This window comes from Archangium sp. (assembly GCF_036277355.1).
GTDB lineage: Bacteria > Myxococcota > Myxococcia > Myxococcales > Myxococcaceae > Archangium.
Map to the genome: position 1 here is coordinate 169039 of NZ_DASUNC010000046.1, position 105571 is coordinate 274609.

At 69.6% G+C, this 105571-nt stretch carries 94 protein-coding genes and 2 tRNA genes (1 of these 96 cut by a window edge); 46 read left to right on the forward strand and 50 right to left on the reverse strand.

Annotated features, from left to right (window positions below):
* A protein-coding gene (locus VFZ09_RS12085) for an AfsR/SARP family transcriptional regulator (RefSeq protein WP_329727679.1) crosses the window boundary here: on the forward strand, nucleotides 1-1042 show its 3' portion. It extends 2933 nt beyond the left edge of the window; only the last 1042 of its 3975 coding nucleotides appear in the window; the start codon falls outside the window, past its left edge; the stop codon is at nucleotides 1040-1042.
* A gap of 99 nt (nucleotides 1043-1141) precedes the next feature.
* Nucleotides 1142-1636, forward strand: a complete 495-nt coding sequence (locus VFZ09_RS12090; protein WP_329727680.1) for a response regulator — start codon at nucleotides 1142-1144, stop codon at nucleotides 1634-1636.
* A 187-nt stretch (nucleotides 1637-1823) separates the two neighbouring features.
* Here the strand turns inward: VFZ09_RS12090 and VFZ09_RS12095 are convergent, their stop codons facing one another.
* From VFZ09_RS12095 to VFZ09_RS12105, 3 genes are all read right to left on the reverse strand, one after another.
* The gene (locus VFZ09_RS12095; RefSeq protein WP_329727681.1) at nucleotides 1824-2768 is read right to left on the reverse strand and encodes an LCCL domain-containing protein; all 945 of its coding nucleotides are present in this window, start codon (nucleotides 2766-2768) and stop codon (nucleotides 1824-1826) included.
* Nucleotides 2769-3125: 357 nt separating this feature from the next.
* Nucleotides 3126-4484: an ABC transporter substrate-binding protein gene (locus VFZ09_RS12100; protein WP_329727682.1), complete on the reverse strand. Its 1359-nt coding sequence runs from the start codon at nucleotides 4482-4484 to the stop codon at nucleotides 3126-3128.
* Between the two features lie 108 nt (nucleotides 4485-4592).
* Nucleotides 4593-6566 carry a peptidoglycan-binding domain-containing protein gene (locus VFZ09_RS12105; RefSeq protein ID WP_329727683.1) on the reverse strand — a complete coding sequence of 658 codons (1974 nt, stop codon included), beginning with the start codon at nucleotides 6564-6566 and terminating at the stop codon, nucleotides 4593-4595.
* A gap of 475 nt (nucleotides 6567-7041) precedes the next feature.
* On the opposite strand from VFZ09_RS12105, the gene VFZ09_RS12110 reads away from it, so the two are divergent.
* Together VFZ09_RS12110 and VFZ09_RS12115 are read left to right on the forward strand one after the other, a co-directional pair.
* Nucleotides 7042-8088, forward strand: a complete 1047-nt coding sequence (locus tag VFZ09_RS12110; protein WP_329727684.1) for a class I SAM-dependent methyltransferase — start codon at nucleotides 7042-7044, stop codon at nucleotides 8086-8088.
* Nucleotides 8089-8248: 160 nt separating this feature from the next.
* Nucleotides 8249-9667, forward strand: a complete 1419-nt coding sequence (locus VFZ09_RS12115; RefSeq protein WP_329727685.1) for a protein-disulfide reductase DsbD family protein — start codon at nucleotides 8249-8251, stop codon at nucleotides 9665-9667.
* A gap of 103 nt (nucleotides 9668-9770) precedes the next feature.
* On the opposite strand, the gene VFZ09_RS12120 is transcribed toward VFZ09_RS12115, so the two are convergent.
* Both VFZ09_RS12120 and VFZ09_RS12125 read right to left on the reverse strand, forming a co-directional pair.
* A complete protein-coding gene (locus VFZ09_RS12120; RefSeq protein ID WP_329727686.1) occupies nucleotides 9771-10133 on the reverse strand; it encodes a cupin domain-containing protein in 363 nt (120 codons plus the stop codon).
* 39 nt (nucleotides 10134-10172) lie between these two features.
* The gene (locus VFZ09_RS12125; RefSeq protein ID WP_329727687.1) at nucleotides 10173-12422 is read right to left on the reverse strand and encodes a S41 family peptidase; all 2250 of its coding nucleotides are present in this window, start codon (nucleotides 12420-12422) and stop codon (nucleotides 10173-10175) included.
* Nucleotides 12423-12961: 539 nt separating this feature from the next.
* Here VFZ09_RS12125 and VFZ09_RS12130 point away from each other — a divergent pair.
* Complete coding sequence (locus tag VFZ09_RS12130; RefSeq protein WP_329727688.1) at nucleotides 12962-14578, forward strand: carbohydrate-binding module family 20 domain-containing protein; 1617 nt, start codon at nucleotides 12962-12964, stop codon at nucleotides 14576-14578.
* A 102-nt stretch (nucleotides 14579-14680) separates the two neighbouring features.
* Here the strand turns inward: VFZ09_RS12130 and VFZ09_RS12135 are convergent, their stop codons facing one another.
* The 3 genes from VFZ09_RS12135 to VFZ09_RS12145 form a co-directional block, all read right to left on the reverse strand.
* Nucleotides 14681-15220: a DUF2378 family protein gene (locus VFZ09_RS12135; RefSeq protein ID WP_329727689.1), complete on the reverse strand. Its 540-nt coding sequence runs from the start codon at nucleotides 15218-15220 to the stop codon at nucleotides 14681-14683.
* A 94-nt stretch (nucleotides 15221-15314) separates the two neighbouring features.
* A complete protein-coding gene (locus tag VFZ09_RS12140) occupies nucleotides 15315-15911 on the reverse strand; it encodes a tRNA-uridine aminocarboxypropyltransferase (protein ID WP_329727690.1) in 597 nt (198 codons plus the stop codon).
* Nucleotides 15908-16453 (reverse strand): hypothetical protein, encoded by a 546-nt coding sequence (locus VFZ09_RS12145; protein ID WP_329727691.1) that lies wholly within the window; start codon nucleotides 16451-16453, stop codon nucleotides 15908-15910. Before VFZ09_RS12145 ends, VFZ09_RS12140 begins: the two co-directional genes overlap by 4 nt.
* Before the next feature lie 211 nt (nucleotides 16454-16664).
* Here VFZ09_RS12145 and VFZ09_RS12150 point away from each other — a divergent pair, with 211 nt between their 5' ends.
* The gene (locus VFZ09_RS12150) at nucleotides 16665-16907 is read left to right on the forward strand and encodes a hypothetical protein (protein ID WP_329727692.1); all 243 of its coding nucleotides are present in this window, start codon (nucleotides 16665-16667) and stop codon (nucleotides 16905-16907) included.
* 123 nt (nucleotides 16908-17030) lie between these two features.
* On the opposite strand, the gene VFZ09_RS12155 is transcribed toward VFZ09_RS12150, so the two are convergent.
* The 4 genes from VFZ09_RS12155 to rtcR all read right to left on the reverse strand — a co-directional run bounded on the left by VFZ09_RS12155 (nucleotide 17031) and on the right by rtcR (nucleotide 22550).
* Nucleotides 17031-17900 carry a DMT family transporter gene (locus VFZ09_RS12155; RefSeq protein ID WP_329727693.1) on the reverse strand — a complete coding sequence of 290 codons (870 nt, stop codon included), beginning with the start codon at nucleotides 17898-17900 and terminating at the stop codon, nucleotides 17031-17033.
* Between the two features lie 129 nt (nucleotides 17901-18029).
* Nucleotides 18030-19379 carry a hypothetical protein gene (locus VFZ09_RS12160; RefSeq protein WP_329727694.1) on the reverse strand — a complete coding sequence of 450 codons (1350 nt, stop codon included), beginning with the start codon at nucleotides 19377-19379 and terminating at the stop codon, nucleotides 18030-18032.
* A gap of 56 nt (nucleotides 19380-19435) precedes the next feature.
* The gene (locus tag VFZ09_RS12165) at nucleotides 19436-20842 is read right to left on the reverse strand and encodes an MATE family efflux transporter (protein ID WP_329727695.1); all 1407 of its coding nucleotides are present in this window, start codon (nucleotides 20840-20842) and stop codon (nucleotides 19436-19438) included.
* Between the two features lie 67 nt (nucleotides 20843-20909).
* Nucleotides 20910-22550, reverse strand: a complete 1641-nt coding sequence (rtcR, locus tag VFZ09_RS12170) for an RNA repair transcriptional activator RtcR (protein ID WP_329727696.1) — start codon at nucleotides 22548-22550, stop codon at nucleotides 20910-20912.
* 139 nt (nucleotides 22551-22689) lie between these two features.
* On the opposite strand from rtcR, the gene VFZ09_RS12175 reads away from it, so the two are divergent.
* A complete protein-coding gene (locus VFZ09_RS12175) occupies nucleotides 22690-23925 on the forward strand; it encodes an RtcB family protein (protein WP_329727697.1) in 1236 nt (411 codons plus the stop codon).
* Between the two features lie 203 nt (nucleotides 23926-24128).
* Nucleotides 24129-25142 (forward strand): RNA 3'-terminal phosphate cyclase, encoded by a 1014-nt coding sequence (gene rtcA / locus VFZ09_RS12180; RefSeq protein ID WP_329727698.1) that lies wholly within the window; start codon nucleotides 24129-24131, stop codon nucleotides 25140-25142.
* Between the two features lie 18 nt (nucleotides 25143-25160).
* Here the strand turns inward: rtcA and VFZ09_RS12185 are convergent, their stop codons facing one another.
* The 3 genes from VFZ09_RS12185 to VFZ09_RS12195 all read right to left on the reverse strand — a co-directional run bounded on the left by VFZ09_RS12185 (nucleotide 25161) and on the right by VFZ09_RS12195 (nucleotide 27437).
* Nucleotides 25161-25799, reverse strand: a complete 639-nt coding sequence (locus VFZ09_RS12185; RefSeq protein WP_329727699.1) for a glutathione S-transferase N-terminal domain-containing protein — start codon at nucleotides 25797-25799, stop codon at nucleotides 25161-25163.
* 103 nt (nucleotides 25800-25902) lie between these two features.
* Entirely contained in the window at nucleotides 25903-26751 is an 849-nt protein-coding gene (locus tag VFZ09_RS12190; RefSeq protein WP_329727700.1) for a hypothetical protein, read from the reverse strand.
* Nucleotides 26748-27437, reverse strand: a complete 690-nt coding sequence (locus tag VFZ09_RS12195) for a hypothetical protein (RefSeq protein WP_329727701.1) — start codon at nucleotides 27435-27437, stop codon at nucleotides 26748-26750. Before VFZ09_RS12195 ends, VFZ09_RS12190 begins: the two co-directional genes overlap by 4 nt.
* 138 nt (nucleotides 27438-27575) lie before the next feature.
* On the opposite strand from VFZ09_RS12195, the gene VFZ09_RS12200 reads away from it, so the two are divergent.
* Nucleotides 27576-27896: a 3-hydroxyacyl-CoA dehydrogenase NAD-binding domain-containing protein gene (locus VFZ09_RS12200; RefSeq protein ID WP_329727702.1), complete on the forward strand. Its 321-nt coding sequence runs from the start codon at nucleotides 27576-27578 to the stop codon at nucleotides 27894-27896.
* A 28-nt stretch (nucleotides 27897-27924) separates the two neighbouring features.
* Entirely contained in the window at nucleotides 27925-28137 is a 213-nt protein-coding gene (locus VFZ09_RS12205) for a hypothetical protein (protein WP_329727775.1), read from the forward strand.
* Between the two features lie 152 nt (nucleotides 28138-28289).
* Here the strand turns inward: VFZ09_RS12205 and VFZ09_RS12210 are convergent, their stop codons facing one another.
* Complete coding sequence (locus VFZ09_RS12210; RefSeq protein WP_329727703.1) at nucleotides 28290-28964, reverse strand: hypothetical protein; 675 nt, start codon at nucleotides 28962-28964, stop codon at nucleotides 28290-28292.
* Between the two features lie 227 nt (nucleotides 28965-29191).
* Between VFZ09_RS12210 and VFZ09_RS12215 the strand changes: the two genes are divergently transcribed.
* The 4 genes from VFZ09_RS12215 to ruvA all read left to right on the forward strand — a co-directional run bounded on the left by VFZ09_RS12215 (nucleotide 29192) and on the right by ruvA (nucleotide 32401).
* On the forward strand, nucleotides 29192-30337 hold the full coding sequence (locus tag VFZ09_RS12215; RefSeq protein WP_329727704.1) for a response regulator: 1146 nt from the start codon (nucleotides 29192-29194) through the stop codon (nucleotides 30335-30337).
* Nucleotides 30338-30381: 44 nt separating this feature from the next.
* Nucleotides 30382-31131 carry a YebC/PmpR family DNA-binding transcriptional regulator gene (locus VFZ09_RS12220; protein WP_329727705.1) on the forward strand — a complete coding sequence of 250 codons (750 nt, stop codon included), beginning with the start codon at nucleotides 30382-30384 and terminating at the stop codon, nucleotides 31129-31131.
* An 86-nt stretch (nucleotides 31132-31217) separates the two neighbouring features.
* Nucleotides 31218-31793 carry a crossover junction endodeoxyribonuclease RuvC gene (ruvC, locus tag VFZ09_RS12225; protein WP_329727706.1) on the forward strand — a complete coding sequence of 192 codons (576 nt, stop codon included), beginning with the start codon at nucleotides 31218-31220 and terminating at the stop codon, nucleotides 31791-31793.
* Nucleotides 31790-32401, forward strand: coding sequence for a Holliday junction branch migration protein RuvA (gene ruvA, locus VFZ09_RS12230; RefSeq protein ID WP_329727707.1), 612 nt, complete (start codon nucleotides 31790-31792; stop codon nucleotides 32399-32401). Before ruvC ends, ruvA begins: the two co-directional genes overlap by 4 nt.
* 46 nt (nucleotides 32402-32447) lie before the next feature.
* Here ruvA and VFZ09_RS12235 read toward each other — a convergent pair whose 3' ends face one another.
* On the reverse strand, nucleotides 32448-33095 hold the full coding sequence (locus VFZ09_RS12235; RefSeq protein WP_329727708.1) for a TraR/DksA family transcriptional regulator: 648 nt from the start codon (nucleotides 33093-33095) through the stop codon (nucleotides 32448-32450).
* A 125-nt stretch (nucleotides 33096-33220) separates the two neighbouring features.
* On the opposite strand from VFZ09_RS12235, the gene VFZ09_RS12240 reads away from it, so the two are divergent.
* The gene (locus VFZ09_RS12240; RefSeq protein WP_329727709.1) at nucleotides 33221-33856 is read left to right on the forward strand and encodes a hypothetical protein; all 636 of its coding nucleotides are present in this window, start codon (nucleotides 33221-33223) and stop codon (nucleotides 33854-33856) included.
* A 101-nt stretch (nucleotides 33857-33957) separates the two neighbouring features.
* Here VFZ09_RS12240 and VFZ09_RS12245 read toward each other — a convergent pair whose 3' ends face one another.
* Nucleotides 33958-34236 carry a hypothetical protein gene (locus VFZ09_RS12245; RefSeq protein ID WP_329727710.1) on the reverse strand — a complete coding sequence of 93 codons (279 nt, stop codon included), beginning with the start codon at nucleotides 34234-34236 and terminating at the stop codon, nucleotides 33958-33960.
* Between the two features lie 62 nt (nucleotides 34237-34298).
* Complete coding sequence (locus VFZ09_RS12250) at nucleotides 34299-34772, reverse strand: hypothetical protein (protein WP_329727711.1); 474 nt, start codon at nucleotides 34770-34772, stop codon at nucleotides 34299-34301.
* Nucleotides 34773-34923: 151 nt separating this feature from the next.
* Here VFZ09_RS12250 and VFZ09_RS12255 point away from each other — a divergent pair, with 151 nt between their 5' ends.
* A complete protein-coding gene (locus tag VFZ09_RS12255) occupies nucleotides 34924-35568 on the forward strand; it encodes a hypothetical protein (RefSeq protein ID WP_329727712.1) in 645 nt (214 codons plus the stop codon).
* A gap of 33 nt (nucleotides 35569-35601) precedes the next feature.
* On the opposite strand, the gene VFZ09_RS12260 is transcribed toward VFZ09_RS12255, so the two are convergent.
* The 5 genes from VFZ09_RS12260 to VFZ09_RS12280 form a co-directional block, all read right to left on the reverse strand.
* Nucleotides 35602-36909 (reverse strand): carboxypeptidase-like regulatory domain-containing protein, encoded by a 1308-nt coding sequence (locus tag VFZ09_RS12260; protein ID WP_329727713.1) that lies wholly within the window; start codon nucleotides 36907-36909, stop codon nucleotides 35602-35604.
* A gap of 235 nt (nucleotides 36910-37144) precedes the next feature.
* Complete coding sequence (locus tag VFZ09_RS12265; RefSeq protein ID WP_329727714.1) at nucleotides 37145-38698, reverse strand: hypothetical protein; 1554 nt, start codon at nucleotides 38696-38698, stop codon at nucleotides 37145-37147.
* Nucleotides 38699-38709: 11 nt separating this feature from the next.
* Nucleotides 38710-39378 carry a hypothetical protein gene (locus tag VFZ09_RS12270; protein ID WP_329727715.1) on the reverse strand — a complete coding sequence of 223 codons (669 nt, stop codon included), beginning with the start codon at nucleotides 39376-39378 and terminating at the stop codon, nucleotides 38710-38712.
* On the reverse strand, nucleotides 39368-40789 hold the full coding sequence (locus VFZ09_RS12275; protein ID WP_329727716.1) for a hypothetical protein: 1422 nt from the start codon (nucleotides 40787-40789) through the stop codon (nucleotides 39368-39370). Before VFZ09_RS12275 ends, VFZ09_RS12270 begins: the two co-directional genes overlap by 11 nt.
* Nucleotides 40790-41092: 303 nt before the next feature.
* Complete coding sequence (locus VFZ09_RS12280; protein WP_329727717.1) at nucleotides 41093-41707, reverse strand: PH domain-containing protein; 615 nt, start codon at nucleotides 41705-41707, stop codon at nucleotides 41093-41095.
* Nucleotides 41708-42157: 450 nt separating this feature from the next.
* On the opposite strand from VFZ09_RS12280, the gene VFZ09_RS12285 reads away from it, so the two are divergent.
* Nucleotides 42158-42586 (forward strand): hypothetical protein, encoded by a 429-nt coding sequence (locus VFZ09_RS12285; protein ID WP_329727718.1) that lies wholly within the window; start codon nucleotides 42158-42160, stop codon nucleotides 42584-42586.
* Between the two features lie 296 nt (nucleotides 42587-42882).
* Here the strand turns inward: VFZ09_RS12285 and VFZ09_RS12290 are convergent, their stop codons facing one another.
* Nucleotides 42883-43956 carry a hypothetical protein gene (locus tag VFZ09_RS12290; RefSeq protein ID WP_329727719.1) on the reverse strand — a complete coding sequence of 358 codons (1074 nt, stop codon included), beginning with the start codon at nucleotides 43954-43956 and terminating at the stop codon, nucleotides 42883-42885.
* Nucleotides 43953-45194, reverse strand: coding sequence for a zinc-dependent alcohol dehydrogenase (locus tag VFZ09_RS12295; RefSeq protein ID WP_329727720.1), 1242 nt, complete (start codon nucleotides 45192-45194; stop codon nucleotides 43953-43955). The genes VFZ09_RS12290 and VFZ09_RS12295 overlap by 4 nt, the downstream gene beginning before the upstream one ends.
* A gap of 115 nt (nucleotides 45195-45309) precedes the next feature.
* Here VFZ09_RS12295 and ruvB point away from each other — a divergent pair, with 115 nt between their 5' ends.
* The 7 genes from ruvB to VFZ09_RS12330 all read left to right on the forward strand — a co-directional run bounded on the left by ruvB (nucleotide 45310) and on the right by VFZ09_RS12330 (nucleotide 53040).
* Nucleotides 45310-46350 (forward strand): Holliday junction branch migration DNA helicase RuvB, encoded by a 1041-nt coding sequence (gene ruvB / locus VFZ09_RS12300; RefSeq protein WP_047856636.1) that lies wholly within the window; start codon nucleotides 45310-45312, stop codon nucleotides 46348-46350.
* 32 nt (nucleotides 46351-46382) lie between these two features.
* A complete protein-coding gene (locus VFZ09_RS12305) occupies nucleotides 46383-47837 on the forward strand; it encodes a hypothetical protein (RefSeq protein WP_329727776.1) in 1455 nt (484 codons plus the stop codon).
* A 421-nt stretch (nucleotides 47838-48258) separates the two neighbouring features.
* On the forward strand, nucleotides 48259-49188 hold the full coding sequence (lpxC, locus tag VFZ09_RS12310; protein ID WP_329727721.1) for a UDP-3-O-acyl-N-acetylglucosamine deacetylase: 930 nt from the start codon (nucleotides 48259-48261) through the stop codon (nucleotides 49186-49188).
* Nucleotides 49189-49262: 74 nt separating this feature from the next.
* Nucleotides 49263-50345: a thioredoxin domain-containing protein gene (locus VFZ09_RS12315; protein WP_329727722.1), complete on the forward strand. Its 1083-nt coding sequence runs from the start codon at nucleotides 49263-49265 to the stop codon at nucleotides 50343-50345.
* Nucleotides 50346-50356: 11 nt separating this feature from the next.
* Entirely contained in the window at nucleotides 50357-51619 is a 1263-nt protein-coding gene (locus VFZ09_RS12320; protein ID WP_329727723.1) for a DUF4388 domain-containing protein, read from the forward strand.
* Nucleotides 51616-52341 carry an orotidine-5'-phosphate decarboxylase gene (gene pyrF / locus VFZ09_RS12325; RefSeq protein ID WP_329727724.1) on the forward strand — a complete coding sequence of 242 codons (726 nt, stop codon included), beginning with the start codon at nucleotides 51616-51618 and terminating at the stop codon, nucleotides 52339-52341. Before VFZ09_RS12320 ends, pyrF begins: the two co-directional genes overlap by 4 nt.
* Nucleotides 52342-52431: 90 nt before the next feature.
* On the forward strand, nucleotides 52432-53040 hold the full coding sequence (locus VFZ09_RS12330) for a hypothetical protein (protein WP_329727725.1): 609 nt from the start codon (nucleotides 52432-52434) through the stop codon (nucleotides 53038-53040).
* 7 nt (nucleotides 53041-53047) lie between these two features.
* Here VFZ09_RS12330 and VFZ09_RS12335 read toward each other — a convergent pair whose 3' ends face one another.
* The gene (locus VFZ09_RS12335) at nucleotides 53048-54631 is read right to left on the reverse strand and encodes a leucyl aminopeptidase (protein WP_329727726.1); all 1584 of its coding nucleotides are present in this window, start codon (nucleotides 54629-54631) and stop codon (nucleotides 53048-53050) included.
* A 119-nt stretch (nucleotides 54632-54750) separates the two neighbouring features.
* Here VFZ09_RS12335 and VFZ09_RS12340 point away from each other — a divergent pair, with 119 nt between their 5' ends.
* From VFZ09_RS12340 to VFZ09_RS12350, 3 genes are all read left to right on the forward strand, one after another.
* A complete protein-coding gene (locus VFZ09_RS12340; protein WP_329727727.1) occupies nucleotides 54751-55644 on the forward strand; it encodes a hypothetical protein in 894 nt (297 codons plus the stop codon).
* A 99-nt stretch (nucleotides 55645-55743) separates the two neighbouring features.
* The gene (locus VFZ09_RS12345) at nucleotides 55744-56520 is read left to right on the forward strand and encodes a sulfite exporter TauE/SafE family protein (RefSeq protein WP_329727728.1); all 777 of its coding nucleotides are present in this window, start codon (nucleotides 55744-55746) and stop codon (nucleotides 56518-56520) included.
* The gene (locus tag VFZ09_RS12350; RefSeq protein ID WP_329727729.1) at nucleotides 56517-56966 is read left to right on the forward strand and encodes a hypothetical protein; all 450 of its coding nucleotides are present in this window, start codon (nucleotides 56517-56519) and stop codon (nucleotides 56964-56966) included. Before VFZ09_RS12345 ends, VFZ09_RS12350 begins: the two co-directional genes overlap by 4 nt.
* 46 nt (nucleotides 56967-57012) lie before the next feature.
* Here the strand turns inward: VFZ09_RS12350 and VFZ09_RS12355 are convergent, their stop codons facing one another.
* Both VFZ09_RS12355 and VFZ09_RS12360 read right to left on the reverse strand, forming a co-directional pair.
* On the reverse strand, nucleotides 57013-57882 hold the full coding sequence (locus VFZ09_RS12355; protein ID WP_329727730.1) for a tetratricopeptide repeat protein: 870 nt from the start codon (nucleotides 57880-57882) through the stop codon (nucleotides 57013-57015).
* 8 nt (nucleotides 57883-57890) lie between these two features.
* The gene (locus VFZ09_RS12360) at nucleotides 57891-59477 is read right to left on the reverse strand and encodes a helix-turn-helix domain-containing protein (RefSeq protein WP_329727731.1); all 1587 of its coding nucleotides are present in this window, start codon (nucleotides 59475-59477) and stop codon (nucleotides 57891-57893) included.
* Between the two features lie 382 nt (nucleotides 59478-59859).
* Between VFZ09_RS12360 and VFZ09_RS12365 the strand changes: the two genes are divergently transcribed.
* The 4 genes from VFZ09_RS12365 to VFZ09_RS12380 all read left to right on the forward strand — a co-directional run bounded on the left by VFZ09_RS12365 (nucleotide 59860) and on the right by VFZ09_RS12380 (nucleotide 63247).
* Nucleotides 59860-61290, forward strand: a complete 1431-nt coding sequence (locus VFZ09_RS12365) for a hypothetical protein (protein ID WP_329727732.1) — start codon at nucleotides 59860-59862, stop codon at nucleotides 61288-61290.
* Between the two features lie 76 nt (nucleotides 61291-61366).
* Nucleotides 61367-61600 (forward strand): hypothetical protein, encoded by a 234-nt coding sequence (locus VFZ09_RS12370; protein WP_329727733.1) that lies wholly within the window; start codon nucleotides 61367-61369, stop codon nucleotides 61598-61600.
* A gap of 91 nt (nucleotides 61601-61691) precedes the next feature.
* Nucleotides 61692-62534 carry a DUF692 domain-containing protein gene (locus tag VFZ09_RS12375; RefSeq protein ID WP_329727734.1) on the forward strand — a complete coding sequence of 281 codons (843 nt, stop codon included), beginning with the start codon at nucleotides 61692-61694 and terminating at the stop codon, nucleotides 62532-62534.
* Nucleotides 62531-63247 (forward strand): DNA-binding domain-containing protein, encoded by a 717-nt coding sequence (locus VFZ09_RS12380; RefSeq protein WP_329727735.1) that lies wholly within the window; start codon nucleotides 62531-62533, stop codon nucleotides 63245-63247. Before VFZ09_RS12375 ends, VFZ09_RS12380 begins: the two co-directional genes overlap by 4 nt.
* Nucleotides 63248-63323: 76 nt before the next feature.
* Here the strand turns inward: VFZ09_RS12380 and VFZ09_RS12385 are convergent, their stop codons facing one another.
* From VFZ09_RS12385 to VFZ09_RS12405, 5 genes are all read right to left on the reverse strand, one after another.
* Nucleotides 63324-65696 (reverse strand): hypothetical protein, encoded by a 2373-nt coding sequence (locus VFZ09_RS12385; protein ID WP_329727736.1) that lies wholly within the window; start codon nucleotides 65694-65696, stop codon nucleotides 63324-63326.
* Nucleotides 65697-65871: 175 nt separating this feature from the next.
* On the reverse strand, nucleotides 65872-66612 hold the full coding sequence (locus VFZ09_RS12390; RefSeq protein ID WP_329727737.1) for a carboxypeptidase regulatory-like domain-containing protein: 741 nt from the start codon (nucleotides 66610-66612) through the stop codon (nucleotides 65872-65874).
* Complete coding sequence (locus VFZ09_RS12395) at nucleotides 66612-68261, reverse strand: caspase family protein (RefSeq protein ID WP_329727738.1); 1650 nt, start codon at nucleotides 68259-68261, stop codon at nucleotides 66612-66614. The genes VFZ09_RS12390 and VFZ09_RS12395 overlap by 1 nt, the downstream gene beginning before the upstream one ends.
* Complete coding sequence (locus VFZ09_RS12400) at nucleotides 68258-69067, reverse strand: hypothetical protein (RefSeq protein WP_329727739.1); 810 nt, start codon at nucleotides 69065-69067, stop codon at nucleotides 68258-68260. The genes VFZ09_RS12395 and VFZ09_RS12400 overlap by 4 nt, the downstream gene beginning before the upstream one ends.
* A 5-nt stretch (nucleotides 69068-69072) precedes the next feature.
* Nucleotides 69073-69657 carry an RNA polymerase sigma factor gene (locus VFZ09_RS12405; protein WP_414640695.1) on the reverse strand — a complete coding sequence of 195 codons (585 nt, stop codon included), beginning with the start codon at nucleotides 69655-69657 and terminating at the stop codon, nucleotides 69073-69075.
* Nucleotides 69658-69782: 125 nt separating this feature from the next.
* On the opposite strand from VFZ09_RS12405, the gene serC reads away from it, so the two are divergent.
* The 3 genes from serC (at nucleotide 69783) to VFZ09_RS12420 (ending at nucleotide 73652) form a co-directional block, all read left to right on the forward strand.
* On the forward strand, nucleotides 69783-70871 hold the full coding sequence (gene serC / locus VFZ09_RS12410; RefSeq protein ID WP_329727740.1) for a 3-phosphoserine/phosphohydroxythreonine transaminase: 1089 nt from the start codon (nucleotides 69783-69785) through the stop codon (nucleotides 70869-70871).
* A gap of 30 nt (nucleotides 70872-70901) precedes the next feature.
* Nucleotides 70902-71462 (forward strand): chalcone isomerase family protein, encoded by a 561-nt coding sequence (locus tag VFZ09_RS12415; RefSeq protein WP_329727741.1) that lies wholly within the window; start codon nucleotides 70902-70904, stop codon nucleotides 71460-71462.
* Nucleotides 71463-71558: 96 nt separating this feature from the next.
* The gene (locus VFZ09_RS12420) at nucleotides 71559-73652 is read left to right on the forward strand and encodes a M13 family metallopeptidase (RefSeq protein WP_329727742.1); all 2094 of its coding nucleotides are present in this window, start codon (nucleotides 71559-71561) and stop codon (nucleotides 73650-73652) included.
* Between the two features lie 3 nt (nucleotides 73653-73655).
* On the opposite strand, the gene VFZ09_RS12425 is transcribed toward VFZ09_RS12420, so the two are convergent.
* Together VFZ09_RS12425 and VFZ09_RS12430 are read right to left on the reverse strand one after the other, a co-directional pair.
* Nucleotides 73656-74690: a PA0069 family radical SAM protein gene (locus VFZ09_RS12425; RefSeq protein ID WP_329727743.1), complete on the reverse strand. Its 1035-nt coding sequence runs from the start codon at nucleotides 74688-74690 to the stop codon at nucleotides 73656-73658.
* Between the two features lie 97 nt (nucleotides 74691-74787).
* Nucleotides 74788-75843, reverse strand: coding sequence for a lysylphosphatidylglycerol synthase transmembrane domain-containing protein (locus VFZ09_RS12430; protein WP_329727744.1), 1056 nt, complete (start codon nucleotides 75841-75843; stop codon nucleotides 74788-74790).
* A 110-nt stretch (nucleotides 75844-75953) separates the two neighbouring features.
* Here VFZ09_RS12430 and VFZ09_RS12435 point away from each other — a divergent pair, with 110 nt between their 5' ends.
* The 4 genes from VFZ09_RS12435 (at nucleotide 75954) to VFZ09_RS12450 (ending at nucleotide 81634) form a co-directional block, all read left to right on the forward strand.
* Nucleotides 75954-76514 (forward strand): hypothetical protein, encoded by a 561-nt coding sequence (locus VFZ09_RS12435; protein WP_329727745.1) that lies wholly within the window; start codon nucleotides 75954-75956, stop codon nucleotides 76512-76514.
* Between the two features lie 15 nt (nucleotides 76515-76529).
* On the forward strand, nucleotides 76530-77852 hold the full coding sequence (locus VFZ09_RS12440; protein ID WP_329727746.1) for a hypothetical protein: 1323 nt from the start codon (nucleotides 76530-76532) through the stop codon (nucleotides 77850-77852).
* A 145-nt stretch (nucleotides 77853-77997) separates the two neighbouring features.
* Nucleotides 77998-79740: a phospholipase D-like domain-containing protein gene (locus VFZ09_RS12445; RefSeq protein ID WP_329727747.1), complete on the forward strand. Its 1743-nt coding sequence runs from the start codon at nucleotides 77998-78000 to the stop codon at nucleotides 79738-79740.
* A 145-nt stretch (nucleotides 79741-79885) separates the two neighbouring features.
* Nucleotides 79886-81634, forward strand: a complete 1749-nt coding sequence (locus tag VFZ09_RS12450; protein ID WP_329727748.1) for a L,D-transpeptidase family protein — start codon at nucleotides 79886-79888, stop codon at nucleotides 81632-81634.
* On the opposite strand, the gene VFZ09_RS12455 is transcribed toward VFZ09_RS12450, so the two are convergent.
* The 9 genes from VFZ09_RS12455 to hemA form a co-directional block, all read right to left on the reverse strand.
* Nucleotides 81631-82617, reverse strand: a complete 987-nt coding sequence (locus tag VFZ09_RS12455; RefSeq protein ID WP_329727749.1) for a D-Ala-D-Ala carboxypeptidase family metallohydrolase — start codon at nucleotides 82615-82617, stop codon at nucleotides 81631-81633. The two genes, VFZ09_RS12450 and VFZ09_RS12455, sit on opposite strands and share 4 nt — an antisense overlap.
* A 175-nt stretch (nucleotides 82618-82792) precedes the next feature.
* On the reverse strand, nucleotides 82793-84700 hold the full coding sequence (locus VFZ09_RS12460) for a hypothetical protein (protein ID WP_329727750.1): 1908 nt from the start codon (nucleotides 84698-84700) through the stop codon (nucleotides 82793-82795).
* A 75-nt stretch (nucleotides 84701-84775) separates the two neighbouring features.
* Nucleotides 84776-84848, reverse strand: a tRNA-Gly gene (locus VFZ09_RS12465).
* 62 nt (nucleotides 84849-84910) lie between these two features.
* Nucleotides 84911-86854 carry an ABC transporter substrate-binding protein gene (locus VFZ09_RS12470; protein WP_329727751.1) on the reverse strand — a complete coding sequence of 648 codons (1944 nt, stop codon included), beginning with the start codon at nucleotides 86852-86854 and terminating at the stop codon, nucleotides 84911-84913.
* A 198-nt stretch (nucleotides 86855-87052) separates the two neighbouring features.
* Nucleotides 87053-87442, reverse strand: a complete 390-nt coding sequence (locus VFZ09_RS12475) for a zf-TFIIB domain-containing protein (RefSeq protein WP_329727752.1) — start codon at nucleotides 87440-87442, stop codon at nucleotides 87053-87055.
* Between the two features lie 169 nt (nucleotides 87443-87611).
* Nucleotides 87612-88877, reverse strand: coding sequence for a UDP-N-acetylglucosamine 1-carboxyvinyltransferase (murA, locus tag VFZ09_RS12480; RefSeq protein ID WP_329727753.1), 1266 nt, complete (start codon nucleotides 88875-88877; stop codon nucleotides 87612-87614).
* A gap of 21 nt (nucleotides 88878-88898) precedes the next feature.
* A complete protein-coding gene (gene prmC / locus VFZ09_RS12485; RefSeq protein WP_329727754.1) occupies nucleotides 88899-89768 on the reverse strand; it encodes a peptide chain release factor N(5)-glutamine methyltransferase in 870 nt (289 codons plus the stop codon).
* On the reverse strand, nucleotides 89765-90871 hold the full coding sequence (gene prfA / locus VFZ09_RS12490) for a peptide chain release factor 1 (protein WP_329727755.1): 1107 nt from the start codon (nucleotides 90869-90871) through the stop codon (nucleotides 89765-89767). The genes prmC and prfA overlap by 4 nt, the downstream gene beginning before the upstream one ends.
* A 55-nt stretch (nucleotides 90872-90926) precedes the next feature.
* A complete protein-coding gene (gene hemA, locus VFZ09_RS12495) occupies nucleotides 90927-92288 on the reverse strand; it encodes a glutamyl-tRNA reductase (protein WP_329727756.1) in 1362 nt (453 codons plus the stop codon).
* 17 nt (nucleotides 92289-92305) lie between these two features.
* On the opposite strand from hemA, the gene VFZ09_RS12500 reads away from it, so the two are divergent.
* Nucleotides 92306-92629 (forward strand): hypothetical protein, encoded by a 324-nt coding sequence (locus VFZ09_RS12500; protein WP_329727757.1) that lies wholly within the window; start codon nucleotides 92306-92308, stop codon nucleotides 92627-92629.
* On the opposite strand, the gene miaB is transcribed toward VFZ09_RS12500, so the two are convergent.
* From miaB to VFZ09_RS12515, 3 genes are all read right to left on the reverse strand, one after another.
* A complete protein-coding gene (gene miaB / locus VFZ09_RS12505) occupies nucleotides 92626-93978 on the reverse strand; it encodes a tRNA (N6-isopentenyl adenosine(37)-C2)-methylthiotransferase MiaB (RefSeq protein ID WP_329727758.1) in 1353 nt (450 codons plus the stop codon). The genes VFZ09_RS12500 and miaB overlap by 4 nt on opposite strands.
* A complete protein-coding gene (locus VFZ09_RS12510) occupies nucleotides 93975-94355 on the reverse strand; it encodes a hypothetical protein (RefSeq protein WP_329727759.1) in 381 nt (126 codons plus the stop codon). Before VFZ09_RS12510 ends, miaB begins: the two co-directional genes overlap by 4 nt.
* Nucleotides 94356-94429: 74 nt before the next feature.
* Nucleotides 94430-94506: transfer RNA gene (locus VFZ09_RS12515), tRNA-Met, on the reverse strand.
* A gap of 39 nt (nucleotides 94507-94545) precedes the next feature.
* On the opposite strand from VFZ09_RS12515, the gene ftsY reads away from it, so the two are divergent.
* A complete protein-coding gene (gene ftsY / locus VFZ09_RS12520) occupies nucleotides 94546-95631 on the forward strand; it encodes a signal recognition particle-docking protein FtsY (protein ID WP_329727760.1) in 1086 nt (361 codons plus the stop codon).
* A 7-nt stretch (nucleotides 95632-95638) separates the two neighbouring features.
* Here the strand turns inward: ftsY and VFZ09_RS12525 are convergent, their stop codons facing one another.
* A complete protein-coding gene (locus tag VFZ09_RS12525; protein WP_329727761.1) occupies nucleotides 95639-96346 on the reverse strand; it encodes a DUF2726 domain-containing protein in 708 nt (235 codons plus the stop codon).
* A 160-nt stretch (nucleotides 96347-96506) separates the two neighbouring features.
* Complete coding sequence (gene ffh, locus VFZ09_RS12530) at nucleotides 96507-97889, reverse strand: signal recognition particle protein (protein WP_329727762.1); 1383 nt, start codon at nucleotides 97887-97889, stop codon at nucleotides 96507-96509.
* Between the two features lie 99 nt (nucleotides 97890-97988).
* Between ffh and VFZ09_RS12535 the strand changes: the two genes are divergently transcribed.
* From VFZ09_RS12535 to VFZ09_RS12560, 6 genes are all read left to right on the forward strand, one after another.
* Nucleotides 97989-98747 (forward strand): cytochrome C assembly family protein, encoded by a 759-nt coding sequence (locus tag VFZ09_RS12535; protein WP_329727763.1) that lies wholly within the window; start codon nucleotides 97989-97991, stop codon nucleotides 98745-98747.
* Between the two features lie 27 nt (nucleotides 98748-98774).
* Nucleotides 98775-99020, forward strand: a complete 246-nt coding sequence (locus tag VFZ09_RS12540; RefSeq protein ID WP_329727764.1) for a PP0621 family protein — start codon at nucleotides 98775-98777, stop codon at nucleotides 99018-99020.
* 16 nt (nucleotides 99021-99036) lie between these two features.
* The gene (locus tag VFZ09_RS12545) at nucleotides 99037-100989 is read left to right on the forward strand and encodes a sensor histidine kinase (protein ID WP_329727765.1); all 1953 of its coding nucleotides are present in this window, start codon (nucleotides 99037-99039) and stop codon (nucleotides 100987-100989) included.
* Nucleotides 100986-102506 carry a sigma-54 dependent transcriptional regulator gene (locus tag VFZ09_RS12550; RefSeq protein ID WP_329727766.1) on the forward strand — a complete coding sequence of 507 codons (1521 nt, stop codon included), beginning with the start codon at nucleotides 100986-100988 and terminating at the stop codon, nucleotides 102504-102506. Before VFZ09_RS12545 ends, VFZ09_RS12550 begins: the two co-directional genes overlap by 4 nt.
* An 18-nt stretch (nucleotides 102507-102524) precedes the next feature.
* On the forward strand, nucleotides 102525-103121 hold the full coding sequence (ampD, locus tag VFZ09_RS12555) for a 1,6-anhydro-N-acetylmuramyl-L-alanine amidase AmpD (protein ID WP_329727767.1): 597 nt from the start codon (nucleotides 102525-102527) through the stop codon (nucleotides 103119-103121).
* 459 nt (nucleotides 103122-103580) lie between these two features.
* Nucleotides 103581-105571, forward strand: a 1991-nt coding sequence (locus tag VFZ09_RS12560) for a ribonucleoside-diphosphate reductase subunit alpha (RefSeq protein ID WP_329727768.1), incomplete at its 3' end; no start/stop codon positions are given.

The following is a 105571-nucleotide window of genomic DNA, read 5'->3' on the forward strand; positions in this document are numbered from 1 at the left end:
GTGGCGGGGGCGCTTCGCCCTGGAGTCGGCGGGGCACGCGCGGGCGGCGGCCCTCCTGGAAGAGGGCCTGCGCCTGGTGCGCGAGCGGGGCGCGAGCCCGGCGCTGGGGGCGGCGCTCGTCACCGCGGGACGGCTGGCGCTGGCGCAGGGGCTGCTGGGCACCGCGCGCTGGAGCCTGCGCACCAGCCTGGCCCTGGCGCGGGCACGGGGGGAGGCACGCGGGGCGGCGGTGGCCCGGCGCCACCTGGCGGAGGTGCTCTTCCTCTCCGGGGAGCCTCGCCAGGCCCGCCACCTGCTCTCGCGCGGCCTGGTGGCCTTCCGCCGCCTGGGCGAGGAGCGGGAGCTGGCCGCCTGCCTGGGGCGGCTGGGCGGGGTGCTCGCCTTCGAGGGCCGGTGGGAGGACGCCGAGGGGGCCCTGCGCGAGGGGCTGGCGGTGTTGGAGCAGCCGGGGGGCGGCAGCGTGCCCCCGCGGGCCGAGCTGGGCCGGGTGCTCACCGCGCAGGGGCGGCTGGAGGAGGCGGCGGCGTGCTTCGAGTCCTGTCTGCGGGCGGGGCGGGAGACGGGGCACCCGGGCACGCTGGTGGCGGCGCTGTGCGGCCAGGGCACCGTGTCCCTGCTGCGCGGCGAGGCCGAGCGGGCCCGGGGCTGCTTCGCCGAGGCGTGGGCGGTGTGCGAGCGGCTCAATGAGCGGCGGGGGCTGGCCGAGGCCCGGCTGGGACTGGGGCGGGTGGCCCTGGCGCGCGGCGAGCCGGCGGCGGCCCGGGCGCACCTGGACGGGGCGCTGCGCACCGCCATGGAGGTGGGCGCGGTGCCGCTGGTGTTGGAGGTGCTGGTGGCCCTGGCGGAGCTGTCCCCGCGGCCCGAGCCGCTGCCCCCGCTCGAGCAGGCCCTGCGCTCCATCCACTCCCACCCCCTGGCCAGCGCGGTCACCCGAGAGCGAGTCCTGCGACGGCTCGGGGGGGAGCGCGCGTCTGGCCCGCCGGGCGGGTCCCCCGAGTTGCCCATGCTCGTCTCGCAGGTGCTCGAGGCGCTGGCGGGATGATGCGGTGCGCCGAGCCCCTGTGGCTTGCGTGTACCGGGAGAGGACGTTAAGTCACGAGTTGCTCACGGCCCTCGTGAGGGGCGCCCCTGGAGAGCAACCTTGGCTTTCGACGACTTCGATGCGCTGCTACGGCAGGATGTAGCACGCGAGACGCCGGCCGCCTCCGAGTTGCCCCGCGTCGTCATCATCGATGATGACCCGGGCATCCGCCGCTCGCTGGCGCTGCTGCTCTCCGGCAGCTACCAGGTGCGGCTGTTCGCCTCGGCCCTGGAGGGCGTGGCCGCGGTGGATGACGAGGTGTGCGCCGTCATCCTCGACATCAAGATGAAGGGGCATGACGGCTTCTGGGCCTGCAATGAGATACGCAAGAGCCAGCCGGACATGCCCGTCATCTTCTACTCCGCCTACCAGGACGTGAAGGATCCGTACGAGGTCATCAACGAGCACCGCCCGTTTGGCTACCTCTCCAAGGACAGCGGCGTGCGGCGGCTGTTGGACACGCTGGAGACGGCGGTGCGGCTGCGCACCCTGGCCATCGAGAACCGCAAGCAGCTCGAGGCCCTCAAGAGCCAGCTCCCCCCGCGGCGCGGCTGAGTCCGCAAGAAGGTGTCAGAGGACTCCGCCTGTCCATTGAGTTCAATGGCTTGCGTGTACTGTGCAATCCCCTGACACCTTCCAGACGACACCTTCCCGACGACACCTTCCAGACTCCTTCCCGGAGCGGACACCCCAGGGGAGGACACCCTACCGGGCCAGTCCTCCCCCAGGCCGTGACGGCGTGTCACTGCTCAGCGGCGACGGTGAAGCTGCCGTAATACCAGCCATGGCCGTTCGAGGTGATGCCGTTCTGCGTCGAGCTCTGGTACGACGACTGCGCGGGGGTGGGCGTGACGCGGATGGTGCCTTGCCTGTAGGTGCTGCTCAGCTGGCCCGCGTGCACCGCCGCCTGGCAGGGGTTGGAGTAGTCCAGGTAGGTGTTGGTCCCCCAGATGGTATGGGCGGCGACCTGGGAGGGGCTGCACGCGCAGGCCTGGGGCCCTGCACCCCGCCAGATATCCGCGGTCGTGGGGCACTGGTAACGCGGGTAGATATAGCACGTGACACCCTCGTAATTGTAGTAGCCGTTCCCGTATCCCAACTCGTTGAAGTTCATCGTGTAGAGGTGCTCCGCCGCCTGTGGGCTGAAGTAGCGGTAGAGGGGAATGGTGCCCGGCGCCTGAAACGGGAAGCAGTAACCAGCAACCGTTGGAGTGCTGTAGAAGCTGCCGCCCTCGCTCGAATTCGTTGTGAGCAGCTGGTCAGTTCTGCTGTACGCGTAGGAGCTGTACAGCGGCACGGCCCCGCAGGGCGCGAAGTTCGCATCGAAGAGCGCACCCATGACGAACTCGTAAGCCCAGTAAAAGGGATCCTGGAGGGCGGTGGTGGGGTGATTGTGTTTGTTGAGCCTCGACGAGTAGAAGCGATAGATCGACTTCAGGTTGCCGGCGCAGCCCCCCACGGACACGGCCAGCCCTGACTCCTGCTGGCCCAGCTCCTCGGGCTGCGGCTGCTGGACCTCGCTGGCCGTGGCGGGCTGCGCCTCGATGCCAGGCTCGGTCCCGCAGCCAACGAGCGCCTGGGACACACACATCAGCGCTGCCGCGTAAAGCAACCCCTTCTTCATGTGCATGATGAGCTCCCTCGTGGCCGCCAGGCCCATCGTCATGTGTCTCGTCATCTTCTTCATGTGCTCTCCGCTCCGTGGTTGGGGGGCCCCGCCGCATCAGCGGGACAGAGCCCAGAGCCGTACCAGGCGCTACAGCCAGGACAGGTCCGTCACTCTGGAAAACGTTGTCTCCCCCCCGCGTCAACGGGAGCGTCACGGGGATCGTCACGACGCCAGCGGTATTTCTTTTTTCTACGGCGGCAACCCCTTGGACGAGCGGTTCATCGACTCGATGCTCCCCCTGTCCGGTGCGCTCCAGCACGCTGACGCCGTCATAGAGCCCCCCCGAGCGGCGCAGCAGGGTGTGGAAGAGCTCGAGCACGTCCTGGGAGGGGGGGCCCTTCGGGTCGGGGCGAAGCAGCAGGGCCCTGGGTCATCTCAGTGCCCCGTGGCGCGGAGGGTGAACAGCGCCTCCGCCTGCTGTTGGGCCTGGGCGGCCGCCTGCTCGGGTGTGAGCCGGCCCAGGAGCATGTCGTGGTAGGTGGTCCCGAGGAGCTCCGCGAGCCGAGGCCACTGGGGCACGGCGGGACGCATCCAGTCCTGGAGCTGACCGGCCTGGGAGAGTTGGTCCACGACGGAGAACACCGGGTAGCGGCGGACGAGCTGGGGGTCGCGCAGCAGGCTCTTGCGCGGCATGCCGCCGTTGCCATACCGGGCCAGCACCTTCAGCACCTGTCGCGAGGTGAGCCAGGAGAGCATTCGCCAGGCCAGCTCCCCGCGGGGGCCGATGTTGGCGGGGATGCCCAGGCTCCAGGTGCCGATGGGCGTCACCGGGTCCACCCCGGGGGCATGGGGCGCCGCCACGTAGCCGATCTTCCCGGCCACGGTCGAGGCGGCTGACTCCTCGACGAGGAATGCACGGGCACCCCACTCGTAGGTCATGGCCACTGCGCCCTGCGCGATGCGCCGTGGGCGCTGGTCCCAGGCGGTGTTGACGACATCGGGCGGTGACACCTTCAGCAGCTCGAGTGCGAAACGGGCCGCGGCCACACCCTGGGGCGTGTCCAGCGTGGGCCGGCCCGACCCGTCCAGCAGCGGCTGGCCGAAGGCGGCATAGAAGTGGGCCATCTGCTGGCCGAAGGCCTGGCCCCTCTGTCCGTTCCAGACGATGCCGTACTGCCCGGCCTCCGGCTTGTGGTAGTGCCGCGCCACCTGGAGGAGCTCCTCGGTGGTACGCGGCGGCCGCAGCCCGTCCTCGGCGAGCAGATCCTCGCGGTACCACAGCAGCTCCGGGTGCGGCTGGATGGGCAGGCCGAGCTGGTGCTCGTGGTAGCGGCTCTGGGCATACGCGATGTCCAGGAAGTCCTCCGGCTCCACCAGCGTGCGCGAGCCGGCGATCAGCGCCTCCAGCGGCAGGAGCACGCCCAGCTCGCCGTACTCGCCCGCCCACACCACGTCGAAGCTGACCAGGTCGTACGCGCTCACCTTGTCCTGGGCGTTACGAAGGGTCAGCCGCCGCACGTCGTCGTAACCGACCACCTCGAGCTCGAGCTTGCCCCCGGCGAGCTGCTCCAGCTCGGTGGACGCCTCCTCCAACGCCGACGCGAAGGGATCTCCGACGATCAGCAGCCGGACGGTCTCGCCGCGCAGCACCGGATCACCGGGGCCAGCAGGGGCGCTCGAGGCCTTGGGTGTGGAGCGGGTGGAGAGAACGAGCCCCGTGAGCACCACGATGGCCACGACGGCCGTGGACAGGAACATGAGCAGACGGCGAGGAGCGCGCGTGTGGTCGTCCATGCCTCGACTGTGGGGCCGGTCCGTCATACGCGGTAGCTGCAAGGTTGCATTGCAGGTGCGGCCCTGGCGGGTGAGGTGTGTTGGAGCTCCGTGTGGGCGGCCCGCGTGCTACTGGAGGGCGTCCTTGGGAACCAGGAGCACGACCTCCTTCGCGTCGCCGTAGATGATGGGGCCCATCGACTCGAAGTTGTGCGTCACCCGGCCGTTGTCACGCACGATGCCCATGTCGTTGCCGGTGGAGCCACCGTCGTAGTCCCAGCCATGCCGCGTCTGGAAGATGAGGGCGCCGCTCGGAATCTGTCCCGCCTGCGCCATCCGCTCGTACGCGTCGGCCGGGATGACATGGGCGGTGACGTCGCCGAACGCCGGGCTGGAGATTCTGCGGGGCTCCGAGCCGGGCAGCGGGACCGACGTCCAGCCGCCCTCCCGCATCATCCGGACCATCGCGCCGCGCGGGTTGTTGGGGTCATCCGAGGTGCCGCCCGGGAAGTTCGGCACCCCGAGCTTGTCCATGTTCCCGATCGTCGTCGCCACGCACATGCCGTAGGGGCCGTTGTCCAGAGCGCCCGTCGCCAGCTTCTGGAGGAGCGGGTGGTTGGCGTTGACGGAGCCCTGTCCCGCTCCCACCTGGCCGGAGGCCGCCGCCTTCTCGAGCGTCTCCAGGGTCGTCCCGCCCACCTGCCCCTCCATGCCCGGCGGTACTTGGAGGCGGGACTTCTGGAAAGCCGCCACGGCGTCCGCCGTCCCCTTGCCGAACTTGCCGTCCGCCTCGATGCCGAGCAGCTTCTGGAGGTCCTTCACGCTGTCACCCTGCATGCCCTGCTTGAGCACGGCCTTGCCGTTGGCCACGTCGGCCAGCGACGGCGCCGGGGTCCACGGGGTGGTGCCACCCGCCGAGGGGGCGCCGGTGGACGGGGTGGACGGCGCCTGGGGGGCCATGCCGAGCGCCGCCTTCGTCCTCGGCCCCACCACGCCGTCCGCGTCGAGGCCCTTGGCCTTCTGGAAGGCCTTCACCGCCGCCTCGGTCCTCGGACCGAAGACGCCGTCGGTGCCGCCCGGCTCGAAGCCCGCCTGCTGGAGCTGCTTCTGCAACGACTCCACCGCGGGGCCCGTGGCACCGTTCTTCAACAGCGGGCCGGAGGCCGAGGGCGAGCCCGTCGGCGCCGGGGAGGTGGGGCCGGTGGTGCCGCCCTTGCCCTCGCCCTGGAGCACCGAAACGATGGCGTCCATGCGCCGCGTCTGGTCCCGGCGCAGATCCACCGGATCATTGCCGAAAGCGGGCGCGTCCAGCCGGCCGGTGGACGGGTCCACGTAGGACTGCACGCGGATGTCGATGATGTTCTCCGGCGTCACGCCCTTGCGTGCCAGCTCGGGCAGCTGATCCAGGAAGCCACCGGGGAGGTTGGCGGCGGCCTCGGACTGGGTGAAGGTGTCGAAGTAGGCGGCGGCCAGCAGCGGGTTGTGGGGATCCAGGCCCGCGTTGCGCGCGGCGGCCTCGTAGGTGGGCCGCTGGGCGCGGAACTTGGCCAGCTGGGCCTGATCCGCCTGCTCCGGAGTGGTGGCTGCGTGCTGGTAGGAGAAGGTTCCCTTGTTCAGCTTGCCGTTACCCGCGTCCGTGTGGCCGTCGTAGGCGCCGGTGGTGTTGCCCTTGACGTCGAGGTTGCCCTCGGCATGGCCGATGGCCCGGGAGATGAGGGAGCGGGGACTGGCGAGCTCCTGGTCCAGGTCGACGGCGGCCTTCTCCAGCGCCTGCAGGGTGGTGGCACCCACCTGACCTTCCAGGCCGGGCGGCACCTTGAGGCCAGCGGACTTCTGGAAGGAGTCCACGGCCGCGCGCATCCCCTCGCCGAACTTCCCGTCCTGCTGCGCCGCGGGCAGTCCGAGCATGCGCTGCAGCTCCATCACACTGTCGCCCGCCATGCCCTGTCTCAGGGTGACGAGCCCGCCGCCCTTGCGCACGCTGTCCAGGGTGGGGGCCAACGTCCACTGCCGCTGCGTGGCGGCTGGCGTCTGGACCGCCTCGGCGGGCGTGGTGATGAAGGCATCGGTGTTGCGCGCCTGCTGCACCGCGGAGGGCGCCACTCCGGTGGAAGGGGCGCCTCGGTGGTGGGGGGGAGAGGCGCCGTGGTGGGGCAGGCGCCTTCGGCGACAGGAGGGGGGGGGGATCGAGTCGTATGTCTTCATGGTGGGTGATGTCCTTTCTTGAATGACTTATCGGATGGCCGTGTGAGGAGTTGCGTTTCGCGGGACCGCGTTCTCGCAATTCCTCTCAATCTCAAGAACACCATCACACGAGCGTCACAGGAATCGTCAAAGACGGTTCTCCATCGGAAATTTCTGTCCATGGGTGTGGACCCGAGCCGGAACTCCTGGGGCTGTCGTGGAGCTCGATGCGCCATCCAGAACATCGCCTTCGAACCGTTCGGTGCTCCAAGCCCCTGGCACCGAGGCGCCTCTCGAGCGCCTCTCTGGCCCCATGCGCTCCTCCCTTCTTCTCATTCCATGCGACCGTGACGTTTGTCTTGGACGTGTCAGTCCGGAATGTTACTGGGGGCACATGACTACCGCGATTTCCACGCTTTCTCGTTCATTGGCGCAACTCGGGCAATTCGGAGCTCCGCTCGCGGAGGTGCTGCCCCGCCTGCGCACGGCGGGACGGGTGGGGCTTCACGCGAGCGGGCTGATGTCCGGCTGGGCCACCGCGCTGCCCATCGATGGCGTGGATCTCTCCTTCTTCAAGAACAGCTTCAACGGGGCCCTGGAGCTGCACGAGCGCGTGCTGTCGGATCCCGGCAAGCGGGAGGCGCTGGCCCGGGCCGAGCGCGAGGATCTCTTCACGCTGCCGCTGTTCGTCGGGTCCATCCTCTCGGACATCGGGCGCGTGCGGCACAAGCAGCGCTACGGGCTGCAGGAGCTGCGGGTGGAGCCGGAGGATGCGTTCCCCTATCCGGACTACTACCTCACGGACTTCCACAACCAGGCCAACGGGGGCCTGTCGCTGCGCGCGGCGCTGACGTACGAGTGGCAGATCCGCCTGCTCTTCATGGGCGCCAACCGGCTCATGCGCCAGGGCGTCATCGATCAGATTCCCGAGGGGAGCCACCTGGACATCCTCGACGTGGCGTGTGGCCCGGCGACGTGGATGAGCCAGGCGTGGTTGCAGAACCGGCGGCACCGCTACACGGGGATCGATCTCTCCCCGTCCTACCTGGAGGCGGCCCGGCTGTTGCGCCGCAAGGCCACGCTCCTGCAGATGAACGCCGAGCAGATGCTGCCGGAGTGGACGGACCGTTTCGACCTGGTCACCTGCATCTGGCTGTTCCACGAGCTGCCCCGGCCGGCCATCGAGCGGGTCACCGCGGAGATGGCGCGGGTGCTGGAGCCCGGAGGGACGCTTGTGTTCATGGATGCCATCCAGCAGGGGGAGGCCAACGCCGAGGAGAAGGGCTCGTTCGAGCACTTCGAGACGTACTTCAACGAGCCCTACTTCCAGGACTACACGCGGTTGAACCTGCCGGAGCTCTTCGCGCGCCACGGTTTGCGGACGGTGAAGACGGAGCGCTGGTACATGTCGAAGCTGCTGGTGCTGCGCAAGGAGGGGTAGGCCCCCGTGGGGGTGTAGGAGCCGTGCCCCCTCGGGATGCCCGCCCGCCTGGGCGGGGGTAGGACGAAGGAGCGGTGGCACGCACCTGGGGAGCAACCTCGGGTGTAACCACCGGCCGCTCGCGCGTATATAGGGGGCCGCGCGAGGCGACAGGAGCGACATGGACGCGAAGAAGAAGGTGGGACTCATTGCGGCGGTATTCGGGCTGGCCGTGGCCGTGGTGCCCTTGCTTCTGCCCACGGGCCCGAGCTCGGGGCTGGACGCGGCGCGCTTCCTCGAGGCCGGCAGCTTCGCGCTCGGCGCGGCCGCGGTGTTCGCCGGGGGTCTGCTCACCGCGATGACGCCCTGCGTCTACCCGCTCATCCCCATCACCGTGTCCGTCTTCGGGGCGCGCAAGGCCGAGGGCCGGGGCAAGGCGCTCGTGCTGACCAGCTCCTACATCATCGGCATGGGGGTGGTGTTCAGCGGGTTGGGCGTGCTGGCGGCGAAGACGGGACAGGCCTTTGGCTCGATGCTGGGCAGTCCGGTGGTGGTGACGGGCCTGGCGCTCTTCCTCCTGCTGCTGGCCACGTCCATGTTCGGCGCCTTCGAGCTGGCGCTGCCGGGTGGGCTGCAGCAGCGGCTCAACTCGGTGGGCGGCTCGGGCCTCACGGGCGCCTTCCTCATGGGCAGCGTGTCCGGCTTCCTCGCGGCTCCGTGCACCGGGCCGGTGCTGACGGGCCTGCTGGCCTTCGTGGCCAAATCGCAGAGCACGGGGCTCGGCGCGGCGCTGCTCTTCATCTACGCGCTCGGCATTGGCGTGCCCTTCTTCCTCATCGGCGTCTTCACCGTGCGCCTGCCCCGCGGCGGGGTGTGGATGGAGTGGGTGAAGAGCGTGCTGGGCATCGTGCTGGTGGCGCTCGCCATCTCGTATCTCCGGGACGGCTTCCCCACGGTGGGTGGGGCGGTGAAGGGCGTGGCCGAGCAGCTGGGCCGGACGCCGGGCGCGCTCATCGCGGCGGTGCTGGCGGTGGTGGGCGTGCTGGTGGGGGCCATCCACCTGTCCTTCAAGGAGGGCGCGCGGGACTTCACCCTCAAGGGCTTCGGCGTGGCGCTGGTGGTGGTGGCGCTGGTGCTGCGCGGTGGCGCCATGGACGCGAAGTCGGGAGGCGCGCTGTGGGTGTCGCTCGGGCTGATGGAGGCGCCCAAGGCGCCCACCTTCGAGTGGCACGCGGTGCTGCCGGCCAAGGGCGCGAGCTTCTCGCCCGAGGCGCTCGAGCAGGTGCTGGTCCGTGCGAAGAGCGAGGGCCGGCCGGTGATGATCGACTTCTTCGCGGAGTGGTGCGCGGCCTGCAAGGAGCTGGATCGCGAGACCTACCCGGCCGTCGAGGTCATCAGCGAGTCGGGGCGCTTCATCAACGTGAAGGTGGACGCGACGAACAGCGATGACGCGCTGGACGCGCTGATGGAGCGCTTCGGGGTGGAGGGCCTGCCCACGGTGGCGTTCATCTCGTCCAACGGGCAGATGCTGCGCGCCCCGAGGGTGACGGGCTTCCTCGAGCCGCGCTCCTTCGTCGTGGAGATGAAGAAGGTCGACTGATGGCGGGGAATGCGCGTGGGCCCATGCGCTGAGCCGCGCCCAATTTCCCCTCTCCCGAGGGGAGAGGGGATATGGGTCCCTTCGGGCACCTGGGTGAACGGGCTCAGCTGTCGCGGTGGACCGTGTCCGGCGAGAAGGCCGGCAGGCAGATGGCGATGTACTCGGCGCCATCGGCCTCGGGGGTGCTGTAGCGGACCCACTCGCCGGGCTCGGTGATGACGGCCTGGCCCGCGCGCACGTCCAGCTGGCCACCCTTGTGCTCCACGCGCAGCACGCCCCTGATGACGACGGTGATCTCCCGGAACTCGGGCGTCTGACCGGGCTCCAGCCACCCGCCGGGGCTGCGCATGTGGGCGACGCTGAGCTCGGCCTGCTTCGTGTTCACCCGCCCCACGTACTCGTCGATCAGCTTGGGCTTGTTGCCCGCGGCGGTGACGCGCGTGGGAGCGGGGATGAGGGTCGGCATGTCTCTCTCCGGGGTTGGGGGATTGGTGCGCCGGTGCCGCTACCGGAACGAGTCGCCAGCCACCGCGGCGCTGTTGCCCTTCAGGTACTCGAGCGCCTTGTCCAGCACCTCGTCCTTGCCGGACTGGATGCCCGCGAGCGTCGGCCGCACGTAGACCTGGGGCCTCAGGCCCACGCGCTGCAACTGGCGGCCGTCCACGTGCCGCACGTCGTGGCCGGTGAAGATCATCGAGATGCCGCCGGGCAGCACCATGTCCGTGATGTCGCCGTTGGCGCCCGCGCTGGGGCTGCCGATGAACGTGGTGCCGTTGGCCGCCTCGAAGAACAGGCCCGTGTGCTCGGACTGGCTGATGGCGCGCTCGTCGATGAGCATCACCGTCCGGCCGCGGTACAGGGGCACGTCCGCCTTGGGCAGCTCCTGGATGAACTTGTACCGGCCATTCGTCTCGGACGCCGAGACGACGTTGCGCTCGAACACCGCCGCGTGGCGCGCCTTGCGCGTGTTGAGGTACGGCGCGATGGACCAGGCCGTCCCGTTCGGGTAGCCGCGCATGTCGAAGATGATGGCCCGCGTGCCCTTGAGCTTCTCGAACATGGCCGCCACCTCGGACGTCTGCAGGCGCGTGAGGTCCACGTAGCCGGTGTTGTCCGCCAGCATCCGGTACGGCTCGCCCTGCTTGGGCTTCTGCAGCGACTGGATGCTCCGGGTGAAGCGCACCTGCTTCGCCTGCCCGCTGGCGTCATGTACGCCCAGCGTCGCCTGGGAGCCCTCGGGCCCCGCCAGCGCCTTGGCCAGCAGGCGGTGCCGCAGGTGCACCGGGTGCGAGGCCGTCACATAGGGCTCCAGCGCCTTCATCCGCTCCGCCACCGGCTTGCCGTCGATCGTGTCGATGACCTGGCCCCGCGCCAGCCCCGGCGCCGCCTCGGCGTTCCACACGTTCATCACCACCGCCACGCCGTCGATCTCCATCGCCTCGAAGGGAGCGTTCACACCGGTGATGCCCCGCTTCTCCAGCTCGGGGTGGCCGCGCAGGTGGGTGTGCCCGTCCTGCACCAGCGTGCTCAGCTCCGCCACCGCGAGCGCGTACTCCGCCGCGTCCTTGGCCTTCTCGAACTTCGGGATGAACGTGCTCAGCGCGCCGTCCCAGTCCCGCGAGAGCAGGTGCTTGTACGGGTAGAAGAAGTGGATGACGTTCCAGGCCCGGAAGAGCGCGAGCAGGCGGTACTCGCGGCTCGGGTAGAGCATCTCCTCGTACTTGCGGTCCGGCTGCCACCGGGCGGGGGGCAGCTCCGCCTCGCGCGCCGCCTTGCCCTTCTTCGCCGGCTTCTTCGCCAGGTCCAGCGCCTTCTGGAGCGTCTCGTCCTTGTCCGAGCGCGCGCGCTTGGGCAGCACCGCGTCCGCGCGCATGGGGATGCCCAGCTCGCTCAGGCGCACCGAGGCCGTCAGCCCCGCGCCCAGCTCCACCTGCGTCTGCTCCACCACCGCGCCGTCGTCCAGCCGGCCCTCGGTGACGAGCTGCGCCAGCCCCTGGGCCTTCATCGTCAGGGCGCGCGGGTCCAGGTACGACTTGTCATCCAGCAGGAAGATGACCGGGCGCGCCTTGCCATCGCCCTTGGGGGAGAGCTCCTCGCCCGCCGTGGTGAGGAACGAGGTGGTGTAGCCGCCGCTCGTCCCGCCGAGCGACTGGGGACGGAAGCCCGAGTGGAACACCGTGCGCTCCCCGGGCACCTGCAGCTCCTCGCTCAGCAGGTACGGCAGGAGCCTGCCGAGCGCCGCGGACATGGACCAGACAGTGTTGGGCTCCAGGCCGCGGGCGCGCAGGTCGACGATGACGGCCTTGGCCTTGGAGATGTCCGGGCGCAAATCGACGGCCGCGTCCTTCACGGCGCGCAGGTCCAGCACGAGCACATCCTTGGACTCCCAACTGCGCAGCTCCCGCACCGGGGCCGAGGGGGCCTTCTGCGTGCCCTCCTGCTGCTCGTCGGGGCGGAGGATGCGCGTGGCGGGATCCTTCAGCGCGTCCAGCATGTCCTGCACGGCCGCGGCGTAGGCGGCGCGATCCTTTGCTGCCTCCACCCTCGGAATGGCGGCCACGAGCGCGGCATCCCAGTCGATGTTCTTGTAGGCCAGGGCGGGATGGCGGTAGCGCACCTGACCCCACAAACGGGCCAGGCTCTCCAGGCGCTCCTCCCGGGAGGGCAGGGCTTGGGGGGTGGGCTCCGCCGCCGACGCGGTGAATGCGACGAGGCCGAGGGCCAGCGCGAGACTCGTGAGAAGGGGGCGCAGCATGTACCTTCCTGGGGGAAAAGACCGTCCGGGAGCCCAACGGTATCGCACCTGCCTCCTTCCACCGAAGTGGGGAGTGTGATTCCGGGGGGTTGTCTCCGCCGCCGGGCCCCTGCCTGCCCGTACCGGGGGTGTGGGCCGGGGAGGGGGGTGTGAAATGCTTCACACCGTTGGAGTGAGCCAACTCACAGCGCGGGAAGTAGGGCCGTGAGAAGGTGCTTTCAGAAACGGGGGGCGGTTTCGCCGAGCGAGGGGGCTTGCACTGCGGAGCCGGACATACCCCAGAGGCGCCTTTCAGTACAAAGGGGGGAGGCGCCTCCGGATTCCCGCGAGGTCCGGGGGGGCACGCGGGATTCTACGTGGCCCGCTTCTTGATGCCGGGGGGCATCGGGGAGCGGGCCGCGGTCTTTTTTGGGGGTCTCGAGATTCCGGGGCTCGCTTGACTTCACGCAGGGTGCGCCTATCAAGTGGCGCCCGGCGAAAGTGGTGAACGGGGACCGCTCGCCCTCGCTCCCCCCCCTCCCCGACATTCGAGACTCGCGATGAACCGCTCCACGTTGTCGTCGTGCGCCGCGCTGGCGCTTGCCCTGCTGGCTCCGGCGGAACAAGCCACCGCGGCCACCCAGCAGGCCCAGGCCAGTACGGCCATCATGGTCCAGGGGTTCCACTGGAACTCGGCCAACGCCACCAGCCCCAACTGGTACAACGTCCTGCAGGGCAAGGCGGGCGACCTGGGCGCCATGGGCTTCACCCACGTGTGGCTCCCGCCGCCCTCCGACGCGAGCTCCACGCAGGGCTACCTGCCGCGCCAGCTCAACGTCCTCAACTCGCGCTATGGCAGCGAGACCGATCTGAAGAACGCCATTACCGCCTTCACCAACGCGGGCATCAAGTCGGTGGCGGACGTGGTCATCAACCACCGCGTGGGGACGACCGGCTGGTACGACTTCACCAACCCCTCCTGGGGCACGTACGCCGTCGCCGCCGGTGACGAGTGCAACTGCTCCACGGGCGCCGCGGACACGGGCGACAGCTACGGCGCCGCGCGCGACATCGACCACACCAACTCCGTCGTCCAGACGGACATCAAGAACTGGCTGAGCACCCGGCTCAAGGGCGTGGGCTTCACCGGCATCCGCTACGACTATTCCAAGGGCTACGGCGCCAGCTACGCGAAGCTCTACCACGACGCCATGCAGCCGGACTTCTGCGTGGGGGAGATCTGGACGGACCTCAACTACGCCAACGTGGATGCGCACCGGCAGCTGCTGGTGAACTGGGTGGACGGCACGCAGGGCGCGTGCGGCGCGTTCGACTTCACCACCAAGGGCCTGCTCAACCAGGCGCTGACCTACAACGAGTACGGCCGGCTCAAGGACTCCGCGGGCAAGCCGGCGGGCGGCATCGGCTGGTGGGCGCAGAAGATGGTGACGTTCGTGGACAACCACGACACCGGCCCGAGCGAGTCCTGTGGCAACGGGCAGAACCACTGGCCGGTGCCCTGTGACAAGGTGATGCAGGGCTATGCCTACGTGCTCACGCACCCGGGCATCCCCTCGGTGTACTACGCGCACATCTACGACTGGAACCTCAAGGCCGCCATCAAGGCGCTGATGGACGTGCGCAAGGCGCAGGGCATCACCTCGACGTCCACGGTGGCCATCCAGCGCGCGGAGAACGGCCTGTACGCGGCCATCATCAATGGCAACACGGCGATGAAGATCGGCGGCACGGCCTGGGATCCGGGCACGGGTTGGACGCTGGCCGCCTCGGGCTCGGGCTACGCGGTGTGGACCAAGGGTACCACGGGCGGTGGCGGCACGTGCACCACGGTGCCGGTGACCTTCAGCATCGCCAACGCCAACACCACCTTCGGGCAGGATCTCTACGTGGTGGGCAACCAGACGCAGCTCGGCAACTGGACTGCGGCCAACAGCTTCAAGCTGACCATCCAGGGCACGGGCGCCAACGCCACCTGGACCGGCACGGTGAACCTCGGCCCCTCCACCGCCATCCAGTACAAGTACATCAAGTACAACGCCAGCACGGGAGCCGTGGTGTGGGAGAGCAACGCGCCCACCTCCAGCGGCAACCGCGAGGCCACCACGGCGGCCTGCGGCAGCACCACCACGCTCAACGACGGCAACTTCCGCTTCTGAGCCAGCCCGCCCTCCGGTCGCGCGCTTCACCAACTGGTCCGACAGTCGGACCAGTTGCTCGCGCTCGGGCCCGGAGGGTCTCCTGGCTGGAGGTCGCCGGGCCTACTCCGTCCAGGAGATCCGGAACGTGGCCTCGCCGCTGGGACCGCTGGCGGCGAGCGTCACCAAGATCCCCTTCGCACCCGCCCGCTCCAGGGCCTCGGTGAGCAGGCCCCGGAAGTAGGCGGTGCGCAGGGCGTAGTTGAACCACAGCTCGTAGGTGCTCGGCCCCACCTTGCGCAGGCGCGTCTCGGTGTAGTTGTTGGCGCTGCGGAAGTTGCGGCTCATGCGCTCGAGCGTGCGGTGCGGCCCGAGCAGCTTCGTCACCGAGAACACCGCCTTGCCCATCAGCGTCTCCTGGTAGGCGCGCATGAAGGCCCGGCCCAGCTCGAAGCCCGCCTCCTCCTGGGGCATGTCCGGCCAGAGCCGCCCGGTGATGAAGTCGATGAGCGCGGTGTACGTCTCCACCGGGTACGCGGGCAGCAGCGGCTTGCGCGGATCGACTCCCAGCGCCGTCAGCCCGGAGAGGTGCTCGGGCGGTACGGGTTGTCCCAGCACCCGGAGATTGCTCTGCACCGTGTAATCGAAGATGAGCTTCTGCATCGCGCCGCCCACACTACCACTGGGAGTGTGTCCGTGACGTCTACTCGACACTCGGTCAACTGGCCGCGCCGGCCATGGCGCACCGCGGCGAGGCTCACTCCTCGTCGTCGTCGAGCCGGCCCCGGGCGGTGAGCACCCGGTCGATCATCAGCTCGTGGAGGGCGTAGAGGGGGCGGGCCACCTCCTCGCCCTCGAGGACGGAGAGGGCCCCGGCGATGGCCTCCACGGTGGACATGCCATAGGGGTGGGGCGAGCGGCGCAGGCGCCGGGACTCCGGGCGGGGAGGAGGCAGGGAGAGCCCCGGCAGGCGGCGCAGCTCGGGGAGGCGCTGGTACATGCGCCGGGCCTGGGTCCAGTTGCCATCCAGCACCACCAGCCGCTCGGGCGGAGGCGTGCCGGGAGGGGGCGGCTGGGCATCCGGGAAGAGCAGCCAGGTGCCCGGCGCGGTGAGCACCGAGACGTCGAAGGGGGGCTGGCCCGGGGCCCCATAGGTGAGGATGTGGCACTGCGTGAGGGCGAGCCCCGCCAGCCGCGCCGTGTTGGTGGACTTGTTGGCTTCCTTGTTGTGACGGATGACGAGGAAGCGGGTGCGCGTCTCCAACCGGGGCACCTCGGCGCAGAGGCAGAGGGCGGTGGGCAGGTAGCAACCGGGACAGCGGCCGGCGAGATCCGCCGGGGTACGGGACCTCATTTGCCCTGACGATAACGCTGCATCAACTCGCGGGCCTCGCGCAGCTTGGACTCGACGAAGCGGTCCTCGGCGTCCATCTCCTCGTCGGCTTCCAGGCCGAGGTGGAAGAGGGCCGAGAGGCTGGCCGGGTTGACGTCGAGCCACTCGGCGGTGCGGTCGAGCACGTTGCGGCGGCGGCCGGCGAAGGTCTCGGGGCTCTCGTCGGGGAGGCAGCGGCAGATGCGGGCCGAGTCGCTGCCCACGTCCACGTAGAGGCCGAGCACCTCGGTGTCGAGCTCGGTGGCGATGGCGGAGGCGGCCTCGGTGACATGGGCGGCCAGGGCGTGCGCGGCGGAGCGCTCGGTCATGGAACGCACCAGGTAGACGCGCCAGCCGGCCTCTCCGAGCGTGCCGGCGGCCTCGAGGGGCGCGAGCTCGGCGGGTGGGGCGGAGATGCGCGTGAGGACGCGGCGCACGGGAGCCTCGATGTGCTCGAGCTGGGCGCTCGAGGTCGGGCAGAAGAAGACGACGCGGTACTCGCGGCTATCGACGGAGGGTTCCATGAGGGTACTGCTCCCGCGGGCACGGACGGGGCCAGCCAAAGAGGACCACTCCCCCGGCCTGGAGCGCAAGCGGGGAATTGAGGGAGTGCGAGGGGACTGCTACACGGGAGGCATGTCCATCACGCTCTATATCAAGAACGGTTGAACGGGTTGTAAGTCAGCGCGGGAGTTTCTCGCGCAGAAAGAAGTGCGGGCGGAAGTCCGGGAGTTGGTGAAGAAGCCGTTGAGCGAGGCCGAGGTCCGGGCGCTGGCGGCGAGGATGGGAGGGGTCCGGGAGCTGATCGCCCCCAAGAGGAAGGGGGAGCTGGCGGCGCTGGGGGAGGAGGAGCTGGTGAAGCACCTGGCGGCGAACCCGAACCACGTGCGCAGACCGTTGATCGACACGGGGAGCCAGCTGTTGGGGGGCTTCACCGCGGAGGTCCGGGCCGCGCTGGAGAAGCAACTGAAGAAGTAGGAATCCCCACCCAAGACCCCCACTCAACAACTCCTCCCTCTCCCCCCGGGAGAGGGTCGGGGTGAGGGTATGCGTCCCCGTTCTCCACTCCGTGCCTCACTCCGTTTCCCCGAACCTCACGGGTCACCCCGTACCCGTGGGAGCCGCAACAGGTTGCACAGGAGTCCGTGCCTCACTGGCGACCCAGGCGCCGGAGGCGAGGACAATCACCCCACCCAGCAGCCCGAGGGGTCCGAGGGCCTCGCCGAAGACGAGCACGCCGACGAGGGCGGCGGTGAGGGGCTCCAGGTAGGTGAGGGCGCCGGCGGTGGCGGTGGGGACGTGGCGGAGTCCGGCATAGAACAGGCTGTTGCCGGCGATGCCGCACAAAAGGGTACCGGCGGCGACCTGAAGCGCACGGGCGTCGAGTGCGGGAGGCAATGCGCCGCGTCCGAAGAAGAGCAACAGGAGGAGGCCGGAGGGGACGGAGTGGAGGGAGTTGATGGCCAGGGGAGAGAAGGAGCGGGCGGCCTCCTTGGAGGCGAGGACGTTGGCCATGAAGAAGAAGGCGCTGGCGCCGCCGAGGAGGGCGGTCCAGGGGTCGGCGAGGCCGCCCTGGGGAGTGCCGAGGATGAGGGCGAGCCCCACGAGGGTCAGCGGCGCCCCCAGCAGGGCGCGGGGGGAGCGGCGCTCGTGGAGGATCCAGGGGGAGGCGAGGGCGATGAGGAGGGGGGCGAGGTAGTGGGTGAGGACGGCGACGGTGACGGGCCCGCGCTGGACGGCGGCGAAGTAGAGGGCGGCGTTGGCGGCATCGCACACCGCGAGGACGCCGAGCGCGAGGGTGGCGCGGCGGTCGCGGAAGGCCTCGCGGCGGAAGACGAAGGGGGCGGGCAGGGCCATGACGGCCATGACGAGCAGGGCGCTCTGAGGGCCGGAGAGCCCCGCGGGCCGCAGGACGAGCGGCCAGCATCCCCAGAGGAGGGTCCCCAGGGCGACCATGACGAAGGACTTCACGACGGCTCCAGACGGGTGGGGGCGCACGGGCCCCGAGGCGGGCGCGGAGCGTAACCGAGCCGCCGGTGGGACGCGCGGACGGAACGGACACGGCCCCTGGCCGGAAGCCCGGGGAGCGGGCGGGGCGGCTCAGCCGATGCGGCCGATCTCCGCGCCGCGCTCGTAGACGGTGATGGGGCCGTCCTCGGAGACGTTGATGGCCACGCCGCGGAAGCTGGCGCGCCAGGCGGCGAGGGCACGGGCCCCGGGCATGCTGGGCTCGCGCACGCCGAGCCGGGCGATCTCCTTGGGACTGGAGACCATGCAGGCGATGTCGAGCACGCTGCCGTCCTGGTCGAGCACGACGGCGCCATCGGTGGCGGCGGCGGCGGTGATGACCTGGCGCTGGGCCCAGATGGAGATGTTCTGCCCGCGGAGACTGCGCCGCAGGTGGCTGTTGGCGGCCAGGGGGTGGCCGTGGTCGGGGATGAGATCGGTGAGCTCCTGGCGCGAGTCGAGCAGACAGAAGAGGGCGCCGGTGCGCTCGTAGGCCAGGTCCATGGCGGCGCGGAGCACGCCGATGACGACGTCCTCGCGGAAGCGCGCGGAGATGCGCTCGTGGAGGGCCTCGTAGTCGAGCACGCGCCAGTGGCCGTGGGACTTCTGGAAGACGGAGCCCTTGCCACTGAGGATGAAGAGGTCGTTCTGGGGCGAGGTCACCAGCGCCACGTCGTGGGCGGCATGGGCGAGCACGGCCTGGACGGGGACGAGCGTCTCGTGGGGGGCGTAGCGCAGGGCGGCGTCATTGCGGTCCACCTCGGCCAGCGAGATGAAGCCGATGATGGAGCCGGACTGCATGCTGGCGAGCAGGCCAACGCGGCGGCCGTCCACGACGGTGCGGATCCACTTCTCCTTCAGCAGGGCGTTCTCGATGGAGAGGCCGCCGGGCAGGGGGATGAACTTGTTCTGGAGCTTCTGGACGAGCCGGTTGGCCTTGCGGGCGATGATGAGGCAGTGGCGGACGTTGCGGCCCTCGTAGGTGAGGGCCATGGAGTCCTCCATGGCGCGCACCCAGTTGGACATCTTGTGGGGCCGGTAGTTGAGGTAGCGGGCCACGGCGCGGCGCAGACGCGTCTGCTCGAGCGCGGCCCAGTGCTCGTCGAGGGAGCGCGCGGAGCTGACGTGGGTCAGGTCGTCATTGAAGACGCGGCAGAAGGAGCGGGCGAAGTGGCTGTCGCTCACGCGCACGGGGCGGCGCAGGTCGATGAGGAGTCCGGCCTGGGGCGTGGGCTGATCGAAGTAGAGGAGCGCGGCGAGGCGGCGCTCGTCGAGCGGGAGCACCTTGGGCTTGAGCGCGGCGCGCGGGCCGAGCTCTTCCACGTGCGCGGCGAGCTCGTCCGACGAGAGCGAGGACGTGGTGCTGCCGGGGAAGATGTCCTTGAAGGCGGTGGCCAGCGAGGCGAGAGCATCGATGACGACCAGGGGCCTGCGCGTTCGCATCGGAAACCCATTCTAGACAGGCCGGAGGGAGTTCCCCCACAAAACGGAAGGGGTCCTCAACCGGCCGCGGCCACCGTGGCGGGCTGCTCGACCGCCGGTCCGACGAGCGACTTCCGCTCCCAGGCCCGGCTCCTCCAGCGGAACCAGAAGACGATGCCCCGCGTCCACTCGTCCGCCGCCACGGCGAGCCAGACGCCGGCCAGTCCCAGGTTCAGTTTGAAGACGAAGAAGTAGCCCAGGGACAGGCTCAGGCAGGCCATGGACAGGAAGCCCATGTACACGGTGAAGGTGGCGTCCCCGGCGGCCCGGAGGGCATTCACCAGGACGAGGTTGAAGGAGCGCCCCGTCTCCAGGAGGAGGCCCAGGACGATGACCTGGGACGTCAGCCGGAGGATGTCGTCATTGACCGTGAACAGCCCGACGAGGGGCTTGCGCAGCAAGATGGCGACCACGTCCACCAGGACGGTGATGGCCACGGCCCACTTCAGGCTGCGCAGGGCCTGCCGGTACGCCTCGTCCCGGCGGTTGGCCCCCACCAGCCGCCCGATGAGGATGGACGTCCCGATGCCGATGGCGAGGCTGAACAGGAAGACATACTGGGAGATGGCGTGGGCGTACTGCCGGGACGCCAGGGCCGCGGAGCCGAGCCAGGTGACGTAGTACAGGAACACCGTCTGGCACGCGTGGTAGGTCATCTGCTCGACGGCGGAGGGGACGCCCACCTTGAGGATCTTCCGGATGTAGTCGCCGGGGAAGGTCACGTAATCCCGAGGCGCCATCCGGACATCCATCACCCGGTAGAGCATCCAGATGAAGACGGCGAGCGCGACGGAGCGGCTCAGCACGGTGGAGATGGCGGCGCCGGCCACGCCCAGCTCCGGGAAGCCGGCCTTGCCGAAGATGAGCAGGGAGTTGCCGAGCACGTGCACCACGTTCATGCCCAGCGAGACGTACATGGACTGCCGGGTGAAGCCGTAGGTGCGGATCAGGCTGGAGAAGACGTTGATGAGCGCCTGGATGAAGAGGAATCCACCCGCGATGCCCATGTACGTGCGCGCATGGGCGAGCACCGGACCCTGCAGGTTCATGTGGGTCAGGATGGCGTCGCCGAACAGCAGCAGGCCCGCGCTGACGGCGAGCCCGAGCAGGAAGTTGAGCGTGATGGCGACGGCGGAGATCCGTGCGGCCTCCTGAGCCCTCCGGGCGCCGATGTACTGGGCCACGACGATGGAGGCACCGTTGCTGATGACCTCCATGATGAGGATGCACAGGAAGATGTACTGATTGACGACGCCGACGGCGGAGACGGCATCGTCGGAGACACCGCTGAGCATCAGCGTGTCCGCCGTGCCCATCATCATGAACAGCAGGAACTCGAGGAAGATGGGCCACGTCAGCTGCAACAGCCCCAGAGCGGGTTGTCCCGATGGCGTCCCAGGGTGTACGGCCGTCTCGTTCGTCACGCGCGGGCGTTTCTCATGACCGCGCCCCGGCGTCGAGTGCGCAATAGGCGCTTGTCCGCCGGGTTGCTCACTCCACCGCGGCGGCCCCGCGTCCCGCCACGTCGGCCCAGCTCAGTCCGAAGCGGGTGAGATATTTCCGCAGCCGGTCCGCGTCGTTGACGCTCTTCTTCTGCGCCCGTGACTGCGCGAACAGGGACCGCCCCGCGTCGGACAGGGTTCGCGCCTGCCGGCACACGGCGAGCACCTCCGCGAGCTGCGCCCTGTCGAACCGGTCCAGCGCCTCGGTGCGCTCCTCCCCGAGCACCTCCACCACGAGGTTCACCGCCGCCGCCTGCTGCTTCGGCCCGCTCTTCGCCCAGGCGGCGCGCAGCCGTTCGATTTCCTCGTCAACGCCCTCACGGGTGATGCGACCGCCGGGCGCGAGCGTCGCCATTCGCAGCACCGCCGCGTTGAGATCCCGGAAGTTGCCGCTCCAGCGCGCCTCGGGCGAGGTGGCGAAGCGCAGGAAGTGCTCCTGTGCCTCCTTGTTCATCGTCACCCGCGTCTCCAGCACCCGTGAGGCCTGGTCCAGCTCGTAGAGGAGGTTGGGCGGGATGTCCTCGGGCCGCTCGCGCAGGGGCGGCAGCCGGAAGGTCCACAGGTTGATGCGCGCCAACAGGTCCTCCCGGAAGCGCCCGCGCTCCACCTCGGCCTGCAAGTCCCGGTTGGTGCCGGCGATCAGCTGGAAGTCACTCTCCGCCTCCTTGTCCGAGCCCACCGGCAGGAAGCGCTTGTCCTCGAGCGCCCGCAGCAGCATGGCCTGCTCGTCCGCGCCCAGCTCGCCAATCTCATCCAGGAACAGCACGCCGCCGTTCGCCTGGCGCAGCAACCCGGGCCGGTCCCCCACCGCTCCGGTGAAGGCACCCTTCACGTGGCCGAAGAGCGCGGACATGGCCCCATCCCCGCGCAGCGTGGCGCAGTTGATGTCCACGAACGGGCCGCTCACGTGCCGCCGTGTCTTCTTCAACTGGTAGATGCGTCTGGCGAGCTGCGACTTGCCCGCCCCCGTGGGCCCCGTGAGCAGCAGCGGTGCGCGCGAGCTCGTGGCCACCTGTTCAATCCGCTCGATGAGCCGGTTGAAGGCCGGGTTGAGCGTGTCGATGCCCGCCTTGAGGAAGGACAGGCCCTCGCGCTGCTCCTGCTCGAAGCGCCGGGCCAGCGTGTCGTACTGGGAGAGGTCCAGGTCGATGATGGCATGCACGCCCGGTCTCCCCTGGTCCCGGACGCCCTGGGGCGGTGAGGTCTGAATCAGCCGCCCGGGGATGTGCCGGCTCTCCACCAGGAGGAACATGGAGATCTGCACGATGTGCGTCCCGGTGGTGATGTGGACGAGGTAGTCCTCGTGCTCGGGGTGGAAGGGGTAGGCCTTCGCGTAGTCGAGCAGCGCGCCGTACGTCTCCTCCAGGTCCCACGGGTTGCGGATGTTCAACTCGGTGGTGCGCACCCGCGTCTCCGGTGACACCTGGGCGATGTCCTCCACCACCGTCCGGACGAGCTCGGCATATCCCGGCAGCGAGAGCAGTTCGAACCGGTGCACCAGCAGGTCCTCCTGCTGGCACAGCCCCACGGTGGGGCGCCACTTCTCCCACCGCCTGGGCCCCCGCCCCGCGTCCAGCGTCGTGCCCAGCATCCCGAGTACCACCGTCTCGCGCGTCCGCGTCTTCGCCATACGGATAGGACTTTATCCCAATGGATAGGAAAAGGGGCGGGGAAGGGTGGCCCTCCCTCGGAAAGGGGCTGGCACGCGCCCTGCTCTACCTCCTCGCGTGCCCGGGACGGCCCGGGCGAACGGACTGAAGGAGACGGTCATGCAGACGCAGCGCAACTACGAGGTTCTGTCGAACGAGGCGGGTGGGGTTCCCATCAAGGCGTGGACGGTGGGCGTGCCGTTCGAGGACGAGGCGAAGAAGCAGCTGCGCGCGATGGCGTCCCTGCCGTTCATCCACAAGTGGGTCGCCGTGATGCCGGACGTGCACCGCGGCTTCGGCGCGACGGTGGGGAGCGTGGTGGCGACGGCGGGCGCGGTGATTCCGGCGGCGGTGGGCGTGGACATCGGCTGCGGGATGATCGCCGTGCGCACGACGCTGCGCGCGGAGCAGCTCCCGGACTCGCTGGGGAAGGTGCGCTCGGCCATCGAGAAGGCGGTGCCGCACGGCCGCACGGACAACGGCGGCCGCAATGACCGGGGTGCGTGGCAGGACGCGCCCGCGATGCACCGCGAGGCGTGGGCGCGCCTGAAGCCCGGCTATGACGCCATCCTGGAGAAGCACCCGCGCCTGGGCCGTGGCCCGGACCTGGGTCACCTCGGGACGCTGGGGACGGGGAACCACTTCATCGAGGTGTGCCTGGATGAGTCCGGCCAGGTGTGGCTGATGCTGCACAGCGGCTCGCGCGGGGTGGGGAACCGGATTGGAAGCCACTTCATCGAGCTGGCGAAGGAGGACATGCAGCGCTTCTTCATCCACCTGCCGGAGAAGGACCTGGCGTACCTGCCCGAGGGGACGGAGTACTTCGAGGACTACCTGCACGCGGTGAGCTGGGCGCAGGAGTACGCGGCGATGAACCGCGAGCTGATGTTGCGCTCGGTGGTGGAGGCGCTGAAGGCGAGCGGTGAGCTGCCGGAGTTCGAGCTCACCGAGGCGGCGGTGAACTGCCACCACAACTACGTGGCGCGTGAGCACCACTACGGGAAGAACGTGTTCGTGACGCGGAAGGGTGCGGTGCGTGCGCGCGAGGGGGACCTCGGGATCATCCCCGGCAGCATGGGGGCGCGTTCGTACATCGTGCGAGGGAAGGGGAACGCGGAGGCCTTCCACTCGTGCAGCCACGGGGCGGGGCGGGTGATGTCGCGTGAGGCGGCGAAGCGGCGGTTCACGCTGGAGGACCACGCGAAGGCGACGGCGGGTATCGAGTGCCGCAAGGACGCGGAGGTCATCGACGAGACGCCGGGTGCGTACAAGCCGATCGACGCGGTGATGACGGCGCAGGCGGACCTGGTGGAAGTGGTCCACACGCTGCGTCAGGTGGTGTGCGTGAAGGGTTGAGGGGAGTGCACGAAGGGGGTTCCCGACGAAGGAGGGCCACATGAGGGGATAGAGACATCGAGATGCCCGCTCTCTCCGAGACTTCGGTCGCCAGGATGAGGGAGCGGGCATCGCTACGTGCGGGAGCCCCCTCTCCCTCTGGGAGAGGGCTGGGGTGAGGGTCTACGCTGCGTGGGTCGCAGTGGGTTCTGGGAGATTTCGAGATGATTCGCATCGACGGTTCGAAGGGAGAGGGCGGAGGACAGGTGCTGCGCACGTCGCTGGCGCTGTCGCTGGTGACGGGGAAGCCCTTCCAGATGGTGAATATCCGGGCGGGGCGCTCGAAGCCGGGGCTGTTGCGGCAGCACCTGACGGCGGTGAAGGCGGCGGCGGCGGTGGGGGAGGCGGAGCTGGAGGGGGCGGCGCTGCACTCGAAGGAGCTGACGTTCCGGCCGAAGGCCCTTCAGTCCGGGGACTACCACTTCGCGGTGGGGACGGCGGGGAGCGCGACGCTGGTGCTGCAGACGGTGCTGCCGGCGCTGCTGGCGGCGAGCGGGCCGTCGACGCTGGTGCTCGAGGGAGGGACGCACAACCCGGCGGCGCCGCCGTTCGACTTCCTGACGAAGGCGTACCTGCCGTTGGTGCGGCGGATGGGGCCGGGCGTGGAGGCCACGCTGGAGCGGCATGGCTTCTTCCCGGCGGGGGGAGGGAGGTTCGAGGTGCTGGTGCAGCCGGCGCCGCTGAAGCCGTTGCATCTGATGGAGCGGGGGAACGTGGTGCGGCGGCAGGCGACGGCGATGATCGCGCAGGTGCCGTACGACGTGGCGAAGCGGGAGCTGGAGACGGTGGGGAGGAAGCTCGGGTGGCTGGTCGAGGAGCGGCGGGTGGAGGAGCTGAAGCGCTCGGCGGGGCCGGGGAACGTGGTGTGGCTGGAGGTGGAGAGCGAGCACGTCACGGAGGTGTTCACCGGGTTCGGTGAGCGGGGCGTGCGAGCGGAGGACATCGCGGAGGCCGTGTCGGAGGAGGCGCGGGTCTACCTGGAGGCCGGTGTGCCCGTGGGGGAACACCTGGCGGACCAGCTCATGCTGCTGCTGGCGCTGGCCCGAGGGGGCTCGTTCCGGACGCTGCCTCTCGATGGGCATGCGCAGACGCAGATCGAGACGTTCGCCCATTTCCTCGACGTGAAGGTCTCGGTCGAGGAGGTGTCACAGCAGGTGAGAGAGGTCTCGGTGCGGTGAGCGCTCTCGTGTCTGCCTTCACGTGTCGAAGCGGAAGGAGGTCTCGCCGGCGGAGGCGCGTGTTGCGAACTGCCGGCAGAACTCGTTCAGCGCGGAGTAGGGGGCGGTCGGCAGAACGTCTCGGAACTCCAGATGGGTCACGAGGCAGAAGAGCGTGACCTCCAGATAGCTCAGGTCCCGAGGCGGGAGTGCGGAGAGGATGGGCCTCGCGTTCTCCTCCAGCCACGACATCATGTTGACCAGCGACTGCCGCATTTTCGCGTGGTGGGTACTGCTGTCGGTGCCGGCGGCCTTGCCCATGATCAGGGACACTTCCGTCGACATGGCCTGAAGAACGAGCTCCTGTGCATTGGCAAGCAGCGGTTGATCGAGGTCCTCCGGCCAGACCACGCGAGGTCTGGGGTTCGACCGGCGCCATAGCTCGCGACAGACATTGAGAGAGCCGAACCAGACTCCCTGGGGCGTCTGCAAGCTCGGGATTTTGAGCGCGGGGTTGCCTCCGTAATCCTCCGAATTGGAGGACATGAGGTCTCGCACCACTCGCAGGGAGTAGTCGACGCGCATCTCCGCGGCGAAGATCCGCGTGACGCGCGTGAAGTGTGAACTCGAGCGGCCGATGATGACAGGCCTGGCGAGTTCTTCGAGCGCAGCTGGCATGCGTGTTCCTCCGATTGGGGAGTGGTACGAGGCCACCGTAGGCGTATCCCCGCGCGGTGCACAAGCCGGAAGGGGTCTGCTGCTGGGCCCAGGCGTCGGGTGGTTACGCGTCCTCGTCCTCGGTCTCCGCCGCTGCATCCTGCGCCTTCTCTTGAGCAGCAGTGCTCTTCATCTCTTCCCACTTCTTCAGGGCGGAGGCCACATGGTGGAGCGTGTGTCTCTTCAACCTCTTGTGATGCACCGCGAAGTAGTGCTCCCCGGCGATTGACACGAAGTCGAAAGGTGAGGCCGGGTGTTCCTTCAACCACGTTTCTGCGTCCGCACGGGTTTCAAATGATGGCGTCGTCGGAGGTATTCCTCTTGCCGCCAGTTCTCCGATGTATGGCTCGATGATGTAGTCACGGTAGATGAAGCGGGTGTTGTCCTCACGAGTATACACGGCCTGATAATACTCATCGCCAATGAGTATGTTCGCCGGGCTGGGTGGTTCCGCGGGCCCCTTCAGCCATGCCTCTGCTTCGTCGCGCGTCTTGAAGTAGGCAATGGCAAGCGGGGCATGATCGAGGCGGTTGTTGATGTAGTCCTCGCAAGCATCGAGCTGTCCCGTATCGGCGATGAAGTTGACCTGATGGATGATGAGGCGCGCCGCCTGCTTCTGTTCGGGCTCGAGGGTCTCGTCGAAAGCCTTCAGGAGAAGTTCCATGACCCTTTGCGAGATCGCCGCATCCTTTCGTTCTTCAAGCGCGGTGCTCACATGGGGGCGCGGCAGGGGGGCTGTTTGCTTGAGGTAGTCCTCAAACAGGTAGGCCTGGCCCGTTGCGCTGATGAAGTCCCTGTACGCCTTCACCTGGACCCAGAGCCGCTGTTCTTCTTTCTTGCCTTGGAGCCCCGCAGCGCGCCACCGAGATGAGGCGAAGCGTGCAGCGTCATTGAGAGAATCATGGATGCTCACGGGGCCACCTCCGCGACGCTGGTGGAGGGGAACCCCGAGGAGTTCTCCGCGAACAACACGAACGGCATCAGAATGAGGGCCGCTGCTCCCGCAGCGGTGCTTACGGCAACGAAGGCCACTCCGGCGATGATGATGACTGAGCCGGCGAGAATCTCCTCGCGGTGGGTCTTGAGCCAATCAAGCGCGGGCTCTATTGCATGGAACTCCGCAGCGTATTCTTCGGCCCAACTGCCTCTTCCCTTGTTACATAGAACCGCTTGTTGCAGGCAATGCCTCGGACACCACCAGCTTCTGGCGATGCGCCACGGCTGGGTTTTGACATCATCGTACTTCCATTGGCCGACCTGGATCGGTCTGCTGCTCGCAAGGCAGTCCTGCTCGCACTGGACTCGTCGGCCTTCGCAGTACGTCTCCAACCCCATTGAGGAGACGCGCACCATTGCTCGGTTTGAGTTCATCGCGCTCAGGGCGGATTGGAATTTCGCCAGATCGAAGTCCTTGAGCGGCTTCCAGTCGTGAGTGATTCGTCCATCCGGCGTCTCCTGGATGATGAGCGCGTACCTGGCCAGGTCATGCGGGCCGGTGGGTCCCTGGGCCGCGACAAGGGGTTGGGTCACGCTGCAGGCAACAAGGAGAAGACCGAGGCTCGACGCGATGAGCTTCTGTCCGAGCGTTTGGGTGGACATGCAGGATTCCCGGTGTGGTGTTCCAAGCATCCCTTTGATGCCCGGAGATGGAGAGCCTAGAGGGAGTGGAATGACGGCATACCTGAACTCTGCCGTGGGCGTTGCCTTTCATACCCTGGGGAGGGGATTCTTCCGTCCATGGAATCCAGGAGAATCAAGAGAATCGGCATGGTGGGCGGTGGTGCCATGGGCTGCGGCATCGCGCTCGAGTTCGCCACCGCGGGCCGGCAGGTGACGCTCTACAACACCCGCTCGGAGAGCAGCGCCCAGGCCCAGGTGCGCATCGAGCGCGATGCGGCGCTCATGGTGGAGACAGGCCCGAGCCCGGCGACAGCTGCCGCCCTCTGGCCCTTCGACTCACCGTCCCGGTGCGCTGAGATTCCGCGAACGGAGCGAGAAGGTCCGCTCCTCCGTGCGCGGGCCGCTGGTGAGCCCCGTGGCCTGGGTATGCTTGAATAGGCTCGTGGCCGACTTCACCGAAGAGCAGATGGATTCCGCGCTCCACCTCGCCAGCCAGGAGCTGTCCTTCCCCTCGTACTACGAGCCCTGTGTCCGGCCCCTCCTGCGCAACCCCGAGGGCCATTGGCCCCGGTGCTGTGCCGGGGGTTGTGAGCCTTGTGCCCAGACGTTGATCCGCGTGGCCCTGCGCACGCTGGAGATTCTGGGCACTCCCCGCGTCACCCCCATTCCGGAGTGGTGAGCACGGGGGCGCGGTGAAGCCTCAGTAGGCCCTCCGAGCCAACCCGGTTGGGCTCGATACCCTCACCCCGTCCCTCTCCCGAGGGGAGAGGGGAAATTGTTGGCGGCGAATTGTGGGTAGCCAGGGGATGGGGACTGCTCCTCGCTACGGTTTCAGAACAGGCGCACGCCCAGGCCCAGGCGCACTCCGTAGCCCAGCCTCGTCTGCGGCACCCCTCGCAGCTCCTTGAACACGTCCACCCCCAGCTCGCCCACCGCCGACAGCGACAGGTCCTCGCCCAGGTAGATCTCCGCTCCGCCCCCCGCCATCGGCTTCACCCTCCACGTCCCCGCAGGGCTCAGCCCCAGCTCGTACGGCACCTCCACCAGCCCCACCGCCGTCACCGTCTCCGCCACCTTCCAGCTCGCCACCACCGCCGGGTTCAACCGCAGGAACCACCCCTCCAGGTTCTGCTCGTCGAAGTACCGGCTCCCCGTGTTCCCCGTCACCCCCAACCCCAGCTCCGGCGCCACCGCCCACGCTCCGCTCGTCCACACCTGCCGCCTCGCCACCCCCTCCGCCGTCACCGCCAGCCGCAGATAGTCGAACCGCGCCCGTCCCCCCACCTCCCAGCCCCCCGTCCCCTGCCGGTACGCCGCTCCCACCTCCGGCACCCCCACCCACCCGGAGAGCGCCGTCGCCCCATCGGGCAACGCCGCCGGCGCCACCACCGCTCCGAAGTTCTCCCGCTTCTCCTCCAGCCTCACCGCCTCCGCCGTCGGGGCCGTCGTCTCTTGCGCCGCCGCCATCAGCGGCGTGAGCACACACACCAGCATCAGTCGCGTCATAGGCCGCCCACTCTGGCTCCTCGCCCCCCGGCCCGTCGAGCGTTTCCTGCCCCTCCTGCTGCCGCTTACCCAACAATTTCAAGCCCTTGGCTTCCCGTCACGGGCTCGTGTCAGATAGGACCGGGTGTACTCTCGTTTCGTGATAGTCTTATTTCTCAGAGTATCGTAGTTTTTTGTCCGTAGTGGATGCCCGGCTTCTCCCAGGATCGCCGCTCCAGGAGTTCCCCATGGCCGACAGCTCGCACCGCGCCACCATCCTCGAGCCCGCCCCTTCCTCCGTCTCCGCCGACGTCAGCCCCCGGCGGCGCTCCACCCGTTTCCGCCCCCGCGTCCTGCTCGTCGAGCCCGACAAGGACGCGCGCGCCTCCCTCGCCCTGGGCCTCGTCAGTGCCGGCTTCGAGGTGCTCGCCGCCCCCGCCCTCGAGGACATCCTCGGGGAGCTGGGCGAGGGCCGCCCGTTGCCCCACCTCGTCATCGCTCCCGTGGTGCCCCTCGGCGACGGGCTGGACGGCTTCACCTTCTGCGAGCGGCTGCGCGCCGACGCCCGCACCGAGCACCTCCCGGTGTACCTCCTCTCGCGCCACGAGGAGCCCCACCACCGCCCCCGCGCCGAGGCCGTGCGCGCGGATGACTACCTCCTGCAGCCCCTGCCTCCGCGGGTGGTGGTGTCCCTCGCGCGTCTGAAGGCCGGCCGCAGCGCCTTCGCCCCCGCCTACGAGGCCCATACCGTCCGCATGCCCCTGGCCCAGGTGCTCCACGCCCTGCTGTGTGGCTCGCGCTCCGGCCGCATCGAGCTGCGCGACAACGAGGGCTGGCTCTCCTTCCACCAGGGCCACGTGGTGGACGCCTCCTTCGAGGGCGAGCGCGGCCTCACCGCCATCCGCCGCCTGCTCCTCTTCGGCTCGGGCGCCTACGCCGTCTCCTTCGCCGAGGTGCTCGCCGAGGGGAAGCTCCTGCTCACCCTGAAGATCTACGCCTCGCTGCTCCTGCCCGCCGCCGAGCGCTTCGCCGCCCTCTGTGCCCTGGGCATCCCCCTGTCCGCGCGGCTCGTGGTGGACTTCAAGCGGCTGGCGGACGTCCTCAAGTCCCTGCCCGATGACGTGGGCCCGGTGCTCCGCCTCTTCGATGGCCAGCGCACCGTGCACACCGCCCTGCTGGAGTGCTCCCTGCCCGAGGTCACCACCCTGGAGGTGGTGACGTGCCTCTACGCCCAGGGCGTGCTGGTGCCCGCCAACCTCATCGCCGAGCGCGAGCCGGTGCCCCAGTCCATTCCGCCCTTCTTCGAGCCGGTGCTCTCTTCCGGGGCCCTCGAGGAAGAGGAGGCGCCCTTCTCCGAGGCGTTCGAGGTGCCGGGCTCCTCCCGGGCGGCCTGAAGCGGGCCTGGACCGGTCCCACGCCGGAGGTTAGAAGACGCGCCATGTCCGGTCACAATCGGTGGTCGAAGCTCAAGCGGTACAAGGCCGTGATGGGCGCGAGCAAGGGCAAGCTCTACAGCAAGCTCATCAAGGAGCTCACCGTCGCGGCGCGGTTGGGGGGCGGCAGCCCGGACAACAACGCCCGGTTGCGCGTGGCCATCCTCGCGGCCCGCGAGGCCAACATGCCCAACGACAACATCCAGCGCGCCATCAAGAAGGGCACCGGCGAGCTGGAGGGCGAGAGCTACGAGGAGATCGTCTACGAGGGCTACGGCCCCGGCGGCGTGGCCATGCTCGTGGAGTGCCTCACCGACAACCGCAACCGCACCGCCAGCGACATGCGCTCCATGTTCTCCAAGGAGGACGGCAACCTGGGGGCCGAAGGCTCGGTGAACTGGATGTTCCACAAGAAGGGCCTCATCACCGTGAAGCCCGGCCCCTCCGAGGACGAGGTCATGGAGAAGGCCATTGAAGCCGGCGCCGAGGACGTCCTCAATCACGGCGCCGAGGGCTTCGAGGTGCGCACCGCCCCGGCGGACCTGCACGCGGTGGCCTCCAGCCTGGAGCAGTCCGGCCTGAAGCTGGGCGAGCAGAAGTGGACGTACTTCCCGCAGACCACCGTGCGCGTCGAGGGCGACAACGCCAAGAAGCTGCTCAAGTTGATGGAGCTGCTCGAGGACAACGACGACGTGCAGAACGTGCACGCCAACTTCGAGATGGACGAGGCCCTCATGGAGTCGCTCTCCGCGTAGTGGGGGAGACGGGCACATCGACACGGAGGCGGCCCGCGCGTTATAGGGCAGGCTGAACCCCTGTTCCGTTGTCCCCGGAGAGGAATTTGCGCGTCCTAGGCATCGACCCCGGCAGCCGCTTCATGGGGTATGGCGTGGTGGAGGAGCGGCGAGGCCGGCTGGTCCACGTGGGCCATGGCGTCATCAAGGTGGACCCCGGCGCCCCCCTGGAGCTGCGGCTCAAGGAGCTGCACGGCGCGCTGCTGACGGCCGTGAAGCTCTACAAGCCCCAGTCCGTGGCGGTGGAAGGCGTGTTCACCTTCCGCAACGCGCGCAGTGCGCTCATCCTCGGGCACGCCCGCGGGGTGGCGCTGCTGGCCGCCGCCCAGGCCGGGCTCTCCGTGCACGAGTACCCGCCCGCCCGGGTGAAGCGCGCGGTGGGCGCCGGTGGCGCCGCCGGCAAGGACGCCGTGGCGCGCATGGTATGTACCTTCCTCGAGGTCGAGGTGTTGGATCGCGCGGATGCCAGTGACGCACTGGCGGTGGCGATCTGCCACCTCAACCAGGGCCGGTCCGGCGTGCCGGTATCGGGCGCCAGGCCCTCGAAGACGCGCCGCAAGTCGGCGCAGGCGCAGCTCGCGGACAAGCTGACGCCGTCCTACAGGAGGCCGGAAGCGCGATGATCGCCGCACTGCGTGGCAACGTTCTGGAGAAGAGCCTCGAGGAGGCCACCATCGACGTGGGAGGGGTGGGCTACCGCGTGTTCTTCTCCTCGCTCACGTTGGGGCGCCTGCCCGCGGAGGGCCAGCCCGTGCAGGTGCGGGTGCGCACCGTGGTGCGCGAGGACGCTTTCGAGCTGTTCGGCTTCCTCAGCCGCGCCGAGGAGGAGCTGTTCCTCCTGCTCAACTCGGTGTCGCACGTGGGGCCGAGGCTCGCGCTGGCGGTGCTCTCCGGCATGGAGGTGCCGGAGCTGGTGGCCGCGCTGGGCCGGGGCGAGGTGGCGCGCCTCACCAAGATTCACGGGGTGGGGAAGAAGACCGCCGAGCGGCTCGTGCTGGAGCTCAGGGACAAGGTGAAGACGCTGCACCTGGAGCAGGTGGCCGCCCAGGCGAAGCCCGCCGCCCCCGAGTCCGCGCAGAGGGCGGACCTCGTCTCCGCGCTCATCAACCTCGGTTACAAGCAGCCCCAGGCGGAGAAGGCCGCGGAGTCCGCCAGCGAGCGGCTCGGCGCCGAGGCCGCCTTCCAGGCCCTCTTCCGCGAGGCCCTCAAGTCCTTGCGCACCGGAGCCTGACGCATGCGCCCTCTCCCTCTGAAGAGGGCGGGGGTCGTCACCGCGGTCAGAAGTAGGTGACGGCCACCGGGGGCTCCGGCGCCACGTCCGGAACGCCCTCGCGCTTGCGCTGGCAGGCCGCGCAGCACTCGGCCCACGGCACGAGCTGCAGGCGCTCGAGCAGGATGGTGGTACCGCAGTCCTCGCACTGTCCGTACGTCGTGGGGTTCGCGGCCAGTTTCCGCAGCGCCCGCTGCACCCGCGGGAGGAGCACTGGATCCCTCTCCTCGCCCGACTCCGCCGCGTCCCGGAGCTGCGCCTGCTGCTCCTCGTCGATCGTCGACAGCACCCACTCGGGCGGCTCCTGGCCGGACAGGACGAAGTGCAGCACGTGGAGCTGGTGCTCGGCCTCGCGGCGCTGGGCCTCGCGGCGCATGTTCACCAGCGCCGGGGTCTCCATCAGCCGCGCCAGACGCTTCTGGACCTCCCGCCGCATCCCGGCGTCCCGGGTGATGACGTCGATGTAGGCCTCGGGGCTGAAGCCCTGGGGCTGGCAGATCTGCTGGAGCACGCGCTCGAAGACGGGCTCGATGCCGACCGTGGCGGCGGTGGGAATCCATCCAGTGGACGAAGCCAGCGCATCGAGCGTGGAGAGGACCGTCCGGTGGATGTCCGGCCACGGGGGCGGGGGGCCTTCTTTGGAACCAATCGTCATGCCTGGGGGACATCTAATCACACGGGGCCTGGGGGGCACACCGGCCTGGCCGTTCAGTGCGCTTGAATCCAGGGCATGTCCGGGGCCAGATACGGGACTCGGTGTAATGCCAGGAGGGCTCTGGGATGTCCGGTGCTTCGAGATGGTGGGAGAGCGCGCGGGAGTGGGTGGGCAAGTTGCCCTCGGGCCTGTCCGGCCAGGTGACGGTGGACGTGGCCCGGAAGCGGGTGCGGTTGTCGCACGCCCGGGTGGAGGCGCTGGCGCGCAAGGCGTTGAAGGACGTGAAGGCGCTCTCGGTGGGCGAGTGGGCGTACGGGCCCCGTGCCTATGACGTGCGCCTGGAGGTCTCCGGCTGGAAGCTGCGCGTGGAGGTGGCCCTGGAGCGGTTGGAGCTCGCCTCGGGCCGCTACCACCTGACGCTGCTGACGCCAGGCCGGGTGGACCTGGAGGAGTCGAGGGCGGCCTCGGCGCTGGTGCAGGGCGTGTTGCGCCTGGGCGGAGGCAAGGCCGCGCTGCGCGCCCTGTTGGATCAGGTCATGCCCAAGGGGCTGAGCTGGGACGGGCAGCGCTTCCAGGTGTCCGGGGCGCTGCCGAAGGAGGGCGCGGTGTCTGCGCGGCTCTTCGAGTCCTCCTCGCTGGTGGTGAACGCCGAGCACGACGCCGACGGCGTGTGGCTGTCGGCCGAGGCGTGGCCGGGCCTGATGGACCTGATGCAGGCCGCGCTCAGCGTGGACCTGCCGCGCAAGCCGCCGGGAACCTGAGCAGCCGGGCGCTCCCAGGTGGCGCCCGCCGCTTCACTCTGGAGCGGACGGGCGATCCACTTCGAGCCGGGGCGCAGGCCGCTCCCGTGGTGGACGGAGGCTCAGAAGCCCACGACGGTGATGCAGTCGTCCAGGCACTGCTTCATGGTCTCGGAGCAGGTCCGGCCCTTGACGCATTGCGAGCACTCCTGCGCCTGGGCCGAGAAGTCCTTGTCCTTCTTGACCTTCTGCTCGCACGTGTCCGTGCACTTCGCCACGTCGAGGCCAGAGGACACGCACTCCTGCTTCTTCTCGCACGCGACACGGCACTCGCTCTTGCAACCGGCCAGGGTCATCGCGAGGCCCAGGGCCGCCACTGCCATCACAATCTGGTTCTTCATCGACTCCTCCGATGCGGCGCATCATGCACGGAGACGGGCGCCATGCGAAGAAACTGCGGGTCTTACGTCTTGTCGATCTCGATACCGAGGCACGTGGACGGGCATTCAGGACCATTGGGTTGGTTGACCTCGTACGAGACCGTCTCGTGCACCTTGAGAGGCTTTCTGCCGCGCTTGTCCGTGAGGGTCACGTCGTACACGTCTCCATTCCGAAGCTCCCCCGACGCCCAGGGGCTGTACGAGACATGGAGCTGGTACCCGCCACTCGCGGCCCGCCGGACCTCGGCATGGATCAGCGGAGTATGGAGGGTGTCTCGCTGGGCCGGATCGGGGAAGGTGACGCGGTTGCCGGAGTCCGGACCCGAGGGCTCCGCGAGTGTCGCGAGGCTGCTCGAGTAGCAGAGCGCGTTGCGGCACACGGTCACGGTGCTCGCTCGCAGTTGCTCGAAGTGCAGGTTGACGGGAACCTTCAGCCAGAATCCGGATTCGCAGCCGATCAGAGTGCAAATGCGGCCGGTGCCAGGACTCACAGGCATCGGAGCATGCGGGACGTGGGGGGCGGTGACGGAGGACGGGGCGGCTGCGACGGATGGAGGGGGGGCGGCGGATGGGGCGGGTTCTTTACTGCCGCATGCACCGGTGAAGAGCAGGGTCAACACCACGGGGAGCACGACGATACGGTGGGTCATGGCTGGTTTCCTCCCGCTGCGGGTATCGCTTCCTCGTACCACCAAAAAGGAGGGCTCCGCGTTCACTTCGCGCGCCTTCGGCGACAACATGACGCGCTGGGGCACGCCCTCCGTCCTCATCGAGACGGGACCCTGGGCGTCGCGGGCTCCGGACGCGCCGCTGGTCCAGCTCAACTTCGTCGCGCTCGCCACCGCGCTGGATGCACTGGCGAGCGGCAAGGCCGAGAAGGCGGAGGTGGCGCGCTACGAGTCCATCCCGGAGAACGACTCCTCGGGCCTCGTCTACCTCATGCTCAAGGGCGTGGGCTTGTTCGGCGCGGATGGAAAGCCCTTCACCGCGGACGTGGGCCTCTCCATCACCCGCGCGGTGCGCGACAACGGCCAGGGGCCTGCCATCGCCCTCGTGGGCAAGGTGGACGAGCTGGGCGATCTGCGCGTCCTGGGCGCGCTGGAGACGGTGGAGGGAAGCGGGCTGTTCGCCGTGCCGCTGTCCGCCTCGGCGAAGGTGGGGGACCCCCTCCAGCTGGCTCAGCCAAAGCAACACACCGTGCTGCCCGGCCAGCCCGCGGAGCTGATGCTGCTCGAGCCCCTGGAGAAGCCCTCCACCTACCGCGTCGAGCGCATCATCCGCTTCGAGCGCTGAGGCAGGTGGGGGCCGGGTGCCACGAGCGCGTCCTTACGGGTGCGTCTCGATGTAGATGTGCGAGCTGCACGGATGGTCGCCGGTGGCCACGTCCGTGAAGTCGATCGGGTTGCCGCCCGAGTCCTTCGGGAAGCCCGCCGCTCCAGCGGGCGCGCCCGAGTTGTACTGGATGGCGTTACCCGTGACCGTGTACGGCCCCGGGGCCGCGGTCAGGGTCAGGTTGCCGGCGCAGTAGGCGGGGGCACCCGGCGGGAACGTCACGGCGATCTGCAGGGGGGCATTCGGGGGGAGGTTGTACTGCGCGATGAACGTCGCGGTGGAGCGCACGTTCCCGTTGCTCGTCCACACCGCGCCGCCCGAGGACGTCTGCGAGAGGCCCACGGTCAGCCCGGGCTCGGGGCTCGTGACCGGCGGCGGGTTGTAGCAATCCAGGGGGATGTTCACGAACTCGACGATGGAGCAGGCCGGGTTGACCTTCTCGATGTCGGTGTTCCAGGTGCCCAACCCATCCGCGGGGTCGATGACGCCGCCCTGCCGCGCGGCCTGGATGCGGAACGTCGTGGCCGTGGTGGAGAACTGGGGGCTCGCGCTCTGCTCGACCCACAGGCCCGTGGAGGGGCTGAACCGCCACATGACGGTGCGGCAGGTCGCGTTGAGCACGCAGGCCGGCATGGTGCCCCCGAGCGAGGCGGGCACGGGCAGGCGCACGGTCATCGAGGTGCCAGCGGCCAGTCCGAGCGTGTTGCCCAGGCCGTCCACGGCCGACAGCGTCACCGCGCCCACGGTCTCGAGCGCCACCGTCTGGCCGAGCGCGTTGCGGGCGGTGAAGTCACCGGGCATCGTGTCCGGGCCGTGCGGCACGATGGAGAACAGCACGCCGCCCGAGGGCAGGGCGCCCGCCGCGGTGCGCAGGGTGTTCGCGAGCAGCTCCACGCGGATGCCGGAGGCCGGATCCTGGATGACGGTGTTGACGGTGGGGCTGACCTGCTGCGTGTAGGCCTTGCCGAGCACGTGCACCTGGCTGAGCTGGCCCGACATCTGGAGCTTGTTCACAGGCCCGTAGCCATCCTTGCGGATGTCGAGCACGTAGCCCGTCTTCGACTCCGTTACCGAGAGGGAGTACGCCCCGGTGCTGCTGGTGAGGCGGGTGATGCCATTCACCGTGACGCGGGCATTGGCGACGGGCCGGTTGAAGGCATCCAGGACCGTGCCCGAGAAGACCGCCGACAGCGCGGCGGAGCGGGTTTCGAGCTCCTCGGCGGGAAGGGGAGGAGTGCTGTTCTCGCCACAGGCGAGGCCAAACAGGACCGGGATCATCAGCAGTGAAGAGCGTCTCATCATCGGGTTCTCCGGGGGTGGATGAGACGCGGCGATTGCACGGTGCGTACCAGCGCGGGCGGAGCTGTCGTCGCTGTCTTCTCGGAGAGTGTGACCGCACCGCGGCTCCCCGTGCCTGTCGACAGTGGAGCAACAAGGAGGGCACGCGGGTGTGGCCTGGGGAGTTATGGAGCACGCCGCCGGTGGGCGATAGTAGGAGGCGCTACGTATGGACGATGAAGCGGCTCGGGTGTGCGGCTCAGGTGCGCAGGAAGCCGCTCGCGTCGGGGAGCCCGCTGCCCGAGGTGTCCACGCCCATCGCGGTCAGGATTCCCGAGAAGATGTCCGGCTCGTTCGTCGTCATCTTGCCGGGCTCGGGCGCTCCGGTGCGCGGGTCGAAGCCGTAGGTCAGCCCGGTGAGCGGGTCCATGCCTCCCAGCACCGTGTTGCCCTTGATCATCGGGGACATCATCAGGAAGCCGTTGTTGAGGTCATGCCCGGAGCTGAACTCCACGGCGTCGTTGGGCCGATTGCGCGTGCGGCCGAACTCGGTCGCCACGTAGATCAACGTGCGGTCCCACATGCTCTCGCCGCTCGTCTCATCGAAGGGCTCGGCCTTGAGCAGATCGACGAGCTTGTCCACCACGCCCAGCACCCGTGACCACATGAAGGCCTGGCCGGAGCGGTGCTCGGTGTGGCTGAAGTCGAAGGCGAGGGGAGGGCTGGCGATGAACTGCTCGCGCGTGCTGCCCACCGCCACGTTGAAGGACGGGCCCAGCGTCACCGTCACCGACACCCGGTACTTGAGCAGCAGGAAGGCCAGGGCCGCCTGGCTCTGCACGGGGTCCGTCAGGTAGTCCGGGAAGAGCGCGCGCAGCCGGTCCCCATCGGGCGAGCTGGACAGGCCGTACTCGGAGAGCGGCAGCGAGGGCGGCTGGTTGGGCAGCACGTTGAGGCGGTTGATGAGATCCCTCGCCTCGAGCGCGGGCTGGCCCACGATGCGCTGCTCGTTCCAGCGCTGGAGCGCCGGAGCATTCTCGAAGGTCTTCCCGAAGACGGACCGGGAGTCGAGCGTGTTGCGCGTGCGCCGGGCCAGCTCCACCACGTCGCGCGGGGGCGCGTCCTTGAGGCCCTTGCTGCCATCGAGCCCCAGCGGCCAGAGCGAGGCGTTGCTCACCACCTCGCCGTAGCAATACGAGGGCAGTGAGTGATCGGTGCCGCGCTCGGAGTAGCCGCCCATGGCCATGTTGACGTTGGGAATGGGGAAGCCCGCGCCGTACTGGAGGGCCACGCACTCCTGCAGCGTGCGGCCGCGCCAGGCGGCGTTGCCGGTGAGGCTGCGCTTCTGGGCGATGACGTGGTTCACCGAGGTGCCCACCGAGGTGGCCACCAGCATGGAGTCCTTGTGCTTGCGCACGAAGGGGAGCTGATCCGTGTTCACCGCCTGGGGGATGTTGCCCAGCCGCGGGCTGCTCACCTTCACGGCGCGGAACGGGGAGCCGTCCACGCCCTGCACCTGCTCGTCGGCGAAGGTGTTGAGCTTCGAGGCGTTGGCGCCGGCCTCCGAGGCGCGCACGGCCAGGAAGCTGTCGACGATGGAGGCGCCACCGGCGGCGCCGATCACGATGAGGAAGCGGGGCTTGCCATCGAGGCGATCGCGGCGAAGGCCGCCGAGCCGCTCGAGGGACTCGGGGGTGTGGAGCGAATCGCGGCAGCCCGTCAGCAGGGTGCCCATTGAGGAGCCCGCGGCGCACAGAGACAGCGCCTTCAACATCTCCCGGCGCGAGAGCCGGCCATTGTTGCGGAGTGACATGGCGTTTCCCTTTAGAAGAAGACGGACTCGGCGGAAGAGAGGACGGCGAAGCAGGCGGCCTTCATCCAGTCGCGGCCGGGCGTGGTGCTGCCCGTGGACTCGATGCCGGTGGCCAGTTGCACCCACGTGCCCACCTCGGCCTCCGTGGGATCTCTCAGCAGGGCGCGCTGGTAGAGCGCGGTGATGGCGTTCTTCACCGGCTCGCCCTCGCGGTTCGCCAGGCGGCCCTGGGCGTCCAGCTCGATGCCTCCGAAGATGACGGCCGTGGAGGGGGTGGTGAGGTCGAGCGTGACGCGCTGGCCACAGGCCGCCAGCGCCACGCGGTCCACGGCGATGGGGGTGGTGACGCCGGTGAAGGGCAGGGGCTCGTAGAAGCCCAGGCCGTAGGGCTCGACGCCGCCCAGGGCCACGGTGTGCACGGAGGTGGTGCAGGGGTACTGGCCCAGCTCGTTGCACACCTGCTCGACGGGGAGCGACAGTGCCGTCGCGAAGTCGAGCGCCAGCCGCTCCGGGCCCTTGAAGCGCAGGTTGTTGCGCGAGGAGCGCGTCACCTCCGGGGGAGTCCCGGAGTCGGCGGGAGGCGGCGTGCCGGCGTCGGGCACCGAGGGGGTGGGCGACGGGCAGGCGGTGAGGGTGCAGGCAGCGGACAGGAGCAACACGCGAAGAGTGTCAGGGCGCACCGTAGGCCTCCGTGCGGATCAGATCGTGAAGCATGCGCTGCACGCGGTAGCCATGCGTGCCCTTGAAGCGCTGCCAGGTGGAGACGAACTCGGCCTGCTCCTCGGGCTTGGGGGCGTGGCCGATGAGCAGCTTCCAGTAGTCGGTGACGGTGGCGATGGCGAAGGCGTCGCTGTTGGCGCCCACCTGCGCCCACTCCACGAGGTCCGCCACCGGCTTGCCGAGGAGGTAGCCGGACTCGGGGACCTGGGTGATGTCCGGCGCGACGTCACGGAAGTACGTCTCGAGGCGGCTGGGGACGTAGCGGGCCGAGGTGTTGCGGGCCGTGAGAGACAGGCCCTGGTAGTTGCGGAAGGGGTAGCTCAGGGGATCCAGCGTCGCGTGGCAGGCCGCGCAGGTGGGCGCCTTCACGCCCTTGGCGTCGTAGTCACGGGGCTCGCCGGCGATGCTGTAGAGGCCCTCCTGTTTGGCGATGTCGAGGCCGAGGTACGCGCGGTAGGCCTGGGACGCGGCGTTGCGCGGGAGCGCGGTGAACATCACGAAGTAGATGAGGCTCCACGAGGAGGTGATGTTGCCCGCGCGGTGCGCCTCGTCGACGAACTGCGTGGGCAGCGTCGGGACGACGGAGTAGCGGGTGGGGTTGATGTCGCGGCGCACGTAGTACTTCGCCGTCATCACCTCGCGCGCGTCGTGGTCGTCGAGCTGCGACCAGGCGAAGAGGTTGTAGTCGTCGTAGTAGTCCGCGAGGGGGATGGCGCCCTTGTCCTCGCCGGCCTTGAGCGAGCCGACCGGGCGGATCTTCGGGTGCGCGAGCTTCCACAATTGCCCGTTCTTGCCACGCCAGAACTCGGTGGTGGTGCACCGGTCGAGCTCTGCGTCGATCCGAGAGCGCTGCTCATCGGCGTTCAACGCGGCGAACTCCTTGAGCTGCGCATAGGTGGGGGACCGTCCGCAGAAGTCGAGCAGCACGCGCCGGTAGGCGAAGCGTGTGTCATAGCGGCACACGTCATACTGGGGATTGTGGGGGTCGGAGCCCGCCACGCAGCCACCCGTCTCCACGGGGACGCTGTTGGGGTCGGCCGGCTGGGTGCCGCGCTGGTGCTCCACGAGGTTGGACACGCCATCGCCGTCGGAGTCCTGCGACTCGACGGCCCTCAGCGCGGTGGGAAGTGCGTACGTGAAATCCGCGTCGGACAGCGGGCGCGGCGCACCGGGAGCCAGCTGGGCCTCGAGCGCGGTGCCGAAGGCGTTACGCTGCGGCGGCGCGACGTGGCAGTAGGTACAGGCCGGCTGCTGCCCGGTACACGCGGGCGCCGTGGGATAGGTGGCGCAGAAAACGTTGCCCGCGGGTGGTTTGGCCAAAGCCTCCCCCGACAGACACAGGGCGGCCCCCAGAATGAGTCGTCGAAGCACCTGACCTCCTTGTGATGGGATTACTCAAGACAGACAGGAATACCCGAAGAGCCTTGAACTGAAAAGTAGCGTTTTCAGTGTGCCCAGGTGCACACATGCTCACCGTACAGGCACACAGGCTGCGCCTTGGTTTTTGAGAAACCGGTCGCGCGGGCCCGCCGAGACACGGCCCTTCCAGCGTCCCGATATCTTTCGGAAGGGGGTGGAGCCGGGCTCGACACGGCCCCAGTCGAGCGAAGGTTCAGAAAACCCAGACAGGAAGACGGGCAGCGAACGGTCGCCACCCGTCTGGGTTTCACCCCGTCATGCCTTGATGTAGCGCTCGAACACGAAACCGAAATCCTTCACCCAGTACTTCTGCTGAGCGCCGGTGAGCCAGGCGAAGGCGGCCTGATTGAGCTCCTTGAAGGACTCGACGATGGGGGTGGATCCCGCCTGGCCGCGGCCGAGGGTGGTGGAGGCGACCTCGATGCTGGCCTTGGCATGGCCGAGCGCCACTTCGTTCTCGTGCATCAGCTCGGAGATGCGGATGAGGGCCTTGTAGAGGTCCTTGACCTGCTCGAGGTGCTTCTTGTGCACGTCGATGGAGTAGTCTTTGGCGCCCAGGCGGAACTTGATCTCCACGTCCATGTCGATGTTGCCAGCGGTCTCGAGCAGCACGTTGGAGATGGGGTGGGTGCTGTAGTTGTAGCGGCGCAGCATGCGCTTCTTGCTGGCGGCGCTGGTGCCGTCGAGGTGGATGAGTGCCTTGTTGGTGAAGCAGTACTCGTCCGACTTGGACTTGATGAGGAAGTAGATCTTCTCCTGGTCCTCGTGCATCACGTAGTCATCGGCGTCCACCTTGTCATAGTCGGCCGGGGCGATGACCGAGCCGATGTCACTGAGTCCGAGGGCGTCGGCGGCGATTTTTCCGAACATCTTCATCCTCCTGGGGAAGGTGCTGCGGTGAGGGGCCGTGACCATAGTCGAGGTCGCGTGTCGGATCCACGACATGCCGGGCACCGGTTGGAAGGGAAATTCCTCGCAGGGATGCAATGCATTGGGTTGGCGGATGCATGCCCATGGCCAGTCAGAAGCGGGAGAACCCCATCCCACTGGAGCGCCGATGCCGGAAGTGAGAGGGAAAGGCTGCCTCTCCGGGATGACCCGTGAGATCGGGCCCCGCCCCGCCTGTCCGCTCGCACGCTTCACGTTCCGGCAGAACGTTTGGGATGGGGCGCCGAGGTCGAGCCGGGACGCCCGCTCGAGGACTCGCAGCTCGGAGCGGTGTCCCGGCACACTCATGCAACCCGGTTGCCAGAGCGACGGGTCCGTGCTCTCGTCACCGTGCTCGCGGACGCCAGGAGGCGCCGGAGCGGAGACCTTCTCATGGAGAGCCAGCGCGAGTGGACTCTCGGCACGCATCGACTTCGCTTCGAGCCTCCTGACGTTCTGTGGGTGGAGTACCGGGAGAAGATCTCCCTGGAGGATGCGACGCGGGTGGTGGACGTCTACCGGGAGCTGAGCAGATCGGTGCGCTTCTTCCTGCTGGTGGACTTGAGTGGAATCCCCCTGGTGGACGCGGAGGTCCAGCGCTACTTCAGCGAGCACGCGGATCCCGCGTGGCTCCATGCCAACATCATCATCGGAGCCCGGCTCGGGAACAAGGCGGTGGCCCGGGGCATCTTCCTCGCGTCTCACCTGACCGGACGCTCGGAGGAGGCGCACTTGTCCAAGGTCCAGTTCGTCTCCACCCAGGCCGAGGCCTACGAACTCGTGGCCTGGCTGCGCGCACGGCCCGGCCATCAGGCGTCCTGACGGGCCGCGGGGGGATTGGGGCCCGGACCAGAATCCGTGCGTCCGCTACCATATCGGTGCGCGGTGTTCGCGCTGGAGCGTGCGGTGGATGGCCACGCATGGGCAGGATTTCATCTGCCCCACCATGATGCTGGCACTGGTGGAGGTCTGCGAGGACCGGGCCATGAGGACACGGGTGCAACCTGAAGCCCGTGGCACCCTCACCCTGTCCCTCTCCCGGAGGGCGAGGGGTTGTGACGCGGTGGGAAGGAGAGTGCCTCGGGTCAGGGGACTCGGGCGAAATGTGACCTGGGGACTCAGGCCGCGCGGCGGGCGGCAGCAGTCGGGCGGATGTCCCCGTGGTTCGGCGCGGGCAGGGTGATGGTCGGTGACAAGCCTGGCGCCACCAGAGAGCCCGTCAGCAGCGACGACGGGTGGAAGTTCACGAATGCCCCCTCCACTCGCGACGGGCCCGCGAACACCTTCTCCACCACCATCGACGTGTACTGCTCCAGCGAGCTCTCCCGGGTGTTGCCGTTGAGCACCACCTCCCAGCCCATCTGCTCGGCGAAGGCGCGCACTCCCGGAATCCTCGACTGCAGCGGCGTGTAGCTCTCCGACGCCACACCGTTCTCGCTCACCACGAACACTTCCTTGTCCGTGGCCACGGCCAGCGACATGTTCCCCATCGTGTGCCCCGGCGTCGACAGGATCGCCGCTCCCCGGCCCAGCCACGTGTCCCCGTCCAGCAGCACCACGCGCTCCTCCGGCACCCCGTCCGTCCCTCCCGGCACGTACCAGACCTTCTCCATCGGGTGCAGGTTCTTCACCGACTCCCACTCGGCCCGCTGCACCAGCAGCTTCGCCCTCGGGAAGTACGCCGGCTCCCCATCCCCGCCCAGCCACCGCCGCACGTCCTGCACGTGCAGGTGATCGAACGCGATGTAGTCCACGTCCTCCGGCTTCAACCCCAGCGCCGTCAGGTGGCTCTGCACCGTCCCGTACCGCCGCGTCATCACCTTGTCCGAGACGAAGTCGCCGTACTTCTCGCGCAGCGACTTGAAGAAGGGCGCCTCCTGGCCGCGCTCGTAGTCGCTCGGGTTGAAGAGCAGGGTGCGCGTCGCCCCGTCCTCCAGGTACTGCACCACCTGCATCCGGTTCGTCATCATCACGTAGGGCGCCGGAGACAGCGCCCCTCCGCTGAAGGCGAACAGCGACGGGTAGGGGAACGTCACCAGGTCGCACGTGGCCACCGCCGCCACCGGGCCTCCGGCCGTGAAGGCGTCTCGCGCCTCCTGCGCTGCCCGGCGGAGCTTCTGCAGGCGCACGCCGGACACCGGCTCGGCACGGGCCTCGTTGAGGAAGGGGAGGGGACGGAAGGGCGTGTTCATGGGTTCACCGTGAGCTCGAAGACGGTCTTCACTGACTGATGGCGCGCGCGGGCCAGGTTGGCCTCGATGGCCTCCTGGTAACGCGCGAGCGGAAAGGTATGTGTCACCAGCATGCTCGGGTCCGGGCCTTCCCGGCGGGCGAGCAACTCCAGCACCGCGTCGAAGGTGTGCTGGCGAACGCCCCGGAAGCTCTCCAGCCCGTACACGTAGGAGCCGAGCAGCGTCAGCTCGTTGCGCCACACCGTCGTCCAGTCCACCCGCTCGAGAATCCCCGCCGCCCCCACCAGCACCACCTTCCCCAGCGAGCGCGTGTAGCGCAGCGCGTCCTGCACCGAGCCCGCGCTGCCGATGCAGTCGAATGTCACCTCGTAGCCGCCCGTGAGCGCCGGCGGGCCCAGGATGGGGCGGTACACCTTCGCCCCCGTGCGCCGCGCCACCTCCTCGGCCTCGGCGGTGTCGTCCCGCATCACCCGGAAGGCCTCGTCCGCTCCGAGCTGCTTCGCCAGCCGCAGCTGGTACTCCTCGGCCGCCAGCAGCGTCACGTGGCAGCGCGAGCCCAGCGCTCGAATCGCCCACAGGCACGCGAAGGCCACCGGCCCGCCGCCAATCACCAGCACCTTGTCCTCGTCCCGCAGCGGCACCTTCAGCACCGCGTGCAGGCTCACCGCCAGCGGCTCCACCAGCACGCCCGCCTTGTCGCCCACCCCCTCCGGCAGCGGGTGCAGCTGCGAGGGGTGCGCCACCATCTCCGTCCCCATGCCCCCGGGCAGGTCCTTCTGGTAGCCCAGCATCTGCCCCGCCGCCAGGCAGCCCTCGGCCGTGTGCTCGCAGCCGTTCTCCTGCCCGGCCGCGCACGCCTTGCACGGCGGCTGGATGCCCCGCAGGCGGCAGGGCAGCAGCGGATTCACCGCCACCTTCTGCCCCACCTCCACGCCGCGCGCCTCGGGCCCCAGCTCCGTCACCTCGGCGAGCACCTCGTGCCCCAGCACCGCGGGGAAGCTATTGAAGGGCTCCATCTGGGGGCTCATCTTGAAGAAGATCGTCCCCATGTCCGAGCCGCACAGCCCCGTCAGCAGGGGCCGCAGCCGCACCCAATCCGGTCCGGGCAGGGTGGGGGAGGCCAGCTCCCGCAGGGAGAGGCAGCTCCCGCGTCCGTAGTGCAGCTTCGGGTACATGCCTCCCACCCCCTTGGCGAGGACGTACCGGGGGATGGAGAGGTCGAAAACGAGTCCCTTCACGGGGCAAGCTCCCTGGGCAGGCGGGCTGACGGCGGGGGGCATCGAGTCTAGCCCCACGAGAGGAGCCGCGACACCGGGGCCGTTCTGGTAGGGTGACGGCAGAGGAACGAGGGGTATGGCGAAGGCGAAGCGGAAATCCGACGACACACTCTCCGAGGAGGCGCTCAACGACGAGGTCCGCGTCGAGGCCTCCCTGCGTCCGCGCTCGTTCGACGAGTACGTGGGCCAGAGCGCTGTCGTCGAGAAGCTCAAGGTGTACGTCCAGGCGGCCAAGTCCCGCGGCGAGGCGCTCGATCACTGCCTCTTCTCCGGGCCTCCGGGTCTGGGCAAGACGTCGCTGGCCTACATCATGGCCAACGAGCTGGGCGTGGGCATCCATGTCACCAGTGGCCCCGCGCTCGAGCGCAAGGGCGACCTGGCCGGCCTGCTCACCAACCTCAACGAGCGCGACATCCTCTTCATCGACGAGGTCCACCGCCTCAACGCCGCCATCGAGGAGTACCTCTACCCGGCCATGGAGGACTTCCGGCTGGACATCACCATCGACACCGGGCCCGCCGCCCGGGCGATGAAGATCGATCTGCCGCCCTTCACCCTCATCGGCGCCACCACCCGCACGGGCCTGCTCACCTCGCCGCTGCGCGACCGTTTCCAGATCCAGGAGCGGCTCGAGTACTACGAGCCCAAGCACCTGGAACTCATCCTCAACCGCTCGGCGCGCATCCTCGGGGTGAAGTTGGACCGCGATGGTTCCCGGGAGATCGCCACCCGCGCCCGCGGCACGCCCCGCATCGCCAACCGGCTGCTGCGCCGCCTGCGCGACTTCGCCCAGGTCGAGGGCGATGGCAGCATCACCCAGGAGCTGGCCTCCACGGCGCTCACCCGCCTGGGCGTGGACGCCTCCGGCCTGGACGCGATGGACCGCAAAATCCTCCTCACCATCCTCGAGAAGTTCGGCGGGGGCCCGGTGGGCGTGGAGACCATCGCCGCCGCCGTGGGCGAGCAGCGCGATACCATCGAGGACGTGTACGAGCCCTTCCTCCTCCAGGAAGGCTTCCTCCAGCGCACGCCGCGGGGCCGCACGGCCACGCACCATGCGTACAGCTATTTCAACAAGAAGGCGCCCACTTCTGGTGGGCAGGGGTCCCTCTGGTGAGCACCACCGCCACCGCCGTCCCGGCTCCTTCCATGTCCCGCGTTCCCCGTGACTTCTACGAGGAGCTCGTCCGCGCCTCGCAGGGCAACCGCGCCGGTTTCCTCTCCGAGCGCGAGCGCTGGCTGCGCGCCCTGCCCGTGGAGGCCCGCGAGGAGCTCCTCTTCGAGTTCGAGATGCTCCTGCGCGCCGTGGAGCGCTACGTCCACCTCTACGACAACGGCGTCATCGATCCCCAGGACAAGCCGCTCGTCACCCGCGACTTCCGCGAGGAGCTCAAGGACGTCCGCGCCACCCTCAGCCAGGCCATCCGCCTCGCCCGGCACCTGTTGGATCCGGACTCGGACCAGAAGCTCCAGTTCCGCCGCTACGTCGAGACGCAGCTCGCCGACGACAACATGCGCCGCACGCGCATCGAAGGCGAGCTGGACCAGGAGACGCCCCAGGAGAGCCTCTTCGTCCTGCGCCAGTCCTTCGAGTCGCTGCGCAACCTCATCGATCACCTGCTGCAGCTGCCGGTGTGCGGACTGAGCCTCTTCAACGACGTGGGCAACCTCGTCCTGCGGGAGATCGTCCTCAACCGCTACTTCCGGCCCTTCCGGCTCACCGAGTTCCGCCTGGAGTATGACCGGCTGCGCTCGGTGCGCCTGCTGTCGCTGCTCTCCACGGTGCCCCCGGAGACGCGGCCCCTCTTCACCACCGCCTACCTGGGCCTGTTCCGCCTGCTGCACTACCTGGCCTACGTGAGCCAGGACTCTCAGGGCCCCATCCCCCGCCGTGTGCGCGTGCTGCTCGCCCTGGTGCGCAGCGAGGCGATCGGGCTCGTGGGCTACCTGAAGAACGAGCTGGCCCCCAAGGCCGGCCCCAAGCCCCTCCAGGCCGCGTGCCTGCGCGCCGCCCGTGACATCGCCCGCGAGACGGAGCGCATCGCCCGGGACGTGCTCGTGGAGCTGGACCGGGATCGCGCCGCCGCCGCCCGCGCCTCCTACGCCTTCACCCAGCTCTTCCAGACCCAGGTGGTGGCCCTCACCGAGGCGCTCTCTCCCGGCGCCGCCTCCGGCGAGGCCCCCTTCGAGCAGCTCTCCTCGTCCATGGAGGCCGCCGAGCGTCTGCGCAAGGATCTGTGGGTCTTCGCCCAGCTGTGCCGCGCCGCCGAGGGGCACCTGCGCAACGACGACGTCCCCTCCGCCGAGGCCGTCATCTCCAGCATCGTGGCCTTCCTCGGCTACTTCCAGGACGGCAGCTACCAGCTGCTGCGCTACGTGGACTACGAGGCCTTCGACCGGTTCAGCGCGCTCCTCACCGAGCTGCCCTGGCCGCCCGAGGGCCCCGCCGTGCGCACCCGCCTCATCGAGGACCTGCGCGGCTTCTCCATGGTGCTGGAGAACACCTTCGCCGCCGTCAGCCGCCGCGCCCAGCTCCGGGGTTTCAACTTCGACCGGGCCGAGGCCGAACTGCTCCGGGACCGCTTCCTCGCCGCCACCCGGTGAAACCGTTGTCGTGAATCCGTCACCGTAAGTACGCCTTGTGTCACGGATTCGTTCGTCAACCGTTTGATTCCAGGCATCTGCTTGCGTTATGGGGTCGCGTCAATGATGCGCCATGACGGGGTGCGGCGTGTGGAAGTTCTGACACATTTGTCACGGTGACGGGGTAGGTGCACAGCGAGTCGAGGGGGGAAGGGTGACGGGCAGCTCGGGTCACCCCGGCGAACCAGCCAGAAACTCCAGTGGATTCCAACACTTGGAGAGCCCCGGGCACCCCAGCGGTGACCCTCCGGAGCATGGCTTCAGTGGCGTGTGGTTTGCATCGATACGCGGCGCGTCAGATGGGCAGTGAACATTGACGGGCCTCTCCCTGGGTAGGGGAGGGCGGAGCAGCACCCGCATCGATTCAGAGGCGACACCGAACATGGCTTACACCTCGTACAACCAGCGCACCCTTTCGCACCCCGTCCGTTGCCAGGGCGTGGGGCTCCACTCCGGCGCGCCGGTGAACCTCTCGTTGCTGCCGGCGCCGGTGAATCACGGCATCGTCTTCGTGCGTACGGATACGCCTCGCCCGGTCTCCATCCCCGCCCTCACCGAGTACGTGGTGGACACGTCGCTGGCCACCACCCTGGGCAAGGACGGCGTGAAGGTGAGCACGGTGGAGCACCTGATGTCGGCGCTGGCCGGCATGGGGCTGGACAACGTGCGCGTGGAGCTGGACGGGCCCGAGGTGCCCATCATGGACGGCAGCGCCGCGCCCTTCGCCGCGCTGATCGCCGAGGCCGGCCTGCGCGAGCAGGAGGAGCCCCGCCGCCTGCTCGTCATCAAGAAGACGGTCTCCGTGACGGACGGTGACAAGGAGGCGAGCTTCTCGCCCGCCAACCGCTTCCGCATCTCCTGCACCGTCGACTTCAAGCACCCGCTCATCACCGGGCAGTCCTTCGATCTGGAGTTCTCCGATCGCTGCTTCCACCGGGAGATCTCCCGCGCGCGCACCTTCGGCTTCCTCCGGGACGTGGAGATGCTCAAGAAGATGGGCCTGGCGCGCGGCGGCTCGCTGGAGAACGCCATCGTCGTGGACGAGTTCTCCATCCTCAACCCGGACGGCCTGCGCTTCCCGGACGAGTTCGTGCGCCACAAGATCCTGGACGCCGTGGGAGACATCTCCCTGTTCGGCCGTCCGGTGGTGGGCCACCTGAAGGCCTTCAAGACGGGCCATGCGCTCAACCAGAAGCTGGTGAAGGCCGTGCTGGCGGACCCCTCCAGCTACGAGATCGTCCCGGCCCGCAAGCACCTGGAGCTGCCCGAGCTGCGCCTGCCGGAGATCGGCCTCGAGCCGCTGGTCGCCTGACAAGAAGCGCGCCCGCGAGGGCATGAGAAATTTCTTTGCGGATACGGGGTTTTCTCGACTAAGGACCCGTACCCATGCTCATGCGCTCCACTTCCACGCTTCTGGCCGCCTTGTTGGCGGTCTCCCTCTTCTCCGGATGCAACAAGGAGAAGGCCCCGGCCGCCGCTGCCACGGCGACCACTCCCACCCCCGCCGCCGCTGGCGAGCCCAGCCCGGACACGGTCGTGGCCACCTACGGTGACGGTCAGAAGATCACCTACGGTGATCTCAACGATCGCATCAAGGACCAGCTGGCCAACCTGGACAAGCAGAAGTACCAGCTGCGCAAGCAGGGCATCGACGGGCTCGTGGTGGAGCGCCTGGTGCAGGCCGAGGCCAAGAAGCGCAACATGACCGAGGAGCAGCTGATCAAGGCCGAGGTCGACGACAAGGTTCCGCAGCCGCCCGAGGCGGAGCTGAAGAAGATGTACGACGAGGCCAAGGAGCGGCTGCCCCCGGGCACCACCTTCGAGCAGGTGAAGCCGCAGATCGTCGACTTCCTCAGCGGCTCCAAGAAGCAGGAGCGCGCGCGGGAGTTCTTCGCCGAGCTGAAGAAGGGCGCCAACGTGCAGATCACCCTGCCCGAGCCGCCGCGCGAGCGGAAGACGGTGGCCGCCACGGGCGCCGCCAAGGGCCCGGAGAACGCGCCCATCACCATCGTGGAGTTCAGCGACTTCCAGTGCCCGTACTGCAGCCGCGCCATCGAGACGGTGGACCAGGTGCTGAAGGCCTACCCCAACCAGGTGCGCCTGGTGTTCCGCCACTTCCCGCTGGACTTCCACGCGCAGGCGCCCAAGGCCTCCGAGGCCGCGCTGTGCGCGCAGGACCAGGGCAAGTTCTGGGAGATGCACGACAAGCTCTTCGCCAACCAGAAGGCGCTCGAGGTGCCGGCGCTCAAGGGCTACGCCAAGGAGCTGGGCCTGGACACCGGCAAGTTCGACAAGTGCCTGGACTCGGGTGAGAAGGCCGCCATCGTGCAGGCCGACATGGCCGACGGCAAGAAGGTGGGCGTCAACGGCACCCCGGCCTTCTTCATCAACGGCGTGCTGCTGTCCGGCGCGCAGCCCTTCGACGAGTTCAAGAGCGTCATCGACTCCGAGCTCCAGGCGAAGAAGTAGGACCCCTCCGCGTGGCGCAACGACCCAAGGCCACGCCTCGTGTCGGGTTGAGCGGTGAGCCGGGCGTGCTCGAGTTGGAGCGCCCCCTCGCCGCCAGCCTGTCCCCCGGCCGTCCCCTCGTGGCGCACTTCCATGCACCCGAGGGGATGGTGCTGTTGCGGGAGCCCGCCGCGCTCACCGGCTTCTTCGCCGGCAGCCTCAGCTCCCTGTCCGTGGAAGAGGTGCTCAGCCACATCCTCTCCGGCATCCGCAGCGGCCAGCTCATCCTTCAACACGGCCTGGTGCAGCGCACCGTCAGCTTCCGCGACGGGCAGCCCATCTTCGCCGTCTCCAGCGTGCACCATGAGCGGCTCGGCGCCGTGGTGGTGCAGCTGGGGCTCGTCACGCCCGAGCAGCTGCACCAGGCGCTCGGCAAGGTGACGCCCACCCTGCGCATCGGCGCGGTGCTCACCCGCGAGGGTTTCCTCTCCGAGGCCAACCTCTACAGCGCCATGACGTACCTGGTGCGCGAGGTGGTGCTCAACCTCTTCGAGATGTCCGAGGGCAGCTTCCTCTTCCTCGAGGGCCGTCCGCCCGAGGGCGACTCGGTGAAGCTCCAGGAGCGCACCCGAGACCTGGTCCTCCAGGGCATGAAGCGCGGCGAGGTGGTGGCGCGCCTGCGCAAGCACTTCCCGGACGACACGTCCGTGGTGGCCGGCCCCGAGGCTCCGCCTCCCGGCGAGGAGGCCCTCTTCGCCACGGCCGCCCACGGCACCACGCTGGGCTCGCTGCGCTCCGTCTGGGAGGGCAGCCTCTACTCCTTCCTCACCTGGGTGGAGGAGCGCACGCGGGATGGGGCGCTGCTCGTGCAGAAGAAGAGCGCCACGGCGCCGCCCATGCGGCGGGCCTCGGGCACCTTCCTGGCGGTGCCCCCGCCGCCCGTGGCGCCCCTGGGCCCCGAGGATCGCTTCAACGCGCTGCTCGCTCAAATCCACACCGCGCTGCGCCTCGCGGGCGCCAACCCGGACCTGATGAAGGGCTTCCTCGAGTCGCCCCAGCAGGGCCTGGAGTCGGCCTACGAGGGCGTGACGCTCGGCCCGGACGGCCGGGTGGACGTGGCGCGCATCCGCCAGAACGTCTCCAGTGGCGGGGAGGCGCTCGCGCGCGCCATGACGCTCGAGGCGCTCGACGCCTTCGTCTCCTATGCGCTGTTCTCCGCGCGCAACGTGCTGCCGGGCGAGATGTCCGAGCGGCTCTACCGCAGCTACCGCGAGCTCCAGGAGGGACTCTCGTGACGGACGCTTCCCAGGCGCGCGACAAGCTCGCGCTCGCCGCAGATCTCCCGCTGGAAGAAGGCCTGCGCCTCTACCAGCAGGTGGCGCCCCACGTGGGCTACGCGAAGGTGGGCCTCTCGCTCTTCGTCGAGCACGGCCCCGCCGCCGTGGCCGCCTTCCAGAAGCTGGGCGCCCGGGTGTTCCTCGATCTGAAGCTGCACGACATCCCCAACACCGTGGAGCTGGCGGCCGCGCGCGCCGGAGCCCTGGGGGTGTCCCTGCTCACCGTGCACGCCGCCGGGGGCGAGGCCATGCTGAAGGCCGCCGTGAAGGGTGCGCGCGAGGGAGCCCGGGCGAAGGGCCACGAGGCGCCCCGGGTGCTCGCGGTGACGGTGCTCACCTCCATGTCCGCCGAGGACGTGACGGCGGTGGGCCTCTCCGGCGCTCCGGACGTGGCGGCGCTGCGGCTGGCGAGGCTGGCCGTGGGCGCGGGCGTGGACGGGCTGGTGTGCTCGCCCCGCGAGGCCGAGGCCTTCCGCCGCGAGCTGGGCCCCACGCCCTTCCTGTGCACGCCCGGCATCCGCCCCGCGGGTGCGGCCAAGGGAGACCAGAGCCGCGCGGAGACGCCCGCCTTCGCGGTGCGTGCGGGCGCGGATCTGCTCGTGGTGGGACGTCCCATCCACACCGCGGTGGATCCGTTGAGCGCCGCGCGTTCCATCGCCGAGGAAGTTTCCACCGCCTGACAGCGGCGCTTTCGGGATTTGACACTCCCCTGGCCATGGGGGGGCCCCGTCCCCAGGTTGCTCCCAAGGCCATCCGGTCGGGGAGAACACATGGACGCAAGGCGGTTGTTGGGGTGGGGCTTGCTCGCGCTGTGCACGGCATGCAGCGGGGCGAAGCAGGCGGTGCGTGAGCCCTCGGAGCCGGGGACGGGTGGTTCGGGTGTGTCGGCCCGTCGGCAGTCCATGCACTCCGAGGAGCTGGCTTCCCGCCGCTACGTGGACGAGTCGATGGGCTTCGAGCTCATCCAGCCCGGTGGGACGTGGCAGTTGGATCAGACGGACGAGCAGACCCCCGAGGGGCTCGCCATTCCCGTCGTCCTGCGAGATCCCACCACCCAGGCGCAGGTGGTGCTGCAGGTGGCGCCCGCGGTGGCCTCGCCCGTCCAGTTCGCCGAGCGTCTGACGATGGGCCTGCGCAGCCAGCCGGGCTTCGTCACCAGCGACATCGAGCCGCTGCCCATGTCCGACAGCGCCGTGGGCTTCTACTTCGCCGTGGGGGACAACGTGCGGGGCCGGGTGGTGGTGCGCGACGGCGGTGCCGATCGCGTCTTCCTGATGCTCGCCACCTGGCCGGCCTCCGCACCGGAGGACGTGGCGCAGACGGTGAACGCCCTCTTCGAGAGCGTCCGCCCGCTGCCCGTCTCGCCCGAGCAGACCTGAAGAAGGCTCAGGCCTTCGGCTTGCCGCCGCGCGCCGGCTTGGAAGCGGGAGCCTCGGTGGCCTCGCTTCCCTCCTGCTGGCTGGCGCGGCGGCGGACGTACTCCACCAGCGTGCGCACGCCCACGCCCGTGCCGCCCTTGCCCAGGTAACCCCGCTCCTTGGGGCTCACCGACGGGCCGGCGATGTCCAGGTGCACCCACGGCGTGTCACCGACGAACTCCTTGAGGAACAGGGCCGCGTTGATGGCGCCGCCCCAGCGCTCGCCGGAGTTCTTCATGTCCGCCACCTCCGAGCGCAGCACGTCCTTCTGCAGCTCGCTCACCGGCAGGCGCCACATGTCCTCGCCCGCCGCGCGCGCCGCGTCCAGCACGTCGTTCACCGCGCCGTCGTGCTCGCCGAAGGCGCCCACGATGTAGTTGCCCAGGGCGATGACGCACGCGCCCGTGAGCGTGGCCAGGTCGATCATCACCGCCGGCTTGTGCTCGTTGGCCCACGTCATCACGTCCCCGAGCACCAGGCGGCCCTCGGCGTCCGTGTTGGTGATCTCCACCGTCTTGCCCAGGCGCGACGTGAGGATGTCGCTGGGCCGGTAGGAGGTGCCCGAGGGCATGTTCTCGCACGCGCCGATGAAGGCGTGCACGGGGAAGGGCGGCTTGAGCGTGGCGATGACGCGCATGGCGCCCAGCACCGCGGCCGAGCCGGCCATGTCCGTCTTCATCTCCACCATGGAGTCGGTGGGCTTGAGCGACAGGCCGCCCGAGTCGAAGGTGATCGCCTTGCCCACCAGCGCCACCGGGGCGTTCTTGGCGTGCTTCGCGTTCTTCGGCGTGTACTCCACGTGGATGAGCTTGGGCTCGTTGATGCTGCCCTGCGCCACCCCGAGGAACATCCCCATCTTCAGCCGCTCGATCTCCTTGCGGCCGACCACGGTGGCCTTGATGCCGGCCTCCTTCGCCATGTCCTGCGCGGCGCGGGCGAGCGCCTCGGGGTTGACGACGTTGGGCGGCTCGTTGACCAGGTCTCTCGCCCAGTTGGTGGCCTCGGCCACGCGCTGCGCGAGCGCCACCGCCTGATCATGCTCCTTCGTCTTGTCCACGCCGCCGGGCAGCGCCAGCCGCACCGTGGTCAGCTTGGGCGCGTTCTTCTCCTCCTTCGCCGAGGACTTGTAGCGCTCGAAGCGGTAGGCGCCCAGCTCCAGGCCCTCCACCACGGCGCGCAGGGCGGCGATGGCGTCCTGGGTCTCGGGCACGGTGAACACGAGCGTGCGCACCTTGAGGCGCTGGGCCGTCTTCGCGGCACGGCCGGCCGCCAGACGCAGCACCTCGGGGTTGTACTTGTTGCGCGAGCCCAGGCCCAGCAGCAGCACGCGCTCGGCCTCGAGCTTGCCGTGGGCGTGCATCACGAAGGTCTGCTCGCCCTTGCCCTTGAAGCCCTCCTGGGTGGCGGCGGTGAGCAGCCGGCCCTCGAAGGCCGTGTCGACACCGGCCAGCGGCGCGGGCGGCTTGTCCCCGGTCTCGCCTTCGAAGAGGGGAATCACGAGCAGCTCGCCGCTCGCGCGGGCGGCCTCGCCGGAGATGAAGCTGTAGTTCATGAGGGACACGGGCTCCTGGAAATAGGGGGTGGCGACTGTAGCGCCACGAATGTTTCAGGCAAGAACGGTCGAGCGTTCCGTCATTGCATGGACGCCGCCCGGCGGCTACGTGGTGGCCCATGCCTTCGTTGCTGCTGCACCTGACGGCGATCGAAAGACTGGCGGCCAACCCGGGAGACCTGCCCGAGGACTTCGTGCGCGCCCTGGCCGAGGACCTGGCCTACGCGCGCTTCGGCGCGGCGCTGCCCGACCTGCCCCTGTGCGAGGGCGTCCGAGGCGGGCTGCGCGCCTGCTACTCGGGGCAGGACTGGCCCCACTTCGCGCGGCTGTACCACGAGAAGGCGCCCGTGGGCATGGGGCTGAAGATGGCCGAGCTGGTCGCCGCCGGAGCCCTGGTGGGCACCGAGGCCGGACTGGCGCTGCTGGCCGGCTACTTCACCCACCTGTCCCTGGATCGCGCGCTCCATCCACGGGTGGACCGCCTGGTGGTGCGCCACCGGCGCCGGGGCGAGCACGCGCTCGCGGCGCACCGGCAGATAGAATGGACGCAGACGCTCTTCTACCTGCGCGAGCTGCACGGGGTGGATCTGGTGGGCAGCCCGCGCCTGCGCTCGAAGTTCGAGGTGGTGAAGAGCTCCGGCTTCCCGGTGAAGGGCATCGGCCGCGGCATCTACGAGCTGGTGCGGCTGGCCTCGCAGGAGACGCTGCAGCAAGCGCCCACCAAACAACAGGTGGACGGGTGGGCGCGGGGCCTCTACCTCGCGGGCCTCTATCTCTCCAGCCCCCTGGGGCGGATGCGTGCCCTGCCTGCCTGGTCACAGCTCAGCTTCCAGGAGCTGTACCGCAACGACTCGTTCGACTTCGCCGCCGAGGTGGAGCTCGCGGTGGATCAGTCCCGCGCCGTCTTGCGGCGTCTGCTGGCGTACATGGCGCGCGGCATCTTCACTCCGCGTGCCCGCGCGCGTTTCCTCGAGGAGTTCCCCGAAGGCACCATCGGTGCATGCGCCGCATGAGCATTCCCCGCACGAAGAGCAACCGGCCGATCGAGCACCGGACGTCAAGGGGAATGCCGCTATCCGATCCGCGAGGCGGCCCCTATCCTCTTCGTGGGTATGACGCTTCTCCTCTTGATATCCGCCGGTGTCCTCGCGGGACTCACGGGCGCACTGCTGGGTGTAGGTGGAGGGGTCATCCTCGTCCCCGCCCTGGTATTGGGCTTCAAGGTTCCGCTGGAGGACGCCGTCCCCGCGAGCCTCATGTGTGTGGTGGCCAGCTCCTGTGGGGCGGCCGCCAGCTACGTGGAGCGCCGGCTCAGTGACATCCGCCTCGGGTTGACGCTGGAGCTGGCCACGGTGATGGGGGCCATCGCTGGAGGGATGGTGGCGGGCCTGCTGGCGCCGGCGTGGGTGGCCCTGGTGTTCGGTCTCTTCACCCTCTACGTGTCGGCGCAGATGCTGCTGTCCAGCCCGCGGCCGGAGCAGTGCACCGAGACGTACGTGCCCACCAACTACCCGCTGGGCATCTCCGGCTCCTTCGTGGCCGGGAGCCTGTCGGCGCTGCTGGGGGTGGGCGGGGGTCCGCTCAAGGTGCCCCTGATGAGCTACGGCATGGGGGTGCCCTTCAAGGTGGCCAGCGCCACCAGCAACCTGATGATCGGCGTGACGGGGGCGGCGAGCGTGGCCGCCTACGCCTGGCGCGGGCACGTGAAGCTCGACCTGGTGGCGCCGCTGGTGGTGGGGGTGCTGGCGGGCGCGTCCGTGGGCAGCCGGCTGATGCCGCGCGTGCCCACCTCGGTGTTGCGGCGGTTGTTCGCTCTGGTGCTGCTGGTGGTGGCGGCACAGATGCTGTGGAAGGGAGGGGAGGGACTGTGGCCGAGCCTGCCGAAATGACGACGAGTGCAGCATCCCCCGTGGTGACGGGGGCCATTCCCATCAACCTGGAGGGTGCTGTCCGAGCGAAGACGGCACCTCCCTTGCCCCGGACGGCCTCCGAGGTGCCCGTCATCCCGGACGTGGCGGGCAGTCCGGAGACCGCCGGGCGCGCGGATGCGGGCGAGCAGTGGATCTCCCGGCTCCTCCGGGGAGGCGCCCTCTGCAGTGGAGCGCTCTTCCTCGCCTCGCTGGGACTGGAGTTCCTGCCCCGCTCCGAGACCGTCCACGTGGGCATCGACGTGCTGCGCAAGGGCGCGGCCTCGGCGCTGCTGGTGACCCCCGTGGTGCGGCTGGTGGTGGCCGGCACCAGCCTGGGTCTCCGGGGCGAGTGGAAGTACGCGCTCTACGCCGCCGGAGTCCTGGGACTGCTCGCGGTGGCCGTGGGCGCGGGACTCCACGCCTGACGGTCGAGCACCGCTTTCACTTCTACGTACGTAGAAGTGGATTCCCTCACACCCCGCGCGCGTCGAAGTGGGCCAGCACCTTCCGGGCCTTGGCCACGTCGTCGGCGCGTCCCTGCTCCTCGAAGAGCGGAATCACCGTCTCGAGCTCGGCGCGCGCGGTCTTCCAGTCCTGCACGAAGGTGCACGCGATGCTCAGGTCCCACCGCGCCCGCGCCTCGTAGGCATGATCGTGCAGCTGCTCGTACAGCTCCGCCGCCGCGTGCAGGTGCGGACGCGCCGCCTCGTGGTTGCCCAGCAGGCCCTCGGCCTCGCCCAGCAGCAGCCGGCACAGCGCCAGCGGCTCCGGATCCTCTTCCTTCTCCAGCAGGGGCAGTGCCTCGGAGAAGCGCTTGCGCGCCGCCTCGTACTCGCCCGCCTCCATGCGGATGTCGCCGATGTCCAGCAGCAGCTGGGCAACCCGCGGCCCGTTCTTCGCCTGCCGGTACAGCAGCAGCGCCTCCTGGTACTTCTCCTCGGCCGCCTTGGCATGGCCCAGCGAGCGCAGCGACTCGCCGATGGCCGCCCGGCACAGCGCCTCGTTCTCCTGATCCTTCAGCTCGTTGAAGAGCGCCGTGGCTCCGGAGATGTGCTCGATGGCGCGCCGATGGTCCTCGAAGTGGGCGCTCACCACCCCGAGCCCGAAGAGCGCCTGCGCCTGGCCGTACTTGTCCCCGGCCGTCTGGAAGCTGCTCAGCGCCTCCTCGTAGTGGCGGCGGCTCTCGGCGTGGTCCTCGAGCATGCCGTGCAGCTCGGCCAGGTGCACCAGCCCCTTGCCGATCTCCGCGGGGTCTCCGGTGATGCGCGTCACGGCGAGCGCGTTGCGCTGGTTCTGCAGGGCTTCTTGGATGTGGGCGCGTTCGGAATCGGAGAGGCTCATGTGGGGGCTCAGTGTTCCTCGCCCTTGTTGCGTCGGCGGGACTGCTTGTCCAGCGAATCCGCACGGCCCGGGTCCCCGTTTCCGTTGCGGTGCTCGCCATTGCCGCGCCCGGCCTCGTGCACCAGCAGGGGCGAGAAGAAGCAATCCTTCTTGGTGTATTCGTCGAAGGAGAAGGCGAAGCGGTAGCTGGCCGCCGCGCGCTGGTTGCAGTCGGTGCGCTCGCAGAAGCGGCAGGAGATGCCGCTGGGCACCGCGTCCTTGCGCAGATCCGTGGTGGGCAGCCCGTACGCCAGGTACTTGGCGTTCTCCGCGTGCGTCCCCAGGCCGATGGAGTAGGCCGTGCCGCGCACGATGGAGCCTTCAATGGGCTGCAGCTGCACCTTGGCGAAGCAGAAGTACGAGGTGCCGTCCGGCATCATCGAGTACTGCCGGGTGATTTGGGACGGGTTGAGGAAGGCCAGGTGCACGGCCCACTTGCCGCACGAGCCGCCGCCCGTGGCGAACTTGATGCCGGTGCCGCTGTAGCGCTTGGAGATGTTGCCGGCGATGTCCGAGCGCAGGAAGTGGAAGGGCAGGCCCTTGCGCTTGGGGTCCGACAGGTTGCACAGGCGGTGGGCCACCGTCTCGTACGTGGTGCCGAAGAGGTTGGAGAGCAGCTCCACGTCGTAGCGCGTGCGCTCCACCTCCTTGAAGAAGTCCCCGTACGGCAGCATCAGCGCCCCGGCGAAGTAGTTGGCCAGGTTCACCTTGATCAGCCGATGCGTCTCCGCGTGCCGCGTGCGCGAGGCCCCGACGATCCGCTCCACCAGCTTCTCCCGGTCCAGCACCATGAGGCCGAGGGAAGCGGCGAGCTGGAACTTGAGCGGCTGCTCCGTCAGGTCCGGCGAGAGGATGAGCTCCTGGGTCTCGGGATCGAACCGGCGCACCACCGAGGAGCCGCTGACCGCGGACTCGAAGCGCACCCGGTAGCCGAAGCGCTCCTCCAGCAGCGGCACCATCTGCTGGCTGGTGAGCAGGCGTCCCAGCTTGAAGTCGCGGCGCAGCGCCTCGGCCTGCTCCTCCAGCTCGGGGAAGTAGTTGTGGTGCGTCTGGAGGAAGTCGCTCACCTCGTCGAAGGGCGAGTAGTCGAAGCGCAGGCCCGCTCCGGACGAGCTGCCTGGCACCGCCTGTGTGCGCGCCTGCTCCTCGGCGTTGAGCTGCGCCAGCACGTTCTCCAGCTGCGTGCGCGTGTTCTTGTAGAGGTTGAAGAGCGCCGCCACCGTGCCCGCCAGCTTCGGCTCGGCCGACAGGCTCTGCAGCGACTCCGGATCGATGTCGAGGCTCTTGAGCAGCGGCTCGTCCAGCAGCTTCGCGAGCGCCTCGTCCACCCGGCCCTCGCCGAGCGTGGACATGAACTGCTCGGGGTCCTGATCGAAGTAGCGCAGGGCCTTCCACAGCAGCGGGAAGGGCATCACCCGCTTGCCCTTCTCGATGAGGTTCAGGTACGCCGGGGAGACCCCCAGGTCCTTGGCCGCGTCCGTCTGCTTGATGTTCCGCGCGAGCCTCAGACTGCGCAGCTTCAGGCCCACGTTCGCGTTGAGTGCGTTCTCGTTCATCTCTGCGCGTCCTGGAGGGGAGGTGTCACTCCCAGTACCCAATCCCTCCGACACGGCCACTGTGCGGAGGCTTTTACCAATTTGCAATCAACGTTTTCGAGGACGGGTCCCCGTGTTCTGGAGGGAACCCCGGAGAGGGCCCGTCCGCGTCCCCACGTGTTCAGTAGCGGGTAAGTTGTTGATTTTACAGCGCTTGATGTGTGAAGCCGCGCCTTGTACCACAGGACAACCCGCGGGCTGTCAAAATTTTACCCGTGACGTTTACCAACGCTGGGACGGTGCGCCGGCGGGGCGGAAGGTCGGGTGCGGGACAGGAAACCCGAGGCCTGCTCTCCCGCCGTGGTTGCATGGGAGCGTTCACCCGGAGTCAAAAGGGATCGAAATGCCTCCATCCAGGCCGGGTCTCTCCCTCATGGCGGTGGCCGCCCTGCTGGGGACGCTGAGCTCCTGTCTCCCCGTGCGCCCGCCGCCTTCCCACGAGGAGCCGGGACTCCTGCGCTACCACGTCACCTATGTCCGCGAGCCCCGGCACGCGCTGGAGGTGGATATCCTCCGGGTGGGGGAGGGGGCTCCGCGTGAGTTCCTCTTCTCCCAACCGGGCGGTGTCGAGCGGGTGAGCGTCTTCGGACGCGAGGGCTCGGAGCGTGAGCTGCCGGTGTCCGCCGAGGGCCACGTGCTCGTGCCTCCGGACACCCGCTCGTTGCGCTACCGCTACCCGCTGGACGCGCGCCCACGTGGACGGCACGCGGGCTTCTTCACCGGCCTGGGCGAGGGCGAGGCGTGGCAGGTCGCGGGCCGTGCCTGGCTGTTGCGCCCGCGCTCGGTGGGCCCGGAGCTGCGCGCGGAGCTCGTGGTGGAGGGCGTGGACGCGCTGCTGCCCTGGGAGCCGGATGCGCGCGGGGTCTATCAGCTGGGAGGCGATGAGCTGGTGAACTCGGGCTTCCACGCCTTCGGTGGGCGGCGGTGCACGGTGCGCCTGCCGGGCGGCATGCTGGAGGTGGCGCTGCTCGGACGCCCGGCCCACATGGACGACGCGGCGCTCTGTGCATGGCTGGAGCGGTCCGCCCGCGAGGTGCTGACGGTGCGGCGCTCCTTCCCGTACCCCCGCGTCACCGTGGGCCTCGTCACGGTGCCGGCTCGCGAGGACCCCGTTCCCTTCGGCATGGTGCTGTGGAGCACGCCGCCGAGCATCTCGCTGCGGGTGGGCCAGGACGCGGAGCCCGCCGCCTTCACGCGGGACTGGGTGGCCGTGCACGAGCTCCTCCACCTGGCGCACCCGCCCATCCTCCCGCGCGTCGCGTGGCTGTCCGAGGGGCTGGCCACCTACTACACGGAGCTGGCGCGGGCGCGCTCGGGCAGGCAGACGCCGGAGCGCGCGTGGACGGAGCTGCTGGCCGGCTTCGAACGGGCGCGCGCCGCCGTGGGCTCGCGGACCATGGAGGACGTCGTCACCCGGGGCGACTCCTATATGGGCACCTATTGGACGGGCGCGCTCGTCGCCCTGCACCTGGACGTGGAGCTGCGCCGCGTCACCGGCAACACGCGCTGTCTCGATGATGTGCTCGAGCGGCTCGCCGAGTCCGGCCCGGCTGCAACTTTCGACGCATTCGGCGCGGCGGTGGATGCCGTCGCCGGCCGGCCGCTCTTCCACGAGGTGCTGTCCCGCCACCTGCCCCGGTCCGCTTTGGCCGAGCTGGCGCCTCTGTTAGAAGCACTCGGTGTGGAGCCCGCGCCGGACGGAGTGAGGTTGGGAACCGCTCGTGACAGCACGCTTCGGGACGCCCTGATGGCCCGGCGTGGAGGAGAGCTGTAACCGCCCAATCCGTCGTGCGTATCACCCCGCGCGAGCTTCTCGCAGCCGTTCCATCCCCGCAGTGAAAGGACACACCATGAACATCAAGACCATGGCCGCCATCGTTGGAACCCTCTCCCTCGGCACGCTCGCCACGGGCTGTGCGACGTCCAAGGCGGCGGCCCCCGAGCAGACGGGCACCGCGGCCGCCAGCCAGGAGAAGGGCGGCGAGTCCCAGTGCAGCGGCCAGAAGGCCGCCACCACCGAGGAGAAGGGTGGCGAGCACAAGTGCGGCGCCAACGGCTGCGGCGCCGCCACCAAGCCGCAGTAACGAATAGCCCCGGAAGTCTCGGGGTTGTCTTCCGGGCGGCTGGGGCCTCTTCCCGCCGCCCGTGTCTTTTTCATGAGGAGCCGAGGTACCGGTGAGCTACGCGCGCAGACATGGACTGAAGCCGCTCGGGGCGGGCATCGGGTTGCGGCGCGAGTTCTACGCGCGCCTCCCGGAGACCTCCCGCGCCCTGGACTGGGTGGAGATCATCCCGGAGAACTTCCTCACCCTGGGAGGCCGTCCGCGGCGCGCGCTGGATGCGTGCGTGGAGCGCTGGCCGGTGCTGCCGCACGGGGTGGCGTTGAACATCGGCGGGCCGGAGCCGCTCGACGAGGACTACCTCTCGCGGCTGAAGGCGCTGGTGGAGCGGGTGGACGCGCCCTTCTTCTCGGACCACCTCTGCTACTCGCGGCTGCGCGGCGCGTACCTGCATGACCTGTTGCCGCTGCCCTTCTCGGAGGAGGCGGTGGAGCACGTGGTGCCGCGGGTGCGTGAGGTGCAGGCGCGGGTGGGGCGGCCCTTCCTGCTGGAGAACCCGAGCTACTACGCGCGCATGCCGGGGGGCACGTTGGACGAGGCGGCCTTCCTGCGGCACGTGGCCGAGGAGGCGGACTGCGGCCTGCTGCTGGACGTGAACAACGTGTACGTGAACGCGCGCAACCACGGGTATGACCCGAGGGCCTTCATGGACGCGCTGCCGCTGGAGCGGGTGGTGCAGATCCACCTGGCGGGCCACGAGCAGCAGCCGGACGTCCTCATCGACACGCACGGGGCGCTGGTCTGCGACGAGGTGTGGTCGCTGTACCGCTACGTGCTCGAGCGCACGGGCCCGGTGTCGACGCTGCTGGAGTGGGACCAGGACATCCCCTCGCTGGAGGCGGTGCTGGACGAGGCGGACCGGGCGCGCGCGGTGCTGGCTGAAGTGGAGGCGCGATGAAACCGGGGCTGCGTGGCTTCTTCGAGTCGATGGAGCACTACCTCGCCCGGCCGGACCCGGACGCGCTGGAGCGGCTGTACATGGCGCACCCGGGCTGGGACGCGCCGCGCTCGCGGGTGGCGCTCTACGGGCAGATGGTGCGCCACCACGTGACGTCCACGCTGGAGAAGCTCTACCCGCTGACGCGCGCGGGCATGGACGCGCCGCCGTGGGCGGAGCTGGTGCGCGCGTACGAGGCCTCGAGTCCCTCGCGCTCCTTCGAGATGAACCACCTGGGCGAGGGCTTCCCGGGCTTCCTCGCGGACGAGGCGGCACGGCGCGGGCTGCCGGACTTCCTGCCGGCGCTGGCGCGCTTCGAGTGGACGGACTTCGCGGTGTACACGGCCCTGGAGCCGGTGCCGGAGCGGGTGGAGCGGCTCACGGTGAACCCGACGCTCACGGTGTTGGAGCACCCCTTCCAGCTCTGCGCGTACGTGCGGCGGCAGGGGAGGGGACAGCCGGAGGCGGGGCAGGAGATGGCGCTGCTGTGGCGTCACCCGGAGCGGCTGGTGACGATGTTCCTGGCCGCGAACGACCGCTCGCTGCTGGCGGTGAAGATGGCGGTGGAGGGACTCACACCGTCCCAGGTGGCCGAGGCCACCGGCGTGGCCGAGGCCGACATCCGCGCCGCGGTGGAGTCGTGCGTGGCGGACGGCCTCGTCCTGTCGCCTTGAAGCCCCACCGGGCGGAGGGTTGCCGCCCGGCGGGTGGGGGCTCCGGCGGGCACGAGGGCCGCCGGAGCCGGTACCACTACCGGATGTCGGGCTGGCAGGTGCTGCGGCCGTTCGAGCCGGCCACGCACAGCAGACCGTCGCAGCACGCGGAGGCGCCGCCGCACGTCTGCCCGAAGCCGGAGCACGGCGGGGTGCAGGTGCAGCTGCCGCCCGCGCAGTCGGCGCCGGTGGTGTTGTCCAGGCAGCGCAGACCCTCGCAGCAGGGCGCCACGGTCGAGCACGCCTCGAAGGACAGCTTGCACACGGGGATCGCCTGGCACACGCAGGCCCCGTCCACGTCACAGGGGATGGGCGGATCCTGGTTCTGCTGCACGCACTGCAGGCCGTTGCAGCACGGGTTGGCGCTGCTGCACGACTCCAGGTCCGTCTTGCACCCGTTGCTCACCAGGTAGCTGGCCCACTGGGCGATGTGGTTGGACGTGTTGATGTCCTGGAAGGGCAGCGCGAAGGCCGCGTAGGACGGATCGCCGCCCGCGCCCACCTTGTCCGGATCCACCGCCGCCATCCACAGCAGGGTGCCCCAGGGGTTCTCGCCCGAGGCCGTGACGGGCTGGCGCAGGCCGTACTTGCGCGAGGAGGAGAACGTCACCCACATGAGCCGGCTGGTGTCGCCGTTGTTGCCGCGCGTCACGAAGGGGCTCCACTTCGGGTAGCTGTTGGTCAGGTTGGTCTGCGTCTTGTCCATCACGCCGCCCCTGTTGGCGTTGGCCAGCTCCACCGGCGTCGCGTTGGCCTCCAGCTTCGCGGCCCACAGCTTCGCGGACGGATCCGTGTCGCCGTTGCAGTCCGTGTGCTGCTCACCGGAGGGGCAGGTGGACTCGTTGAAGACGAGGAAGGACGAGTCGGGCGCGATGGCCGGGTAGTAGCGGTTGCGGCCGCCCAGGGACGACACCACCGTCACCGGATCGTTCCAGCCGCCGCCCGTCTTCGCCGTCACCATCTTGATGGCGCCCTTGAAGCTGCGCTGGTTCGTGCCGGCCAGGCCCATGGACATGTAGGCGATCTTCTGGCCGTCCGCGCTCCAGTCCGGGTGGTTGGCGGGGTTGGTCGAGGTGCCGGTCCCGGCGATCTCTCCCTCGGAGGCGGCGGTGTCGCCGTTGAAGAGCTTCAGCGTGTAGCGGGTGGAGCCACTGTCGGCGTAGGTGCCGACGAACTGGGTGCCATCCGGGTTCCACGACTCGAAGTTGCTCAGCTTCGCGCCACCCTGCGCCAGGTCCACCTTGTCCTTGGTGGCATCGAAGACGGACAGGTCGATCAGCGCGAGCCGGCCGTCGTTCTGGCCGTTGACCTCGGCCACCAGCTTCTTGCCGTTGCGGCTCAGCGCGTGGCAGCCCACGCAGCTGACGCTGGTGTTGATGTTGCTGGCCCGCAGCACGGCCGTGGCGGTGGAGGTGCCCGTGCCGGCGAAGTCATAGCGCATCACGCCGGTGCCGCCCGACGTCGTCCAGTAGTAGAGGGCGCCCTTGATCTCCGCGCGGGCGAACTGGATGGAGATGGGGTCGGAGACGCCCACCGTGCCCGTGCCCGTGTCGTCCGTGGCACGCACGATGAGCCGCACCGGCTGGCCACCGCGGTTGCTCTCGGCGAGGAACTTCCACACCTTGGCCTCCGGCGTGTAGATACAGCCGCGCTGGCCCGACGGCACCGCGCCCGTGGGCGGCGTGAAGCCGCTGGGCAGGTAGCAGCGCAGGTAGACGCGCACGTCGGTGATGGTGTTGGAGAACTGGAGCTCGAAGAGCGTGTTGGTGCTGGGACCCGACAGGAAGTGGATCTCCAGCTGCCCCAGGTTGGGCGGCACCATGACGCCATTGTTGGGGTAGACGAGCTGCGGCTTGCGCGCGGCATCCACCGTGCCGCCGAAGCGGCCGTCCGGGTTGGCGGGCAGCGGCGAGGTGCCGGTGGGGGCCGTGGTGTCCGGCACCTTCTGGTCCAGCTTCACCGTGATGTCGGTGGAGACGGACTTGGTGCCGATGCGGGCGCGCACGAAGCTGCTGCCGCCCACCTCGGTGCCCGAGTTGAAGGTGGACCCGAGGAAGCGTCCCAGCCGCGTGTCATCGATGCTGAAGGTGGCCTGGTTCGTCACGTCCTCCGTGTGCCCGTCGGAGAAGGTGGCCGAGACCGTGAACTTCTGCGAGACGCTGGTGCTGCCCGAGACGGTGATCAGCGGCTTGGCGGGGCTGATGGTCAGCGAGCCGATCGTGGGGCCGTCATCGCCTCCGCCGTCGGATCCGCCTCCGCCTCCGCCCCCATCCGGCCCGCCGCCATTGGGGCCGCCGTCCGTCGAGCTACCGCCGTCGGGACCACCACCCGGAGGGGGTTCACCACAGGAACAGCCAGACAGCGTCGTCGCTGCCACCAGGATGCCGATGAGCCAGGTTTTCTTCCACATGGCCGGCTAGCGTAACGCTGTTTCCGACGCATGGCGCGGGCTACGTGGACGGTGCCCTGGAGGGCATCCATCCTCAGCACAAGCTTGAAACGCGGCCGCAATGGGAAGGCGGCTGTCACCCGGTTTCCCATATTTTGAGAGCGATTGTGCCGCCCGCCACGCGATCAGCCGGACGTCACGGGGACGAAGGACGGCGCTCCGTGGTGTCGGGAGGCATCGGGGCCAGGCACCGCTCGTCCCGGCACGCGAGGCCTGGAGCGCATGGGTCGCTGGAGAGGCAGCCACGTGCGCAGCCGGGGGGGGCGCAGCCGCGGTGGACCAGGTCCACGTCGTCCTCCGTGCCGTCGTCCGCGCCGGGGAGCTGGATCCGCACTTCCTTGGACTCGCTCTCCTTCACGCATGCCTCGGTCTTCTTCACCGGGAAGCCGGTGGCGGAGGCCTCCACCGTGTAGCAGCCCTCGGGGAGGGGACCCACCTTCAGGCTGCCGTCCTTGGCGAGGGGCTGCCGCTGGAAGGGCGTGCCCGTCACGGACACCTGTCCCCCCTCCATCTCCTGGCGGGCGGGTCCGCGCACGAACAGCTCGAGGAAGCCGGCCGCGCGGGGCTCCACGTCCTCCAGGCGCGCCGAGCCGCCTCCGGGCACCACCACGGGCAGGCGCACCGCCTTGTCCGAGGAGGCCACGATGAAGAGCTCCACCGGGCCCGCCGGCACGTGCTCCAGCACGAAGGAGCCGTCCGGGGCCACGGTGCTCCGCACCTCCGGGTTGCCCACCAGCGACACCAGGGCCACCGACGGGTCGGCCTCGGTGAGCTGGCCGCGCACGGTGCCGGTCCGGAAGGGGGTGTTGTCGAACCCCCCGCATGCACTCGCGACGAGGGCGAGGGCCATCATGACGCTGTAGGTGCTCTGTCGCATCAGAAGCGGTATCCCACTCCGGCCCATCCGCCGGAGAAACCCACGGCCTGTCCCTGCCCATCCACCACCACGTACGTCACCATCAGCTGCGTCTGTGCGCTCAGCTCCAGCCGCTCGCCCAGCCGCCACACCACGCCACCCACCACCCCGGGGCTGACGGTGAAGTACTGCTGCCCACCGGTGAAGGCCTCCGTCTGGAAGGACCGCTGGAGGAACAAAGCGGCCACACGCGGGCCCGCATAAAGTGACAGCCGCTCCCACCGCCAAGTGTAGGGCACCGCGGCCCCCATCGACAGCGCGGTGTAGGTGAAGGGCACGGCGTTGCCGGGCGCCAGGTTCAGCTGCTGCCGGCCCCGGCCACCGCTCAGGTCGAAGACGAGGCTCAGGTCCGGCAGCGGGCGCTCCTCCAACCGCAACACCAGCGCCAGCTCCGGCGAGGCGGGCAGCAGCTCGTCGCGGCTGCGCGCGTCCACGAAGGAGAACATGCCGCCCATCAACGTCAGCGAGCGCCTCGGGAAGCGCTCCGACAACAGGCGCTCCAGCGGCAGCCGCTCGCCCGCGGAGACGTCCACCACCTCGCGCAGCAGGACGTCCTCCCCCTTGGTGAGCTCCACGGTGCGCCGGCCCGGCGGCACCGCGGCGCCCCCGGGCAGCTCCGTGCGCGTCTCGCCGTCCACCTTCAGCGTGAAGCCGTCCAGCCGGGGGTTGTACGAGAAGAGCTCCGGGCGGCCCGTCCGGTCGATGTGGCCGGAGAGCACCACCGGATCCGCTCCCACCTCGAGGATCTCCGCCGAGGGCCGCTGCCGCCCCTGGGTGAAGGCGTAGGTGGCGCGGCGCGCATGGTCATGCGCCTCGGTGGCGGTGACGGCGCCGTCCGAGTTGCGGTCCGCCGCGCCGTTGAGCCCGTCGATGAGGAAGTGGGTGTAGATGTCGTTCTGCAGCCCCTCGTCCTCGCGGGCCGTCTCGCCCCAGTCGCAGGCGGCGAACACCATGGAGGCCCGGCTCGACTCCTCGAGGGGGCGTGCGTAGAAGCCGTCCTTGATGCCGGCCAGCTCCGCCTCCAGCTCCTTGGGCAGCAGCGACTTGCCGCTGCCACTGTGGCAGGTGGCCAGCACCATGAGCCGGCGGCGCGAGGGCAGCTGATCGAACTCGGACTTCAGCTCGTCCATGGGCAGCGCCGTCTGCGGGATGGCCCGGAACGAGGCGTCCGTGGTGACCAGGTAGCGCTTGAGCTCGCCCCGGCCGTCGCGCGCCAGCGTGCCGTGCGCGGAGAAGTACACCACCACCACGTCATCCGGCCGGTGGGCCTCCTGCCGCAACTGGCGGAGCGCCGCGAGGATGGAGGCCCGCGTCGTCTCCTCGGGGCGCGACAGGACGCGCACCGAGTCGAAGTGGCCGCGCGTGGGGTCCCTCAGCGCCGCGGCCAGATCCTCCGCGTCCTTGGAGGCGTAGCGCAGATCCCTCCACTGCGCGTCCTGGAACTGCGACACGCCCACCAGCAGCGCCAGGCGCCGGGGGGCATAGGCCGTGGACAGCGCGCGCTCGTCCACCTTCACGGACACGAGCCCGCCCTTGCCGCCCTTCTCGAGCGAGCCCGGGCCCGCGCAGGCCGCCAGCACCGCCAACAACGTGAAGACGAGTCGCCTCACCGTGGGGTGGGATTCTGCCCTGTCTCGCCGCGAACGTGGAGGTCGAAGCGGGTGATGGCCAGCACCGAACGCTCCTCCATGTCGCCGCGGGTGAGTGCCTCGCGCACCTCCTCGGGAGGCGGCACCTGATTCGAGGGGAAGCCCACCAGCCACAAGGTGAGGGGGCCGGACTCGCCCTCCAGGCTGATGCCCACCAGGCCCTGGGGGCCTTCCAGCTCATGGGTGCCGGCGGAGAGGGGGAAGCGGCCGAGCAGCTCGGGCTCGGCGTCCGCGCGCTGCTGGAAGAGGAGGGCCTCGCCGGCCTCGGTGGCGTGGTAGCGCAGCACCAGCACGTCCTGGTCCGAGGCGCTGGTGCCTGGATCCATCCGGCGCAGGTGGCCATCCGGCTCGCGGGCCACCACGGAGGTCTCCAGCGAGAGGGTGCCCACGCCCTTCACCCCGTCCCAGGTGCGCTTCGCCCCGCCGGGCGGCTCCACCTGGGCGCGGGTGAGGACGACGAGCCCCGCGAGCCCCGCCGCCACCGCCAGGGCCGCCGCCACCCTGCTCCAGGGGCGGGCGGGGGCGCGCAGGCCGCGGCGGACGCGGGCGTACCCCACCTCGTCCAGCCGGGGCTCCTCCTGCCGGGCGGGCGCGAGGTGGAGCAACAGGGCGTCCACCTGCCCATCGAGCAGCCCGGGGCCGGGCGTCCTGGCCAGGAAGTCGATGCACGCCTCGCACGGGTGCGCCAGGTGCTCGCGGAAGTACGCCACCGCCTCCGGCTCACCGGTGCTCAGGGCCCGCAGGGCTTCGGTATCCAGGTGTCTCATGCGGCCTACTCCCACCGTCCGGCGAGCACGCGCCGGAGCAGCTCCTGCTTGATTCGGGCCCGGAAACGCTCCAGGCGCATCGTCACCGCGCTCTTGCCCACCCCGAGCTTCTCGGCGATCTCCCGGGCCGACAGCTCCCCCTCCACGTAGAAGAGGTGGACGGTCTTCTTCTCCTCGCCCTCGGGCAGCTCGGCGATGAGCTGGCGCACCACGGCCATGTCCCGCTCGAGCTGCAGGGCCTCGGGCACCACCGGGACGGTCTCCGGCTGGGGCTCGGAGAGCTCCTCGTCCATGCGGCGCGTCTGCCCCTTGCGCTCCAGGCGGGTGCGGGCCCGGTTGCGGGCGATGGACAGGAGCCACGCCTCGAAGGCCGCCGGCTCCTTGAGCCGGGGGAGCGCCTTGAAGGCACGCACGTAGGTCTCCTGAATCACGTCTTCCACCTCATCCGCGTCCAATGGAGCGAAACTGGCCGTCAGCCGGGCCACCAGGGGCCGGGTCCGCCGGTACAGCTCGCTGAAGGCAGGCGCCTCCCCTCGTGCGGCCCGCACCACCCACTCCGTCAGCTCCCGAGAGGAACCCACCCGGCTCATGGACCCTCCTGGTACCGCGGCGGCCACACGCCACCCGGTGGACGGACGCCTCGCTTCCCGCTTCCCCTGGGGGGCGCGTGGGGCAGAATGCCGGGGCGGTTGTTCACTTTCGTGAGGACACGACCATGCGCGTCATCAACTTCAACGCCGGCCCCGCCGGGCTGCCCCTGCCCGCCCTCGAGCGCGCGCGGGACGAGCTGCTCGATTTCCAGGGCTCCGGCATGTCGATCATGGAGCACAGCCACCGGGGCAAGGAGTACGAGTCCGTCCACGACGAGGCCATCTCCCTGCTCACCGGGCTGCTGGGCATCCCGGACACCCACCAGGTGCTCTTCCTCACGGGTGGGGCGTCGCAGCAGTTCGCCCAGGTGCCCATGAACTTCCTGCCTCCGGGCGCCAGCGCGGACTACCTCATGACGGGGGTGTGGAGCGAGAAGGCCTACGAGGAGGCGAAGCTGGTGGGCCAGGCGCGCATCGCCGCCACCACGGTGCTGCCGGACAAGCGCTACGTGCGGGTGCCCCGGCAGGACGAGCTGCAGCTGGACCCCCAGGCGGCCTACGTCCACCTGACGAGCAACAACACCATCTACGGCACCCAGTGGCACCACTGGCCCGAGGTGGGCCACGTCCCGCTGGTGGCGGACATGAGCTCGGACTTCATGTGGAAGCCCATGGACGTGAGGCGCTTCGCCTTCATCTACGCGGGAGCGCAGAAGAACCTGGGCCCCTCGGGCGTGCTGATCGCCGTGGCCCGCAAGGACTTCATCGCCCGCGGCCGCAAGGACATCCCGAAGATCTTCCGCTACTCGACGCACGCGGAAAACAACTCGCTCTACAACACGCCGCCGACCTTGGCCATCTACCTGTGCCGCAACGTCCTGGCCTGGGTGAAGCAGGTGGGAGGCCTGGCTCAGTTGGAGAAGTGGAACCGGGAGAAGGGCGAGCTGCTCTATGGGGCGCTCGACAAGCACGCGGGCTTCTACCATGCGCCGGTGGAGCGTGAATCGCGCTCGTACATGAACGTCGTCTTCAAGCTGCCCACGCAGGAGCTGGACGACACATTCGTGGCCGAGGCCAGGAAGGCGGGGATGGTGGGCCTCAAGGGGCACCGCCAGGCGGGAGGCATCCGGGTGTCCACCTACAACGCGGTGACGGTGGACAACGTCCGGGCGCTGGTCTCATTCATGGAGGAGTTCGTCCGGAAGAACGGGTAGCGTGTGCCCCTCCACCCTTCAGGAGGGGTCATGAAGAACGCCACGCTGTTCGCCGCTGTGATGGCCGTTGTGCTCGCGCTGCCCGCCGCCGCCAAGGAGGTCGCGGGCGTGCGGTTTCCCGACACGCTCCAGGCCGAGGGCAAGGAGCTGAAGCTCAATGGCGCGGGCCTGCGCAAGAAGCTCGTCTTCAAGGTGTACGCGGCGGGCCTGTACGTGGAGAGCCCGTCGCAAAGCGCCCAGCAGCTCATCGAGACGGACCAGGTGAAGCGGGTGCGCATGTCGATGCTGCGCGACCTGGACAAGAAGGCGATCACCGAGGCGATCGTCGACGGCTTCAAGAAGAACGCGAAGGACCAGCTGCCGGCGCTGCAGCAGCGGCTGGACACGTTCACCTCGGCCATCCCGGACCTGAAGAAGGGGGATGAGCTGCTGCTGACGTACGTGCCGGGCAAGGGCACGACGATCGAGAGCAAGGCGGGGCAGAAGATCTCCGTGGAGGGCAAGGACTTCTCGGACGCGCTCTTCTCGGTGTGGCTGGGGAAGAGCCCGGTGGACGAGAGCCTCCGGGACGGAATGCTGGGCAAGGAGTAGTCACCAGCGGAATGTCCGCCTCATCCAGACGTTGCAGCGGGCCGCGCGCCGGGTAGGGTGCGGCCCGCTTCGACTCCCCACATGGAGAAACACTGGATGAGAAAGGCATTGCTCGCCGCTTGTTGCCTCGTGGTGTCCGCCTGCAAGACGGCGGAGCCCGCGCCCACGCCTCCGGCCCCGCCGCCCCCCCAGGAGCAGCCGGCGCCCGAGCCGAAGCCGCTGCCGCCCGGACTGGACGCTGCGGCGATCAACGCGCAGGCGAACCCGTGCGAGGACTTCTACGAGTACGCGTGCGGCAACTGGGTGAAGAACACGGAGATCCCCGCGGATCGCCCGCGCTGGTCGCGCGGCTTCGACTCGATCGCCGCGCGCAACGAGGAGGTGCTCCGGGAGATCCTCGAGGCCGCGTCCACGGGCAAGGCCCCCGAGGGGACGCCGTACCCGCAGAAGCTGGGTGACTACTACGGCGCCTGCATGGACGAGGCGCAGCTGGAGGCCTCGCTGCCCGCGCTGAAGGCGGAGCTGGCGAAGCTGACGGCGGTGAAGAGCGCGAAGGACCTGGCCCAGGTGGTGGGCACGATGCATGCGCGCGGCGTGTTCCCGCTCTTCAACCTGAGCTCCAACAACGACCTGAAGGACGCCAGCCAGGTGATCGGCGAGGTGGACCAGGGCGGACTGGGGCTGCCGGACCGGGACTACTACCTGAAGGATGACGAGAAATCGAAGGCGCTGCGCACGGCGTACGCGGAGCACCTGAAGAACCTCTTCGTGCTGCTGGGCGAGACGCCGGAGCAGGCGGCGAAGAGCGCGGCGTCGGTGCTGGAGACGGAGACGGCGCTGGCGAAGGTGTCGCTGACGCGCGTGGAGCGCCGCGAGCCGAAGAGCCTCTACCACCGGTTGGAGCGCAAGGGCCTGAAGGCGGAGGCGCCGGCCTTCCCGTGGGACGTGTACTTCACGGCCGCGGGCGCGAAGGACGTGCAGGCGCTCAACGTCACGCACCCGCCCTTCTTCAAGGAGGTGGAGCGGCTGGTGAAGACGGCGAAGCCGGAGACGTGGAAGGCGTACCTGACGTCGCAATACGTGATGAGCGTCATTCCGGCGCTGCCCAAGGCCTTCCAGGAGGAGCGCTTCCGCTTCACCTCGCAGAACCTGACGGGCGCGAAGGCGGACGTGCCGCGCTGGAAGAAGTGCGTGCGCTACACCAACGGTGCGCTGGGCGAGGCGCTGGCGCAGCCCTTCATCGCGAAGACGTTCGGCGCGGATGGCAAGACGACCACGCAGCAGATGGTGATGGAGGTCGAGAAGTCCTTCGAGCGCAACCTGGACACGCTGGCGTGGATGGACGCGCCCACGCGCGAGCAGGCGCTGGTGAAGGTGCGGAAGATCGCCAACAAGATTGGCTACCCGGACAAGTGGCGCAACTACGACGCGCTGAAGGTGGAGCGCGGCTCGTTCCTGGGCGCGTGGGTGAACGCGGAGGCGTTCGAGCAGGCGCGGCAGCTGGCGAAGATCGGCAAGCCGGTGGACAAGGACGAGTGGCTGACGCCGCCGTCCATCGTGAACGCCTTCTACAACCCGGCCCTCAACGAGATCATCTTCCCGGCGGGCATCCTGCAGCCTCCGTTCTTCAACCGCGAGGCGACGGCGCCAGTGAACTTCGGGGCCATGGGCATGGTGGTGGGGCATGAAATCACCCACGGCTTCGACGACGAGGGCCGCCAGTACGACGCCGTGGGCAACCTGCGCGACTGGTGGACGCCGGAGTCGGACAAGGCGTTCCGCGAGCGCGTGGCGTGCGTGAAGGAGCAGTACGACGGGTACACGGCCATCGACGAGCTGAAGGTGAACGGAGCGCTGACGCTCGGGGAGAACGTGGCGGACCTGGGCGGCCTGAAGCTGGCGCACGCGGCCATGGAGGCGTGGCTGGCGAGGGACCCCGAGGCGGCGAAGCAGGTGAATGGCTACCGCTTCACGCCGAGCCAGCAGTTCTTCCTGGGCTACGCGCAGTCGTGGTGCTCGAAGTACCGGGATCCCTTCGCGCGGCAGATGGCGATGGTGGATTCGCACTCGCCGCCGCACTGGCGGGTGAACGGGCCGCTGGGGAACCTGAAGGAGTTCCAGAAGGCCTTCCAGTGCCAGGAGGGCGCGAAGCTGGTGCGCCCGGCCGCGCGGCGCTGCGAGGTCTGGTAGCGCTCAGAAGAAGCTGAGCTGCGTGCCCGGCTTCATGGGGCGGCGGAAGGTGCTCTCCTTCTCCGCCCCCTCCCAGGGCCACTCGCTGTTGAGCCCCAGGCGGCGCGCGGTGGTGTTGAAGAGCTTGTGGATCGTGTCCGCGTAGAGGCCCTCGCCCCGCATGCGGACACTGAAGCGCGCGTCGTTGAGCGCTCCCCCGCGCGTCTCGCGGATGCGGTGCAGCACCCGCTCGGCCCGCAGGGGGAGCTTCTCGCGCAGGCGCTCCTCGAAGACGGCCTGCACGGGGCCCGGCAGCCGCAGCAGCGTGTAGAAGGCACGGGTGGCGCCGGCCTCGCGCGCCGCGGTGAGCACGCGCACCATGTCCTCGTCGTTGAGCCCGGGGATGACGGGCGCCACCGCCACGCCCACGGGGATGCCCGCCGCGGCCAGCCGCTCCATCGTCTGCAGCCGCCGCCGGGGCGTGGCCACGTACGGCTCCATGGCGCGCGCCACCTGCTCGTCGTGGAAGGGCAGGGTGATGCACACCGACACCCGGGCCTCCTGCGCCAGCGTCTTCAGCACGTCCAGGTCCCGCTCGATGAGCGGCCCCTTGGTGATGATGCCCACCGGGTTGCGGTACTCGGCGCAGACCTCCAGGCAGGCGCGGGTGAGCCGCAGCGAGGCCTCGAGGGGCTGGTAGCAGTCGGTGACGCCGCTGAAGGCGATGGCCTCTCCCTTCCAGCTCTTGCGCTCGAAGGCGGCGCGCAGCAACTCCGCGGCCTGGGGCTTCACCACCAGCTTCGTCTCGAAGTCCGTGCCGGCGCCGAAGCCGAGGTACTCGTGGTAGGGCCGCGCGTAGCAGTACGCGCAGGCGTGGAGGCAGCCCCGGTAGGGATTGACGCTCCAGGTGAAGCCGACGTCCGGGCTGTCGTTGCGCCCGAGCACCTCGCGGCTGTGGTCCTCGAGCACCTCCAGCTTCGCGGGAGGAATCTCGTCCAGGTACTCCACCGCGGTGGTGTCCCAGGGGTTGATCGGATTGGAGATGGGACGGGGCTTCACACTCCCAGGGTGAATCTGAAAGGACGTTCAGTCAAGAGGTTGATTGGGGAGGGGCTTCCCAACGTGGCCGGTCAGGCCGGCGAGCGGACGAGCCTGCTCACCGGGGAGGAGCGGCAGGTCGATGGTCATCCTGGCGCTCGTTGCCGGGAAGGCTCCAGCGCAGCAGATAGAAGCCGGGCAACAACGGCAGCCACAAGGTGAACCCCCGGAACAGCAGGGTGGCCGTCAGCGCGGCCTCCACCGGCAACCCGAGGAAGGAGAGCATGGCCACCGAGGCCGCCTCGAAGGTGCCCACGCCTCCGGGGAGGAAGGACACCGTCTGCGCCACGGAGGCCATCATGAAGCTCGCGAACACGGTGCCGAGCGACGTGGACTCACCCAGCGCCCGCACCAGGACGCCCAGCGTGGCGGCATCGAGGACGAAGACGGCCACCTGGAGCAAGGTGCCCTGCGCGAGCAGCGGAGGGTCACGGAGCAGCCTGGGGGGCACGCCGGCCACCGCGCGCAACAGGGCCGGGAGCCCGGGCACCCTCCGCAACCAGGGTCCCGGCCGCCAGTCCTCGCGCCCGGCGAGCAGCAGGATGATGGCGGGTACGGCGACAGCCACCCCGGAGAAGGCCGTGGCCATCCATCGCACCAGCGCATCCAACTCCTCGTGGGACCAGAGGTAGACGAGGCTCCAGCCCACCGAGAGGGCCTGGGCCGCGTAGAAGCACAGGAGGGTCATGAGGATGGCCGCCGCCGCCGCTCCCGGCGCGGCTCCCACCTTGCGAAGGCCTCGTGCCACCATCATCGAACCGCCAATGCCCGCCGTGGGGATGAGCTGGTCGAAGGTGAGCTTCATCAGCGACAGCCGGGCCAGCCCCCACACCGGGGCTCGCACGCCCGTGTGCCTCAGCACGCGCTGCCATTGGACGCCGTCGCACAGGTAGGTGGCCAACTGGAGCAGCACCGCCACCAGCAGCCATCCCGGCCGCGCCTGGCGCAACAGGTGGAGGAACCGCTCCTCCTCGGCATGGCGAGCGAGCACGAAGGCGACCAGGGCCATCAACAGGACGATCCCGGGCACCCACCACCAGCGCCCCCGCCGCATGGGAAGCGGGCCGTCCAGCAAGCCCCCTCCGCCCGGTGTCTCGGCTGTCGGGCTCGGCATCTGTTCCCCCTGGACCACGCGGGGTGTGGCCCGCGTGCGCACTTCCCACTCATGGAGGATGGGCTCGCACGGCGCGAGGTGCAGGCCCACGGGAAAGGCAGGGGTGGCACATGCTCTTCTTCCTCATCGTGATGTGCGTGGGGCTCGTGGGCCTGAGTGCCATGGCGATTCCCGGGGTCTTCCACCACGGGCATCTGGGACACGGGAGCGGGCATGTAACGCACGCACCCGGGCACGTGGCGCACGCGGGCCACGGCTTCATGCACTTCCTGCCCGAGCCCCGCCTCCTCTTCAGCCTGCTCGCGCTCTACGGCGCCTTCGGGAACGTGCTGGCGCTCACCCTCTCGTCCCTCTGGCTCGTGGCCCTGCTGGCGCTCCTCCCGGCGCTCCTGGTGGAGCGGTTCGTGCTCGCGCCTCTCTGGAAGCTGGCGTTCCAGTTCCAGGGGCGGCCCAGCTCGCCGCTCCCGGCGCTCCTCATGGAGGACGCGCGCGCGGTCACTCCCTTCCGCAACGGCAAGGGGCTGGTGCGGGTCATCCGCGATGGACGGAGCGTCCAGCTCAGCGCCCGGCTCGTCGAGGGCCAGTCGATGCTGCCAGTCCAGGTGGGGGACAAGCTCCGCATCGAGGAGATCGATCCCGAGAACGAGCGCGTCACCGTCTCATTATTTTGAGGGAAGGAGACTTCCGTGAACCCACTGCTCATCGCGGCCGCCGTCACCCTGCTGGTCATCCTCCTCACGCCCATGGTCGTCAGCGCATTCCTCCGGGACGTGGAGGCCGGGGAGATCCGCCTGGTGAGCTGGCTCAATGGCAACCTCCGCATCTACCGGGGGCCTTGCAAGGCGGTGGTGATTCCCATTCTCACCGTGAGCCGGACCGTTCCCGCCTCCGCCATCAACGTGGACATCGAGATCACCGACCAGACCGCGGACATGGATGCGAGCGGAGCGCCCGCGCCCGTGAAGGTCACCGTCAAGGCCTCCGCCATCGTGAGCGTCGGAGAGGAGGACGCGATGGTGAACACCTCCGCGAACAAGTTCTTCTCCAAATCCCCGGACGAGCAGCTCTCGACACTGACCGACGTGCTGTCCTCGGCGGGACGGCGGGCCATCAACCTGCTCAAGCATGATCAGCTCTTCAACTCCCGCACCGCCGCGCCGGCGGCCTCGGCTCCGCTCAAGGACAAGGAGGCGCTGGTGGCGCACGGCGAGGATGACGAGCTGGCGGTCATCATCAAGGAGGCCTGCTCCCGCGAGCTGTTGGACCTCGGGTTGTCCTTCAACAGCCTCAACATCAAGGCCGTGCTGAGCGAGGTGGCCGAGGCCCGGCGGCGCGAATCCGCGGCACGCGCCAAGGCCAGCGCGGACGTGGTGCAGGCGAGGGAGGAGCAGCGCGCGAAGATCGCCCAGCTCGAGGCCGCGCAGAAGGTCAACGACCAGGAGCGCGCCTTGAAGATGCAGATCGCCGCCAACGGGGCGGCCATCGCACGTGCCGAGGCCGAGCGCCAGGCCGTCATCCGCGAGCTGCGTCAGGCCGAGCTCGGTGCCTCGCAGATCACCCAGGCCCAGGCGGACGCGGATCAGAACGTCATCGCCCTGGAGGCGGAGGGGCGGGCCCAGGCGGCGCGCATCCGGCTGGTCGCCGAGGCCGAGGCGGATGCCATCCGCAAGAAGGCGCAGGCGCTGCTGGAGACGGGGCAGGTGTACCTCGAGCTGCGCCGCCTGGAGCTGGCTCCGGAGCTGACCCGCGCGGTGGCCGGGGCGCTCGCCAACAGCCAGTTCGTCAACTTCGGCGCCGCGGGCTCGAATGGTGGCCAGAGCGCCGTGACGGCCGGCTCGGACGACATCCTCCGGGTGGTGCAGACGCTGATGGCCGCCCAGGTCATCACCCATGCACCGTCCACGGGAACCGCACCGCCCACGGGGGATGGGGCCTCGCCCCCACGGAGCGCCCAGGGCGCCGGGAGCGCGGAGGGGCTGACGCCGTGGAACGCGTCCGGCCCCCACTAGTCGGCGCGGGCGCCCCCGCCCACGGAGAGCCGCCCACGGAGAGCCCTCCGGGCCGCGTCCTCCTCGTCCTCAGGGGCCGGGCCCGGCCTCCCCGCCCGGTCACATCCGCGCCCCGGACGCACCCTCTCCTCGAGGGAGGTGCAACATGAGGGTGAGCAAGAGCAGTGGAGGCCTGACGGTTCGCGCCATCGCCGGCACGCACAACATCCTCCTGGGAATCGATCTGGAGGAGGCTAAGCGCGAGGGCTGCCTCGGGTTCTCCATCCAAAGGGCCCGGCTGGATCCGGAGCAGAAGACTCCGGTGGCCTGGAGGTGGCTGCCCAACCGGCTCCGGTTCCCGAAGGATGTCAGCACCGGTCCCATCACCACCGAGCATTCCCCCGTGCAGAAATTCCGCTGGGGGGACTACACCGTCGAGCCGGGGACGGAATACCGCTACCGGGTGATCGCGCGCTATGGGCGCTGGGACACGCTGACCCCTGGCGCCACGGTGGAGCTCGACCTGAAGACGGAGTCGCCCACCGCGAGGAGCACGGCCGTCTTCTTCAATCGGGGCGCGGCGGCCAGCCAGGCCTATAACGACATGTTCGGAGCCCAGGACCCCGACGAGCTGGAGCCCCAGGCGAGGCAGAAGGCGCTGAAGTGGTTGTCACGGGGCCTCGAGGAAGCGCTGCTGGCGTTCCTGGCGCAGGCCGAGGGTGAGGGCTACGCCCTCCATGCCGCCATCTACGAGTTCCAGAAGCCGGAGTTGTTGGAGGGGCTGGTGGACGCGGCGAAGCGCGGCGCCGAGGTGAAGGCCGTGTACCACCACCGCCAGGCCGGCGAGAAGGACACCACCTGGCAGAAGAACGACAAGGCGATCGCCGCGAGCAGGCTCGTCCAGAGCGGGGTTCAGCTCCACCAGCGCAAGGCGGCTCCGCAGAGCGCCATCAGCCACAACAAGTTCGTGGTCCTGCTCCAGGACGGCGAGCCGCGAGCCGTGTGGACCGGCTCCACCAACTGGACGGAGGGCGCCATCTACGGGCAGCTCAACGTGGGGCACGCCGTGTACGACGAGGCGGTCGCGGGCGCCTACGAGCGGTACTTCCAGTTGCTCTTCTCGGATAGCGGGAGCGGCCCGCTCAAGACCGCCACCCGCGAGCTTTCTTCCGTCCTGGACGAGGAGGAGCTCCCCCCGGGCCCCGGCATCTGGCCCATCCTCTCGCCCCAGTCCAACGACGACATGCTCAAGCTGTACGCTTCCCTGTGCGAGCGGGCCCACCACCTGATGGTGTGCGCTCCCTTCGCGCTCGCCCCGGCGCTGTTGGATGTCCTGTCCAGCGAACCCGTGCGGCCAGGGACCCTGAGGTACCTCCTGGTGGACAAGGAGGGCAGCCTGGGGAAGCCCGAGCAGGTGCAACTCATCGAAGGGGACCCCTCCAACGAGCTGGGCGTGGCCACCACCCTCCACACCCCGCTTCACGACTTCCAGCGGCGGCTCCTCATGACGCCGGAGAGCTTCCACCATGACGGCATCCACATCCACTCGAAGATCATCGCCGTGGATCCGCTCGGGGACGATCCGATCCTCATCACCGGCTCGGCCAACTACTCGAACAACTCCACCCGGAACAACGACGAGAACAGCCTGGTGATTCGCGGGGACCTGGCGGTCGCGGACATCTACGCCACGGAGTTCATGCGGATGTTCGAGCACTACCACTTCCGCGGCGCCGTCTCGAAGGAGAACGAGAAGCGCACCCGGAGCGGAAGGGCCGCCGTGGACGCGCCCCTCTCGTTGAGGGAGGACGACTCCTGGTCCGAGCGCCACTACGTCGAGGGGAGCAGCGATGCGCTCGCCCGCCAGCTCTTCGCTGGCACGGGGGCGCAACCCCCCGAGCACGGGTGACGGCGGCGCCCTGGCTGGCCGCATCGAGGGGCGCGCTACCAGGAGGGCTCGATGGAGTGGGGGGTTGCCACCGTGGACGGCCAGGTGAGCGAGCGGGCAAGCCTGCTCGCCTGCCCCGTACCGCGGGGGTGCCTACCGTGGTCCCATGCGTTTCTGGCCCGCCCTCCTGTGCTGCCTGCTCCTCGGGATGCCCGTCCTGGCCGCCGAGGGTCCGCCCACGCCGGCGCCCCTCGAGGCCGCGGTGCGGGCCCACACGTCCTCCAAGGCCCTGCACCAGTTCTACGAGACACGGGGCTTCCAGCCGGCGTGGTTCTCCTATGACGGCACGGTGCGCCCGCAGGCGCGTGAGTACCTCGCGGCGCTCTGTGAGGCGGAGACGGAGGGCCTGTGGCCGGAGCGCTACCGGCGCGCGGAGCTCGAGGCGGCCCTGCATCGGCTGACGCTGGACGCGGAGCCGGGGGACGCGTGGGTGGAGGTGGAGCTGGGGCTGACGTCGAGCTTCCTCACCTATGCCTCGCATCTGCTGTCCGGCCAGGTGTCCTCGCGGGGTCTGCGGTGGCGCACGAAGCCTCCGGGGCCGGTGGTGCTGGCGGCGGTGCTGGAGGGCACGCTCGCGAGTGGAGACCTGTCCGGCACGCTGCGGAGCCTCTCCCCGAGCAATGAGGGCTTCGTGCGGCTGAGGGAGGCGCTCGCGCGCTACCGGGCCCTCGCCGCCGCCGGGGGATGGCCGCTGGTGCCGGAAGGCAAGCCGCTCGAGCGGGGCATGAGGGATTCACGAGTGGTGGTGCTGCGCGAGCGGCTGCGCGCCACGGGAGATCTTCCTTCGTCCGCGGAGGAGCGGTTGCTCTATCCGGGAGCGCCGGGGGTGGGCGTGGCGGCGCTGGTGGGGGACCTCGTCCGCGCGGCGATGGAGGAGCCGGCTCCGGAGTCTCCGAAGAAGCCCGTTCCCGAGGACCTCTACGACGCGGAGGTGGAGGAGGGGGTGAAGGCCTTCCAACGGCGGCACGGCCTGGCGGTGGACGGGAAGGTGGGCGGGGAGACGCTGAAGGCGCTGCGGGTGCCGGTGGAGGAGCGCATCGCGCAGCTGCTGGTGAACCTGGAGCGCTGGCGCTGGGCGCCGAGGGAGCTCGGGACGCGGTACGTGATGGTGAACCTGCCGGCCTTCGAGCTGGAGGCGGTGGACCAGGGCCGGACGGTGCTGCGGATGCCGGTGATCATCGGGCAGCGGGAGTGGAGCACACCGGTGCTGCGGGAGGAGGTGGAGTACCTGGTGCTGCATCCGACGTGGTACGTGCCGAGCCAGATCACCGCGGAGGAGGTGCTGCCGAAGCTGCGGGAGGATCCGGGGGCGGCGGCGAGGATGGGGCTGACGACGTACGACCGGGCCACGGGGGAGCCGGTGGATCCCTCGACGGTGGACTGGAGCGGGCTGGAGGCGGGCTCACTGCCCTACCGCTTCGCGCAGGATCCGGGGAGTGACAATCCGTTGGGCCGGGTGAAGTTCATGCTGCCCAACCGGTTCTCCATCTACCTGCACGACACGCCGAACCCGAAGCTCTTCGCGGAGGCGCAGCGGGCCTTCAGCCACGGCTGCATCCGGGTGGCCGAGCCGGCGAAGCTCGCGGACTTCCTGCTGCGAGGCCACGAGGGCTGGACGGAGGAGACGCTGGCGGCGGCGATGGCGGAGGAGGGAGGCAAGCAGCGGCGGGTGGAGCTGCCGGCGCCGGTGCCGGTGTACCTGCTGTACTGGACGAGCTTCGTGGACGCGGAGGGCCGGGTGCAGTTCCGGCCGGACGTGTACCGCCAGGACGGGGCGGTGAAGCGGGCGCTGGCGGTGAAGCCGGTGCCCGCGGCGGGCGAGTCTCCGGCGGCCTGCGGAGGGGCGCGCGGTTAGCGCTTGCTCCAGCGGGCCGGGGTGCCACGCACGTCGATGTGCACGAAGGGCCCGTGGACGCGGTTGGCGCGGTAGACGCCGTAGCCGCCGATGAGCTCGGGCACGCGCTGCTCCACGCGGTCCACGGCGCGGGCGAGCACCTCGGCGTCCTTCACGTCGACGCGCCCGTTGCCATCGAGGTCATCCATCTGCCCGTCGCCATTGTCGTCGAGCCAGACATCGGCCGCGTCGCCGTAGGTATGGCGGCTGAACTTCGCGCGGCCGTTCTCACCGGGCCCGTTGTACTGGGGCGTGCGGAAGCCGCTCATGACGTGGAGTCCCTTGGCGGGGTAGCCCTGGGTGCGCAGCTCCTGGAGCACGAGCTCCAGCTTGTCCACCAGGCGCAGGTCGAGCACGAGGTACTTGGGCCAGACATCGGCCTGGTCCTTGGTGAGGAAGTTGCGGAGGCGGAAGTGCTCGGAGACGGCGAAGTCCTGGTTCTGGGGCGTCACCTCGATGAGGAGCTCGGGAGGGGCGTAGCGGCCGGTGCGGCCAGCGGAGCGGGCCGGCCAGCGGCCGATGCGGTAGCCGTTGAGCTGCGTCTTCGAGCCGTCGAAATGGACGGGGGTGATGACGGCGGGTGCACTGGCCTCGGCGCCCTGGGTGGCGGGAGCGAGCGTCCAGACGCCGGGCTGGGCCGGGGCCTTCCAGCCCTCGTCGGTGATGGCGGCCGGGGCCTGGGTGTTCGAGCCCAACGCCAGCCAGCGGGCCTCCTTCACGTCCTCACGGACGGCGAAGTGCGGCTGGAGCGTCTCACCCGGAGGCACGACGACGGCGCGCAGGGCACCGCTGTGGCCACGGGAGACCAGCTCCACGGGCGTGGACGGAGCGGCGGCCGGCGCGGGGGCGGCGGCCATGGCGTACTGGGCCACCAGGAGCAGCGCGGCGACGAGGAAGAGGATGGCTGAACGGCTGAGGGGCAGGCGGCTACGGGATGAATTCACGCGGACCTGGAGCAACCGGCCGCGCGAAAAAATTCCCCCGGATTCCCCGGCTGGGCTCCAGGGCAGGGCAGGTGCTCGAAAGGACTCGGGAAATGACATGGCCGGTGACCCCTCCTCGGGAGAAGGAGGAGACACCGGCCAGGTGTGACGGGTTCCCGGAGGGGAGCCGCCGGCCTCAGCGGATGACGGGGACGATCTCCTTCGTCCACTGGGCGATGTGGTTGGACGTGGTGATGTCCTGGAAGGGCAGCACGAGGGCGGGGTAGCTCGGGTCCTGGCCGAGCGCCACCTTGTCCGGGTCCACGGCGGCGATCCACAGCAGCGTGCCGTTGGGGTTCTCATCCCCGCCGGGGAGCGGGTTGCGCAGTCCATACCTGCGGCTGGAGGAGAAGGTGAACCACTGCAGCCGCGAGCCCGGCTCCCGGGTGCGCTGGTAGAGGAACGGCGCCCACTTGGGGAAGGAGCTGGTGAGGTTCGCTCCGGTGTCGCGCTTGCCGGGCGCATTCGCGCGGGCGAGCTCGATGAGCGGAGCGCCCGCCTCGGCCCTCACGGCGAAGAGGCGCGCGGTGGGATCGCTGTCCGCGTTGCAGTCCTTCCCGGAGGTGGTGCCGCTCGGGCAGGTGGACTCGTTGAAGAGGAGGAACGTGTTGTCGGGCGAGATGGCCGGGTAGTAGCGGTTCTTGCCGTCCACGGCGGGCGCGAGCGTCACCGGTGCGCTCCAGCCCGAGCCGGTGCGGCTGACCATCTGGATGGCGCCCTTGCCGAAGCGCTGGTTGGTGCCCTTCACGCCCATCTGGACGAAGGCGAGCTTCTGCCCGTCCGCGGACCAGTCCGGGTGGCTGACGGGGTTGGTGCTGGTGCCCGTGCCCGCGAGGCTCTGCGCCTTCTTGCCGGTGTTGCCGTCGAAGAGCATCAGGTTGAAGTCGGTGGCGCCCGTGTCCGCGTAGACGCCCGCGTACTGCGAGCCATCCGGGTTCCACGACTCGAAGATGCTCTTGTCCGGAGAGCTGGCGCCCGCGTTGTAGGGCGCGAGCAGCGTCTTGCTGGCCACGTCCATCAGCACGATGCGTCCGGAGTTCTGGCCGCTGGCCTCGGCGACGATCTTCTTCCCGTCGCGCGACAGCGCATGGCAGCCGATGCACTCGCCGGCCGCGACTTCCGGACCGGCGAACTTCTCGCCCGTGAGCTGCGAGGCGCTCGAGAAGTCGAAGCGCATGATGGCCGAGCCGTTGGAGGTGGTCCAATAGTAGAGGCCGCCCGCGAGGTCATCGCGCGAGAAGGACACGGAGAGCGGCGTGGACGTGCCCACCTGCACGCCCGTGTCGTTGGTGCCGCGCAGGGTGATGGAGACGGGCTCGCCGCCGCGGTTGGTCTGGGTCAGCCACTGCCAGGTGGCGTCGTCCGGCCGGTAGATGCAGCCCCCATTCAGCGGCTGGGTGCAGCGCAGGTAGACCTTGAGGTCGGTGACGGCGTTCTGGAACGACAGCTCGAAGAGGGTGTTGCCCGTGCCCGGCAGGAAGTGGAGCTCCGCCCCGCGCATGTTGGGCGGCATGAGCACGCCCTCGTTGGGGTAGACGAGGTCCGGCTTGCGCGTGTCGCTGGGGGGACCGGCGAAGGGGCCCGCCGGGTCCTCGGGCAGCGAGGTGGAGGCCGGATCCTTCACGCTCGCCTGGAGCTTCACGGACACCTGTGTCGTGCCGCGCACGCTGCCCGCGAGGGCGGAGATCGTCGTCACACCGCCCTGGTTCTTGTAGGTGGTGAAGGTGCTGCCCGAGAAGCCACCGATGAAGCCGTTCTCCACCGAGAAGCGGACCTGCGCGGTGATGTCGCGCGTCCCGCCGCTGTCGAAGGTGCCGATGGCCTTGTAGGTGAGCGAGGCGGGCGTCTTCCCGGCCTCGATGAGGAGCACCTGGTCCGCGGGCTCGACGCTGATGGATTTCAGTCCGGGGAGCGGCTCGCCGCTGCCGGTGGTCCCCCCGTCGCTCGACGGGCCGCCCGGGCCGTTGCCGCCATCGTCCTCGCATCCAGTGGAGGCGACGAGGAGCACCGCGAGCAGGGTGGAGAGAAGAGCGGGAATGCGCATGGGGCGCATTCTGGCCCAGAAAAACCAGAGGCCGGCAATCCCTCGGACGTCCGAGAAATTGCCGGCCTCACAGAGAGCGGCGGACCGGGTTCGAACCGGCGACCCCGAGCTTGGGAAGCTCGTGCTCTACCAGCTGAGCTACCACCGCGTCGCAAGCAGTCTCAAAGTAGGGGCCCGCACGCGGCTTGTCAACGAGAAGTATCGGGGGGGCTATTCGCCCTCCTCAATGGTCAGCTGGTAGGCATCCTGGAAGTTGGCCTCGCGGTTGCGCGCGTCGCGGACCTCGAGGATGTAGACCCCGGGCTCGGCGCTGTAGCGGATGACCTCGGGCTGGTCTCCCCGGGCGCGATCGGACGTCTGCACGAGCGACAGCTTCCCGTCCTCGCCCAGGCGGTGCAGGTACAGCCCCACGTCCACCTTGAGGATGCCCAGCAGCGTCACCTTGATGGGCGTGCGCACCGGCCGGTCCGAGAGGTCCAGCCGGTAGTAGTCCACGTCCTTCAGCGGATAGACGGTGCCGCGCACCGCCTTGCCCGGAATGAGCTCCATGGCGCGGTCCACGGAGTTGTTGGGCTCGCGCTCCTGGCTGCCATCGTCCGGCACGGTCGTGACGGAGATGCGGTAGGGCTGGTCCGCGTTCTCGTAGTCGCGCACCCACTTGTTGTCCACCTTGCGCGCGGCGCTCTGCACCCGGAAGTAGCAGGTGCCGTTGCAGGCCACGTTGTTGAGGCGCTCGGGCTCCTTGATGGCGCCGTCGTTGGCGCGCTGGAGCACCGTCTCCTTCTGGCCCTCGCCCTCGGGGGCCGCCACCACGGACAGCTCCAGGTCCATGCGCTCCACGCCGGACAGCTCCACCTTGGCGAGCACCGGCTCGGCCGTCTTCAGGACGAAGTTGTCCACGTCGCCCTTGGGCGAGAGGAAGCCCTCCTTGTAGCCGTACGCCGGCAGGGGCGTGGCCTTGTACAGCTCGTCATTGGGCTCCAGCTCCGCGTTGGCGCCGGCCTCCTCCTGCGTCACCGTGAGCGTGTACGGCTTCTCCGAGTTGAAGCCCCGCTTCGCCTCCTTGCCCGTGCCCACCCAGCCGCTCTTCACCACCACGTACACCACGCGATCGCTCGCCCTCACGCCGATGTTGCGCAGCGAGTAGCCCTGGCCCTCCTGGCCCTTGGGCGTGACGAAGAGTGGCGCCTCCGCGGCCGAGAGCACCGACAGCTCCGCGCGGACGCCCTCGATGCCCGTGAGCTCGATCTTCAGCGCCATCGCGGGCGGCTCCTCCGGCGCGGGCTGGATGCCTCCCTGGCCGGGGACGGGCACGGGGACCTGGAAGCCTCCGGGCTGCTGCGCCTGGGCACCGGCCGCGGCCGGGTTGCCCTCGGGGCTGGGGGCGTTGGCCGTCCCCTCGGGATTCGCGGCCGGCTCGGTGGGCGGATTCTCCGTCCCCTCGGGCGCCGGAGGCTGGCCCTCGGCGGGAGGCGGCTGGGCCCCGGTGGTATCTCCCGGGTTCGGCGCGGGAGCGGGGGCCGGGGGCGGCGTGGCGCCCGCGGGGGGCTCGGGCAGCTCCAGCCGGTACCAGTCCTCGTCGGCCGCGTGCCCGATGAAGCCGGACACCGCCTGGCCGAACTGCATCGGCGTGGCGTCCACGGCGCGGTCATTGGGCTCGCGCTCCACGCCCTCCTCGGGCTCGTGGTAGCGCACCTCGAGCGTATAGGCGCCGCCGGTGCCCTTGCGGGCCGAGGCCACGCGCACCCAGCGCTCGCGCTCCACGTAGAGGTTGGGGAAGCGCTCGGGCTTGCCGTCGCCCCCGCTGTTGATGCCGGCGCTGCGGATGCCGGGGGCGTCGTACACCTCCAGCAGCACGTCTCCGCCGGGGATGCCGGTGACGCTGACGTCCGCCACGCGCGGGTTGGCGGGGGCGAGCCGGTACCAGTCCTCGTCGGGCTTGGACGGATCCGCGCCCAGGCTGGCGGTCACCGTCGCGTCCCGGCCGAGGCTCGGGGCCTGCTCGGGCCGATCGTTGGGCTCCTTCTCGTTCAACAGCTCGGGCCCGGTGACGACCGGTCCGGCGTCCGCTTCCTCGGTGCCCTTGTTGGAGCAACCGCTCGGGCAGCCGGCGAGCAACAGGGCCCACGGCCACACCCACCCCAGACGTCGCATTCCGTTCCCTCTTGGCATTCGGGCGCCTACTCAATCCCCTGGCGCCCGGGTGTCAAGGTTCGCCAACAAACGAATTGGCGCTTTCATCCCGGGATGGGAATGGAGGGAGGACGGAGCGGGGGCGTTCCCGGCCCGGAGGTACGACGGGCCCGGAGGGTGTGGCTCGGGGGAGGGGACGCCCGCGAGGGGCGTGAGCTCTCAGCCGATGGCGCTCTTCTTCTTCGCGCTGAAGTGACGGAAGAAGTCGATGATTTCCTGCTCGGCGACCTTGGCGTCCGTGGCGTCGGCGAACTCCGACTCGAGGAACATGCCGCCACAAGACTCGCAGGTGTCGTAGTGCAGGGGGTGCTGACGGTCACCGCCGTCCACCCGGATCAGGTCTACCTGGCACTCGGGGCAATGGCCGGTGAGAGCCTCCGCGTCGACCTTCCCGCCCTGGCTCTCCAGCCCGGGGAGGTTGTTGTGGAGGAGGATCCGGTTGAGATCCGCGACGTCGATCCACAGCCCGCCGCAATCTCCACACTTTCGCAACGTCTCATGGTCCCCTTCGAGATCGGCCATCTCGACGCTGCAACCGGGGCAATTCATGGGGCGGGTCATTCTCCTGTAGGGGGGAGCAGCGCTCCCGTTGGGGACGGCTCGGGGGCGTTGCCCCCAGGCCGTTCAGGGAATGATAGGTCGCATGAATTTTCAGATGCAACCCAAGTGCTGCGATGTGTTCACACACGCAACCCTGGGAGCCCCCCCGGCCCGGGGTTCAGGCCTTGACCCGGCGGATGTCGGCCCCCAGCTTTCGCAGCTTGCGCTCCAGGCGCTCGTAGCCCCGGTCCAGGTGGTAGATGCGGGCCACCTCCGTCTTGCCCTCGGCGCGCAGGCCCGCCAGGACGAGGGAGGCGCTGGCGCGCAGGTCCGTGGCCATGACGGGGGCGCCGGACAGCTTCTTGACGCCCTTCACCACGGCCGTGTGGCCCTGGATGGTGATGTCCGCCCCCATCCGGTGCAGCTCCGGCACGTGCATGAAGCGGTTCTCGAAGATGCTCTCCGAGATGACCGAGGTGCCGCTGGCCACCGTCATGAGTCCCATCAGCTGGGCCTGCATGTCCGTGGGGAAGCCGGGGTGCTCGGTCGTCTTCACGTCCACCGAGTTGACGACCTTGGGGGCCTTCACCCGCAGGCCCTTCTCCTCGGCGGTGATGGTGCAGCCCGTCTCGCGCAGCTTGAGGATGACGGACTCGAGGTGCTCGGGCTGGGCGTGCTTCACCAGCACGTTACCGCCAGTGATGGCCGCCGCGACCATGAGCGTACCGGCCTCGATGCGGTCCGGGAGGATGGCGTGGTCCACCGGCTTGAGGGACTCCACGCCGTCGATGGTGATGACGGAGGTGCCCGCGCCCTGGATGCGGGCGCCCATCTTGTTGAGCACCCGGGCGAGCTCCTCCACCTCGGGCTCGCGCGCGCAGTTCTCCAGCACGGTGCGGCCCCTGGCCAGCACGGCCGCCATCATGACGTTCTCCGTGCCCGTCACGGTGATGACGTCGAAGTTGACGGTGGCGCCCTTGAGCTGCTTGGCCCGGGCCTCGACATAGCCCTCGGTGAGGGTGATGTCGGCGCCCAGGGCCTTGAGGCCCTTGAGGTGCTGGTCGATGGGGCGGGCGCCGATGGCGCAGCCGCCGGGCATGGACACGCGGGCGCGGCCGAAGCGGGCCACCAGCGGGCCGAGCACCAGCACCGAGGCGCGCATCGTCTTCACCAGGTCATAGGGGGCCTCGGGGGTGATGGGCCCCTCGATGGCCACCTCGCACATGTCCTTCTGGCGGCCGGTGAGCCGCGCGGTGCCACAGCCCATGGTCTCCAGCACCTTGAGCATGGTGACCACGTCGGCCAGGTCCGGCACGTTGCGGTAGACGCTCTTGCCATCGGCCAGCAGCGCCGAGGCGAGAATGGGAAGCGCTGCGTTCTTCGCGCCCGACACGACCACCTCGCCCTGCAGCGGGTGGCCACCCTTCACGATGATCTTGTCCATCTGCTCCGTCTCACCCCGTGGCTAGACAGCCACGGGTTGTGTCCCAAATGCGAGGCGATCCCGCCGCTCCAGGTCCTTCTCCACCCGCGCGTCGTCGTAACCCGCGGCCTGGAGGAGGGCTTTCACGGCGTCGCCCTGCGTCTCGCCAATCTCCATTGCAAGCAGCCCGCCAGGTTTGAGGACGCGCCGGGCGCCCTCGATGACCTTGCGGATGAGCACCAGCCCGTCCGGTCCGCCGTCCAGCGCCAGGTGGGGCTCGCGGCGCACCTCGGCCGACAGGGTGGGTATCTCCGCCGAGGCGATGTAGGGCGGGTTGGAGACCACCACGTCGAAGCGGGCGTCCGGGGGCAGGGGGGCGTACAGGTTGCCCTGGAGCACCGTCACCCGCTCGGCCACGCCGAGGGCCTGGGCGTTCTCCCGGGCCAGCGCACAGGCGTCCGCGGACAGGTCCGTGGCCATCACGGTGGCCTGGGGACGCTCGGCCGCCAGGCTGATGGCGATGCAGCCCGAGCCGGTGCACACGTCCAGCGCCATTCCGGGGCCGTCCTTGGGCAGCTGGTGCAGGGCGGCCTCCACCAGCAGCTCCGTCTCCGGCCGGGGGATGAGCACCCGGGCGTCCACCTTGAAGGGGCGGTTGTAGAACTCGCGCACGCCGGTGAGGTACTGGGTGGGCTCGCCCGCCATGCGCCGCTCGATGAGGGCGCGGAAGGTGGCCAGCTCCGTCTTCTCCAGCGGCCGATCCAGGTCCACGTACAGCCGCACCCGGGTCGTCTTCAGCGCGTGGGCGAGCAGCACCTCGGTGGTGAGCCGGGGCGCGTCCACCCCGCGCTTCTCGAAGTGCTGGGTCGTCCAGGTGAGGATTTTACGGACGGTCCAGTTCTCGCCGCTCATGCGCTCGCGCCGGGGCCCTCGCCCATCTGCTGCTTGAGGGCCTCGGCCTGGTAGTGGGTGCGGCAGGCGGTGATGACGTCCTCGACCCCGCCGGACATGATGGCCGGCAGGTTGTGCACCGTGAGGCCGATGCGGTGGTCCGTCAGCCGGTCCTGCGGGAAGTTGTAGGTGCGGATCTTCTCCGAGCGGTCGCCGGTGCCCACCTGGCCCCGGCGCATGGAGTCGCGCTCGTTGCGGATGCGCTCCTGCTCGATTTCATAGAGCTTGGCGCGCAGCATGCGCTCGGCCATGGCCCGGTTCTTCGTCTGGCTCTTCTCCTGCTGGCACTTCACCACGATGCCGGAGGGCTTGTGGATGAGGCGCACCGCGGAGTCGGTGGTGTTCACGCTCTGGCCGCCGGAGCCCGTCGAACGCATCACCTGCATCTCGATGTCCGCCGGGTTGAGCTTGATGTCCACGTCCTCGGCCTCGGGCATCACCGACACGGTGATGGTGGAGGTGTGGATGCGGCCCTGGGCCTCGGTGGCCGGCACGCGCTGCACGCGGTGGCCACCGGATTCGAAGCGCAGCCTGGCATAGGCACCGTCCCCTTCCACGCGCAGCACCAGTTCCTTGTAGCCACCCAGCTCGGCAGGGTTCTCGCTCAGCACCTCGGTGCGCCAGCCCTGGCGTTCGCAGTAGCGCTGGTACAGGCGTGCCAGGTCGCCGGCGAACAGGGCCGACTCGTCGCCGCCAGTGCCGGCACGGATCTCGAGGAAGGCATTGCGGTCGTCATCGGGGTCTTTCGGGATCAGCGCGGCCTGCAGGTCGGCGTCCAGGCGCTGCAGGTCGGCCTCGGCGCCGGCGGCCTCGTCGCGCGCCATCGCCTGCATCTCGGCGTCGAGACCAGCGTCGGCCAGCATCTCGCGTGCGCCGGCCAGGTCGGCCTCGCGCGCCTGGTAGCGGCGGAACAGGCCGACCACATGGGCGGCCTCGGACTGTTCGCGCGACAGGCTGCGGTAACGCCTGATGTCGGCCGACACCTGCGGGTCGGCCAGCAGGGCATCGAGCTCGGACAGCCGCAGCGCCAGGCGTTCGAACTGTTCTCTCAGCGAGGGGGTCATGGCGGGCGCGGCCGGCCCGTCGATTCAGCGTGGGCGGCCGGACGTCGGAAGGGCGCTAACGGCTGTCGCCGCCGGGCGTGCGGCTGCTGCCGCGCAGGAACAGGCGCGACACGGTCTGCGCGAGCTGCTCGCGCTCGGGCCCGTCGACCGAATGCAGCTCGGCCAGGGTGCCGTGCAGCATCTTGTGCGTCAGGCCGCGGGTCAGGGCCTCGAGCACGGCCTCGACCGGCTCGCCCTTGGCCAGCTGCTTGCGGGCACGGGCCAGCGCCACGGTGCCCCAGTCCTCGGCCTGACGGTTGAGCGCCTGGATCAGCGGCACCGCGGCACGCTGGTCCAGCCAGTGCGAGAAGCTCTGCACGCCGGCGTCGATGATGGCCTCGGCCTGCTGCACGGCGGCCTGGCGCTTCTCGCCGGCGGTCTGCACCAGCGCCGACAGGTCGTCGACGGTATAGAGGTAGACATCGCCCAGCGAGCTGACCTCGGGCTCGATGTCGCGCGGCACGGCCAGGTCGACCATGAACATCGGGCGGTGCCGGCGCTGCCTGAGCGCGCGCTCGACAGCGCCCAGGCCGATGATGGGCAGCGTGCTGGCGGTGCAGGACACGACCGCATCGAATTCATGCAGCCGCGTCGGCAGGTCCGACAGGCGCAGCGCGTGGGCGCCGAAGCGGGCGGCCAGCCGTTCGCCGCGCTCCAGCGTGCGGTTGGCCACGGCCATGCTCCTGGGCGTGCGCGCGGCAAAGTGCGTGGCCACCAGTTCGATCATCTCGCCGGCACCGACGAACAGCACGTTGACGTCCGACAGCCGCTCGAACAGCTGTGACGCCAGCCGCACCGCCGCCGCCGCCATGCTGATCGAGTGCGCGCCGATCTCGGTGGCGGTGCGCACTTCCTTGGCGACCGAGAACGAGCGCTGGAAGAGCTGGTGCAGCGTCGTGCCCAGGGTGCCGGCTTCGTCGGCCTGGCGCACGGCCTGCTTCATCTGGCCGAGGATCTGCGGCTCGCCCAGCACCATCGAGTCGAGCCCCGAGGCCACGCGGAAGGCATGCCGCGCCGCGGCCCGGTCCTCGAGCACATAGGTGTGACTGCGCAGGTGGTCGGCGCTGACGCCGCCGTGACCGGCCAGCCAGCCCATCACCGGGGTCACCAGTTCCTGCGGCGGGGCGCGGTCGGCCGCCACGTAGAGCTCGGTGCGGTTGCAGGTGGAGACCAGCGCCGCCTCGGGCATCACGCGCTGCAGACGCTCCTGCAGGCCGCGCAGGGCCGGCGTCATGGCGTCGGGGGCGAACGCAAACCGCCCCCGCAGGTCGAGCGGGGCGGTGGTGTGGTTCAGGCCGAGGGCAAAGACAGGCACGGGTGCGATTGTAGGATCGAGCCTCACCCGACGGGCAAGGTGACGATGGTCGAGTGTGTCCAAGCCTTTTGCTGCCATGCTTGACGCTTGTCAAGTCAAATGACGCCACAACCTGCGGCAAACCCATGGGCCCGCTCGACTTTTTCTGGCACCTGACCAACCTGCTCGCCGTCGGCCTTCTGTTTGCACTGGTGGCGACGGCGGGTACCAAGCTGATCTGGCGGCGCGCACTGGCCGCGGTGGCGTGGCGCCGGCTGCTGCGGGCCAGCGGCGGCGCCGCCGCCGGCGTCACGCTCGCCGGGCTGGTGGTATTCGGCCGCGACGGCCGCATGGCCACCTACGCGCTGATGGTGCTGGCGGTGGCGGCAGCCTTGGGCTGGACGGGCTTGCGCCGGCGCGCCTAGACCGTCTCGTCGGCCAGCACCGGCGTGCCGCGCAGCGAATGCGGCAGTGCGCCGGTGATGCGCACGTCGACCATCTGCCCGACCAGCCGCGCCGCCAGCGGACCGCCATCGAAATTGACGATGCGGTTGCACTCCGTGCGGCCCATCAGTTCGGCGGCATTCTTGCGCGACGGGCCTTCGACCAGGATGCGCTGCACGGTGCCGACGCGGCTGTCGCTGATGCGGGCCACGTTGCGCTCGATCGCCGCCTGCAGCTGCTGCAGGCGCTGCGACTTGACTTCGCGCGGGGTCTCGTCGGGCAGGTTGGCTGCCGGCGTGCCCGGCCGCGGGCTGAAGATGAAGCTGAAAGACGCATCGAAGCCGATGTCGTCGATGAGCTTCATCATCTTCGCGAAGTCGTCGTCGGTCTCGCCGGGGAAGCCGACGATGAAGTCGCTCGACAGGCTGATGCCCGGGCGCACGGCGCGCAGCTTGCGGAGGGTGCTCTTGTATTCCATCGCGGTATAGCCGCGCTTCATCGCCATCAGGATGCGGTCGCTGCCATGCTGCACCGGCAGGTGCAGGTGGTTGACCAGCTGCGGGATCTTCCCGTAGGCCTCGATCAGGCGCTGGGTGAACTCGTTCGGGTGGCTGGTGGTGTAGCGGATGCGCTCGATGCCCGGGATCCCGGCCACATAGTCCAGCAGCAGCGCGAAGTCGGCGCTCTCGCTGCTGTTGCCCATCGCACCCCGGTAGGCATTGACGTTCTGGCCCAGCAGCGTCACCTCCTTCACGCCCTGGTCGGCGAGGCCGGCGACTTCGGTCAGCACGTCGTCGAAGGGGCGGCTGACCTCTTCGCCGCGCGTATAGGGCACCACGCAGTAGCTGCAGTATTTGCTGCAGCCTTCCATGATCGACACGAACGCCGAGGCGCCTTCGACGCGCGCCGGCGGCAGGTGGTCGAACTTCTCGATCTCGGGGAAGCTGATGTCGACCTGCGCGCGGCGCTCGGCCTTGCGCGCCTCGATCATCTGCGGCAGCCGGTGCAGCGTCTGCGGCCCGAAGACGAGGTCGACATAGGGCGCGCGCTCGATGATGGCCACGCCCTCCTGGCTGGCCACGCAGCCGCCGACGCCGATCAGCACGCCTTTTTTCTTGAGGTGCTTGACGCGGCCGAGGTCGCTGAAGACCTTCTCCTGCGCCTTCTCGCGCACCGAGCAGGTGTTGAAGAGGATGAGGTCGGCCTGCTCGGGGTCGTTCGTCGGCTCGTAGCCCTCGGCGGCGCGCAACACGTCGGACATCTTGTCCGAGTCGTATTCGTTCATCTGGCAGCCGAAGGTGCGGATGAAGACTTTCTTGGGCTCGTTCATGGCCGGCTCCAGCGCTGCGACACGGGGTCGAACTGCCAGGCGCGCGCCTGCTCGGCCGTCGCCGGCCAGGGCTGGTTGGCGATCTCGCTCGGGCGCAGGATCCAGATGTCGAGCAACTGGCCACCGCCCTCGGTGGTGTAGTGCACCAGCAGCCTGCGGCCGGCCAGCTGGCCCATCACCTCGAAGCGGTTGTCCTCGTTGCGGATGCGCGCGCCGGGCGCCAGCCGCGCCGGCTTGCCGTTGAGCAGCACATCGGGCGGCGCGACGCCCGTGAGCTCGCCGCGCAGCGCGGCAGGCGGAAACAGGCGCGGGACCTGGGCGGTCACCGCCGGGGCGGCCCAGAGCAGGGCCAGGCCGAGTGCAGCACAGCGAAGCATGGTGTGGATCCAGGGGCTGTGGACAAAACAAATCGGCCCGGGGTAACCGGGCCGACGGCGATCGAAAGGTGATCTGGTGGCGCTTCAGGGACTCGAACCCCGGACCTGCGGATTATGATTCCGTCGCTCTAACCAACTGAGCTAAAGCGCCTGAACCCAAAAGTATACAGCGCGCACCAACCGGATCAAGATGTTCAGCTTTTTCAAGAAGAAGGTGCAGACCCCGGCGCCGGAGGCCATTGCGGCGCCGGCGCCCGTCGCTGCGCCGGCACCGGCGACTGTGCCCGTACCCATGGCCGCGCTGGCACCGGTGACGGATGCGCCGGCCGCCGCCGCGGCGCCTGCTGCTGCGCCATCCGTGCCCAGATCCGGCTGGTTCGACCGCCTGAAGCAGGGCCTGCGCAAGACCGGCGGCAGCATCGCCCAGGTCTTCACCGGCACCCGCATCGACGACGCGCTGTATGAAGACCTGGAGTCCGCCCTGCTGATGGCCGATACCGGCGTGGCGGCGACGCAATTCCTGCTGCAGGACCTGAAGCGCCGTGTCAAGGACGCCAAGGCGACCGATGCCGGCGCGGTGAAGGCGCTGCTGGTCGACGCCATTGCCGAGCTGCTGCAGCCGCTGCAGCGCGGCCTGAGTGTCGGCCGGCACACGCCGACGGTGATCATGGTCGCCGGTGTCAATGGCGCCGGCAAGACGACGACCATCGGCAAGCTCACGCGCCACCTGGCCGCGGCCGACCAGCGCGTGCTGCTGGCGGCCGCCGATACCTTCCGCGCTGCCGCCCGCGAGCAGCTCGCGGTATGGGCCGATCGCAACCGCGTCGAGATCGTCAGCCAGGAAGGTGGCGACCCCGCGGCGGTGACCTTCGATGCCGTCAATGCCGGCCGTGCGCGCGGCAGCGATGTCGTCATTGCCGATACCGCCGGCCGCCTGCCGACGCAGCTGCACCTGATGGAAGAGCTGAAGAAGATCCAGCGCGTGATTGCCAAGGCACAGCCCGACGCGCCGCACGAGGTGCTGCTGGTGGTGGACGGCAATACCGGCCAGAACGCGCTGGCCCAGGTGCAGGCCTTCGACGCCGCGCTCGGGCTCACCGGGCTGGTCGTGACCAAGCTCGACGGCACCGCCAAGGGCGGTGTGCTGGCCGCCATCGCCCGCTGGTGCAGCGACAAGCAGCGCCCGCTGGCGGTCTATTTCATCGGCGTGGGCGAGGCGCTGGAGGACTTGCAGCCCTTCGATGCGCGCGAGTTCGCGCGCGCCCTGCTCGATTGACGGTGTTTCAGCCGGCAGCCGCCGGCCTGGAATCGTCGAAGTCGTCGAGAAAACCCGAGGGTACCGGCTCGGGGCCGGCATCGTGCATGGCGGCGTCGCCTTCGGCCAGCAGGGCGTCGAGCTCCTGCGTCTCGGGGATCGGGATCAGCGGCATCGGCCGCGAGCTGGGGGCCACCGGCTGCATCGGCCCGCTGCCGCGCACCAGGTCATGCGCCAGTGCGGTGCGCACCTCGGCCGGCGTCGGCAGGTGGCCCTCGCGCCAGACGTGCACGCGCACGCCGGCGGCCCGCAGCACGCGGGCCAGGCGCTCGTGGCGGCGGCGGCTGCGGGCGCTTTCCTCGCCCGCGCGCACGTCGATCACGGCCAGTACGCGCGAGCCGGTGTCGCACACCAGCAGGTCGGCGCTGAGCGTACCCACCCGCTGCAGCCACTCGGTGTAGGAATGCCGCGTGGGCACGCGCAGAAAGCGCGCCAGCGGCACCTGGGCCAGCACCATATAGCCCGGCAGGGCACGGCGCAGCAGTTCGTAGGACTGCCGCTCCTGCACCGTCATCACGCGTGCCGGTTCGGGGGGCCAGTCCTGCACCGTGTCGAGCGCGTCACGCAGGCTGCGCGATCCCTGCTGACGGCCGCGCAGGCGCGTGATCAGCAGCGTGATCAGCAGGGCCACGGCCCCGGCAAGGGCCATGGTCGAGGCAGAGTCGAGAAAGTCCATGTGGGTCGCCAATGCACCCCGTGGGTGCCGTCGTCGCGCAAAAGCCTGCAAGCTACGCGTGACGGGAGGTCGCGGTCAACCACGCGCCGGCGACGAAGGTATCCAATCGTTTCGGCGCTCGACAATGCCCGGCAGGTGCGGCAATGCGCCGCGCTTGTGCTCAGCGCGGCGGCAGGCCGGGAAAACCCCCGCCGCCCATGCCGCCCATGCCCCCCATGCGGCGCATCATCTTCATCAGGCCGCCACCCTTCATCTTCTTCATCATCCCCTGCATCTGCTCGAACTGGTTGAGCATGCGGTTGACCTCCTGCACCTGCACGCCGGCGCCGGCGGCGATGCGGCGCTTGCGCGAGGCCTTGATGAGTTCGGGCTTGCGGCGCTCGAGCGGCGTCATCGCATGGATGATGCCTTCCATGCGGCGCACGTCGCGCTCGGCGCGGTTCATGTCGGCGCCGGCGGCCTTGGCGGTGAGCTGGCTGGGCAGCTTGTCCATCAGTCCGGCCAGGCCGCCCATCTTCTTCATCTGCGAGATCTGCATCAGGAAGTCGTTGAGGTCGAAGCCGCCGCCGGTCTTCACCTTGTCGGCCAGCTGCTGCGCGGCCTGCAGGTCGACGCCCTTCTGCACCTCCTCGACCAGCGCGACGATGTCGCCCATGCCGAGCACGCGGCCGGCGTGGCGGTCGGCGTCGAAGACCTCGAGCCCGTCGATCTTCTCGGACACGCCGGCAAATTTGATCGGCGCGCCGGTGATCTGCCGCACCGACAGTGCGGCGCCACCGCGCGAATCGCCGTCCAGCTTGGTCAGCACGACGCCGGTGAGCGGCAGCGCATCCTTGAAAGCCTTGGCGGTATTGATCGCGTCCTGGCCCTGCATGGCGTCGACGACGAACAGCGTCTCCACCGGCTTGAGCACCGCGTGCAGGTCGCGGATCTCGGCCATCAGCGCCTCGTCGATGCCCAGGCGGCCGGCGGTGTCGACCAGCAGCACGTCGAAATAGTGGCGCCGGGCGTGATCCAGCGCCGCCAGCGCGATGTCGTGCGGCTTCTGGTCGGGCGTCGACGAAAACCACTCGGCACCGGCCTGCGCGGTCACGGTCTTCAGCTGCTCGATGGCGGCCGGCCGGTAGACGTCGGCCGATACCGTCAGCACCTTCTTCTTGCGCTTCGTGATCAGGTGCTTGGCGATCTTGGCGGTCGATGTCGTCTTGCCAGAGCCCTGCAGGCCGGCCATCAGGATCACCGCCGGCGGCTGCGTGGCGAGGTCGAGGTCGGCCACGCCCGCGCCCATGGTGGCGGCGAGTTCCTTGTGCACGATGCCCACCAGCGCCTGGCCGGGGTTGAGCGAGCCCACCACCTCATGACCCAGGGCCTTGTCCTTGACGCGGGCGATGAAGTCCCGCACCACGGGCAGCGCAACGTCGGCCTCGAGCAAGGCCATGCGCACTTCGCGCAGCATGTCCTGGATGTTGCTCTCGGTGATGCGGGCCTGGCCGCGCATCGTCTTGACCAGCCGTGAGAGGCGGTCGGATAGGGTCGAGGCCATCGCGGGACGGCGCGTCGGCACGCGCCGCGAAAGTACACTGTGGCGATGATTTTATCGTCGGGCTCCGGCAGTGCCCTGGCCAGCGGCTGGCCGGGGGTGATGGCCAGCCTCCTGTATGCGGTGGCGGCGCTGCAGGGAGGCCGGCAGGAGCGCTGGGCGACGATGGCATTGCCCGCGGCCTGGATGGCCCATCTGCTGGCGCTGATCTTCGACCTCAGCGGCTGGGGCACGGGTGGCCAGGGCACGCGGCTCGGCTTCGCCCCGGTGCTGTCGCTGACGGTCTGGATCGTCATCGGCGTGCATGCCGTGGAAAGCCGCTTCGTGCCGCTGCCCGCCGTGCGTGGCTGGCTGGCACCGGTGGGCGTGCTGGTGGTGCTGCTGGCGGCGCTGTTTCCGGGCGACAGCCGGCAGTTCGGCTCGCCGCTGGCGGCCTTTCACTTCGTGCTCGGTGTCGGCGCCTATGGCCTGTTCGGCGCCGCGGTGCTGCACGGCGCGCTGCTCGATGCCGCCGAGCGTCGCATGCGCATGAAGGGCCCGTCGCCGGGCGGCGGTACGGGCATGCCGCTGCTGCAGCTCGAACGGCTGACCTTCCGCTTCGTCGAGGTCGGATTTCTCGTGCTGTCGGCCACCGTGCTGCTGGGGCTGTTCACGGCCACGCAGTGGCGCTGGGATCACAAGACCGTCTTTTCGCTGCTGGGCTGGGCGGTATTCGCGGCGCTGCTCGTCGGTCGCCGCCTGCAGGGCTGGCGCGGACGCCGCGCCACGCGCTGGCTGTATGTCGGCGCGGCGCTGCTGCTGCTGTCCTATGTGGGCTCGCGCTTCGTGCTCGAAGTCCTGCTCGGCCGTCCGTCGGCCTGAAGCGCCGGCCCACCCGATCCCCATCCGATGAAATACCTGCTGCTCCTGCTCGTGGTCGGCGTCGTGCTGTTTCTGATGTTCGGCCGCCGGCGCAAGCCTGACGAAGACCGTCCTGACGCCGGCGACCGCCCGGCCGCCCGGCGTCCGGGCGAGGCCGCGACGATGCTGGCCTGTGCGCACTGCGGCGTGCACCTGCCGCGCGACGATGCGGTGCTCGACGCCGCCGGCCGCGCCTACTGCGGCGAGGCGCACCGCATCGCCGGCCCGCGCTGAGGCGCGCGACCGTACCGTGGACGAGCCCGGCACCGGCCCTGCACCGGCGGCGTCGACTGCCGGCGGCGACCGGCGCAGCGGTGACCGTCGCGTCGGCGATCGGCGCAGGTCCGACCGCCGCGGCACGCGTGCGCCCCTGCCCGACGAGTCGTGGTTCGGCGCCGTCGGTGTCGACGGCGATCGCCACGCCGACGCCCGCGAGTCCTTCTTCGACCCCGGCTGGCTGGCCGCCGGCGAAGAAGCGGCCGACAGCCACTTCATCACCCGCGAGGCGCGGCGCGTGGCGACGGCGCAGGACACCGCGCTGGCGCGCGTCTATCGCACCTATGCCGCCGCGCGCGCGGTGGTCGGCCTGGTGCTGGTGGCCGTGCAGGCGGCCAGCGGCCTGCTGGGCTCGCGACCGGCGCTGGCGTCGGCGCTGCTGTGCCTGGCCTACGCCGTGCAGGCCATCACCTTCTGGCTGCTGCCGCGCTACCAGCCGCTGAGTGCACCGCAGTCCAAGCGCAGCCAGCGCCGGCTGCAGTGGCTGGCGACGATCGGGGTCGACCTGGTCGTCTTTGCCGGGCTGCACATGCTGGAGCCGGGCTCGAGCTTCAACTTCGCGGCCCTGCTGGTGCTGCCGGTGCTGATGGCCGGTGTGTTGACCAGCCGCCTGCTGGCGCTGGCCACGGCCGCCGGCGTGACGCTGATGCTGCTCTTCATGGCCTGGCGCAGCGCTCAACTGGGCGGCGACCTCAATCCGCTGATGATGCAGGCCGGCCTCGCGGGGCTGGGGCTGTTCGTCATCACGCTGCTGTCGGGCGAACTGGCCGGGCGCCTGGCGCGTGAGGAGCTGGCCGCGCGCGGCAGCCTGGAACTGGCACGCCAGCAGGCGCAGCTCAACCGCCTGGTGATCGAGGAGATGGTCGACGGCGTGCTGGTGGTCGACCATCGGCTGCGCGTGCGTGCGGCCAATCCGGCGGCGCGCGAGCTGCTTGCCGAGCAGGGCCTGGCGCCGACGGCGCCGTTCCCGTTGCCGTCGCGCCAGGCCTGGCTGCCGCTGTCGCAGGCGGTGGAGGCCGCGCTGGCCGATTCCCGCACCTGGCCCGAGGCCGGGCGCGACATCGCGCTCGCCTTCGACAGCGGCCACCGCCGCACGCTGCGCGTGCGCATCCGCTTCATGCGCCGGCGCGACATCGACCAGCGCGCCGGCGAGCCGTTCTGCGTGCTGCTGCTGGAGGACGTGCGCACCGCCGAGGCGCGGCTGCGGCAGGAGAAGCTGGCCGCGATGGGGCGCGTCTCGGCCGGCATCGCGCACGAGATCCGCAACCCGCTGGCCGCCATTTCGCAGGCCAATGCGCTGCTGCTGGAAGACGAGCTCGGCGCCACGCAGCAGCGGCTGGCGCGCATCGTGGCCGACAACGTCGAGCGCCTGAAGCGCCTGGTCGACGATGTGATGGAGGTGGCCCCGGGGGCGCCGCCGGTGGTGCGCGTGATCGACGCCGCCGCCGCGGTGGCTGCCGCCGCCGCCGAGTGGGCGCATACCGTCGACCTGCCGCTCGGCGCGGACAGCCGCTTGCACGTCGACCTGCCGACGCAGCCCCTGGGCGTGAGCTTCGACCCCGAACACCTGCGCCGCGTGCTCGTCAACCTGCTGGACAACGCGCACCGGCACGCCAGCGGGGTGCCGGGCGCGATCTTCCTGCGCCTGGCGGCGGTGGACGAGCTTCGCGCCCAGCTCACCGTGGCCAGCGACAGCCCGCCGATCCCGCCCGAGGTCGAGCGCCACCTGTTCGAGCCCTTCTTCTCGACCCGCAGCCGCGGCACCGGGCTCGGCCTGTACATTTGCCGCGAGCTGTGCGAGCGCTATGGCGCCAGCATCGAATACCGCGCCCGGCCGGGCGCTGCGCGGCTGCGCAACGAATTCCGCGTACTGATGCAGCGCGCTGCGCCCGGACCGGCCAATGCCACCCTGGGTCTCGTGCCGTGAACCAAACTGCCCCGCAACGCCTGCTCGTCGTCGACGACGAGCCCGATCTGCGCACGCTCTATGAACTGACACTGGTGCGTGAAGGCTTCGACGTCGAGAGCGCCGGCTCGGTCGAGGAAGCCTGGGCGGCGCTGCAGCGCCAGCGCTTCGCCGTCGTCATCACCGACATGCGCCTGCCCGACGGCACCGGCCTGGACCTGCTGCGCCGCATGGACGAGAGCGGACGGCGCGAGAAGGGGATTGTCATCACCGCCTACGGTTCGGCCGAGAATGCGGTCGAGGCGCTGAAGGCCGGCGCCTACGACTACCTCACCAAGCCGGTCGACCTGCGCCAGTTCCGCTCGGTGGTGGCCACGGCGCTGGGCCGCGCGCCGGTGCCGGTGGCCGAACACCAGGGCCTGCCGCCGCGCGAGCGCGGCGGCGAATGGCGCAGCCTGCGCGCGCCGGCATCCGAAGCCCTTGCCAGCGGCCCGGCCGCGCTGCGGCGGCTGGTCGGCGGGTCGCCGGCCATTCAGCAGGTGCGCTCGATGATCGAGAAGGTGGCGCGCAGCATGGCGCCGGTGCTGGTGCAGGGCGAGTCGGGCACCGGCAAGGAACTGGTCGCGCGTGCCATCCACGAGGTGTCGCCGCGCGCCGGGCAGGCCTTCGTGGCCGTCAATTGCGGTGCCATCCCCGAGGCGCTGCTCGAGGCTGAATTTTTCGGCTACCGCAAGGGCGCCTTCACCGGCGCCACCGAAGACCGCGAGGGCTTCTTCCAGGCCGCCCACGGCGGCACGCTGTTTCTGGACGAGATCGGCGAGCTGCCGCTGGCCATGCAGAGCAAGCTGCTGCGCGTGATCCAGGAGCGCGCCGTGCGCCCGCTGGGCAGCACGGCGGAGCTGCCGGTCAACGTGCGCATCGTCAGCGCCACACACAAGGACCTGGCGGCCGAAGTGGCGGCCAGCCGCTTCCGCCAGGACCTGTACTACCGCCTCAACGTCATCCAGATTCCGGTGCCGCCGCTGCGCGACCGCCTGGTCGACCTGCCCGACATCTGCGCCACGGTGGTCGAGCGCATCGCCGGCGATGCCGGTGTCTCGCCGCCACCCGAGCTGACTGCCGGCGCGCTGGCGCAGCTGCGCCGCTACAGCTTCCCCGGCAACGTGCGCGAGCTCGAAAACCTGCTGCACCGTGCACTGGCGCTGGCCGGCGGCGCCCGCATCGAGCGCGAGGACCTGGGCCTGCCCGACGCCGCGCTGGTCGACGTCGAGCCCGAGCCTGCGGCCGCATCGCCGGAGGCCGTGGCAACGCACGCAGCGGCGCCGGCGGGGGCGGCGCCGCTGCCCGGCGATCTGGCGACCTACCTCGACGAGGTCGAGCGCGAAATCCTCGAACGCGCCCTCGAACGACACCGCTACAACCGCACCGCCGCCGGCGCCAGCCTGGGCCTGTCGCTGCGCCAGATGCGCTACCGCATGGCCAGGCTGGGCATCGGCAGCAGCGACGGACCGGCCGACGGTCGCGGCGATGGTGACTGAGGCTGGGTCGATCCAGGCATGAGGGCGCGCCGCCTCGAGCCCGGCTGGCGCGAAGGCTGGTGGTCCGGCGCGCGCCACGCGCCATCGCCGAATGCCGGGTCGCGGCCGGCGGGTGAGCGGCCCAGCCTGGTCGTGCTGCATTCGATCAGCCTGCCACCGGGCGTGCTGCATGGCGACGCCGTCGAGCGCCTGTTCCTCAACGCGCTGGATGTCGATCGCCACGCCTCCTTCGACGGCCTGCGTGGCCTGCGGGTGTCGGCGCATTTCTTCGTGCGGCGCAGCGGCGAGGTCGTGCAGTTCGTGGCCACGCACGAACGCGCCTGGCACGCCGGCGTGTCCTGCTGGCGCGGGCGCGCCAATTGCAACGACTGGTCGATCGGCATCGAGATCGAAGGCCTCGAAGGCCGGACCTTCGCTGCCGCCCAGTACCGCGCGCTGCGGCGTCTGTTGCAGGCCGTCGTCAGCCGTCATCCGATCGACGAGGTCGTCGGACACGAGCACGTGGCGCCCGGTCGCAAGCGCGACCCGGGTGCGGGCTTCGAGTGGGTGCGGGTTGCACGCGCACTCGGGGGCTCGCGGGTGCGCGTGTGGCCGCGCCTGGGCGCCATGCCCTGAAGCGGCGCGGCCGGCAGGGCGATTTCGCCTGCGCGGCCGCATCGTGGCAGGCTCGTGCGCAGCGCGGCCGCGCGCCAGGCGGCCGCGCACCCGGGGCGGCCCGCAGGGGACGGTCGAAGCCCGTCATCGCCATCAGGGAAGCCCCCGACGAGGCACTACCGCTAGTGTCTTGTGGGGGTCGGCACCCCCAGATATAGTGTCGCCTCGTGCTATTCTCTCGACCTCGGCGAGGCGGCCCCGATTCCCATGAAGCCATGCTGCGAATCATCCGATCGCCCATGCCGTGACCGCGCAGCATGCGGTCCTGCGGTCGAAGGGGCTGCGCCGAAATCGTTGTCCGTCGATGCCTGCTTCCGCCTCTGGCTGGTGGCGGGCTTTCTGTTGCGCTTCCGATAAGAAGGCCAGGGCCCGTCGCTCACGCGCGGCTCGTGCCTCGTTGACCGTCCACAAGGGGATTCGATGCCAAGCATCCTGCCGTCCGTTGCCGAGGCCGCCGCGCCTGTTCGCCACGCTGCCGCCACCGCGGCGCCGGTGGCCCATGCCTACGCGGGTTACCAGATCATCCGCCGCAATGGCGCCGTGGTCTCGTTCGAACCGAACAAGATCGCGGTGGCCCTGATGAAGGCCTTTCTGGCCGTGCACGGTACCCAGGGTGCGGCTTCCGCCAGCGTGCGCGAGACGGTCGAGCGGCTGACGGAGGCCGTGGTGCGAGCGCTGCTGCGCTCGCGCCCGGGTGGCGGCACCTTCCACATCGAGGACGTGCAGGACCATGTCGAGCTGGGCCTGATGCGCGGTGGCCACCACGAGGTGGCGCGCGCCTACGTGCTGTACCGCGAGCGCCGCGCGCAGGAACGCGCGCGCCAGCAGGTCACCGCGGCGCCGGCGCGGGCGACCGAACTGTTCGTCACCGACGGCGGCCAGCGCGTGCCGCTGGACATGGGCGCGCTGAAGGCGCTGGTCGCATCGGCCTGCGAGGGCCTGGGTGCCGACGTGCAGGCCGAGCCCATCATGGCCGAGACGCGCCGCAACCTGTACGACGGTGTGCCGATGGACGAGGTCTACAAGGCCGCGATCCTGGCCGCGCGCACGCTGATCGAGAAGGACCCGGGCTACAGCCGCGCCACCGCGCGGCTGCTGCTGCACACCATCCGCCGCGAGATCCTGGGCGCCGAAGTGTCGCAGGCCGGGATGCAGGCGCAGTACGCCGACTACTTCCCGCAGTTCATCAAGAAGGGCATCGCCGCCGAACTGCTGGACGACAAGCTGGCGCAGTTCGACCTCGCCCGCCTGGGCGCGGCGCTGAAGGCCGAGCGCGATCTGCAGTTCGACTACCTCGGCTTGCAGACCCTGTACGACCGCTATTTCCTGCATGTCGACGAGGCCCGCATCGAGATGCCGCAGGCCTTCTTCATGCGCGTCGCGATGGGCCTGGCGCTGGGCGAGATCGACCGCGAGGCGCGGGCGATCGAGTTCTACGACGTGCTGTCGACCTTCGACTTCATGTCCAGCACGCCGACACTTTTCAACAGCGGCACGCGGCGCAGCCAGCTCTCAAGCTGCTACCTGACCACGGTGGCCGACGACCTCGACGGCATCTACGAGGCGCTGAAGGAAAACGCGCTGCTGTCCAAGTTTGCCGGCGGCCTGGGCAACGACTGGACGCGCGTGCGCGCCCTGGGCAGCTACATCAAGGGCACCAACGGCAAGAGCCAGGGCGTGGTGCCGTTCCTGAAGGTGGTCAACGACACCGCGGTGGCCGTCAACCAGGGCGGCAAGCGCAAGGGGGCGGTGTGCGCCTACCTGGAGAGCTGGCACCTCGACATCGAGGAATTTCTCGAGCTGCGCAAGAACACCGGTGACGACCGCCGGCGCACGCACGACATGAATACCGCCAACTGGATCCCCGACCTCTTCATGCGCCGCGTGATGGAGGGCGGCCCCTGGACCTTGTTCTCGCCGTCCACCTGCCCCGACCTGCACGACAAGTTCGGCAAGGACTTCGAGGCCGCCTACACCGCCTACGAAGCCAAGGTCGACCGCGGCGAGCTCAAGCTCTTCAAGCGCGTGGCGGCGAAGGACCTGTGGCGCAAGATGCTGACGATGCTGTTCGAGACCGGCCACCCCTGGGTGACCTTCAAGGACGCCTGCAACGTGCGCAGCCCGCAGCAGCATGTCGGCGTCGTGCACTCGTCCAACCTGGGCACCGAGATCACGCTGAATACGTCCGACACCGAGATCGCCGTCTGCAACCTGGGCAGCGTCAACCTGGCGCAGCACCTGTTGGACGGCGGCATCGACCAGGTCAAGCTGAAGATGACGGTGGCGACGGCGATGCGCATGCTCGACAACGTCGTCGACATCAACTACTACGCCGTCAAGAAGGCGCGCGACTCCAACCTGCGCCACCGCCCGGTGGGCCTGGGCGTGATGGGCTTCCAGGACTGCCTGTA

Coding starts and splice junctions, on each gene's coding strand:
- VFZ09_RS12095 (WP_329727681.1), bottom strand. CDS start 2,768: ATGAAGAAGATGACGAGACACATGACGATGGGCCTGGCGGCCACGAGG.
- VFZ09_RS12100 (WP_329727682.1), bottom strand. CDS start 4,484: ATGGACGACCACACGCGCGCTCCTCGCCGTCTGCTCATGTTCCTGTCC.
- VFZ09_RS12110 (WP_329727684.1), top strand. CDS start 7,042: ATGACTACCGCGATTTCCACGCTTTCTCGTTCATTGGCGCAACTCGGG.
- VFZ09_RS12115 (WP_329727685.1), top strand. CDS start 8,249: ATGGACGCGAAGAAGAAGGTGGGACTCATTGCGGCGGTATTCGGGCTG.
- VFZ09_RS12120 (WP_329727686.1), bottom strand. CDS start 10,133: ATGCCGACCCTCATCCCCGCTCCCACGCGCGTCACCGCCGCGGGCAAC.
- VFZ09_RS12125 (WP_329727687.1), bottom strand. CDS start 12,422: ATGCTGCGCCCCCTTCTCACGAGTCTCGCGCTGGCCCTCGGCCTCGTC.
- VFZ09_RS12130 (WP_329727688.1), top strand. CDS start 12,962: ATGAACCGCTCCACGTTGTCGTCGTGCGCCGCGCTGGCGCTTGCCCTG.
- VFZ09_RS12135 (WP_329727689.1), bottom strand. CDS start 15,220: ATGCAGAAGCTCATCTTCGATTACACGGTGCAGAGCAATCTCCGGGTG.
- VFZ09_RS12140 (WP_329727690.1), bottom strand. CDS start 15,911: ATGAGGTCCCGTACCCCGGCGGATCTCGCCGGCCGCTGTCCCGGTTGC.
- VFZ09_RS12145 (WP_329727691.1), bottom strand. CDS start 16,453: ATGGAACCCTCCGTCGATAGCCGCGAGTACCGCGTCGTCTTCTTCTGC.
- VFZ09_RS12160 (WP_329727694.1), bottom strand. CDS start 19,379: ATGCGAACGCGCAGGCCCCTGGTCGTCATCGATGCTCTCGCCTCGCTG.
- rtcR (WP_329727696.1), bottom strand. CDS start 22,550: ATGGCGAAGACGCGGACGCGCGAGACGGTGGTACTCGGGATGCTGGGC.
- VFZ09_RS12175 (WP_329727697.1), top strand. CDS start 22,690: ATGCAGACGCAGCGCAACTACGAGGTTCTGTCGAACGAGGCGGGTGGG.
- rtcA (WP_329727698.1), top strand. CDS start 24,129: ATGATTCGCATCGACGGTTCGAAGGGAGAGGGCGGAGGACAGGTGCTG.
- VFZ09_RS12185 (WP_329727699.1), bottom strand. CDS start 25,799: ATGCCAGCTGCGCTCGAAGAACTCGCCAGGCCTGTCATCATCGGCCGC.
- VFZ09_RS12195 (WP_329727701.1), bottom strand. CDS start 27,437: ATGTCCACCCAAACGCTCGGACAGAAGCTCATCGCGTCGAGCCTCGGT.
- VFZ09_RS12200 (WP_329727702.1), top strand. CDS start 27,576: ATGGAATCCAGGAGAATCAAGAGAATCGGCATGGTGGGCGGTGGTGCC.
- VFZ09_RS12205 (WP_329727775.1), top strand. CDS start 27,925: ATGGATTCCGCGCTCCACCTCGCCAGCCAGGAGCTGTCCTTCCCCTCG.
- VFZ09_RS12210 (WP_329727703.1), bottom strand. CDS start 28,964: ATGACGCGACTGATGCTGGTGTGTGTGCTCACGCCGCTGATGGCGGCG.
- VFZ09_RS12215 (WP_329727704.1), top strand. CDS start 29,192: ATGGCCGACAGCTCGCACCGCGCCACCATCCTCGAGCCCGCCCCTTCC.
- VFZ09_RS12220 (WP_329727705.1), top strand. CDS start 30,382: ATGTCCGGTCACAATCGGTGGTCGAAGCTCAAGCGGTACAAGGCCGTG.
- ruvA (WP_329727707.1), top strand. CDS start 31,790: ATGATCGCCGCACTGCGTGGCAACGTTCTGGAGAAGAGCCTCGAGGAG.
- VFZ09_RS12235 (WP_329727708.1), bottom strand. CDS start 33,095: ATGACGATTGGTTCCAAAGAAGGCCCCCCGCCCCCGTGGCCGGACATC.
- VFZ09_RS12240 (WP_329727709.1), top strand. CDS start 33,221: ATGTCCGGTGCTTCGAGATGGTGGGAGAGCGCGCGGGAGTGGGTGGGC.
- VFZ09_RS12245 (WP_329727710.1), bottom strand. CDS start 34,236: ATGAAGAACCAGATTGTGATGGCAGTGGCGGCCCTGGGCCTCGCGATG.
- VFZ09_RS12250 (WP_329727711.1), bottom strand. CDS start 34,772: ATGCCTGTGAGTCCTGGCACCGGCCGCATTTGCACTCTGATCGGCTGC.
- VFZ09_RS12255 (WP_329727712.1), top strand. CDS start 34,924: ATGGCTGGTTTCCTCCCGCTGCGGGTATCGCTTCCTCGTACCACCAAA.
- VFZ09_RS12260 (WP_329727713.1), bottom strand. CDS start 36,909: ATGATGAGACGCTCTTCACTGCTGATGATCCCGGTCCTGTTTGGCCTC.
- VFZ09_RS12265 (WP_329727714.1), bottom strand. CDS start 38,698: ATGTCACTCCGCAACAATGGCCGGCTCTCGCGCCGGGAGATGTTGAAG.
- VFZ09_RS12280 (WP_329727717.1), bottom strand. CDS start 41,707: ATGTTCGGAAAAATCGCCGCCGACGCCCTCGGACTCAGTGACATCGGC.
- VFZ09_RS12285 (WP_329727718.1), top strand. CDS start 42,158: ATGGAGAGCCAGCGCGAGTGGACTCTCGGCACGCATCGACTTCGCTTC.
- VFZ09_RS12290 (WP_329727719.1), bottom strand. CDS start 43,956: ATGAACACGCCCTTCCGTCCCCTCCCCTTCCTCAACGAGGCCCGTGCC.
- ruvB (WP_047856636.1), top strand. CDS start 45,310: ATGGCGAAGGCGAAGCGGAAATCCGACGACACACTCTCCGAGGAGGCG.
- VFZ09_RS12305 (WP_329727776.1), top strand. CDS start 46,383: ATGTCCCGCGTTCCCCGTGACTTCTACGAGGAGCTCGTCCGCGCCTCG.
- lpxC (WP_329727721.1), top strand. CDS start 48,259: ATGGCTTACACCTCGTACAACCAGCGCACCCTTTCGCACCCCGTCCGT.
- VFZ09_RS12315 (WP_329727722.1), top strand. CDS start 49,263: ATGCTCATGCGCTCCACTTCCACGCTTCTGGCCGCCTTGTTGGCGGTC.
- VFZ09_RS12330 (WP_329727725.1), top strand. CDS start 52,432: ATGGACGCAAGGCGGTTGTTGGGGTGGGGCTTGCTCGCGCTGTGCACG.
- VFZ09_RS12335 (WP_329727726.1), bottom strand. CDS start 54,631: ATGAACTACAGCTTCATCTCCGGCGAGGCCGCCCGCGCGAGCGGCGAG.
- VFZ09_RS12340 (WP_329727727.1), top strand. CDS start 54,751: ATGCCTTCGTTGCTGCTGCACCTGACGGCGATCGAAAGACTGGCGGCC.
- VFZ09_RS12345 (WP_329727728.1), top strand. CDS start 55,744: ATGACGCTTCTCCTCTTGATATCCGCCGGTGTCCTCGCGGGACTCACG.
- VFZ09_RS12350 (WP_329727729.1), top strand. CDS start 56,517: ATGACGACGAGTGCAGCATCCCCCGTGGTGACGGGGGCCATTCCCATC.
- VFZ09_RS12355 (WP_329727730.1), bottom strand. CDS start 57,882: ATGAGCCTCTCCGATTCCGAACGCGCCCACATCCAAGAAGCCCTGCAG.
- VFZ09_RS12360 (WP_329727731.1), bottom strand. CDS start 59,477: ATGAACGAGAACGCACTCAACGCGAACGTGGGCCTGAAGCTGCGCAGT.
- VFZ09_RS12365 (WP_329727732.1), top strand. CDS start 59,860: ATGCCTCCATCCAGGCCGGGTCTCTCCCTCATGGCGGTGGCCGCCCTG.
- VFZ09_RS12370 (WP_329727733.1), top strand. CDS start 61,367: ATGAACATCAAGACCATGGCCGCCATCGTTGGAACCCTCTCCCTCGGC.
- VFZ09_RS12380 (WP_329727735.1), top strand. CDS start 62,531: ATGAAACCGGGGCTGCGTGGCTTCTTCGAGTCGATGGAGCACTACCTC.
- VFZ09_RS12385 (WP_329727736.1), bottom strand. CDS start 65,696: ATGTGGAAGAAAACCTGGCTCATCGGCATCCTGGTGGCAGCGACGACG.
- VFZ09_RS12390 (WP_329727737.1), bottom strand. CDS start 66,612: ATGCGACAGAGCACCTACAGCGTCATGATGGCCCTCGCCCTCGTCGCG.
- VFZ09_RS12400 (WP_329727739.1), bottom strand. CDS start 69,067: ATGAGACACCTGGATACCGAAGCCCTGCGGGCCCTGAGCACCGGTGAG.
- VFZ09_RS12405 (WP_414640695.1), bottom strand. CDS start 69,657: ATGAGCCGGGTGGGTTCCTCTCGGGAGCTGACGGAGTGGGTGGTGCGG.
- serC (WP_329727740.1), top strand. CDS start 69,783: ATGCGCGTCATCAACTTCAACGCCGGCCCCGCCGGGCTGCCCCTGCCC.
- VFZ09_RS12415 (WP_329727741.1), top strand. CDS start 70,902: ATGAAGAACGCCACGCTGTTCGCCGCTGTGATGGCCGTTGTGCTCGCG.
- VFZ09_RS12420 (WP_329727742.1), top strand. CDS start 71,559: ATGAGAAAGGCATTGCTCGCCGCTTGTTGCCTCGTGGTGTCCGCCTGC.
- VFZ09_RS12430 (WP_329727744.1), bottom strand. CDS start 75,843: ATGCCGAGCCCGACAGCCGAGACACCGGGCGGAGGGGGCTTGCTGGAC.
- VFZ09_RS12435 (WP_329727745.1), top strand. CDS start 75,954: ATGCTCTTCTTCCTCATCGTGATGTGCGTGGGGCTCGTGGGCCTGAGT.
- VFZ09_RS12445 (WP_329727747.1), top strand. CDS start 77,998: ATGAGGGTGAGCAAGAGCAGTGGAGGCCTGACGGTTCGCGCCATCGCC.
- VFZ09_RS12450 (WP_329727748.1), top strand. CDS start 79,886: ATGCGTTTCTGGCCCGCCCTCCTGTGCTGCCTGCTCCTCGGGATGCCC.
- VFZ09_RS12460 (WP_329727750.1), bottom strand. CDS start 84,700: ATGCGCATTCCCGCTCTTCTCTCCACCCTGCTCGCGGTGCTCCTCGTC.
- VFZ09_RS12470 (WP_329727751.1), bottom strand. CDS start 86,854: ATGCGACGTCTGGGGTGGGTGTGGCCGTGGGCCCTGTTGCTCGCCGGC.
- VFZ09_RS12475 (WP_329727752.1), bottom strand. CDS start 87,442: ATGAATTGCCCCGGTTGCAGCGTCGAGATGGCCGATCTCGAAGGGGAC.
- murA (WP_329727753.1), bottom strand. CDS start 88,877: ATGGACAAGATCATCGTGAAGGGTGGCCACCCGCTGCAGGGCGAGGTG.
- prmC (WP_329727754.1), bottom strand. CDS start 89,768: ATGAGCGGCGAGAACTGGACCGTCCGTAAAATCCTCACCTGGACGACC.
- prfA (WP_329727755.1), bottom strand. CDS start 90,871: ATGACCCCCTCGCTGAGAGAACAGTTCGAACGCCTGGCGCTGCGGCTG.
- miaB (WP_329727758.1), bottom strand. CDS start 93,978: ATGAACGAGCCCAAGAAAGTCTTCATCCGCACCTTCGGCTGCCAGATG.
- VFZ09_RS12510 (WP_329727759.1), bottom strand. CDS start 94,355: ATGCTTCGCTGTGCTGCACTCGGCCTGGCCCTGCTCTGGGCCGCCCCG.
- ftsY (WP_329727760.1), top strand. CDS start 94,546: ATGTTCAGCTTTTTCAAGAAGAAGGTGCAGACCCCGGCGCCGGAGGCC.
- VFZ09_RS12525 (WP_329727761.1), bottom strand. CDS start 96,346: ATGGACTTTCTCGACTCTGCCTCGACCATGGCCCTTGCCGGGGCCGTG.
- ffh (WP_329727762.1), bottom strand. CDS start 97,889: ATGGCCTCGACCCTATCCGACCGCCTCTCACGGCTGGTCAAGACGATG.
- VFZ09_RS12535 (WP_329727763.1), top strand. CDS start 97,989: ATGGCCAGCCTCCTGTATGCGGTGGCGGCGCTGCAGGGAGGCCGGCAG.
- VFZ09_RS12540 (WP_329727764.1), top strand. CDS start 98,775: ATGAAATACCTGCTGCTCCTGCTCGTGGTCGGCGTCGTGCTGTTTCTG.
- ampD (WP_329727767.1), top strand. CDS start 102,525: ATGAGGGCGCGCCGCCTCGAGCCCGGCTGGCGCGAAGGCTGGTGGTCC.